We start from the raw sequence: 114884 nt of genomic DNA, 5'->3' as shown, positions 1-114884 counted from the left end.
ATTTACTTGCATCTATGCATGAGGGGGTGGCATGAAGATCCGACTCGCGGTCGGGGCTGTACTCACCGCCAGTCTGGTCGCCGGCAGCGTCGGCGTCGCCGGCCTGGCCGGCGCGGTCCCGAACGCCGAACGTCCATCCGGCGCCCTCGGTGACGCGGCACCCGCGTTGCTCGCCGTCGGCGACTTCGACTTCTCCCGGCCCGAGACGGTCGCCACCGGCCTGCAGGTGCCGTGGGGGATGGACTTCCTGCCCGACGGCAGTGCGCTGGTCGCCCAACGACCCACCGGGCAGGTGGTGCGGGTCCGCCCAGGCCAGGCGCCGGAGCCGGTGGTCACCATCTCGGGTGTGACTCCGGTGAGCGAGGGTGGCCTGCTCGGGCTGGCCGTGTCGCCGACCTACGCTCAGGACGGCTGGATCTACGTCTACTTCACCACCGCGACCGACAACCGGATCGCCCGGTTCCGGCTCACCGCACCGCAGACCCAGCAACCGATCCTCACCGGGCTGAACCGGGCGGCGATCCACAACGGCGGCCGGATCGCGTTCGGACCCGACGGCATGCTCTACGTCGGAGTGGGCGACGCCGGACAGACCGCGTCGGCGCAGGACCCGCAGAGCCGCAACGGCAAGATCCTGCGCATCCGACCCGACGGCACCGTTCCGCCGGACAACCCGACCGCCGGGTCACCGGTATACAGCCTCGGCCACCGCCACGTGCAGGGGCTGGCCTGGGACGCCCAGGGTCGGCTGTATGCCACGGAGTTCGGTCAGAACACCTGGGACGAAATCAACCTGATCGTCGCCGGCGGCAACTACGGATGGCCCACGGTGGAGGGAAGGGCCAACGACCCCCGCTTCCGTGACCCACTGCTCACCTGGACCCCGGCGGAGGCGTCACCGAGCGGTGCGGCGATCGCCGGGAACCGGCTCTTCGTGGCCAGCCTGCGCGGCAACCGGCTGTGGAACGTGCCGCTGAACACCTCCGGCGGTGTCGGCACCCCCACCGCCGAACTGACCGGCAACTACGGGCGACTGCGCACCGTCGAGTACGGTCCGGACGGTTGGCTCTGGGTCACGACCAGCAACCGGGACGGCCGGGGCACACCGGCCGCGACAGACGACCGTATCCTGCGCTTCCCGCCCCGCGACGGCACCACGCCACCCCCGACCACGCCGCCCCCGCCGACCACGCCGCCTCCCCCTCCCACCACGCCGCCTCCCACGACGCCGCCGCCGACCACCGGGCCCGCGGGCTGCGCGGTGAGCTGGACGGTCAACCAGTGGAACACCGGCTTCACCGCGGACGTCCGGGTCACCAACCGGGGTGCCGCCCTGACCGGCTGGACCGTGACCTGGTCCTTCGGCGGCAACCAGCAGGTCACCAACGCCTGGAACGCGCAGGTCACTCAGTCCGGCAGGAATGTGACCGCGCGCAACGCGGCCTGGAACGGCAGCCTGCCGACGAACGGCACGGTGAGCTTCGGCTTCCAGGCCACCTACTCCGGCACCAACGACCGCCCCACCGACTTCCAGCTCAACGGCACCCCCTGCCAGCCCAACTGACCACCGGCCTCAGACGCCGCATGCCAGACCGAGCCAATCTTGGACAGTTTCCGTTACGCGTTACGCGCTAACGGGAACTGTCCAAGATTGACGGTGACGTGGCCTGGCGGTGGCTGTTCGGTCCGCGCGCCTGGGTGCGGAAGGATGGCGGCATGCTGCGATCGCCCCGCGCGCTCCTGTTGGACTTCGGCGGTGTTCTGGCCGACGCTCCACGACAGCCACCGGCACCACCGGAACTGGTGCGTCGGCTGTTCGACCTGATCGGCGGCATCGTGTCGGCCGAGCAGATCGCCGCCGACCTGACCGAGGGCGGCCGGGCCTACGCGCGGTGGCGCGACGACGCCGGCCGCTCGGATGATCCCGTCGAACTGCCACACGCGCAGGTGTGGGCGAACTTCGTCACCGGCACCTGGCCCAGAGCGGCGCGCACGGCGGTCGAGGAAGCGGCGACCCCGCTGGCGTACGCCTGGGCGTGGCGATCGGAGTGGCAGGTCCGCCCCGGGATCCTGGAGGCGTTGCGGGCCGCGGCCGTCGCGGGTCTACCCATGGCGGTGGTCAGCAACGCGCTCTGCGGGGCGGCACATCGGGACTTCCTCGCCACTGCCGGGCTGTCCGACCTGTTCGTGGCCGAGTTCTACAGCGACGAGGCCGGGCTCCGTAAGCCCAATCCCCGCCTGGCCTGGCTGGCGGCCGACGCCGTCGGCATACCGATCGGCGACTGCTGGTTCGTCGGCGACAGCGTGCACCGCGACGTGGCCTGCGCTCGTCGGGCCGGTGCCGGCGCCGCGATCCTGATGCGCTCGCCCCGCACCGACCGCGAGCCGTCCCCACCCGACCTGCGACCGGACGCCCGGATCGAGGACGGTCACGGCCTACTCGCCCTCCTGCGACAGCGCGGGCGCGTTGCCGCAGGCTGACGACGAGGAGACGGGAGGCGCGCCCGGCAGGATTCGAACCTGCGGCCTTGGGATTAGAAGTTGAATCCGACTCGTGATGCCAGGTGCCCGGCAGTCCGCAGGGGTACCTTTCCGTCCAGCTAGATGCCCCTGCGGATCCCGGGCCATGCTGCTCAGTATTGCCAGGTGATCAAACGTCCGGGCTCACACGGGGCTCACTGGTGCGCGGCAACGGAGACCGGTCCGGGGCAGGTGAAGGCTGCGGGAGATCTCCGGGTGGGCCGGGGAGTAGCCCCCGCAACGGGGACTGGCCGGGGTGGGCCGGTGACGGCGGTGAGATCCCGGTTGGTCCGGTAGAAGTCCTCGCGCCCGGAACGGAGGCCGGCCCGGGTGGGCTGGCCAAGGCGGACGACGCGTTGATGTTCGGAGGCCAGTGGGACATTTTCCCGCAACGGTGACCGGCCGTCGTAGGCCGGTGAAGGGGACCCCGGACCCGTCGAGGTTCGGTTCGACCCCATAGCCGCAACGGTGACCGGCCGTCCGTCGTAGGCCGGTGAAGGGGTTCGTAATGTACGGACGAGCGGGCTTCGCTTTCCTGCGCCATCGAATCCTGCTCAGCTGACCAGCACCCTCCGTCACCACCGAATGTGAGACAGAGCCGAAATCGACACACTCCCTCTCGTCGCCGAAGGTCATCACGTCCAGCGTCCGGCCCTGCCTGGCCAGCAGGACGATGCCGGCGAACACCACGGCCGCCACCCGGGGGCAGCGCCCCCAGGTGACGGCCCCGAAGTCGCCCATCGACCAGAACAGCAGCGTGCTGGTGGCCTTGCTGTCCGGCGAAAAGTACACGATCATCGCCATCAACGACTGGAAACCGAACGACATCACCACGCCGGTCAACACGAGTCGCAGCGGGGCGAGCCCGGCCCGAGTCCAGGACGCCAGGAACAACCAGCGCGGTGGCCGCCACCGCTCCGACAAAGGCTCCCGCGAGACGGCGTACACGGCGGCGGCGAGCCCGCCGGAGACGGTGACGGCGACCGCACCGACCGAGGCGCCGAGGAGACACCCAGCATTTACGGTCCGCGAGAGCGTTGCGCACCAGCACTTGGAGGGCAACCCCGACAGCGCCGAGCCGGCACCCACCCAGGCCGCCAGCAGCACCCCGGGCGTACGGATCTGCCAGTCGATCTGGTACCGGGTCACCTCGTCGGCGGAGATCGTGCCACCGGTCACGCCTGCCCACAGGTAATGCGCGGTCGCCGATGGGGGGATGACGGCAGCGTTCAGACCGATCACCACCACCGCGGAGACGAGCAGGCCGAGGACATGCAGCCCGATCGCTAACCCGGTGATCGTGCCTGCTTGGCCCCGGTGGTTGGTCAGTGGTCTGCGCCGGTCGATTGGCAGCGCAAGGTGGCCCGGTCGGTTGGGTTCGCGGGCGTGGCACCGCGTCGCCGGGGTCGACTGGTCGCGTCCGCCGATTGGCGCAGGAGAGGCCATGATCGTTCGGATGCTCGCTATTGCAAATGAGCTTCGTTTTCGATGATGATGGCGATCCACCTACTGAGGAGCGTCGTAGCATGGAACCTCTCCGGCGTTGGATGCGCCGACCTATGACAATGAGCCGAGCCCTCGCTGCCCTGCTGGCAGTGGCCGTGGCGGGAACGGGCGTCGTGTTGCTTCCGCGGGCTTCGGCCGGTGCGGCGGATGGGCCAGCCCCGCCTCCGGCGCAGAAGACGGTGATCGCCGACGTCCACGCGGACGCGATCGCCACGTTCTGGGACGATGGTTCGCTGCAACTCGGCAGCAAGGCCGACATACCGGACGTGGGTACGCGCTATGACGCCGACAAGGTGTGGTTCCACATCGACAACGACTCCTACGTGGCGCAGTTGCCGGCCGGTTATGAGTTCGTCGCGCCAGCGGGCGCAGCGGTGTGGATGATCCCTGAGACCCAGGCGCCGGGTCAGTTGTGGGCCGGGTTCTCCACCGAGTCGGTGCCGGCGGGAACGCTCGACAACGACGACACGACGCTGACGCTGGTGGATGTCGAGGGTCCAGGCGATGTCGAGGTGTGGCAGGGCGGCGCGCTCGGCCAGCAGGTGCGGCGGTTGTGGTCCAGCGACGAGGACGTCAAGTCCTTCACTCTCGGGCGGGTGCATATGCATGCCAACTGGGCGTTCACCGCGCCCGGTTCGTATGACCTGACCGTGCGTGCGGGCGCCGCTGTCGGCGCCGCGCCGGTGAGTGACACCGCGACGTACACGTTCATCGTCGGCGACGCGCCGGTGCAGGTGGCGACCACGACGTCGGTGTCGGCGTCGGCGACCACGCTGACCGCGGGTGACTCGGTCACCTTGACCGCGAACGTCGTACCCGCCAGCGTGAGCGGTTACCTGGAGTTCCGGGACAACGGCAACGTGATCGGTCACGCACCGGTCGTCGCGGGTTCGGCCAGCATGGTCACGACTCCGGCCGTCGGCTCCCACTCGATGACGGCGCGGTTCGTCCCGGCCGTCAGCAACCTGGCTGCGACCTCGACCTCAGATCCCGTGACCGTCCAGGTCACCGACCCGTCGGGAGTTCCGTTCACGGTCGAGCTGGACAAGGCGTCGTATGTCGGGGGCGAGACCATGACCGCGACGATGAAGGGCTTCACGTTGAGTGAAGGCCAGAATGTCACCTGGTCGATTCGTGGTACCGGCGGCGGCAGCGGCATCGCCTTCAGTGGCCTCGGTCCGGACGCGGCGACGGGTACGGCTGTGTACCGCGTGGAGGCGAGCGACAACACGCGGGAGATCCGCGCCAACGTCCGTCAGGGCACCACGGTCATTTCCTCGACCCCGTGGGTGCGTCTGAACGTCGCCAACGCGGTGCCGGCGATTCAGGGCCAGTTCATCGGTGACGGTCGTAACCTGTACATGGGCGACGACATCAAGATTCAGCTCACGGACAACCGGGCGCTCGAGGAAGGTGAGACGATGCGGCTTGCCCGCCTCGCGGCGGCCTCGTCCGGGCGGTGGGGCGCCTCCGGGTTCGGTATGGGCCTGGACGGCGACGTGCTGTCCGTCGAGCCGCCGGACGCGAACTTCACCGGCTACGCGTCGTACGCCCTCCAGATCGTCAAGAACGGGATCGTCATCGCCCAGTCCGACGTCTTCCGCGGCGAGATCAAGTGGAACCACGCGGTGGTCTCCGGCCTTCAGCCGGTCTACCGCGCCGGCAGCTCGTTCGACCTGACGCTGGATGAGTTCTACCCGAACACCGACAACCTGACCCACTTCGCCTGGACGATCCGGCCCAGCGCCAGCAACACCTCCAGCAAGGTGGTGCTCGCCGAATCGGACAACATCGAGGACGTACGCCATCTCAGGTACGAGAACATCCCGGCGGAGTGGAACAACTGGCACCTCGACTTCGACGCCTACCGCACCTACGCGCACAGCGGCAGGACGGTCCAGGTCAACGACTTCTTCCGGCCGCTCGTCCGGTCCCTGCAGGTGCGGCAGCTCAACCCGGACGAGCAACTGCTCTTCCTGCGCGCGCTGCCCGACCACTACCACACCGGCAACACCGTGAAGTTCGACCTGGTGGCCGACCCCACCCTCGCGACCGAGGACACCGTACGGTGGGAGTGGAAGTGGCCCGGCAGCGAACAGTGGTACGACATGGGCCTGACCGGCGTCTACCACGAGTACACCGCCGAGCAGGGCCTCAACGGTGCACAGGTTCGCGCGGAGGTGACCTTCGGCAACGGCGAGCGGATGATCACGGATCCGGTGACCATCGTGATCGACGACCATGGCGGTGCGTCGGGCCGCCGCCCCACCGTCGTTGGTGCGACCAACCACCAGGTGGGTGACCAGGTCACCTTGAGGGCCGAGGTCCAGGGGGCGCCGACCGCGCTCACCCAGTTCCGCTGGTTCCGTCAGCGGACCGGCGAGACCGAGCCAAGCGTGATGCCGGGCGAGAACGGCGCCTCACTGTCGTTCACCGCGTCCGCGGCCGATGACGGCGCGCGGTACCGGGTCGCGGTCATCACCCCGGCCGGCCGGATCGCCTACGACCCCGCCAACACCCTCACGCTGTCCGTGAGGCCGGCTGCCGACCCCAAACCGACAGTGACGGTGACCGGGCTCGCCGACCGCTATGACAGCGGTGATGCCGTGACCCTGACCGCCACCACCGACCCGGCGCACGGTGATGCTCGCTACGAGTGGGCGACGCGCGCGGCCGGGGCATCGGAATGGTCGGTCGTGCCGAATATCACCGGTCCGTACCGCTTCACCGCCACGGCAGAGATGGATGGGCTGGAGATCGTGGTGCGGGTCTACGACGGTGACACGCTGCTCGCCGAATCAGCTCCCGTGACCGTGCGTGTCACCAACGGCGGCGGGGAGCCGGAACCCCCGAGCGGTGCGTCCCAGAACATTGTCGCGACCATCGACGACTCCGCCGGAGCCCTGGTCATGTCCGTCGACCCTGACGACCGGGAGGTCAATCTCCCGGCGATGACGCTCGCCACCGACGGGACGTCCTGGGCGGCATCCGGTCAGCTACGGCCGGTTTTGGTAACGGACACGCGGTCCGGATCGCCGGGCTGGTCCGTATCCGGCCAGAGCTCCGGTTTCGCGGCGACCAACGCGTCGTTCTCCGGACGCTATCTCGGCTGGGTACCAACAGTGACGGCTCAGGCGACCGGTGGAGGAGTCGAGCCTGGCGCGCCCGTGCCCACCGGCTTCCCCGATGGAGACGGCCTGTCCGTCAGCCGCCTCCTGGCTATCGCCACACCCGGAGAGGGCCTGGGCAGTACTCGACTGGCCGCCACGCTGGAACTGCGTGTGCCCACCCACACCGAGGCAGGTGTCTATCGAGCGACCCTGACCTTTACCGCGATCTGAACCCCTCCATCCGGGTCGCTTCATCGAACTGATCTCGTTGGCAATGCACTTGGTCGCTCTGCTGCGGACGTGCCAGCGCCCGCAGCAGAGCGACCGCCTGTCTGCCCCGAATAGCGGGGAGGCCCGTGCTTGTGGCCGGCGCTCTCGCCGGGATCACCGGCGCGACCACCGGCCTGACGTTCGTGATCGCACCCATCGCCGGTACCGCTCTCTATGAATTCGGGAGCGCGATGCCGATTGTCGCCGGAACGGTGATCATGGCCGCCGTCGTCACCGTCTTCGTCCACCCGCACTTCCGGCGCATCCCCCCACCGGCGTCAGGACTGCCCCCAGCGTGAGTCCCTTCGCGACGATGCCGCGATCAGGGTGTCGTCAACCGTGTGGGTGCGCGTGTCGGACACCTCCGCCGTAGCGCTGCGGGCTGACGGAAGCACCCCCCGGCGCAGGAGGTGACGCCGGGTCCCACGGTGCCCGGCAGTCTTTCCGGCGGCACCGGCCTGACGACCGGCTGTGTCCTCGGATCGGCGCCGGCCGCGGAACCGCTCAACTGGACGCCGGTCTTCGGCTGGATCTGCCCACCGACACCGCTCCCGGCACCTACGCCGCCACCCTCGCCCTCACCGCGATCTGACCCGGGCCGGAGTCGGGTCACGACGAGTTGTTGGCGGATGTCGCAGTAGCCTGCGACATCCGCCACAGCGAGGAGTGAGGTGATCTCGTCCGGACGGACCTCCCCGTGTTCGGTCTAAAGATCGCCGCCCTGCTGCCACTGGTGGCAAGCAGGGCGGCGAGGAAGCCCGGATCAGCGGGCTACCGCGCGTACCACGTCCATTGGGCCGACGACCGCGTCGAGACCGGCTGCGGACAGTTCGGCGATGATCGCCTCCGGTGATACGACAAACCACTGGTAGGCGGCCGTGATCTCGCGTACCAATTGGCCGTCTTGGTCGAGCACCTGGTAGCGCATCCGCCACCGCAGAGTGTCTGGTCCGTCCGGCTGTGCCGCTCCGCTGCCCACATAGGTGTGGTCACCCACCCGCACCCTCACGAACTCCGCCTCCGGAATCTCCATCGGCTCTGCCGGCGGTTGCGCGTTGACCACCAGGGGCGCACCGTCGGCGAGCCGGTCGCGCAGCCGCCCCCACAACTCGCGACGGGCGGGCGGTGCCAGATGCCCGATCATGTTCATCGCGACCCCGCCGCCGATCCGGTCCGGCAGGGGGACGTCCTGCGCTGCGGCGGCCACCACCGTGACCCGCTCCCGCAACTCGGGGACGGGGCCGAGTCGGCAGAGCAGGGCCGCGCGCTGGACGGCCGACGGCTCGACCGCCAGGATCCGCGCAGCCGGCAACACCTCGGCGATGAGCTGGGTCCCGAGCCCGCTGCCCGCTCCGAGGTCCACAATGGGGCCCGCCTGCGGTGCGGCGCCGGCCAACGCGGACCGTACCGGATCACGCAGCGCCTGCCACGCGTCGAGACTGAGCAGGTCGAGGAACTCGCCCGAGTCGTGGTATTCGTCGCCGTTCATCCGCACCCTCTCGTAGTGGTTGTCGCTGATGCGACCGGCGGTGAAGACGAGGTCGCCTCCACCGCCGGTCACCGGGATGTCAGTGCGCCGACAGCGTGCCGCTGATCTCGTTCGGGACCGCGTCGAGCGTCACCGATCCGACGACCTTGCCGGTGCTGAGGTCGAGCCGGTGCACCTGCTTTGTGGCGGGCTCGGTGATGTAGGCGTCGTCACCGCGGACGAACAGGGCCGGGCGCGGCTCCTGCCACTGCATCGGTTCCTGCCACGCGCCGACCACCGGCCACGAGTTGGTCAGCTTGCCGGAGGCGGGGTCGACCACGTGCAGCTTGCCGTCGGTGCCGAGGATCAGGCCCTCGCCCTGCGGACCGCGGGCCAACGAGCGGAAGCTGTAGCTGACGCCCTCGGGCATCGGCACGACCTGGAGCTTCTGGGCCGCCGTGTCGATGAGCGCGAACTGCTCGGGGAACTCGCGCTCCGCGTCCGGCTCGACCTTGTAGTCGCCGAGCAGGACGGGCGACTTCTCGCTGCCCACCTGGGTGGCGACGGCGCCGTACGCACCCGCGCTCCTGACCTTCACGAAGGCACCATTCTTGAACAGCAGTACGCCGTCCGTGCAGCCGAGGCCCACGACCTCGCCCTGGGCGACCGCCTCGCCGTGCACGCCGGGGCACTCCTCGCTGCGGGCGATCTCCTTGCCGTCCTTGTCCAGCGCGATAGCTCCCGGGCGCGACTCCTCCGTGCCGAGGGTCACGACCAGGGTGCCGTCGGCGAGTTCCACGGCCACGCCGTGGTGCGGCTGCGCGGTCTTGTACTGGCGTCCCTCGGGCTTGCCGTCGGCGAGGGTCTTCGGGTCGAAGCTGTGCACCTCGCCGGTGCCGTCGGTGAACAGCACGGTGCGGTCGCCGTGCAGCACCACGTGGCCGGGCTTGGGGCCTGCATAGTTGATGTCCGTCATCTCGCCGGCGCCCCCGTCGAGGACCTGGAACCCGGACTCGGTGGAGACGAAAACGTTTGTGTCGTTGCCGGCCGGGTTGACCCGGTTGAAGCCGGGCAGGGCGACGTTGTGCGCCACCTTCAGCGCCTCGCCGTCGAGCACGTAGATGCCGCCGTCGTAGGTGATCGCCACCGGCTCCTGCACCGAGGCCGCGGCGGACGAGCTGGCCGACGGTGCGTTGCCCTCGTCCGCATCGGACGCGCACGCGGTGAGCGCCAGCGTGGCGGCCACCAGGGCGGCCGCGCCGCTGATTCTGCGATGCCTCACGAACTACTCCTCAATTGCAACTGACAATCATTTCTATTAACTCTACACGGGGTGCTTCCCGGCCCGACGTGGGGGTGTGTCAACCGGAGAGGCCGCCGATGATCGCCTCGGCGTTGAAGCGCATCATCGCCAGGTAGCTGGGGGCGCCGCCGTCGGCTTCACTGAGCGACTCCGAGTACAGGGCGATCACCTTGACGTTGATGTCTGCCTCCGAGACGAGCACCTCGGCGAGCCGGGCCGGCTGTGAGGTGTCGACGAAGATCGCCGGCACCCGGTGGGTCCGGATGGCGGTGACCAGCGAGGCGAGATCCGACGAGCTCGGCGACGCGAGCGTCGTGCCGCTCGGGATGATCGCGCCGATGATCGTGAAGTCGTAGCGATCGGCGAGATAGCCGAACACGTGGTGGTTGGTGACCAGGACCCGACGCTCCGGCGGGATGGCGGCGAACCGCCGCGCGAGGTCCGCATCCAGCTCGCCGACCCTCTTCGCGTACGCCTCCGCGCGCTCCCGCACCGCGCGGGCGTCCACCCCGTCGACGTGCTCGATGATGTCGTCGGCGAGCAGCCCCACCGCCGTGACCACCCGCTCCGGATCCGTCCAGAAGTGCGGATCCGGCAGGCCGGCGGCGTCGCCGTCCTGGTACTCCATCGAGTCGATCCTGGCACCCACCTCGACGGTGTGGACGCCCTCGGCCTTCGCCGACTCGACGTGGCGCAGGACGCCCTCTTCGAGTCCCAGGCCGTTGTAGACGACCAGGTCGGCCGTCTGCATGGTGTGCGCCTCCCGGGCCGAGATGGCGAACGAGTGCGGGTCGGCGTTCGGTTTCATCAGCACGCTCACCTCGGCCTCGTCGCCGACGATCTCGTTGACGACGTCGCCGAGGATGTTCGTGGTCACCACGATGCGGGAGTCGTCCCGTGAGGCGCAGGCCGCGCCGCCGGTCAGCAGGGCACCGACGAAGAGCATCGCGAGAAGCTGTCGTGCTCTCATCGGCCGACCTCCACGGCGAGATCCGGTCGTTCGGTGACCTGCAGCGCGCGGGCGGTGCGTAGCCCGTCGCGGTAGTCGATCTCGTGGATGACCTGGGCCTTCGGATCGGCCAGGTAGGCGCGGTCGATGTCCAGCGTCAGGCTGGCGGCGCGCAGCGGCTTCTCGGCGAGGATCTTGCCGGTCTCGAGGTCATAGCTGATCAGGTTCTCGGACGCGTCGAGGGCGAGCACCGTACTGCCGTCAGCAGGTGACGCAGCGGCCACCAGTTCGCGGCCGGTGGCCGGCACGTACCGCAGGGTGGCCTTGGCGGCGTTCACCGACCAGATGCCGGCCTGGTCGGCCACCGCGGCCTCGTTGCTGCGCGGGCGGTAGCCGAACCCGTCCGACGCCACCGGTGTCCGCGGGGAGGCCAGCGTCTTGGCGGCGAGCTTGTCGCCCTCCAGCTTGACCCGTACGAAACTGTCCGCACAGGCGAAGACCGCGCCGCCACGCAGGACGGCCCACCCACGGGGCGCCGCGCAGGGCACCTCGAAGGCACCTGTCGGCTGGCCCTTCGCGTCCATGGCGACGATGCGGTCGGCCGGCCGCCGGGGATCGTCGCCCAGGGCGACGAGGAGCTGCTCGGCGTACGGTACGGCCAGCGGCGCGGAGCTCTTCGAGTCGATCGTGGCCAGTTTGGCGACCTTGCCGGCCTCGAGTTCGCGTCGGTCGAGGACCGTCACCTTCCCGTCGGTGGTGCCGACCGTGGTGTGGGCCTCGAAACCGGCGATCGTCCGGACCGGTGCGTCGAGCGACAGCGTGCCCACCGACCGGGACGGTGCCCGGTAGTAGTGGACGTGGTCGACATGGTCGACAGTCCACACTCCGGCGTCGACGATCTCGAGGGTGCGGTCGCCGCCGTCGACGTAGACGAAGCGGCCGTCCTCGGTGAGCTGTTCGGCACCGACCGACAGCCCGATCTCGTTCTCCGCACTGGTGCGCAGGTCGAGCAGGCGCAGCCGCTGGGCGCCGCGGGTCGCGTACGCGATTGTCGACTGCGCTTCGGCCAGTTCCTCGGCGCCCTCGACGTAGCCGTGCGGCGTCTCCTCGACGTCCTGTGGTTGTTGTCCTGTCGAGCCGCACGCGGAGATCGCGAGCGTGAGGCCCAGGGCGGCCACGCCGAGGAGCCTTCCGGTGGTGCTGGTGATCACGAAGATCCTTCCGGTGCGGGGATGGGGGGGAGCGTGGGGACCGATGACCGATGGCGTCGCGCTGCGGTCGTGACCCGTCGCACGCCGAGAATCCCGAAGAACATCGCTACCGCGACGGCGGCGATCGTGGCGCCGGCAGCGGTCGCCGCGTACCAGGAGATCCACAGACCGATCACGGTCGCGACCGAGCCGATGCCGAAGCTGGTGAGCATCACCGCCGGCAGTCGGCGCGCCACGAGCATTGCCGCCGCCGAGGGCGCGATAAGCATCCCGAAGGCGAGCAGTGTGCCGACGACGCTGAAGGCGACAGCCATCGTGATGGTGAGCAGGGCCAGCATGACGGCGTTGGCGACCTCGGGGCGCAGGCCGAGGGTCCGGGCCTTGCGCGGGTCGAAGGTGAGCGCCAGGAACGGTCGGTAGCAGATGGCGGAGGCCACCGCGACGACGGCGACCGCGGCGGCGAGCAGCAGCAGGTCGGGCCACCGGATGGCCAGCACGTCACCGAAGAGGAAGGCGGTCAGGTCGGTGGCGAACGACCGCGAGTGCGACACGACGATCACCCCGACCGAGAGCATCCCCACGAACAGCAGCCCGATGCTGGTGTCGCGCCCGAACTCGCGGCTGTGCCGTAGGGCGTTGACGCCGAGCGCCATGGCGAACGCGCTGGCGGCCGCCCCGACGACGAGGTTGCCGCCGAAGATGGATGCGATGGCGACACCGGGCAGCATGCCGTGGCTCATCGCCTCGCCGAGAAAGGTCATGCCGCGGGCGATCACCCACACGCCGACCAGGGCGCACACCGCGGCCAGCAGGATGCCGCCGATCAGCGAGCGGACGACGAAGGACACGGTGAACGGTTCGAGGAGTGACGCCATCACCGGGTCGACTATAGTGCAATTGATAATCGATATCATTTGGGGGAGCGTTGGGCGCTGAGGTCCTGACCGTCGAGCACGTGGCCTTCCGGTACGCCGGCATCCCGGTGCTGCGAGACGTGAACCTGCGCGTGGAGGCTGCCGCCACGGTCGCCGTGACCGGCGCGAACGGTTCCGGCAAGAGCACTCTGCTGCACCTGCTGGCCGGCGTCGAGGAGCCGGCCGAGGGCAGCGTCCGGCGCCGGGCCGGCTGCCGGCTGGCGCTGCTCCCGCAGCGCACCAGCGGCATCGACGCGCTCCCGCTGACCGTCGCGGAGTGCGTGCAGATCGGTCGGTTCCGGCCGCGTCGACGCCTGAATCGCGACGACCGTGCCGCCGTGAGCACGATCATGGAGCGGCTCGACCTCGTCCACCTGGCCCGGCGGCGGTTGCGTGAGCTGTCCGGCGGGCAGCGTCAGCGCACCCTCATCGCCCAGGCGCTCGTCCAGGTCGCCGACATCTACGTGCTGGACGAGCCCACGGTCGCCCTCGACGCGACGAGCCGGCAACGCGTCCACGACCTGCTCGCCGAACGGGTCCGGGCCGGAGCGGCGGTGGTCTACGCCAGTCACGACGCCGCCGACGCGGCCCTCGCCGATCGCACGGTGCGACTCGCGGGTGCGGTGGAGTGCACCATCACCGACACCCCGGTGTAGCAATGATCATGAGTGCCGGCCCGCCCGGGCGGGCTGTCCACCGCCCATCCCTGGTGTCGTGGCGATGGAGCAGCCGCAGCACGGACTGGCGCCTGAGTTGCCCCGGCTTCCGACCGGGGCGGGACGAGCCCTGTCGGAACCGGGTTCAGTGCTCGTCGTAATGGCCGCCGTGTGCGGCGTGCCGGTGGCCGTGGTGCACGTAGTCCAAGTGGTCGCCGTGCAGCACGGGGGAGTGGCCGCACCCGTCTCCGTGGATGTGGTCGTGCTCCTCGGCCACCACGTGCTCGCTTGACGCGCACTCGTCGTAGTGCCCGTCGTGGGCGTGGTGCACGTGCCCGTCGTGCAGGTAGTCGGTGTGGCCGTCATGGGCGAACGACACGTGCCCGCAGCCTTCGGCGTGCCGGTGTTCGTGTGCCTCGGCGGGGCTGTGCCCCTCGACGCTGCACTCGTCGTAGTGCCCGTCGTGGGCGTGGTGCAGGTGCCCGTCGTGCAGGAAGTCCACGTGCCCGAGATGCCGCACGCCCACGTGCCCGCACTCGGGGCCGTGCGTGTGCTGGTGTCCGGCGGTATGGGTGGGGTGGATGGTGTCCGTGCTCATGTCGCCCTCCTTTGCGTGCCTCGCTCTCGGGGCCAACGATACATGTTCAGTTGCGCATTTGTTTACGTGTTCCAGTGACAGCTCCTGTGCCGCCGGCTGGTCAAGGCGGCCTGTGAAAACGAAAACCGATACCGGTAGTCTGTGCCGTGACCCCGAGCTGAAGGAGTTCCTGTGGCCGTTCCGAAGCGGAAGATGTCGCGGTCGAACACCCGTCACCGGCGGGCGCAGTGGAAGGCGAGTGTGCCGCAGTTGATTCCCTGCCCCTGTCCGCGCAAGGAGATGGTGGTGCCGCACCGGGCATGCACGCACTGCGGCCTGTACAAGGGGCGTCAGGTGGTGGAACAGCCGTGACCGGCCGGCTGCCGGTGACGGTCCTGTCGGGGTTTCTCGGTGCCGGCAAGACCAGCCTGCTCAACCACGTCCTGGCCAACCGGGACGGGCTGCGGGTGGCGGTGATCGTCAACGACATGAGCGAGATCAACATTGACGTCGCGCTGGTCCGGGACGGCGGGGCGCTGTCGCGGACCGAGGAACGCCTGGTCGAGCTGACCAACGGCTGCATCTGCTGCACGCTGCGCGACGACCTGCTCGACGAGGTGGCCCGCCTCGCGCGGTTGGGTCGGTTCGACTATCTGCTGATCGAGTCCAGCGGGATCTCCGAGCCGATGCCGGTGGCCGCCACGTTCGCCTTCGGGGTGGAGGGCGGGCAGATCCTGGATGATCTGGCTCGGCTCGACACCACGGTCACCGTGGTCGACGCGGCGGGTCTGCTGGCGCGAATCGACGCGGGGGAGACCCTGGAAGCGCGCGGCCTGGCCGCGTACGAGGGCGACGACCGGAGCATCGCCGACCTGATGGTCGACCAGATCGAGTTCGCCGACGTGCTGGTGGTGAACAAGACCGATCTGGTGGCCCCGGAGGACCTCACGGTGGTGGAGGCGCTGCTGACCCGGCTCAACCCGGCCGCCCGGCAGGTCCGTGCCGTGCGCGGTCGGGTGTCACCGGCGGTGATCATGAACACCGGCCGGTTCGACCTGGAGCGAGCGGAGACCGCGCCCGGTTGGGTGGCCGAACTCAACGGTGAGCATGTGCCGGAGACCGAGGAGTACGGCATCTCCAGCATCGTGTTTCGCGACCACCGGCCGTTCCATCCGCAGCGCCTGTGGGAGTTGCTCGCCGGCGGCCTGGACGCCTTCGGTGTCGTGCGGTCGAAGGGGTTCCTCTGGCTGGCCAGCCGGCCGGACGCGGTGGCTCTCTGGTCACAGGCAGGTCCGTCCGGGCGGTGCGACCCGGCCGGTGTCCCGGTTGCGGTGTCGGGACAGTGGCCGGAGGATCCCGTCGAGCGGACCGAGTTGGAGTCCCGCTGGCATCCGACGTTCGGTGACCGTCAGCAGGAGTTGGTCTTCATCGGCGTCGGTCTGGACGCTGCCGGGCTGCGGGACGCCCTGACCGCCTGCCTGCTCACCGACCCGGAGGTCGCCGCCGGGGAGCCGACGTGGCGGGCCCTGCCCGATCCGTTCCCCGAGTGGGACATGGGCGGCCTGCACGAGCACGACCACGTCGAGCCGGTGCGGGTCTGATCGATCATGGCGACGATGCTCGCTCACGCTGACGTGGCCCGGTGGCGGCGGGACTGGGAGTCGGTGATGCGGCACTACCAGCCGGGTCGGGACGAGCTTCTCGCCGCCGGCCTCGCCGCGGCCGAGGAGGTTCACGGGCGGCGACCGGAGCGGGTGCTCGACGTCGGCGGCGGGCCGGGCACCACCGCGGAAGCGGTGCTGCGTCGATGGCCCGGCGCGCACGTCACCGTGCTGGACGTCGACCCGCTCCTGCTGGCGTTGACCGCCACCGCGTTGCCGCACGTGCGCACCGTCCGGGCTGACCTCCACACCGCACAGTGGCTCGCGCCGGCCGGTGGCCCGTACGACGTGGTGCTGGCGCTGATGACCGTGCACTATCTGCCCGAAGACCGGGTCCGCGACTGGTACGCCGAGGCTCGGCAACTGCTGCGGCCAGGCGGGCTGCTACTCGTCGGTGACGCGATGCGGGACGCACCGTCCACGGCCCCGTCGCTGGCAGACACGGGAGTAGATCCCTGGACCGCGTGGTGGACGACGCTGGCCGGCGAACCGTCGATGGCGCCGCTGCTGCGCGAGCGGGCAACCGCCCTGGCCGGTCTCGTCTGCGCGGAGTTCGCCGCGCCGGCCGGCTGGCACCGGGAGACCGCCTGGCGGGCCGGCTTCTCCGACTCGACGGTACTGCACCGGAGGGCGGACCAGGCCCTGATGGCTTTCCGCCGCCCGCCGGACGGCCGATGAACGTCAACGCGCACGCCGGGGTCACCGTCATCTACTGCGACGGCCATCGCTGCCACGCACTACGCCGAGCGGGCGGTTCGGAGGCTCCGGCGGATTACGTCGGTGCCGTCCGCGAAGCGGTGGGTCCAGCCGGAACGCGGTCCTGATCCGGGCGGGCTGCCTCGGTGCCTGCCATCGGGCGCCCGCGCTGCTCCTGCTCAGCAGCGCGGGCGGACGGCCAGCGCTGATCGGGCCGATCGAGACACCACACCACCGGCAGGCTGCCGTCGACCTCATCCGAGAGCCCGACCTGCCGCTCCGCTGACCTGCGTCGGTGTGATCCTCGACCGGCACGGTGACCTTGTCGGCTAGCATCACCGTCGCGATCCTCGGAACACCCGGACCGGGCGGAGCAAGGAGGAGGTGACTGTCGATGACAACGAATCCGATCCCCGGTGCCGTCCGCAACACCCGACAGCGGGCGGAGGTGGTCGAGCTGCTCGCTCGCTCGGACGAGTTCCGCAGCGCGCAACGTCTGCACGCGGAGCTCCGCGAGGGGGGAGCCGCGGTTGGCCTCACCACCGTCTACCGCACGCTGCAGGCCTTGGCCGACGCGGGTGAGGTGGACATCTTGCGACTGCCCACCGGTGAGCAACTGTTCCGCCGGTGCAGCCGCACCCACCACCACCATCTGGTGTGCCGGCACTGTGGCCGCACCGTCGAGATCACCGGCCCCGCCGTCGAGACGTGGGCCCGCCGCACGGCCGACCAGCACGGGTTCACCGACGTCAACCACACCCTGGAGATCATGGGCACCTGCGCCGCCTGCACCACCCGGTGACTGCCCGCCCAGGGCAAGCCGTGGTACGGGATCTACGGCGCCGCTGCGGTGCAGTCGGCGCAGTGCCCGTGCAGGTCGATCCGGTCGGCGTGCGGAGTGAAGCCGGTTGTCGCACGTAGTTCGGTGAGCCAGGCGTCCACCAGGTGCGGTGGGCACTCGGTGATCAGGCCACACGTGTCGCAGAGCAGGTGTTGGTGCGTGGTGTCCGGGCAGCGCCGGTAGGCGCGTTCCCCGCCCACCTCGAATGAGTGCAGCAGCCCGACCTCGGCGAGCCGGTGCAGCGCGCGGTACACGGTGCTGAGACCGATCCGGTGACCGGCACCGGTCAGCGCGGTGTGCACGGCCTGGGCGGTCATCGGGTGGGTCCGGCCGGTCAGCGCGGTGAGGATGGCCTGCCGTTGCCGGGTGGTGCGTACCCCGATTGCCCGCAGCGACGCGTCGGCGGGGGGCGCGGTCTCGGTCATCGCCGGTCAACCGCGCCGGCCGACATGGACACTGCGCGCCTCGAGAAGGAACACGTCGCGGCGGTTGCCGAGCCAGACCGGATCTTCCGGGTCGAGGAGCCGGTCCCAGGTGTGCAGATCGCCGGGGGTGAGCAGGCCGGTGTCGCGGAGCCGGCCGATGCGACTGGCGATGCCGTTGACGACAGCGCGCCGCTGGGGCGGCGCAAGCGGCGGGGACAACTCGCAGAGGGTGGTCGCGGTCGTGGCCGAATCCAGGCCGGCACGGCGCAGAGCCTCGTCCCAGCCGTACGGCATGGGTCGGCTGCCGGGTAGCGCGGCGCGCATACGGGCGAACCAGCGGTCCTCGGCGGTGTGCAGCCGCAGCTCCAGCCCGGGCTCGCCGACGCCAAGGTCCCAGGGCAGATGACGGGCGGGGAGGCCACCCTCGGCGAGCGCCAGCCGCCCGCCGCGAGCCAGCAGGGCGGCCAGGGCGTCGACGGCGCGTTGCTGGTCACCAAGGTGGTGCACCATGGCCGAGGCCCACACGAGATCAGCCTGCCCACCGGCCGTCTCCTGCAGGACGTTGATGTCATCGATGTCGACGAGCTTGACCTCGATGCGGATCCGCGGGTCCGCCCATTCGCGGTGAATCCGCGCCCGGGCCGTCTCCACGATTGCCGGTTCGGCGTCGACAGCGAGGATCTGGCCGCAGGTCATGTGTCGGGCGAGTGCGAGCGCCATGCCGGCACCGCCGCAGCCGACGTCGACCGCGAGCCGGTCGCCGGGGGCGACCAGCTCGCGGGCGACGGCCTGGTACCAGGCCCGGTCGGCCGTGGCGGCGTCGACGAGGTGGGGCGCGGCGGCCGCCCAGTCGATACGCGCCTCGGTCATCGGGGTTGCTGGGGTCCGCGGCGGGCGTACTTTGCGCGGAACCTCTCGACCCGGCCTTCGGTGTCGAGCAGGCGCTGCTTGCCGGTCCAGAAGGGGTGGCTGGCCGAGGAGATCTGGACGTCGATGACGGGGTAGGTGTTGCCGTCGGTCCATTCGATCGTCTGGTCGCTGGTGGCGGTGGAGCGGGTGAGGAAGGCGAAGTCGGCGTCCTTGTCGCGGTAGACGACGGGCCGGTAATCGGGGTGGATGCCAGGCTTCATGCGGGTCGCGCTCCTTCGGTGTCGGCCAGCTCCTCCGCCCCGAGGGGGAAGCAGCCGGCGAACGGGTCGGGGTAGGTGCGCCAGATCTGTTCACCGTCGGCGAGTTCGGCGTCGGTGAGCAGGCAGTTGGCGAGGGTGCGGTGCAGCTCGACGGGGTCGACGTCGAGGCCGATGAAGACCAGATGCTGGTGCCGGTCGCCGTAGTAGGGGTCCCAGTCGAGGGCGGCGGCGAGGCGACGCTGGTCCTCGACGTGTTCCCAGCGGTCTTCGGGCAGGCTGACCAGCCAGTGTCCGAGGGAGCCCATGGCCAGGCCGCCACCGGCGAACTCCCAGGCGATGACGGTGTCGGGTTGGCTGGCCAGCCAGAAGTGCCCGCGCGAGCGGATCATCTCGGCGTTTACCTCTTCGAGGACGTCGTGCAGGCGCTGCGGATGGAACGGGCGGCGGGCCCGGAAGACGGCGGAGACAACTCCACAGTCGGACTCCGGCTCGTGTGCGCCGAGGGTGTAGCCCTGTAGACCGCGGGCGAAGATCCCCGGGGTCTCCGGCCGGTGCCGGTGGGTGTAGCAAAGCTGCCTGGTCAACGTACCGGCGTCGACGACGTCTCCGTGGACGCGGACCGGCGTCGCCCACGGCGACATCCGTTCCAGCAGCACCGACAGGCGGCTGGTGTCGTACGCGCCCTCGCGGGACTCGCCCCACAGGACGAGGGTGTCGGCGTACTCGATCTGCCGGACCACCACGTCGGCCAACGCCCGGTCGTCGTTGTCGGCGGCCGCGATGCCGAGGGTCTTCAGGTCGTCGGTGCTGGCCAGCCCGTCGAGCAAGTGCTCGGCGTCGACCACGGTGACGTAGGAGTCGACCCGGATCAGGTCGGTGAGCGGCGCGCCGTCGACGAGGCAGTGCGCGCAGACGGCGGCGACCGACTCGGGCTCGACCACCTCGGGCAGCATCAACAGCAGGTCGCGGTGCGGCTGGGCGCGGGCCAGCCGGGCGAGGGTGGGCAGCACGTCCTCCCGCAGCGTGCAGGAGACGCAGCCGTGGGCCAGAGTGATCCGCTCGTCCTCGAGCACGCCGGCACCGTCGCGCACGATCCGGTGCACGGTGCCGGCGGCCAGGTCGGCGAGATCATGCCGGATCAGCAGCAGCGCCGGGTTCGCCGCCAGCAGCGTGCGAGCGACGGCGTACGTCGCGGACGGCCAGAAACCGCTGAGCACGGTCAACGACGGGCGGGTGTCGGCCGCCGTGGCGCCGGGCTCGGCGGGTGCGAGCGGTGACGTCGACATCACAATCCTCTCGACACAAACTGAAAACGGTTGTCATTATAGGCACGTGATGGGCGACGAGCGGGTGGGGGTGTCGGTGGAAAACGACGGGGGCGTGGTGGTCACCATCCGGTTGCCGGGTGTGGCGGGGCCGCTCGACGCCGATGCGACCCGCCTGCTGCGGCTGGTGCGTCGCATCGCCGCCCGCCAGGTCGGTGGCGGTGTCGAGCCTCCTGTCGCGAGGGGCACGCCCCTGCTGCGAGTCGTCCCGCACGCGCGCACGGTCTACTGCGACGGTCGCGAGATCCCTCTCACCCGACGCGAGTTCGACCTGCTGCGACACCTCGCCGACCATCCGCGGCGGGTGTTCACCCGCGCCCAGTTGCTCGATCGAGTGTGGGGGCATCCCTTCACCGGCGCCCGAAGCGTCGATGTCCACGTGCGGCGCTTGCGGGCGAAGCTCGGCGCCGACCTGCCGGTGATCTCCACCGTCCGTGGGGTCGGCTACGGGCTCGGTTCCGCCGTGTCGGTCGAGGTGGAGGGCGACCCCGGGTGAAGGCTCGTCCGAACGGCTGATGTAAAAACGAAAACCGTTCTCGTTACTGTCAAGCTTGAACTGGAGGAGAGTCGTGTCCCGACGCTGTGACGTCACCGGCGCGAAGCCGAGCTTCGGCAACGCCGTGTCCCACTCCCACCGGCGCACCCGTCGCCGGTGGAACCCGAACTTGCAGAACCACCGCTACTGGCTGCCGTCGGAGCGGCGGTGGGTCAGCCTCACCCTGACGGCGAAGGCGCTGAAGACCGTGGACCGTAAGGGCATCGAGAAGGTCGTCGCCGAGCTGCGTAGCCGGGGAGTGAAGCTCTGATGGCCCGCCAGACCGACGTCCGGCCGATCGTGCGGCTGCGCAGCACCGCCGGCACCGGCTACACGTACGTCACCCGCAAGAACCGCCGCAACGACCCCGACCGGCTGACCCTGCGCAAGTACGACCCGATCGTGCGCCGCCACGTCGAGTTCCGCGAGGCACGCTGATGGCCAAGAAGAGCCTGGTCAACCGGCAGGCCCGCCGCGAGGAACTGGTCGCCCGGCACACCGAGGCCCGGGCCGGGCTGAAGCGGCTGATCGCCCACCCGGACACCGACCCGGACGTACGTGCCGACGCGGTCCGCCGACTCAGCCGGCTGCCGCGTGACTCCAGCCCGGTGCGACTGCGCGTACGCGACCAGATCGACGGCCGCCCACGTGGGGTGCTGACCCGCTTCGGACTGTCCCGGGTTCGGTTCCGGGAGTTGGCCCTGCGTGGCGAGCTGCCCGGAATCCGCAAAGCGTCGTGGTGATCTCACGGGGTGCCGAGGGCACCCCGGGTTCCAGCGTGCTCGGTCCCGACCAGATCTACCACCGCAGACAGCGGTGGGAAAGGGGAGGTATGAATGCGACAGTGAGGGCTCGCGGTTTCGCGGCCCTTGTCGCGGGGGCGGTGGTGGTCGCCGGTACGGTGCTGGCGCCCACAGCCGCGTCTGCGGCGGAGAAGGTGGTGCTCTCCAAGGGGCACACCGACGCGGTGGACGTGCACTACAGCGACGGGGAGCTGTCGCTGAAGGTGCATGACGACACGGTCAGCCCGTCCGTGACCCGGGATCCGGTGGATGTGACGTTCCAGGTTCTGCCGGAGGCCGCGATGGCGGTTCCGGACGACTCCCGGTTCGCGTTTCTCGGGCCGGCGGGGAGCCAGATCTGGCTGCTGCCGATGACGCAGGATCCGGATCTGCTCTGGCCGGGTTGGAACACCACGACGCTGAAGAGCGGGGTGTTCGACGGGAACAAGGTGCGGCTGAGCCTCGTCGACGTCGAGGGGCCGGGCAACGTCACACTGTTCACGCAGGATTCGTTCGGCGGTCCGATCATCAAGTTCCGCTCCGATGACGGGCTTCCGGACGCCATCGACGTGCCGGTGCACACGCACGCGCACTCGAACTGGGCGTTCAGCGCATTGGGCAACTACACGCTGAAGTTCCAGGCCGACGCGACGTTGGTCGACGGCACCACGCTCAGCACTGGGCCGGTCGACTACTCGTTCGTGGTGGGCGAGCTGTCCGGCGGAGGGCCGGAGGTGAGCCTGGCGGTGAGCGGGATGGCCGCCGAGTACCAGCCCAACGACACGGTGACGCTGAACGCGGTGCAGACTCCGCAGACCGAGCTGGACCACTACCACTGGTTCAGCAGGTGCCCGGGCGCGGCGGACTGGAACATCATCTCGGGTGAGGGTGGCGCGAGCTACTCGTTCACCGCGACCCGGGAGCTGAACGCCTGCGAGTACGTGGCGAAGCTCTACGACGACGACCACGCGGTCGTGGCGACCAGTGAGCCGGTGACCTTGTGGGTGGCGTTCCCGCCGCAGGATCCGGGCACTTCGCAGACGATCACCGCGTCGATCGACGAGACGCAGGGCTCGCTGGTGATCAGCGTCAACCCGGACGACCGGGCCGTGGTGCTGCCGCCGGCGCAGCTCAACTCCGCCGGTGACCGGTGGGAGAGCATCGGTGAGTTGCGGCCGGTCACGGTGACCGACACCCGGGCGGGCCAGCCGGGGTGGAGTGCGTCCGGGCAGATCCCGGCGGACTTCGTCGGGCCGGACGGGGCGACGTTCAGCGCCGGTTACCTCGGCTGGACGCCGCGGGTCCTGGCTCAGGCTGACGGGCAGGGCGTGGTCCCCGGTCCGGAGGTGTCTCCGTACGTCGTCGGGGTTGGCGGCGGTCTCGGCAACAGCGCGGTGCTGGGTTCGGCACCGGACGGCACCGGACGGGGCAGCGCGCAGCTCGGCGCGGGCCTGCGACTGAGCCTGCCCACCGAGACGGCCGCGGGCACCTACACCGCGACCCTCACCCTCACCGCGATCTGATCGCACCACCTTGTCCGGTGGTCGGGCGTCGAGCCCGGCCACCGGACGACCACGGGGTGAGCGTGTCGGTGACACGACCCGCCCGCCCCGCACCTCCCTCGTACCCACAGGAACGGACCCGCCCCCGCAATGCGCCTGCTCGCCACCATCGTCGCCGGGATCGCCCTGCTCGGCGTGGTCCCCACGCCACCTGCCGCTGCGCTGGCCGCACCCGCACCCGCCACCCCGCCGGCGCAGCAAGGAACGTCGCCGTCGCCGGCACCGCCGTCCGCCGCCGCCACGTGGGGCGTGGCACCGTCGAGCGAGCGCGGACCGAACGGCCGGCCGGCGTTCAGCTACAAGCTCGATCCGGGTGCCACCCTGACCGACTACGTGGGCGTCACGAACCATTCGAACCGCCCGCTCACCCTCAGCCTCTACGCCAGCGACGCGGTCACCACCACGCAGGGCGGGTTCGATCTGCTGGCCGCCGATCGGAAGCCCACCGACGTGGGCTCGTGGGTACGCCTGCCGAACAAGACGGTGACCATCCCGTCGACGTCCCGGCTGGACATACCGTTCACGCTCACCGTCCCGAAGAATGCGACGCCCGGGGATCACGCCGGAGGGATCGTCGCCTCGCTGGCCGGCACCGCCGCCGACGCGCAGGGTAACCAGGTCGCCGTCGACCATCGGGTCGGCGTGCGCATCTACCTGCGGGTCGCCGGTGAACTACAGCCGACGCTCACCGTCGAAGACCTGCGAGTGCGGCACACCGGCTCGGTCAACCCGCTGGCCGGCGGCACGGTCACCGCCACATTCACCGTCCGCAACACCGGCAACGTCCGGCTCTCCGGACAGCCGGTGCTCGGCGTGGCCGGACCGTTCGGCCTGGCCCGGAAGTCCGTGGACGGTGCGGCCCTACCGGAGATCCTGCCCGGCGGCGAGCTGACCATCACCGTACGCATGTCGGATGTTGCGCCGCTGTTCCGGCTGACGGCGGACGCGACGGTCACGCTGGCCGCAGTGGGGGACCAGGTCCTCGACCCGCCGCCGCGGGCCGACCCGGCGCAGGCCGTCGTATGGGCGGTGCCCTGGCCACAGCTCGCCCTGCTGGCCCTGCTGGCCCTCGCCGGCTGGGCACTGGTCGCGACCCGCCGCCGCCGGGCGGCGCAGCTCGCGCGGGCGGTGGCCGCCGCTCGGGAGGAGGGCCGCGCGCAGGCCAGCCGGGCACCGGACAACCAGGACGTCGCAGTAGCCGCCGGCGGAGCAGCACCCGACGACCCCCCGATGCCGGACGCCGACAGTTCCGGCACGGGCTCCGACAACCGGCCTCTGGCCACTGGAAACACGGGGAAGGACAAGAAGTGACTCGGCTACGCCTGGGGGAGCGAAAAATGAGGACGAGAAGCATGCGCGTCGGTGCTGCCAGCCTTGCCGCCGTCGTGCTGGCACTGGCCTCCGCAGCGACGCCAGTCGCCGCGGAACCGGTCGCCGTCGTCTCGACCGGCGTCGACCTGGTCTCCGTCGCGCTCGACGGAGACACGATGTCGCTGCGCTTCCGGGACGAGCAGGCGGCCGGGCGCGACCCGGCCGAGGTGGTGCTCGGCCCGGACGGCGGCCTGGCCGGCCGCGTCCCGGCCGGACCGGCCCTCGCCTTCCTCGGGAAACCCGGCCACGCCGTGTGGGCACTGTCCGCCGGTGACACCGGGTTCCCGTCTCTGGACACCACCGGAGTACGCCCCGGCGTCGTCGTCGACGACCGGGTGACCCTGACGCTGGGCTCGGTCGAGGGGCCGGGGACGTTCACCGCGTACACCCTGTCCGGCCTCGGCGCGGCGACCCCGCTGTTCGGCAACGGTGCCGACCTGCCGCGGTCGACGCAGCTACCGGCGGGCGCGCGTACCGATGGCGTGGTGTGGGCCTTCGACGCGGCGGGCGAGTACCGGTTCACCCTGACCGGTTCGGCCGACCTGCGCTCGGGTGCGACGGCGCATGCCGAGGCGACGTACCGGGTCCACGTGCCGGCGATCGAGCCGGCTGAGCCGGCGGTGCCCGCACCGATGAAGCCGGCGGCGCAACCGCCCGCCGAGGCAGCCGAAGCACTCGCCGCGCCGAAGCCCGCCGCCGCGCCGAAGCCCGCCGCCGCGCCGAAGGCGGCGGCCGCGCCGCAGGCGGCGAAAGCCGCTGCCGGTGCTCGTCAGGTGATCGCCGACGGGCACGTCGACATGGGCCCGAACCTGTCCGGGGACAGCTGGACGATCCGGATCAAGGATGACCGGTCCAGCCCTCCGGTCTGGCGGGAGACCGCCGACGTGGTCCTGCACGCCAAGGACAAGGCGAAGATCACGGTGCCCGACGGAGCCGACTTCCTCGGTAAGGCGGGCGACACCGTGTGGGTGTTGCCGCAGACCCAGCAGGCGGGTCTCGTCTGGCCGGGCTGGAACACCCAGCACGCGTCCGTCGTGTCGGGAATCAAGGGCAACGTCACCTGGACGCTCAAGGGAGTCAACGGGCCCGGCCGGTTCGCCCTGTTCCTGACCGGCTCGTTCGGCAAGGCCGACGTGCTGTTCGACTCGACCAAGCCGTTCCCGCAGAAGCTGGACATCCCGCTCAACACCCACACGCACGGCAACTGGGCGTTCGGTAAGCCTGGTCTGTACCGCCTCGCGGTGCAGATGAGCGGCACCACGACCGCCGGCAAGGCGGTCACCGACACGAAGACGCTCACGATCGCCGTCGGCGACAGCACCGACCCGAACGCCGGCTTCGGCTCCGGCTCCGGCTCCAACGGTGGCGGCAACGGCGACGACGGTTCGGATCAGGGCGGTGGTGGCCCGCTGCCGCGTACCGGCGCGGGCTGGGTGCTGACGGCCGGGGCGCTCGGCGTCGTCCTCGTCGCGGTGGGAGCCCTGCTGTTGCTGCTGGTCCGCCGCCGCGCCGCCACCCAGACCGGGTGACGGCGGTGACGAGGACTGGCAGCCGCCGGGTCGGCGCACGGCGGCTGGTCGTGCTGCCGCTGTTGGTCGCGTTGCTCGCCGGCGGCTGTCGGTCGGAGGTGGCGTTGAGCTCGCACGACCAGCGGGTCCAGGTTCTGACGACCACCGGCATCCTGCGGGATCTGGCCCGCAACGTGGGCGGGGACCGGGTGAGGGTCACCTCGATGGTGCCGGACGGTGCTGATCCGCACAGCTACGAGCCGTCGCTGCGGGACATCCGCGACGTTGTCTACGCCGACGTGGCGTTCAGCAACTACCTGCTCCTTGAGGAGCAGGCCGTCATCAAGGCGCTCGACGCCAACCTGCGTGACGGCGTACCGAACGTCTCGCTGGCCGAGGGGGCGGTGAAGTACGCGGCGGACATCATTCCGCTGGTCGAGGACGTGTCGCTGGACACCATCTGGCTGGGCATGCGGGTACGCGGCACCGGCGCGGCGCTGGGGGCGAACCGGTCCTCGGAGGTGCTGCTCAGCGCGACCGGCGCGGACGGACCCGGTCGGATGCTCGCGTACCTGACCGAGTCCTTCGGCAACCCGTCGTTCTACGTCGACTCCGGCGACGGGTTCGACCCCGCCAACGGCTACCGGGACGACACCGCGACGCTTCCACCTGACGCGCACACCCACATGAGCTGGGCGTTCACCGAGCCGGGTGTCTACCGGCTGAGGATGCAGGCACGGCTGGCCGTCGACCCGCAGTCGGCACCCGTGCCCATGGGCGAGCAGGTGTTCACCTTCGCCGTCGGGGTGGACCCGCACTCGCTGCCGGGCATGTCGGAGGTACTGAACGGTGGGCACGCCGACGTCACGGTCGACCTCGACCAGCGGCGGCTCTACCTGCTCGCCGACCCGGAGGGCGGCGGCGAGGCGACCCAACGGGTGCACGACCCGGCGCGCACCGTCATCGAGGTGCCGAACAAGGCGCTGTTGGAGGTGCCCGGCGACCGGCGGTTCCGGTTCCTCGGCCGGCCGGGAACCCAGGTCTACCAGCTTCCGCAGGCGGTCCTCGGCAAGCACGTGCACGGGGAAATCGACCCGCACCTGTGGCAGAACGTCCGCAACGCCATCGCGTACGTGCAGCTGATCCGGGACACCCTGATCGGCGTGGACCCTGGGGGCGCCGCCGACTACCGCGCGAACGCCTCGGCCTACCTGCGGCAGTTGGAGGAGCTCGACACGTACGTTCGGGACACCGTCGCGCAGATTCCACAGTCGCGGCGTCACCTGGTCACCACCCACGACGCGTTCGGCTATCTGGGCAAGGCGTACGGCGTGCAGATATCCGGCTTCGTCACACCCAACCCGGCCGCCGAGCCGAGCCTGGCCGACCGTCGCCGGCTCACCGAGACGATCCGCAACCTGAACATCCCCGCCGTCTTTTTGGAGCCGAACCTGGCGGCCCGGTCCGCCACCCTGACCGAGGTGGCCCGGGAGGAGGACCTGCGGGTGTGCCCGATCTACGGCGACGCGTTCGACCGCGACGTCACCACCTACGCGGAGATGATGCGGTTCAACGCCGAATCGCTGCGCGACTGCCTGACCACGAACAAGTGATGGAGGAATCAGTGATGGCAGGACGGGCGCGCCGCACCCGCGCTACCACAGTCATCCTGCGCGGCGCGCTCGCGACGTCGATCGGGTTGGCGACGGCACAGGCCCTGGCACCAGCCCCGGCGCGGGCGGCCGAGCCGACGCCGAACCTCAGCCAGTCGATCGCGGCCGACCAGCCCCTCGCCACCGGCCGGGTGGAGCTGTCCGCCGGACACATCGACATCGGTCCCCGCTACGTCGATGACAGGTGGACCCTGCTGATCCACGACGGCACCCAGGCGCAACCGGTGTGGCGTGACCCCGACGACACGCTGCTGCGGGTGTCCGACGCCGCGCAGCAGACCGTTCCCGACGACCCGGCGTACGCCTTCCTCGGCATCGAGGCCGGCCAGCAGGCGTACGTGGTGCCGCAGGTCCAGGCCCAGGATGTCGTCTGGCTCGGCTGGAATACCCAGGATCCCCGGGTGATGCAGACCATCGACCGGGGGGTCACCCTGACCCTGCTCGGCGTGCGCGGTCCAGGAACCCTCACGACCTACCTCCAGTCGGGCAACTTCGCGCCGCCGCAGCCGCTGTGGCGGTCGGCCGAGTCGACGGCCCAGCCATTCTGGGTCGAGGTCAACACCCACACCCATGCGAACTGGGTCTTCTCCGCACCGGGGGTCTACCTGGTCGCCGTGCGGGTGTCGGCCGACCTGGTCAACGGCGAGGAGGTGTCGGCGACCCGGACACTGCGCTTCGCCGTGGGAGACGCCACCAGCGCCGACGAGGCCTTCGCCGCCACCGCGGACATCGCCGCGCCGGATGGCCAGGAACCGCCCGGCCAGGACCCGGTCGGAGCCGACGACCAGGCCGGTGGTTCCCAGACGCTCCTGATCACGGTGCTGGCCGGGACTGCCGTCGTGCTCGCTGTCGGCCTGGTCGTTCTGCTGTTGCGCGGACGCGGTGCCCGACGACGGGCCGAGCGGGAGCGCGCGATCGCCGCACCGGAGGATCAGCGGTGAGAGCACTGGAGATCGACGGGTTGGACGTGGACCTCGGCGGCCGGGCGGTCCTGCGGGACGTACGGCTGCACCTCGACCGCGGCGAGCTGGTCGGGCTGCTCGGACCCAACGGTGCCGGAAAGACCACATTGCTGCGCGCGATCCTGGCATTGACCGGCACCCGTGCCGGTCGGGTGCTGGTAGAGGGCAGACCGGCGCGTCCCGGCCGGTCCGAGATCGGCTACGTCCCGCAGCGTCACGAGTTCGCCTGGGACTTTCCCATCTCCGTGGAGCAGGCCGTGATGAGCGGTCGGACCGGCCGCATGGGGCTGCTCCGCCGCCCCGGTGTGCCCGACTGGCGGGCCGTGGGCGACGCCCTGGACCGCGTACAGCTCACCGAACTGCGCCGGCGGCCGGTCGGTGAGCTGTCCGGTGGGCAACGCCAACGCGTCCTGGTCGCCCGGGCTCTCGCCCTCGCGCCGCGCATCCTGCTGCTCGACGAGCCGTTCACCGGCCTGGACATGCCCACCCAGGAACTGCTGGGCCTGCTGTTCACCAGCCTGGCCGGCGAGGGGCACGCGGTGCTGATGACCACCCACGACCTCGTCGCCGCAGTGGACACCTGCACCCGCCTGGTCCTGCTCAACGGCCGGGTCATCGCCGATGGGCACCCCGCGGATCTGCAGGACGCCGAGCTGTGGACCAAGACCTTCGGCGTGAGCGAAACCTCACCCCTGCTGAAACTCGTGAGGGCGACCTGATGTCGATCACCGATTTCCTCACCGACCTGTTCAACCCCGACCTCGCGTTCCTGCCCAAGGCGCTGGCGATCGCGGTGATGTCCAGCATCGTCTGCGGCGTCGTCGGCTGCTACGTCGTGCTCCGCGGGATGGCCTTCATCGGCGACGCCGTGGCGCACGCGGTCTTTCCCGGTATCGCGGTCGCCTTCGTCCTACAGGGCAGCCTGGTCCTCGGCGGTGCCGTCGCCGGCGTCGTCACCGCACTGCTGATCGCGATCTTTTCCCAGAACCGGCGCGTCAAGGAGGACTCGATCATTGGGGTCTTCCTGGTCGGCGCGTTCGCCCTCGGCATCGTGATCATCTCGCAGGCACCCGGATACGCCGGGTCACTGCAACAGTTCCTGTTCGGCTCGATCACCGGCATTCCGGACCGGGACCTCTACGTCGTCGGCGGCACCGGCCTGGTCATCCTCGGTCTGGTGCTCGCACTGCACAAGGAGTTCGTCTCCGTCTGCCTGGACCGGGAGATGTCCCGCTCGATGGGGCTGCCGGTCTTCTGGCTCGACATCGTGCTCTACGTGCTGGTCACCCTGGCCGTGGTGATCTCCCTGCAGACGATCGGCAACATCCTCGTCCTGGCATTGCTGATCACGCCAGCTGCGGCGGCCCGCCTGCTCACCGACCGGCTCGGCGTGATGATGCTGCTGGCCCCGGTGATCGGCGGCACGTCGGCGCTCGTCGGGCTGTACCTGTCCTGGAGTTACGACACTCCGGTCGGCGGCACCGTAGTCCTGGTCGCCACCGTCATCTTCCTGGCCGCCTGGCTGTTCGCCCCACGACACGGCCTGCTGACCAGACGGATGCGCCGTGCCCGTGGGCGGGAATCCGCCGACGTCGCCCGATCTTCGTCGATTCCCGATCTCACGCGGCCACAGGACCCCTCGGCGTCGCTGCGGTAGGCAGGACCGCGGGCCGGCGGTGGGAAACGGCTCCTGGTCGACCCTTCCCCGTTCTATTGAAAACGACTATCGTTCCTCTTGGCTGTGGTCCAATGGGGACCACGGGAAGGAGTTCCTCTGTGCGTAAGCCCATCCGCCTGCTGCTCGCCTCCGGAGCGGTGACCGCGGCGCTGCTCGCGGCAGCGCCACCGGCGCAGGCATCCGTGGTGACGTTCAGCTCTGGGCACCTCGACCTGGTCGACATCGCCTACGAGGACGGCGAGCTGGAACTCGGCGTCCACGACGAGGACAACGACGTCGAGTACGCCGCCGACGAGGTCAAGATCGTCGTCAAGCGGCAGGCCAAGGTCACCGTCCCCAACGACCCCGCCTTCGGGTTCCTCGGCACCCCCGGGGTGTCGAAGGTGTGGATCCTGCCCGAGATCCAGAACACAAACCTCGTGTGGCCCGGCATCGCCGCCGAGGAGGTCGAGGCCGGCACCTTCACCTCCGACGCACTCACTCTCAAGCTGCAGTCGGTCAGCGGCCCCGGGCAGCTCGCCATCTACACCGAGAACGCCGTCGGGCAGCCCACCATCCTCGCCGACAGCGGCGACGGCCTGCCCGACACCATCGCGGTGACCGCCGGCGACCACACGCACGCCAACTGGGCCTTCGACTGCGCCGGCACCTACCGCATCACCTTCCGCGCCACCGGCACTCTCGCCGCCACCGGCCAGCGGGTCACCAGCGAACCCGCCACCCTGCGCGTCGTGGTCCGGTCGTGAGCCCCGTGCGTACCCGCAGCCGCTTCCTCGCCGGTCTCACCCTGACCGCAGCACTGCTCGCAGGCACCGCCACCCCCGCCGCCGCAGCACCGATCGTGCTCACCAGCGGCCACGTCGACGTCATCGACGTCGACTACGCCGGCGGCGCACTGGCCGTCAACGTGCTCGACGACACTGTCACCCCGTCGGTGGAACGCAACCCCGCCGACGTGGTCCTACGCGTTCCCACCGCGGCCAAGCTCACCGTGCCCGGCGGCAGCGCCTGGTCGTTCCTCGGCACCGGCGGCCAGGCCTGGGTGCTGCCCCAGAGCAACACCGCCGGACTGCTCTGGGCCGGCTGGAACACCACCGAGGTGCCCAGCGGCGTCTTCCAGAACAACCGCGTCACCTTCAAGCTCACAAACGTCAGCGGGCCGGCAGGATTCAGCATCTACACCGTCTCCGGCGGCACCCCGACGGTGCTGTTCGACAGCGGCAACGGCCTGCCCGACAGCCTCAACGTCAACCGCAACACCCACGCCCACGTCAACTGGGGCTTCGACGCCGCCGGCACCTACGCCGTCACCTTCGAGGTGACCGGCAAGCTGGCCTCCAACGGCAGCACCATCACCTCCGGTCCGAAGACCTTCACCTTCGAGGTGCTGGCCTGATCACTGCAATTGAACCCCGTTGACAACTCTGCGGTCCGCTGAGGCAAGGGGTGCCTCCGGGAGGCGGATCCGGTCGGCGCGGGACCCTCACCCACCGGGTCTCGCGCCGACCCTCCGGCCGGCTGACTTCGCCGCCAGCGGCCACCGCCATCCAGCCAAGCACGGCCAGCTCGCTCCGCTGCGGCCCACGCCGCCATTGACGCATCGATCGTGACATGGTGTGCTCATGCCGCGACGCCAACGACAATCGTGGGCGTTACTGTGTGTGAGGAGAAGTATGTCTCTCACCGTGTCACCGGGCCTGTTGCGCGCCGCAGAATCGGGACCTGTCGATGATGAGGAGTTCGTGGCCTGCGTCCGTGAATCGTTGCCGTACGCCTGGCAGGTCGTCAGCCGCGTGGCGGCCGACCTGGAGTCGTCGGACGTCGACTTCGCCGACAACGTCGTCCCACCGCCGAGCGAGGCCGAACGCGGCCAACTCCTACGCGCCCTGGCCAGCGACGCCATCCGGTCCAGCCTGGAGCGCCACTTCGGTGTCAAACTGGCCTTCCAGAACTGCCACCGTGTCGCGGCGTTTCGGCTCTCCGCCGTTGACTCCGACGCCTACCGCCGCTTCGTCTCCGTACGGGGCCAGTTGCTCAACCAGTCTCCTGAGCTGCGCGACTGTTGAGCCGGACACCGCCCGGCAAGCGGGGCCGTGACGCGGAGGTCTTGGAACGACGAGCCGGTAGCCGGCACCGGGCCTCGATCACTCTCGCCCGACGAGGCCATTGATTACTGCAGTCTTGCGTTCGACTTGCCGTGGCTCGCCGAGAAGCCTCGGGACGAGGGAACCACCGCCGCCGCCGCTGGAGCGGCGAAGCACACCACCGCGCAGACGGCCAGAACCACGGTTGCGCCAAACTGGTCGATCGCGGGTGCGATGAGCGCAAGACCGACCGGTGCGAGTCCGTAGGAGAGCAAGAAATCGAGTGAGGACACCCGGGCGAGTTTGGCGGGCTCGACCTCGCGTTGGGTGGCGGTGAACCAGGGAACGTTGAACAGCTCGATGCCGATGCCGGCGAGCACATACGCGGCGAAGATCACTACGGGGTTCACCGGCAGCAGCAGGCTCAGCGGCACGAGTCCGTAGAGCGCAAGCCCGGCCAGCGCGGACCAGCCCTGGGCCCGGGGCCGCCATCTCGCAATGATCATGGCACCGACGAGGGCGCCGATCGTGTAGGTGGTCATCGCGGCCGCCAGGACGGCCTCGCTGCCGAAGCGGTCCCGGCTGACCAGTGGCAACACCACGAAGGTGGCCGAGTACCCGGTGGCGATCACCGCAGTCAACGCGGCCAGGCCGGCAACGAACCAGGGATGCCTACGGGCTTCGCGCAATCCGTCGGCGAAGTCGGCCAGAATGTTCGGCCTGGTGGTCGAAGGTGGAGGCGAATCGTTCCCCGGGGGAGGAACCAAAGCGGCCACCAACCACAGGGCGCCGACGCCCCACAGCAGCACCGGCGTGGAGACGGCTACGGCCAGTAGCGCGGTAAGCGTCGGCGCCACCAGGGTGGTGACCCGGACCGCGAGGGTGATGGCGGCGTTGGCCTGTTGCCGCTGTGGCTCGGCGACCACCTCGGCGGTCAGTGCCTGGAAAGCTGGGCGGCACGCGCCCTGACCAGCGCCCATTACGAACGCCGCGGCTGCGGCCACCAACAGCGACCGCTCCAGACTCATCGCCATCACCGGCGTGGCGAGGGCGGCCGTCAGCCCGGACCAGAGCACCGTCTTCCTCCGGGAGTACCGGTCGGCCAGCACACCGGCGACCGGCATGGCGGCGACAAAACCCACTGTGCGCGTGGCCAGGAGAACTCCGAGCCCGACGCCGGTCAGCGACCGGTCGAGGACTGCCAGACCGAGGATGAACGGCAGTGCCCACGTCGCCACGCCGGAGGCCATCGTGCCGGTCCAGAGCCGGACGAAGGACGGGCTTCGCAGCAGGGGGGTCGGCGCGGGAGTGACCGCCACGGCGTTGTCAAGCATGTGTACGTTCTCCAGTCACGGATGACGTCAACCCGCGATGGCTGTCGCGTCAGCTGTTCGCGGGGCGGTGGCAGCCAGGTAGGTGATGCGGAGAGTGCCCGCGGTGGGCTCACGGTCGACCAGTACCTCAACGCCGTATACCGATCTGATCAGTTCGGTGGTGAGCACTGCCGCGGGCGTGCCGGCGGCAAACACCTGCCCGTGGTCGAGGACGACGACGTGGTGGCAGTAGCGTGCAGCGAGATTGAGGTCGTGCAGGGCGACGACACAGGTGACCCTCAGCGATCCGAGCAGTTCGAGCAGTTCGAGCTGGTAGCGGATGTCGAGATGGTTGGTGGGTTCGTCGAGCAGGATCTCCCGGGGCTCCTGGGCGAGGGCACGGGCGAGTTGAGCGCGTTGTTTCTCGCCTCCTGACAGGGTGTGCCAGCTCTGGCGCTGCTTGTCGGTGATACCGACCCGTTCCAGTGCCGCATCGATGATCCGCTGATCGTGCTCGGTCAGTGCGTCGAAGCGGCCCCGGAACGGTGTGCGGCCGAGCTCGACGACCTGCCGGACGCTGACGTGGTTGTGGGCGGTCACGTCCTGCTCGACGACGGCGAGCCGCCGGGCGAGCACCCGGCGGCTCAGGTCGCGCAGGCTGGTGTCGTCGTATCGGACGGTGCCGGTGTCGGGGCGGCGCAATCCGGCGAGCAGGCGCAGCAGTGTCGACTTGCCGGAGCCGTTGGGGCCGAGAAGCCCGACAACCTTTCCGTCGTGAGCGGCCATCTCGATGTTGTCAAGCAGCTGATGACCCTTGACCGACCAGGAGATTTCGGTGGCGTTGATGCGGCCCATCAGGACTCCAGACGCTTGAGGACCAGCGCGAAGGCCGGCGCGCCGAGGAGCGCGGTGATGACGCCGGCGGGCAGTTCATGTGGCGTGAACGCCGTTCGGGCGAACGTGTCCACCCAGATGAGCAGGATGGCGCCGACGACCGCCGACAGCGGAAGCAACGTGCGGTGCATCGGGCTGACCAGGATGCGGACCGCGTGCGGGACGAGCAGGCCGACGAAGCCGATCGCGCCGGAGGCGGCCACGGCGGCCGCCGTGATGAGAGAGGTCAGCACCATCAGCCAGATGCGGACCGCTGTGACGTTGACGCCCAGGGCTGTTGCGGAGTCCCAGCCGAAGGTGAAGGCGTCCAGGGAAGGCGCGAAGAAGAGGATGGCCACCACCCCGGCCAGGATGATGACGGCGGTGAAGTCCACTCCGTCCCATCTGGCGCCCGCGAGGGTACCGAGCAGCCAGTAGGTAAAGCCGCGGGTGGAGTTCGCATCCCCGCTGATCATGAGGATGAGCGAGGTGACAGCGGCGAAGAACTGGGAGACGAGCACACCGGTGAGCACCACGCGGGTGGGGCTGGCGACGCGTCCTCCACCGAGCAGGAGCAGCAGCAGGCCGAAGGCGAGTAGACCGCCGATGAAAGCTCCGGTTGACAGCGACATGCCGCCACCGATCCCCAGAAGGATGACGGCTACCGCTCCGGTCGAGGCGCCGGAGGAGACCCCCAGCAGGTAGGGGTCGGCTAGCGGGTTCCTGGTGATCGCCTGCAGGACCGCTCCCGAGACGGCCAGTGCTGCGCCGACGAGCGCGGACAGCAGCACGCGCGGGAAGCGTGACTCCCAGATCAGCGCGTCCAGCAATCTCGGCAGCGGCGGGTTCGGGGCGATCTCGCCCAGGCCGATGTGCCGCAGGATCGTGGAGACGACATCAAGAGCGCTGATGTTCGCACTGCCGAACAGGGACGCCGCGATGATCGACGCCAACAGTCCGACCATGGCTAGGAGGATGATGGCCGCCACCGAGGCGCGCCGCAGACGCGATGGCGCCGGCTTGGAGCCGGTGATCGGGTTCGAGGCGCGCCTAGCGGCTTTGTGCAGGTTCGTCGTCATGGTCGTCGGCCGCTCACCGGAACTTGTTCAGACCTTCGACCAGGGCGGGAACCATTTCCACACTGCCGTAGGAGGGGTCCATCTGGGCGCCGGGGATGGTGATGAAACGGTCGCCTGTCACCGCGCCGAGCTTGCTGGTGAGCGGGTCCTTCTTGAGCAGGGCGATCTTCTGCGCCGCGGTGTCGTTGGGCTCACCCCTGGTCAGGTCGGCCAGGATGATGACGTCGGGATTCCGGGCGGCGACCTCGTCCCAGCTCACCTCGGCCCACTTGGTCTTCGCGTCGTCGAAGATGTTCTGCACCCCGACGAGGTCGGAGACGTGCTGCGGCAGACCGCCGGGACCCGCTGCCCAGGGAGTGCCGTCGTAGGTGGAGTAGAACCACAGCACCTTCAGCGGCTTGTCCTTGTTCTTCAGAGCGCCCATCGCCTGCTCCACCAGGGCCCTCTGTTCAGCCGCCAGCTTCTCCCCGGCATCTGGAACACTCATGATCTTGGCCAGGGCGCGGTACTCGTCATACAACATGTCGAAGTCCGCGTCCGGCACGCTGACGTGGTAGCTGCAGTCGAACTCGGTCACGTAGGTTGCCACGCCCAGGTCGTGCAACTGCTTGCGATCGCCGGCCTGCTCTGCGGTGAGGAAGCTCCCGAAACCGCTGTAGACGAAGTCCGGCTGCGCCTCCAGCAGCTTCTCGTGCTTGACCGGCTCGCCGCGTGGACCCAGTTGCGGGATCTTCCCGTAGGGTTCGGCCATCTCGGCCGGTGGCTTGTAGATCTCGTAACCCGATCCGACGACCCGGTCGCCCACCCCGAGTTTGATGAGGATCTCGGCTGCCGTCTGGTTCAGCGTGACGACCCGTTGTGGCGCCGCTTCGAAGGTGACGTCGGTGCCGCAGTTCTTCATGGTGAGCGGGTAGGTCGTTCCACCCGGCGCCGCTGACGCTGCCGGAGCGGGCGCGCCGGAGGGCTCGCCGCTCGAACACCCCGCGAGGACCAGCATCACCGCAGCAGTCATGACTCTGATACCCGTTGTCGTTTTCATCGGTGGCAGGCTAGCAGCCCGCGCGGCGGCAGCGAAGGGCCACGGCGGGCAATTCCATTCAGGACGACAACGACGGCACCCCTCTGTGAGGTCATCAGGGGGAGCGACCAACATCGATCGCCTATTGCACATGGTTATCAAGTCTAGTAGACATGGCGAGGTGACCACGTCGCAATCAGTAACTGAGCCGATGCTGAGCGAAGTCCACCCCTTCGCGCTCACCGCCCTTCGGCATCCCACGGTCTCCACGCTTGTGGATGGCCATCGAGCCCTGCTTGCCGAACTCCTGGACGGCCTGGGTTCACCGCTGCACGTCGTGCTGCCGGAGGTCTTCGAAGAGAACATCGCGGTGCTTCGGCAGGCGTTCGCCGAGACGGGCGCTGACGTCGAGATCCTGTTTGCCAAGAAGGCGAACAAGGCCGACTGCTTCGTCCGGTCGGCCGCCGCCGCCGGCATCGGAGTCGACGTCGCCAGCGCCGCCGAACTGGTCAAAGCCCTGGCCGGTGGAGTGTCCGGACACCGGATCGGCATCTCCGGCCCGGAGAAGGACGACACTCTGCACTCTCTCGGTGTCCAGCACGACTGCCTGGTCGCCGTCGATTCGGTCAGCGAACTCCGCCGGCTGGCCGCCACCGCGAGAGTCGCGCATCGACAGGTGAGAGTGCTGTTGCGGGCTCGGACCGGGAGCCAGCCGGGAAGTCGCTTCGGCATGGCCGCAGCCGAGCGTGACGCGGCAGTCGATCAGTGTTTGGAGCTCATCGAACACGTGAGCCTCCGCGGATTCTCGTTCCACCTCAACGGCTACTCGCCCGAGGAACGGGCGGCGGCGGCGAACGAGATGATCGGATACTGCCTCGACGCCAAGCGGCGCGGCGCACAGGCCGCCGACCTGGTCAACATCGGCGGTGGTCTACCCATGCGCTACGTCGATCCGCGGCTCTGGGACGAGTTCCTTCAGCACAACGAGCCGGCCCACTACCACGGGACCAAGACGTCCAGGGGCCTGCACTTCTATCCGTACGGAGGACTGCCCACCACCGAGGCCGCACACATGATCATGAACCATCCCGTCGACGGCGACGAGAGCCTGTCGGCGAAGGCAGTCCGCAACGGGATCCGTTTCATCGTCGAGCCGGGCAGGTCGCTGTTGGATCAGGCCGGCTTCACCGTGTTCCGCGTGCAACAGGTCGAAGACCGGCGCGACACCGACGGGTACGCCATCGCCACCGTCGCGGGCAACAGCCTGAGCCTCTGCGAACAGTGGTTCAACACCGACTATCTGCCGGACCCCATCCTGCTCTCCGCCCAGTCTGTTGCCGACGAGGAGTTCCCGGCCTGCGTCGCGGGCTCGACCTGTCTGGAGAACGACATGGTCACCTGGCGCAAGATCGGGTTCGCCCGGCCGGTACGCCCCGGTGACCACCTCGTCTACCTCAACACCGCCGGCTACCACTCAGACTTCCTCGAATCCCGGTTCCACGACACGGCGCTGCCGTTGAAAGCGGTCCTCCGGCTCGGTCACGGATCACCGCGCTGGCGACTGGACGGAATCTGAGCAACCTCGACACGAAGGAGAACCCGCGCATGTCACAGAGCTACGCCGCCCCCGGACAGCTGTGGTTGCTGCCGCAGTCGGAGCAGGAAGGGCTGAATTTCGACTACCGGCAGGTACTCGAGGTCGTCGAGGGCGCCTACCGCGCTCTGCGGGAGAACGGGTCGAACAACCCGGTCAAGACGGTCATCGAGGACCCGGACGATCACTCGCTCAGCTACTCGATGGTGGCCCGGGACGGCGGCACCAACACCGTGTGTTTCAAGGCCGTCTACGAGTTCGACCCGAGCCGCCGCCGCGATGACTACCGGTTCCACTCGTTCATCTTCATCGCCGACGACACCACCGGGACGCCCATCGCACTGATGGACGTGGTGAAACTGGGGCCGTTGCGGTCTTCGGCCAGCAGCGCGTTGTTCGCCCGCGCGGCCTGCCCGGACGCTCGCACCGCCCTGGTCATCGGCACCGGCGTTCAGGGGCAGATGGCCCTGCCGATGCTGGTCGCGGCGCTTCCGAATCTGGAGCGGTTGCAGGTGTGCGGCACCTATCCCGACGGTCTACGGGCCGTTCAGAACAGTGTCGACGGTCGGGAGGTGGAGATCGTGGACGACCTCCAGAAAGCCGCCGGCGAAGCGGACATCCTGATCGGCGCCTCCGGTCTGTCCGTGACGAAGGTGGTCCAGCGCGACTGGGTCAAGCCCGGATCGATCTCCGTCCTGCTCGGCTACGGCGTACACGACGTGTTCCACGGCGCCGACTACCGGATCGCCACCGACATCACGCAGATGAAGGTCACCTGCGGCAAACTGCGAGGCCCGGACGGGAGCCTGCCCCCGATCGACGGCGAGCTGCCCGACATCCTGCTCGGCCGGACACCGGCTCGACGTGAGTCCGGCGATGTGGTCTTCGCCTACAACAGCGGGATGGCGGTCACCGACGCCGCGCTCGGCCGGTACATCGCCGACCTCGCACTGGCGGCCGGGCGTGGCCAGCGGGTCGATTTCTGGTGAGCGCGGTCGAGGCCGGTGCCGTCGCGGCGGCGACCTCGGCATCCGTGGTGCGCCGGGTGGTGGCGGGCCTGCCCGCCTACGATCCCGGCGCCGACCCGGATGCGGTGGCCGCCCTCAGCGGCACCGCCCACGCGATCAAGCTGTCCAACAACGAAAGCCCGTTCGGCTCCTCGCCGGCGGTGGTCGAAGCGGTACGCAGGCGTCTGGACCGCGGCGTCTCCCGGTATCCCGACCCCACCGGAAGACGGCTGGCGGAGGCTGTCGGGGAGCGCCTGGCGGTACCTGTCGAGCGCGTCGTCCTCGGCAACGGTTCGGAGAACATCCTGGAGATGCTGTGCCAGGCGGTACTCGATCCGGGCGACCTCGTGACCACTCAGGCACCGGGCTTCAGCCTGCACGAGATCTTTCCCCGCATGGTGGGCGCGCGGGTCGAGAAGGTCCCGGTCACCGCGGAGTTCGGGTTCGACGCGTCCGCCTGGCATGACGCGCTGGCCGCGGGCCCGAAACTGGTTTTCCTCGCCAATCCCTGCAATCCGACCGGTGCGATGCTCAACGTCGGCGAGTTGGAGCACCTCGTGGCCGAGACCCCGGAGTCGGCTCTGTTGGTGCTCGACGAGGCGTACTGCGAGTTTGCCCGACCCGACCCGGGCTATCCCGACGGGCTGGCGGTGCTGCGCGAACAGCCTCGGCCGTGGATCGTCCTGCGCACCTTCTCCAAGGCGTACGGCCTGGCGGGTATCCGGGTGGGATACGGCGTCGCTTCCGACACCGCCCTGGTCCAGGCGCTGGACAGGGTTCGCGCACCCTACAACGTCAACCAGCTGGCTCAGGACGCGGCCATCGCCGCGCTGCGTGACCACGCGCACCTGGCGGAGACCGTCCGCCGGACCGGCCTCGAGATCGCTCGGGTCACGTACGGGTTGCGCGAAGCGGGCTTCCGCGTAGCACCGTCGTCGGCCAACTTCGTGTTCATCGACACGGGGTGCCGCTCGGACTGGGTGGCCCAGGAGTTGCACCGCGTCGGGATCGTCGTCAAGGCCTGGCGTGAGCCGGGGTACGAGAACTTTATCCGAGCCTCATTGTCGCTTCCCGAGGACAACGACGTCTTTGTGCGTTGTCTGATGCGAATCTGTGCGAAGGGTGAGCAATGATCAGGGACAAGGTATCCGATCTGATCGGGCGGACGCCGCTGCTCAGACTGTCGGTATCGGGCGGGGCGGGAACCGTCCTGCTCAAGCTGGAGCAGTACAACCCCACCGGTACCGCCAAGATCCGGATGGCCAGGAACATGGTGGACGAGGCCGAGGAGCAGGGGCTGCTAGCCCCCGGCGGGTGGCTGGTCGAGGCCACCTCCGGCAACACCGGGATCGGCCTCGCGCTCATCGCCGCTGAACGCGGCTACAAGTTCACCGCCGTGGTGGACAACCATTCCAGTGTCGACAAGCTGCGCGGGATGCTCGCCTACGGCGCCGAGCTGCTGAACGTCGGTGGAGACGACAATGGACTGGCCACCGCCGAACGGTACGCCACGGCTCGCCGGCTCGCGGCCGAGCAGGGTGCGTATTGCACCTCGCAGGACAGTAATCCGGGGAACCCGAACGGTTACCGGCCACTCGCCCGCGAGTTGTACGACGATCTGGGCGAGGACATCCACTACCTGTATGGGGCTGTCGGCACCGGGGGCTCGCTCTGCGGCACCGGTCGTGTCCTGCGGGAGCGCATCCCGGAGCTGAGGATCGTCGGTGTCGAGCCGGTGGGCTCTGTGAATTTCGGCGGGGAGGAGGCTCCGTACCACCAGTCAGGCACCGGGACGCCGGTGGTGTCGGAGATCTGTGACACCCTCGACTACCGCTTGATCGACGAGGGGATCAAGGTCAGCGACTCGGAGGCCTTCGAGACCTGCCGTTACCTGGCCCGGAATTTCGGCATCCTCGTGGGCGGCTCGGCGGGGGGCGTGGTCTACAAGGCGCTGGAGCGTGCGCAGAGCGTAGGACCGGGGACCACCATCGTCGCACTGGTGTGCGACGGCGGTGAAAAGTACCTCGACACTGTCTTCAACGACGAGTGGATGGCGGCCAACGGCTTGTTTGACGCGCAGGTCGTCGACCGACTCGCATCGATGCTGCGTCGCGCCCCGGCCGACCGAACCGGACAGACACCCGAGCAGGTGCACTAATCAAAAGCGTGGCTTGTCGCCTGAAAGGATAACGGTTTCCGTTATCGTAAGCGACGGTAGGGCCGACTCACGAGGGCCGGTTTCCTGCGGTCGGGTGATCTCGTCAGTGTGGAGGTGTCGGCGTGTGGTCGACGGTGAAGTTGTTCCTTGGCCTGCGTCCGCGGTCATGGGTGGAGATCGCCGGCCTGGTCGGGCTGATGTTGCTGGTGACAGCGACCTATGTCGGCCAAGGCCTGATGATCGCGGACCTACTGTCCACGGTCTTCTCGTCGGCTGACATCGCCGGCCTGGCGGCGCCACTGGTCGTGATCGGCGTGCTGCAGGTGCTTCGGATCGCGCTGATCGTGGCGCGGGACTCGTGGGCGCCGCGGGTGTCGGCCCGGGTGAAGGGGGCGGTGCGTGAAGGACTGACGCTGAAGTTGATGGAGATCGGTCCCGGACAGGCTCAGCGGATGCGTACCGGCGACCTGCAGTCGACGCTCGTGGACTCCGTGGAGTTGCTCGATCCGCTGCTGAGTCGATTCGTCCCGTCGGTGCTGGCGTCGGTGCTGGGTTCCTGTCTCGCTTCGATGTACGTGATAGCGGTGGATCCGGTAGTGGGTCTGGTCGTGCTGGCGTGTGCGCTGCTTGCTCCGTTGTCCAAGTTGGCCGGGGAGAAGTCGATCAGGGAACGTGGCAGCCGTTGGACGGTCTCCTACCGAAGCATGTACTCGGAAAGTCTGGACGCTGTGCAGGGGATGGCGACACTCAAGGCATTCAATGCCAGCGGCCGGCGCGGCCGAGAGTTGATCGAACGCGGGGAGGCATTCTGCCGTGACTCCATCGGGCTGATGGTGGCCTGGTGCGGCACGTCCAGTATCGGCGCGCTGATGGTCCCGATCGGCACCACGGCGGCGGTGGGCCTGGGCGCCTGGCACGCTGCCACCGGCTCGGTGAGCGTCGCGGGATTGTTCACGATTCTGATGCTCACCCGCGAGACGTTCCGGCCCATGACCGAACTGGAGGCGGCCTACCACTCGGCCTACTACGCCATCCCAGCCGGCCGCGCGGTCGCCGACGTGCTGAATCTGGAACCGGTGGTGAAAGACACGGCAACCACGGCACCGGAATGGCCCTGCGATCCTCCGGGCCTGGAGTTCCGCGATCTTCGATTCTGTTACCCGACCCGGCGGGCACCGGCACTGGACGGGTTCAACCTGGTCATAACGCCGGGCGAACGGGTGGCCATCGTGGGGCGCTCGGGGGCGGGTAAGAGCACCATCATCGGGTTGCTCATGCGCTACTTCGACACCGACGCGGGGTCCATCCGCATCAATGATCGCGACATCCGGGAGCTAGCCCTGCGTAACCTGCGATCGATGATCGGTGTGGTCTCACAGGACACCTACCTGTTCCACGGCACCGTTCGCGACAATCTGCTCCTGGCCAGACCCGACGCCACCGACGAGGAGATCCGACGCGCGGTGACCGCTGCACAGGCCGCTGACTTCATCACCCTCCTGCCCCAGGGCCTCGACACTGTCGTCGGCGAACGCGGCCTGAAACTGTCCGGCGGCGAGCGGCAGCGCATCGCGATCGCGCGTGCGCTTCTCAAGGACGCTCCCGTGCTTGTGCTCGACGAGCCGACGTCCAGCATTGACGCCGCCAATGAGGCGGAGATCACCCAGGCTCTCGGTGACCTGACCCTCGGTCGGACGACGATCATCATCGCGCACCGGTTGTCCACCGTGCGCGGCGCAGACCGGATCGTGGTGATGGAGTCCGGCAGGGTGGTCGAATTCGGCAGTCACCCCGACCTGGTGGCACGCAAGGGCCTCTACGCCGAACTCGTCGCTACCCAGGCTGGTGCGCTCGCATGACCTTGACTGTCCACACTCATTCCCACGACCACGACCACGACCACGACACGGGAGACGGGCACGGCCGGTCGCTGATCACCAGGCTGAGGAGCCTGATGCCCCTCCTGGGCGAGCACCGCCGGCTCATCCTGGTGGCCTATCTGGCTGGCGCGCTGCATCAACTGCTCCTGCTCGCCTCATCCGGCATCGGCGCCTACGTGGTGGCACGAGCCGCCACGGGAGCCCCGCTGGACCAGCTCACCGGCTGGCTGATCGCACTCGTCGCCCTCATCGTGCCGCTGGTCGTCCTGAGCATCGCCGACAGCACCTACGCCCACATCGCTGCCTTCCGCGCACTGGCCGACACCCGGGCGAAGGTGTACACCGCCTTCGAACGGCTCTCGCCCGGCTACATGCTCGAACGGCGTTCCGGCGACCTCGGCTCCGCCGCAGTCGCAGACGTGGAACAGATCGAGCTGTTCTTCGCCCACACCCTCAGTCCGCTCGCGGTCGCGTCGACCGTGCCCGTGGCCACCACCGTCGCACTCGGCTGGTTCCACTGGTCGCTGGCCTGCGTCCTGGTTCCGGTGCTGGTACTTCTCGCCTCAGTACCGGCATGGTTGCGGCGTCAGGCCGAACGACACGGACACGAGCTACGCGACTCGCTCAGCCAGATCAGTGCCGACAACACCGACACCTTTCAGGGACTCCGTGAACTGGTGAACTTCGGCGCACACTCCCAGCGACTCGGGCTGCTCCGCAAACAGAGCGTCCGGCTGGCCGAAGCGAAGTCCGCGCACGGACGCCGCAGCGGCATCGAGTACGCCGCCACAGACACCATCGCACTGCTGGGAATACTCGTGGTGCTGACCCTCGGCGCGTGGCTCGTCGTCGCGGGGGAACTCGACCGCGCTCTCTTCCCGGTCGCCGTCGTGCTCGCGGCGATGGCGATGCTGCCCGTGCTGAAGGTGACCGAGGTCGCGCGTGAGCTGTCCGTGGTGGCCTCGTCAGCGGACCGCATCAACACGTTGCTCGACGCACCCGCCCCTGTCTCGGACCTGGTCAACCAACCGCCCGAGGGCCCGATCGTGCCGCATGTGCGCTTCGACGCTGTCACCTTCGCCTACCGCAGCGACCTGACTCCCGCAGTACGAGATGTCAGTTTCGAGATCCGCCCCGGCGATACGGTCGCCCTGGTGGGGCACTCCGGCGCAGGGAAGTCGACCTGCGCCAACCTGCTGCTGAGGTTCTGGGACGTCACCGCTGGATCGATCTCGGTGGGCGGACACGACGTTCGCGACTTCCCGCAGGAGGACCTTCGCCGACTCATGACGCTGGTTCCGCAGGACACCTTCCTGTTCAACACCAGTCTGCGGGAGAACATCCGTCTCGGCCGCGCCGACGCCTCCGACGAGGAGGTCGAGGCTGCCGCGCGGGCCGCCCAGGCCCACGAGTTCATCACGACACTGCCGGACGGCTACGACACCATCGCGGGTGAACTCGGCGCGCTCATGTCCGGCGGTCAACGGCAACGGATCGCGATCGCACGGGCCCTGCTCAAGAACGCCCCGATCCTGGTCATGGACGAGGCGGTGTCAAACCTTGACGCCGCGAGCGAACAGGCGGTCAACCAGGCGATGAACGAAGCCCGGCACGGCAGGACCACACTGATCATCGCGCATCGGCTCTCCACCATCAGGACGGCCGACCGGATCGTCATGCTGTCCGGCGGACGAATGATCGAGACCGGAACCCATGAGGAACTCGTGGCCGCCGGTGGCGCGTACGTCGACCTGCTCGCCTCGCAACTCGAGGGGTGAGCCCTCTTCGACGTGACCGGGGCCCGCCGACTCGGCGGAGACCGATTCATCGCCCGAAGCTCTCGCGACGTAAGGATCCATCATGCCCAAGATCCTGATTCTCGGTAGCGGACGTGACCTGGACCGCGAGCACAAGCTCGCATCAGTCGCCGCCGAGCACGACGTGGTGCTCGCCCAGGAGTCTCCGGCGACCTGGGAGATCCGCTACGCCGACTCCGTACACCGGATCGCCGCCGACGACCTGACGTCCGTGCTGCTACTGGCTCGGAAAGAGTCCGTGGACGCGGTGCTGACCTGGGAGGAGGACTGGATCGAGACCGCCGCGGCCACCACCAGCACGCTGCGGCTACCCGGTCATCCCGTGCCGTCGGCCCGCGCCTGCCGGGACAAGCACCGGCTGCGCCAGGCATGGGCCGCCGCGGGGGTGCCGTCGGCTCAGTCAGTCCTGGTCACCGACGAGGTTCAGGCCCTCCGCGCCGCCGCTGAGCTGGGGTACCCGGTCGTGGTCAAGCCGCGTTCGGGGACCGGCGGCACCGGGGTGCGGCTGGTTCGCAGCCCGGCGGATCTGGCCCGCGCCTATGCCGGGGCGGCCGGCGCCGACGGCGCTCTGGTGCAGGAGTACCTGGACGGGCCGCAGATCAGCGTCGAGTCAGTTCTGGTACACAGCGGCCGGTTGCAGGTGGTCGCGGCCGGAAGCCGGCACGCCGGACCAGGGCCGGGACTCGCGACAGCCAGCCGACTGATCTCAGTTCCTCAGCAGGCCGAGCACCTGGCCTCGGTACGCCGTGCCGTCGATGCCGCCCACGCCGCGCTCGGGCTGTGCGAGGGCGTCACCCACACCGAGGTACGGTTGACCGCCGACGGACCCCGGTTGATCGGGCTCAACGCCCGGCTCGGTGGTGACCTGATCTCCCGGCTGGTGCCCTTGGCCACCGGCGTCGATCTGGTCGCGGCGGCGGTCGACACGGCGCTCGGGAGACAACCGCGGCTGCGGCACATGCGGCGACGTACCGCCGGAATCATCTTCCGTTACGGTGACACCGTCGAAGACACCGTACCCACGAGCCGACCCGCTCGGCTGCCCGACGGTGTCGAGTCGCTGTGGACGGCGCCGGAGGCTCCGACGGCCCGATTCGGCGGCCGAATCGGGCATGCCATTGTGGTGGCCGACGACTACACCACCTGCCAGGTCCAGTTGGAAAAGGCGTACGCGGCGCTGCTTCCGGACTTCGGGTCGGCGATTGCGGTCCTTCCCGGCAGCGAGCCGTCGGCCAGCATCTCGGACGGAACCCTGGTCACCTGAGCGAAGGCGGGGTGCTGCGGCCTCCAGCCGTAGGTGAAGGTCCACCGGGATCACCGGCGGAGGCAGGGCGTACCTTCGTGTTTCTGCTCCGGCCGCGAGTGGTCGACGCGAGTCCTGCGTTCGGCGGCACTGAGTGGTTCGCCGGTGACGGAGCCCGTCGTGGCGTCGTCGCGGGCCGAGTCCAGGCGACACCTCACACGTTCATGAGTAGCAGCATGGTACCCATGCCGGCGGCCATGACGGAGTAGCTGAGCGAGTGCAGCCGGTGGCGGGACGCCGTCATGGTGCGGTACAGCCACCACAGGGCGGTGGCGGCGGCGAGTACCACGAAGGCGATGTTGACCGTGTCCGCCCACGCCGGTGTCGGCACGGGTACTCCGCCGGAGGCGCCGCCGCCGTGGGAGTGCCCGCCGCCTGCGCCGCCGGTTCCCAACTCGGACATGAGTGTGGGCATGGCCGCGAGCATCCAGATCATCGCCACGTCCATCGCGGCGTGACTGACCAGATCGGCTCGGTCCGATGCGTGCCGGGTGCGTCGGTAGGCGGGTAGCAGCGCGAGGGCGAGGATCGCGAAGACCGCGATCTGTGCCCAGGCGACCGCGCCCTCCACCATCACCCAGACCATGAGGATCATCGCCGCGCTCATCACGCCGTGGTTGATGCCGACCAGTTCCTCATCGGAGAAGGGCTGGTCACGGGAGACCGCCCGGCGGCGGACGACGAGGTCGGCGACGCAGACGAGACCGGTCAGCAAGAAGACGACCGTCAATACGGGAACCCATGGGGCCTCAAGCACGACTACAACTTAGACCATGTGAACCGGGCGACCGGCGACGCTTGAAAGGCCCACCTCGATGACCGTCTCAGAGACCGAAGCGCCACCTCCCGCGGAGACGCCCGCGCCTACCGCGAGAGTCCGCAGGACGAAGTGGTTCGCCGCGTTCTGGCGCTGGCACTTCTACGGTTCGATCATCGTCATCCCGGTGCTTTTCGCCCTTTCCGTCACCGGCATGATCTACATGTTCCGCGACGACGTGGACTCCCTCACGCATCCCGGGGTGCTGAAGGTCTCTGTGGTCGAGGGTGCCCAGAGGGTCGCATTGTCCGCCCAGGAAGCGGCTGTTCGCGCTGAGTTCCCGGATCGTTCGATCCTGTCCGTTCAGGACGGCATCGGCGACCGTACCACCCTGTTCGTCGTCGCCGCCCAGGAGAACGGCAGCACCACGAACGTGTACGTGAACCCCTACACCTCCGAGGTCACCGGCGCGCTCAGCCAGGACCAACTCGTCTCCACCTGGGCCGAGCGCATCCACGGTGACCTGCTCATCGGCGACGGCGGCGTGGGAGACCGGATCGTCGAGCTCGGCGCCTCCTGGGGGATCGTGCTGACGATCACCGGGTTCATCATCTTCTTCCTCGGCCGGAAGGCCCGCAGCGGCGCCCAGGCCAAGGGCAGACGCGGTGCCCGGGTCCGTGGCTGGCACGCCATCGTCGGGCTCCCCGTGGGCCTCGGCGTCCTGCTGCTCGTCATCTCCGGCCTGCCGTGGACCGGCTTCTGGGGCGCCAAAGCGTCGGAACTCGCCGCGCACGGCAACATCTCGCTCTGGGGCGAGGATCCCGGTGCCGAGTCCACCATCCGGCAGCAGATCGAGAACAGCGACGGCCAGTCGGCGCCCGCCGGATGGGCCTCCGGCAACGCGCCGCAGGGCACCAGCACCGGCGCCGGCACACCGATCTCGATCGACAAGGCCGTCGCCACGGCGCAGGCACAGGGCGCTCCCGGGCCGTACCTGATCATGTACCCCGAAGGCGAAACGGGCGTCTTCAGCGTGATGAGCAGCCAGTGGTACAACGTCGGCAACCCCGCCGAGTCCGACGTCACCCAGGAGACGACGGTCCACGTCGACCAGTACAGCGGCGAGAAGGTCGGCCAGTACAGCTATGCCGACTACAGCGCCATGGCCAAGGTCGTGTCCCACGGAATCGCCCTGCACGAGGGACGGCGTCTCGGCGTCGCCAACGAGATCCTGTCCACGCTGTTCTGCCTCGCCGTGATCTTCATGTGCGTCACCGGACCGATGATGTGGTGGACCCGCCGCGGCACCGCCTCCGGGATGGCCGCACCCCGCGGGAAACTTCCGATCTGGGGCAACTGGCTCCTGCTCGCCGCGATGGCCGTCCTCGGCGTGTTCCTGCCCCTGTTCGGTCTGTCGCTGCTGGTGATCCTCGCGCTGGACCAGCTCCTGATCCGCAGGATGCCGGCCCTCAAGAGCTTCTTCGGCACGGTGTGAACCTCGGCGACGGCCCGGCCTGGTCTGTCCGGCGTCACGTCAGACACTCCTGGTCGTCCCTCTCGATGGTGTGCAGCCACTCGACGTGGCCGGTCCGCTGGCTGCGTTCGCGGTGGCTGCACACTTCGTCGAGTGCGTAGGGCGGGCCGCCCAACGTCGGAGGTGCCGCGTCGATGAGGGCGCGGCGTCATCGGCACGTCCTGCCGGTCCCGTCCTGCCCGGTTTCAGGCTCACTGGTGCAGATGCGCGCGCTGCCCCTCGCGGTCGAAGATCATGATCAGCTCGGCCGGCTCGTCGAGTGCTGTCATCGAGTGTGGTGTCATCGTCGAGAACTCGGCTGCCTCGCCCTTTTCGACTTCGATCTGCCGCTCGCCGAGCCACAGCAGCACCCTGCCCTCGAGTACCAGGAACCAGTCGTACCCCGGATGGACCCGCTGGGCCGGCATCGTCGCCTCGGGCTCCAGGCGGATCTTCATCGCCATGGTGCGCCCGTCGACGCGGCTCAGCGGCCACGTGGTGCGCGAGCCCGAACGGTGCTGCACGGGGCGGATCACCACGTCCTCGTCGCTGGTCGCCTCGAAGAGGACGTCGAGGCTGACCTGTAGCGCGTTGGCCAGGGGTACGAGCACGTCGAGGCTTAATGTCCGTTTGCCCGTCTCGACCCGGCTGATCGTCGACGGGCTGAGATTGGTGCGTTCGGCGAGTTCGTCCAGGGAGTAGCCGAGCGTGGTGCGGATGCTCCGCAGCCTTGTGCGCGCCAGATGTTCCACGTCACTGCGGTCGTTCATCGCCCCAGCATGTGGGTGTCTTGCGGATCTCGCAAGCGGCCTGTTAGATGCCGCCAGTTGTTCCTACGCTTGACGCATGACAGACCCTGCCCACGGAGCCTCCGAACACCCACCGCACCAGAGCATCGTCCGCAGGTGCGATGTCGCCGTCATCGGCGGATCAGCGGCCGGTCTGGCGGCCGCGCTGCAGCTCGCTCGTCAGCGACGCTCGGTCATCGTCGTCGACGACGGCACGCCGCGGAACGCGCCGGCGGCGCACATGCACGGCTACCTGGGACGTGAGGGCACCCCGCCCGAGGCGATGCGGGCCATCGGGCGGGAGGAGGTCCGTAGCTATGGTGGCAACGTCCTCACCGGCCGTGTCCTGGCGGTGCGGAAGGAGGACGACGGATTTCACCTCGCCCTCTCGGGCGGGCACGGCCTCGTCGCTCGCCGGGTACTGGCCGCGACCGGCATCGTCGACGAGCTTCCCGAGATCGAGGGCCTCACTGAGCGTTGGGGTGCTCAGGTGTTCAACTGTCCGTTCTGCCACGGCTGGGAGGTCCGCGACCTGCGGGTCGTACAGATCGTCACGACGCCGATGGGACTGCACCCGACCCAGCTGATGCGGCACCTGACCGACCAGTTGACCGTGGTGCTGCATGACGCCACGGGGATCGACCCGGCCGCGGTGCAGACTCTCGTCGCCTCCGGGGTCCCGGTGGTCGAGAGTGCGGTGCGCCGGGTGTCCGACGCCGACCCGGACGGGTCGCTCGCCGTCGAGCTCGCCGACGGCCGCAGCCTGCCGGCCGACGCGGTCCTCGCCGGTGCCCGGTTCCGTCCCCGGGTCGAGATGCTCGCGGGGCTGGGCATCGACACCACCGTCCACCCCAGCGGACTCGGTGACCTCGTCGCGGTCGACGCCACCGGACGTACCAGCGTGGCGGGCGTCTTCGCCGCCGGGAACCTGACGGACCCGAGCGCCCAGGTCCTGCAGGCCGCGGCGAACGGTAGCTGGATCGGCGCTCAGATCGCCTTCAGCCTCGCCGCCGAGGACACCACGGCGGGCGTCCGGCCCTCCGGCGTCGCGATCGAGTGGGACGGTCGCTACGGGGATCAGGAACGCGTGTGGAGCGCCAACCCGAACGGCACGCTGGTGGCGGAGGCGACGGACCTGCCGCCCGGCCGGGCGCTCGACGTCGGCGCGGGTGAGGGAGCCGACGCGCTCTGGCTGGCCGAACGGGGCTGGCAGGTGACCGCCTCCGACGTCTCCGGCAGGGCACTGGACCGCATCCGGGCCGAGGCGGAACGTCGCGGGCTCGACGTGCGTACGCTGCACCGCGACGCCAACGACCCCGCCGCCTTCGCCGACGAGACCTACGACCTGGTGTCCCTGCAGTACGGTTCGTTCCAGCGCACCCCCGAGCAGCGTGGACTGCGCAACCTGCTCGACGCCGTGGCGGTCGGTGGGACGCTGCTCGTCGTCGGCCACGACCTGACGTGGCTGCAGCAGCCGTCGGACCCCGCCGAGCAGACCCCCATGTACGACCCGCAGGCGTACGTCGGCATCGACGACATCGTCGCCGAGATCACGGCCTCGGACGACTGGCGCATCGACGTGAACGAGACCCGCCCGCGCCCCCCGGGAGCGATCAGCACCCACCACGTCAACGACGTCGTGCTACGCGCCGTCCGACTCGACCACCGCAAGGAGTTGTAAGGCCACGCCGAAGGGGTCAGTCGGCGGCCAGTCGCATTAAGAGCGCGACGAGCACGACTGCGCAGACCTGGTTGACGCGCCGTGACCAGCGGCCGTCAGCCATCCGTCGGGCGAGGCGTCCGGCACCTGCGCCGAGGGCGATATCGACGGTGACCTGCACTTTATGAAGACGGCGCCGAGCAGAACCGGTTGCCCGGTGGGGGTCACGCGAGGGCTGCCGTGGAGAGTCCGAGCATCTCAGGACTCCTCGGTGCCGTCGAGCAGGGCACGGCGCAGGGTCAGCCGGTGTTCGCGGCGGATCTGTGCCTCGCGGTAGCGGCGCCGGTCTCCGTCGGTCTGGGGTAGCAGCGGCGGCACCGGGCGGGGTTGGCCGTTGTCGTCGACGGCGACCATGACGAGGTGGGCGGTGGCCACGTCGGTCGGTGGTACGGCGCGGTCCCAGCGGTCGGCGGTGACCTTGACGGTGACCTCCATGGAACTGCGACCCGCCCAGGTGATGCGGGCGTCGACGTGTACGACGTCGCCGACGCGGACCGCGCGCAGGAAGGCGGTCTCGTCGATGGCGGCGGTGAGTGCCGGGCCGTCGGAGTGCCGGGCGGCGACCACTCCGGCGACGGAGTCGATGAGGTTGAGGATCCGGCCGCCGTGGACCGTACCCATCAGGTTGGTGTGGTGCTGGTCCATGATCTGCGACAGGGTCAGGTGGGAGGCTGACGGTGGTCGGCCGGCGAGAGTGGTCGTGTAGTGCACGGGTGTCCGTCCTCGGGGAACAAGCCACCGACCCGTAGGCGCGCACGTCGAGGAGCACGCCGTTGCGGCGCGTCACCCGCCCGACCCGCCCGCGAGGTCGACGGCAGCGCACACACCTTGTGTCCGCAGCGCGGGCAGGTCTTCGGACTCGTGGGCGGTGCCGGACTCGGCCGGTCTCCTACTGGCCGTCGCTTCCCAGGCCTTGCGGCCCAGTGCGTGGTGACGGCTGTCGTTCCCACTCACCGCTGCGGGGCAGTCCCGGACTTTCACCGGGTCCCTCTTGCGACGCCCCACCGGTAACGGTCGGGCGAACCAGCGCCGTCGGCCACCCTATCCTGACCCGGTCCGACGACCGTCCGGCCCGGGTACCTGCGGCGAGTTGCCCCATCACTCCGACGCCGAGCGTCGGCCCGTGGCCGCGATCGCCACGAACCTCGCCGCCACGACCCACCGTGTGCGATCGGTAGCGGATTGACAGTGGCTGTGGGAGCAGACGAGACTGGCGCGACAACTGAACAACCGCGTGTGTGTGCGGGGGAAGTCCGGTCGAAGTCCGGCGCTGGCCCGCAACGGTAGGCCGCCGGGAGCATCCCTGGTGGCGAGCCCGAATACCTGCCGCACCCGCGATTTCTGCTCCCCACCCGTCGTGGCCCACGGGTCGGAGGCCGGCCAGCCGCGCCGTCGCCGGGCGGGCCGGGTTTCTGACGACCGCCGGGCCGGAAAGGCGCGTCCGATGGTCGTCCGCCTGAGCCGGCACCGCCTGCTCGCCCTGCTTTGCGGTGTGCTCGCCGCCCTCACTCTGACCACACCCGTGATCGCCGCGCCCCCGCAGGCCGGCACCGTCCGATCCGATGCGGCCGCGGGCTGGTTGGCCCGACAGCTTGTCGACGGGGAACGCTTCGAGGCCGTCTTCGACGGGGTCGCGTACCCGGACCAGGGGTTGACCCTGGACGCGGTCTTCGCGTTCGCCGCCGCCGGTGTCGCCGACGACTTCGGCGCTCGAGCCCTGGCCTGGGCGACCCGGCCGGACGTGCGTGACGGGTACATCGGTGACGGCACCACTGAGGCGTACGCGGGCGCGACCGCCAAGCTCGCACTCGCCGTCGCGGTCCGCGGTGGTGACCCGACCGACGTCGGCGGTGTGGATCTCATCGCCCGGTTGGAGTCGCTCCAGGACCCGGGTGGCCGGTTCACCGACCGGTCGGCGTGGGGTGATTTCAGTAACTCGTTCAGCCAGTCCTTCGCGATTCTCGCGCTGGACCGGACCGCGCAAGGTGTGCCGGCGGTTGCCGCCGGTTGGCTGGCGGGTACCCGGTGCCCCGACGGCGGCTATCCGCTGCTGCCCGCGCAGCCGGTCTGTGTGTCGGATGTGGACGTCACGGCCGTCGCGGTGCAGGCGTTGCGGGCCGCCGGTCGTAAGGCTGATGCCGCCGCAGGGCTGCAATGGCTGCTTTCGGTGCAACGCGCCGACGGTGGGTTCACCAACGCGGGTGGGGTCGCGAACGCCAACAGCACCGGGTTGGCAGCTCAGGCGCTGCGTGACGGTGGACGGCCGCTGGCCTGGGCCCGGGCCCGCGTGTTCCTGGCCGATCTTCAGGTCGGGTGTGCCGCCCCGGTCGCCGACCGGGGCGCTGTCGACTTCGACGGCGGCGTCTTCGATCCCGGTACCGCCCCCCGCGCCACCGCGCAGGCTGTTCTCGGTCTGACCGGCACCGGATATGCCCGGCTCTCCACTGTCACCGCGACCGCCGGCGCACCCACTCTGCCCTGCCGCTGACCGGCCGGCAGATTCCGTCCCACCAGAAGGAGTGCTCATGTCGCAGGTCTATGATCCCGTCCGTCGGTGGCTGGCGAGCATCGCGGCGGTGGCTGTCGTCGCCGTCGGGTTGATTGCTGTCGAGCCGTCTCCACGGGCCGCGCAGGCCGCCGCGTGCACCGGGACGTCGGGGGTCACCGTGGTGGTCGACTACGGTGCGCTCGGCGGCGGCGTCCAGGTGGCGTGCGCGCTCGGTGACCCGGCCACGGGCCTGGCCGCCCTGCAGGGTGCCGGCTTCACGGTGACCGGTACGAAGCGGTGGGGGTTGGCGTTCGTCTGCCGGATCAACGGAAAGCCGACCGCCGCGACGGAGCCGTGCATCAACACCCCGCCGGCCAGCGCGTACTGGTCGTACTGGCACGCCTCCGGCAGCGGCGCCTCCTGGACCTACAGCACGTTGGGGGCGACCAGCTACAACCCGGCCCCGGGCACGGTCGAGGGCTGGTCCTTCGGCTCCGGCGCGGCACCCAGCATCACCGCCCCCTGACCTGCGTGTACCCTTCACGAGCCGTGGACGTGCCGGGTGTCGCCCGCCACGCTGGCGCCGAGAGGTGACCGGCGGTACGGTGGCGACACCCGGTGCGCCGGGTACACAACTGAATACGTCCCGTACGGGGGGAAGTCGGTAGAAGCCGACGCTGACCCGCAACCGTGAGCGAGCACCGCCTCGCGAGCCGGAATGCCCCGCACAGGACGAGCGGCTTCCACTGTCGAGGTCTACAGGGTGGAGTCCGGGTAACCGAGGTACAGCATCTCGTCGCGGCCACGCGAGCGGATGCCGCCCGTCGGTGCCTTCCGGAGCTTTCACCGACCGCTCTGCGAAAGGCACCCCTCATGCCCACGTTCCCGCTCCGGCGCGTCGGCGCCGGTCTCGGCGCCGCCACCGCCGCAGCGCTCGCCATCGTCGCGACCACCCCCCTCGGCGTGGCCGCCGCGCCATCGCCAACCCACACCGCCGCCGCGCGCGACGCCGCGACCTGGCTCGCCGGGGAATACGTCGACGGCGTCCTACCTGGACCGTTCACTCCCGAGGACTGGGGGCTGAGCATCGACGGCGTGATCGCTCTCGCCGCCACCGGGGTGGCCGGCTCTACTCGACAGGCGGCGACGGCGCAGATCGCCGCGCACGTACGGTCCTACAACAGCTACGACGACTGGGGCATCGAGGGCTTCACCGACGGGGGTGCCACCGCGAAACTGCTCTACGTGGCCTCCGCCGCCGGTGCCGACCCCACCGACTTCGGCGGCTGGGACCTGCGTGCCGAGACCGTGGCCCTGCTGTCCGCGGCGGGCACCGGGCACCAGCGGGGCCGGATCACCAGCCGGACCACCGAGGCCACCGGCCCGGACCCCAGCAACACCTTCGATCAGTCCTTTGCCGTGCTGGGCCTGGCCCGCAGCGGCGGCGCGCCGCAGGAAACCGTCGACTTCCTCATCCAGCAGCAGTGCACGGCCGGCGGCTTCCGGCTCTACCCCGACGCCGACGGAGCACCGTCGCCTTCCTGCGACACCCAGGCCAGTGCCACCCTCGACGTCGACTCGACCGCCATGGCCGTGCAAGCACTGCTCGCGACCGACGCAACAGGTGCGGACGAGGCCGCTCAGCGCGGCGCGGACTGGCTGGTGGCGCAGCAACGCGCCGACGGGTCGTTCGGCGGGTCGGGGCCGACCAGCGGCGCGAACTCCAACAGCACGGGCCTGGCCGGGCAGGCCCTGGCCGCGGCCGGGCGCGACGCCGGAGCGGCACGGGCCGCCGAAGCCCTGGCGGCGCTGCAGCTCACCACCGCCAACGGTGGTGCCGCGGCGGCCGACGCCGGCGCCATCGCCTACGCCAGCGACGCGTTGACCGAGGCGGTCGCCGACGGCATCGCCGACACGTTCCGGGACCAGTGGCGGCGCGCCACCGCCCAGGCGCTACTCGGGCTGGCCCAGGTGCCGCTGAGCCGGATCGGCCTCGACGTGCCGCCCTCCGGTGAGCCCACCCCATCGGCCACCGTGCCACCCACGCCGACCGGCTCACCCAGCCCGACCGGACGACCGTCCCCGTCCGCCTCGCCCACACCGACCACCGCGCCCACCCACAGCCCGACACCGAGCGCCTCCCCGGGCGGCACGCCACCCACCCCCACCACGACGCCGACTCCCGCTGCCTCCGTCACCAGTCCCGCCGCCGGACCGGGCCGGCTGCCAACCACCGGCGCGGCGATCGGCGGGTACGTGCTCACCGCCCTGCTGCTGCTCGGCGGGGGAGCGGTGCTGCTGGTGCTCGGCCGTCGGCGGGCCACATGAGCATCCGGGCGACCCGCCTCGCCGTCACCCTCGCCGTGGCCGCCGCCAGTGTTTTGGTCGGTTCGGGTCCGGCAGCGGCCGCCGGCAGCGCGGGTTACTGCCCCGACGCCGCCGGTGTGACCGTCGTGGTTGACTTCAAGGAACTCGGCGGCGGCACCGTCGTCCGGTGCGCCCCCGGCGACCAGGCCACCGGCCTGGCGGCGTTGAAGGCCGCCGGCTTCCGGATCGCCGGCACACTGCGCTGGGGCGAGGGATTCATCTGCCGGATCGAGGGCAAGCCCTCGGCCAGCACGGAGAAGTGCGTCGACACGCCACCGGCCAGCGCCTACTGGTCATACTGGCACGCGCCCAACGGGGGTACCTGGACCTACAGCGACAAGGGTGTGCTCAACCGCAAGCCACCATCGGGCAGCTTCGAAGGCTGGTCGTTCTCGCTCAACCGCAACGCCGACAGCGCACCCCGACCTGGTGTGGCCCCCGCCCGGCCCGCACCACCGCCGCGCACCACACCACCCGCGCCTCCGCCGCCCGCACCCCGTACGTCCGCACCGGCGATGTCGGGCGGTACCCCACCGGCCGGGTTTACCCTGACCCCACCGGTGGCCGCCGCCACCGCGACCCCTTCCGGCAGCTCATCCGTGCCGACGACGGCCGCCACCGCTCCGCCGCTCGCGGCTGCGCCCGTTGCCCCGTCGGCCGATCCGACGGACTCGTACCCGGCGACCGAGTTCAGCGCCACGCGTGACACCGACGGCCTCCCGCTGGGCACCGTGGCGGGGGTGCTCCTGCTGGTCGCGCTGGCGGGTGGCGGGCTCGTCGCCGCCCGCCGCCGGCGAACCGCCGAGCCGGATGACTGATCAGGCCACCGCTGACGGGGTTGCGCGACAGCCACCTGTGACACCGCCTGACAGCCGGCCGGCCCTGGCGAGACGGCTACCCCGCGCCCTGCACCCGGGTGCCTGGTGGCTGTGGGCACTCGGTCTGGCGACCGCGGCCAGCCACACCACCAACCCGCTGCCGCTGGCGCTGCTCATCGCCGCTGCCGCGCTTGTGGTCGTCCGCCGCCGCGGTGACGCCCCCTGGGCGTTCGCATTCCGGATGTACCTGATGCTCGGCGCGGTGATCGTGGCCATGCGGGTGGTGTTCCGCCTCGTCTTCGGCGGCGGACAGGGGGACCACGTCCTGCTTCACCTGCCGGAGATTCCGCTGCCGGCGTGGGCGGCCGGCATCCGGCTGTTCGGCCCGGTCGCCGCCGAACAACTCCTCGGCGGCTTCTACGACGGGCTGCGCCTGGCGGCGATGCTCATCTGCCTCGGTGCCGCCAACGCTCTGGCCAACCCGAAACGCCTGCTGAAAGCGGTCCCTGGTGCCTTGTACGCGATCAGCACCGCCGTGGTGGTCGCGTTGTCGGTGGCTCCGCAACTTGTGGAAAGTGTGCTGCGGGTACGCCGGGCCCGCCGGCTGCGCGGTGCCGCCGGGCAGGGTCTGCGTGCCCTACGGGGCATCGCACTGCCGGTGCTGGCCGACGCCCTGGACCGATCCCTAGCCCTGGCCGCGGCCATGGATTCGCGCGGCTACGGCCGCAGCGCGGCGATACCTGCCGGCCAGCGCGCCTTCACCGGCGGGCTGGTGCTCGCCGGCCTGGTCGGGGTCTGCGTCGGCACGTACGGGCTGCTCGACACGACAGTGCCCGGCTACCTCGGTCTGCCGATGCTGATCGTCGGTCTGGCGACAGCCGTCATCGGAATGCTGCTGGCCGGCCGGCAGGTCCGGCGCAGCCGCTACCGGCCGGACCGCTGGCGGATCACGGAGGTTGCCGTCGCCGGCTGCGGGGCGGCCACCGCCGTCGTGATGGCGGTGGCCGGATCCGTGGCCCCGGACCGGCTCTACCCGCCGGTGAGCCCGCTCACCTGGCCCGAGCTGACCCCGCTGATGCTCCTGGTCGTCGCGGTCGCGGTCGCGCCGGCCTGGCTGGCACCGCCGCCGACACTCGCGGCTCACCGCACCCGCCGCCCGGTGCTCATCCCACCGAACGGCACGACCCGCAGCTCGCCGAAGCGCGACACCAGCGAGCCGGAGGCCCTACGTTGATCGACTTCAGTCGGGTGACCGTCCACTACGCCGAAACCCCCGAACCGATGCTGCGCGACGTGAACCTGCACATCCCCGAGGGCGAGTTGTGCCTGGTCGCTGGCCGCACCGGCGCCGGGAAGTCGACTCTGCTGCGGGCCATCAACGGGCTGGTGCCGCACTTCACCGGCGGCACGCTCCACGGCACCGTCACCGTGCAGGGCCGCGACACCCGCAGCCACCCTCCCCGTGACCTCGCCGACGTCGTCGGAGTCGTCGGCCAGGATCCCCTCGCCGGATTCGTCACCGACACCGTCGAAGAGGAACTCGCCTACGGCATGGAACAACTTGCCCTGCCGGCGCCGGTCATGCGTAAACGCGTCGAGGAGACCCTCGACCTGCTCGGCATCGCCGAGCTCCGGGACCGTCCGCTCCGGACCCTGTCGGGCGGGCAGCAGCAGCGGGTCGCCATCGGCGCCGTGCTCACCAGCCACCCGCAGGTGCTCGTCCTCGACGAACCGACCTCCGCCCTGGACCCCACCGCCGCAGAGGATGTCCTGGCCGCCGTCACCCGCCTGGTCCACGACCTCGGCGTCACCGTCGTGGTGGCCGAGCACCGCCTCGAACGTGTCGTGCAGTATGCCGACCGCCTGCTCTACCTGCCCGGCGACGGCACCGTCATCGACGGCGAACCGGCCGCTGTGCTCGCCGACGTCGATCTCGCGCCACCCCTTGTCGACCTGGGCCGGGCTGCCGGCTGGACACCCTTGCCGCTGTCCGTACGCGACGCCCGTCGCCGCGCATCGGACCTGCGGCAGCGGCTCGCCGACGCCCCGGCGCCTCCGGCCACACCACCACCGGCTGGTCTGCCGGTACTGGCCGCCCGCAACATCGTGGTGCGCTACCCCGGCACCGTCGCCGTGGCCGGCGTGGATCTCGACCTGCATCCCGGCCGGATCGTCGCGCTGATGGGCCGCAACGGCTCCGGCAAGTCCAGCCTGCTCTGGGCGGTGCAGGGCAGCGGCCCACGGCACAGCGGAACTGTCACCGTCGTCGGCCCCGACGGCGCCACCGACCCGAAAACACTGCCCGCCGGGCGTGCTCGACGACGGGTCGGACTGGTGCCGCAGACCCCAGGTGACCTCCTCTATCTGGAGACGGTGGAAGCCGAATGCGCCCAGGCCGACCGGGAGTCCGACGCATCCGTGGGCACCTGCCGGGCGCTGCTGGACCAGCTCACCCCCGCGCTGCCCGGCGACCAGCATCCCCGCGATCTGTCGGAAGGGCAGCGGCTGGCCCTCGCGCTCGCCGTCCAGCTCACCGCCGCACCACAGGTCGTGCTGCTCGACGAGCCCACCCGAGGCTTGGATTACCGTGCCAAACGGCAGTTCACCGCGATCGCCCGGCGGTTGGCCACCGAAGGTCGGGCGATCGTCGTCGCCACCCATGACGTCGAACTCGTCGCCACCCTCGCCGACCGCGTTGTCGTGATGGCGCAGGGGGAAATCGTGGCCGACGGCAGCACCGCCGAGGTCATGCTCGCCTCACCCGCGTTCGCCCCGCAGGTCGCCAAGGTGCTGGCACCGCAGCCCTGGCTGACCGTGGACCAGGTCACCGCCGCGCTGGCCGCCACACGGACACGAGGATGACGACCGCCCTGCGGGTCGCCCCGCGTACGGCCGTCGTGCTGGTCCTGGCCTCCGTCGCCGCGCTGGCCACCTTCAGCTGGCCGTTCTTCGTACCAGCCCAACCCGAGAGCATGGCCCGGACCACCGAGGCACCACTGGTCTTCATCGCCGTACTACCGATCCTGCTGGCCCTCGTCCTGGCCGAACTCAGCTCCGGCGGCATCGACAGCAAGGCCCTGGCGATGCTCGGCGTGCTCGCCGCCGTCAACGCGGCCCTACGTCCGCTCGGAGCCGGCACCGCCGGCATCGAAACGGTGTTCTTCCTGCTCGTGCTCGCCGGCCGGGTCTTCGGACCCGGCTTCGGGTTCCTGCTCGGCGCCACCTCGCTGTTCGCCTCCGCCCTGCTCACCGCCGGTGTCGGCCCGTGGCTGCCGTTCCAGATGCTGGCCGCCGCGTGGATCGGCCTCGGCGCCGGGCTGCTGCCGGCCCGGTTGCGGGGCCGGGCCGAGATCGCCGTGCTGGCCGGCTACGGTGCGATCGCCGCCTACGGCTACGGGCTGCTGATGAACCTGTGGTTCTGGCCGTTCAGCATCGGCGCGGACACCCAGCTCTCCTACGTCGCCGGGGCGCCGGTGCTGGACAACCTGCACCGCTTCGCCGTGTTCACCGCCGTCACCTCCACCTTCGGGTGGGACACCGGCCGCGCCATCACCACCGTGATGGCCATCGTCCTGGTCGGACCCGCCGTCCTGGCTGCTCTGCGCCGCGCCGCCCGGCGCGCCGCCTTCGAGGCGCCGGTCACCTTCGCCACGACACCAGGGCCAGCCATCCCGCCCGGGCAAGACAGCGGTCTCGGTGTGCGGCCGCCGGGGTAGGGCAGGCCGAGCAGGCGTGTTCGTCCATGCTGGTGGCGAGGGCGTCGCCGAGCAGGACGCCGTCGGCGACGATGCCGACGCCGGTCTCGTCGCAGGAGGTTTCGATGCCCAGGACGACCGGCATCGGTCAGTCGTCCTGGCCGGTGCCCACGCCGACGCCAGGGTGTTCGGCGTTGGTGGTGAGGATGCGTTTGCGGAGTTTGCTGGGAAGTCGGTCGACGTAGGCGAGGCCGTCGAGGTGGTCGACCTCGTGTTGGAAGCAGCGGGCCAGGGTGCCGGTGCCGTCCAGCCGGACTTCCTGACCGTGCATGTCGAATCCGGTGACGGTGGCGGTGGCGCAGCGGGCCAGTTCGGCGTGCTGGCCGGGGACGGAGAGGCAGCCCTCGGTGTCGGTCACCAGGTCGCGGTGCTCGGGTAGGTGCAGGACCGGGTTGACGACGGTGGCCACGGTGCGGGCGCCGGTGGCGTCGGGGCAGTCGACGACGAAGATCCGGGCGTCGACGCCGATCTGGTTGGCGGCCAAGCCGACGCCGTGGGCGGCGTACATGCTGGCGAACATGTCGGCGACGAGCTGGGCGAGGACGTCGTCGAAGTCGGTCACCTCGGCACAGCGACGGTGCAGGACGGGCGTGCCGTAACGGGTGATGGGGCGCGGGGTGCCTGTCGAGGTCTGCACAGTGGCCTATCCTATGCAATTGCCAAAGCTTTGCAGTAAGAGCAGCAGTCCCAGAGGAGTTCTGATGGCGGTTTACACCCTGCCCGACCTGCCCTACGACTACGGCGCGTTGGAGCCGGCGATGTCGGGGCAGATCCTTGAGCTGCACCACGATAAGCACCACGCCGCGTACGTCAAGGGCGCCAACGACGGTCTGGAGCAGCTCGTCGAGGCCCGGGCCAAGGGCGACTTCTCCACTCTTGTCGGTCTGGAGAAGACGTACGCGTTCAACCTCTCCGGGCACGTGCTGCACTCGATTTTCTGGGGGAACCTCTCCCCGGATGGTGGCGACCGTCCCGACGGCGAGTTGGCGGCGGCGATCGAGGAGCACTTCGGTTCGTTTGAGGCGTTCGCCGGGCAGCTCTCGGCCGCCACCAAGGGCGTGCAGGGTTCCGGTTGGGGTGTGCTGGCCTGGGAGCCGCTCGCGCAGCGGCTGATCGTGGAGCAGGTCTACGACCACCACGGCAACGTGGGGCAGGGCTCCACGCCGCTGCTGGTGTTCGACGCCTGGGAGCACGCCTACTACCTGCAGTACAAGAACGTGCGGCCCGACTACGTGGACCGGCTGTGGAACCTGGTCAACTGGTCGGACGTGATCGCCCGGTTCGATGCCGCCCGCGCCACCACGCCGAAGCTCTGACCGCATGACGGGCCTCACCCCGGCCGCCGCGGAACTGGTGCAACGCGCTGCCGGGGTCATCGCCGCCAAACATCGCGGCGACCTCGGCGGCGCTGAGGAACTCCTCGCCGCGTTCGGCTCCGAGCAGGCCAAGACCCTCGGTTTCTACCTTCTGGCGGACCTGAGCCTCGGACTGCTCCGCGCGCAGAGCGGTCAGTCACTGGACGATCTCGTCCGAGAGTTGTCCCTGCTCGTCGTCGCCACCACCACGCAGCCGGACAACTGACACGTGGTGACCACTGGTCGGTGTCGCCGACACTGTGAAAATGCCGGCGACACCTGCCAGAACGCGACGGCGGGCGGCCCGGCGACTGTTTCGCCGCGCACGGCGCCCAGGCCGGCGACATCGTCTCCGTCGCACTGGACCGCCCCCGTTCTACGCCGAAAGCGGCGGACAGGACTCCGACGCCGGCATGCTCACCGGTCCGAACCTGCGCGCCGAGATTATCGACGTGCAACGGCCGGTCAAGAATCTGATCGCGTTCACCGTTCGGATCCTCGACGGCAGCCTCGCCGTCGGCGACGCGGTATACGCCACAGTCGACCCGGAGTGGCGCACCGGCGCCCGGCAGGCCCACTCCGGCACCCACGTCGTACACGCCGCGCTGCGCCACGTCCTCGGACCGAACGCGTTGCAATCGGGCTCGTACAACCGACCCGGCTATCTGCGCCTGGACTTCGCCTGGCGTGGTGGCCTGTCCGAGGCGACCACAGCGAGGTCGAGGAGGTCGCGAACCTCGCGATCCGTCGCGACCTGCCTGTCGACGTCCGCTACCTGCCCCTGGAACAGGCCCGCGCCGAGGGTGCCTTGGCCCTGTTCGGCGAGACCTACGACGAGACCAGTGCGGGTCGTCGAGTTCGGCGGCGAGTGGTCCTGCGAGCTGTGTGGCGGCACCCACGTCGACCACTCCGCGCAGATCGGCTCGCCCTCGCGGGTGAGCCGGACTTGCTCGTCGCCGACGAACCCACCCCCGCATTCGATGTCGCTGTGCAGGCACAACTGCTCGACCTGCTGGCCCGGCTCCGCGACGAACTGATCATGATCATGACCTGGCGGTGGTCACCCGCCTGGCCGACACAGCGGCCGTCATGTACGCCGGTCGGCTCGTTGAGACAGGGCCGCTTGCCACCGTCATCGGCAATCCGAACCATCCCTACACGCGGGGGCTGCTCGACGCCGTGCCCCGTCCTGGAGCCCCGCCGGGCACCCGGTTTCGCACTATGCCTGGACGCTCCGGTGCCGGTCCGGACGACACCAGCGGCTGCGCGTTCGCCTCCCGATGCCCGGTCGCCCTCCCCGCCTGTGTGCAGCGCCAACCGATACTGGTCGCGCTGGGCGGGGCGCACCGGTCCGCGTGCCTGCGCCAACCCGGCGAGCCCTCGCTGACGCCCGCGGCTGGCGTCGGGCGGAACGGAGACTGACCGGTGTTGGAGATCGAAGGTGTTGCGGCCGGCTATGCCGTCGCGCGAGGGCGGCACCGCAACACCGTGGTGGATGCCATCACCATGCGGGTCGACGCGGGTGAGATCGTCGGCCTGGTCGGCGAGTCGGGGTGCGGCAAGACGACCCTCGCCCGCGTGATCACCGGGCTCCACCGCCCCGATTCAGGCTCGGTACGCCTCTCCGGGACGGACGTGTACAGCCTGCGCGGTCGGGCACTGCGCACCCACCGACGGCGGATCCAGATGGTCTTCCAGGAGCCGTATCTCACCTTCAGTCCACGCCAGACAGTCCGGCAAGCCATCACCAAACCGCTACACATCCACCGCCTCGGCGACTCTCGTGCCCGGTCCGCCCGCGTGGACGAATTGCTGGACCTCGTCGGGCTCGATAACCGTGTGGGTGATCGTCGGCCGCAGCAACTGTCCGGTGGCAGCAGGAGCGGTTGGCGATCGCCGGCGCACTGGCCGTCGAACCACGCTTGCTTGTCTGCGACGAGCGGGTTACCGCACTCGACGTGTCGGTGCAGGCCAAGTCCTCAACCTGCTCAGCGACCTGCGCGACCAGCTCGGCCTTGCGTGCCTGTTCATCTGCCATGACCTCGCCGTCGTCCGGCAGCTCGCCGACCGGATTGCGGTCATGCACTACGGTCGCATCATCGAGCAGGGTCCGAAGGCGCAGCTCACCACCGATCCTCGCCATCCGTACACCGAGTCGTTACTCGCGGCGACGCCAACAGTCGACCTGAAAGTGGCGTCACGCACGCTCGGGAGGAAGGGGTGATCTGACTGGCTGTGAGTCGTGGCCGATGGCAAGCCGGCGAACAGGTCACTTGCCGCGCAGGATGGGCAAGGGCCGGACCCGCAGCCAGTCCTCGCCGACTACGACGATCGCTCCACTGGCCAGGTCGTCGGCGACTGCGGCGAGGTTCGCCACCAGGATCGCGACGATCTGTGTGGATCGACGACCGCTGATCCGCCGCACCAGCAACACGGACGGTTCGCCGGCCCCGGAGGAGGCCAGCAGAGTGCCGAAGTCGGTATCTGCGGATATCAACACTCGCTGTTCCTGGCGTGCCCGATCCAGCACGATCTCATCCGGCGCCGCTGCCAGGCCGTAGTCCCTGAGGTGCTCGGCGTCATGCCCCTGAGCGCGCAGACCTGCGGCAACCGCTGGCGACAGGTTGTTGTCGATCAGGAATTTCATGCCGCGTGATGTAGCGGCAGCTCCCGCTCCCGGACAGCCTCGGCGGCGAAGCGCAGCGCTTCCCAGACGTCTTCAACGGTCAGGTCCGGCAGATCTGACACGATCTCGTCCGCGCTCATGCCGTCCGCGATCATTGCCACGACCGTCGCGACCGGGATGCGTAGCCCACGGATGCACGGTGCACCGCCCATCTGGGCCGGGTTGACGGTGATCCGCTCGAAGTTCATGACGGCATGGTAACCCGTCGTGACCTAGCCCGACCCCGGGCCAGCCTGAGACCTGGCTCCCCATCGGTACCGGAGGATTCCGCAACAGGCATGAGGATTGCGTGGTTGGTCGCAGCCGGGGCGGGGTGATCGCTGTGGGACGGCGCGGGAGCGCACGGGCTGGCATCCGGCCTCCCACAATTTCTGTGCTCACACATGCTCACAGCCCAAAATCAAATAGCCATCATTGCGCGACATGCGGCGACAGGGGGTGTGATCTGACGTAGAACTGGAACTGACCCCCTGGCGACGGATTGGGATTGACCCCCCGTTACCCCCGGGGGGGTGTGTCGTTCTGCTTGTCGCGGTCTTTTGCGAGGAGTTCTCGGCGGGCTCTGGTGCGGTAGGACTCGCCTGCGAGGGTGAGGACCTCGGCGTGGTGCACGAGGCGGTCGATCATCGCGGCGGCGACGACTTCGTCGCCGAAGACCTCGCCCCACCGCCCGAAGGGCAGGCGCGAGGTGAGGAAGTCTCTACAAGATCCGGGGCGGTTCACTGTCCGAGAGTTGGCGTTCGAAGTCACCACTCGTCTGGCGCTTGTCGTGCGAGGGCTGCACATCCGGGCTCACCTAAGGTAAGCCTAAATCAAAGAATACCATTAATGAAGATCGCGAAAACCGCTAGAAACCGCAGGTCAGAGCCATGTAGTGGAGCGCGCCCGGCAGGATTCGAACCTGCGGCCTTGGGATTAGAAGTTAAACTCGACTCGTGATGCCAGGTGCCCGGCAGTCCGCAGGGGTACCTATCCGTCCAGCTAGGTGCCCCTGCGGATCTCGGTCAATGATGTCGAGTGCTGCTGGATGCTTGAGCGTCCGGGCTCACAGCGGGCTCACCGGTCGACCTTGTTGGCTGGTCTGACCAGCGAGGCGGGCGCTGGTCGCCAGGGTATGCATACCGCGTAACGGTTACAGGTTGAAGCTGCTAAGGCACGCTGCAGAAGTAGAGCAGCGCAGTCAGCATGCCGAGTGAGCCGGTGACCTGCACCGACGTCCAGCCGGCGGGCCCGTTTGCGACCAGTTGGAAGGTACCGCTGCCGATGGCCAGCAACCCCCCGGGGACGGTGACGCTTGTGGCGGTGGGGCCGAGATTGCCGCCGCCGGAAAAGCCGCCGGACAGTGACCAGGTGAAGCCGCTGCGGGTCAGGCCACCGGCGGGCAGATTCCAGCTGAAGGTGGGTGGGGTCAGCAAACCTGCGGTGCACTGCAGGTTGGTCGGTGGGTTGACCGTGCCGGCCTGGAGGCTTCCACTGCCGTACTCGGTGTCCGTCCATGCCGCGAGCGTCGACTGGGGCGGTGCGAGCACACTGATATTAAAGGCGAGCATCAGGGCGGTCACAGCCGCGATCCAGCGCCGCCCGATGCGTCTCCAGGGGGGTCTAGTCTGGACCCGCGTTCGCCTCACGACTGACCCATCCGGACGCGGTACCTGCGCACGGTGAGGACGAGCAGCAGTCCGGCGAGCAGCGCACTGGCCCCGGCGAACAGCGGGGTCCGCAGCGCGGTTCCGGTACGCGGAAGCGGGTTGACCTTACCGCCGGCCGAGGCCCGGTCACCGAATCCGGTCGCCGTGACGACCAGGTCCGCCGACCCGGAGGCTGCCGGGCCGGCGAGCAGGCTCGCGGTGACGAGCAACCAGCGCTGCTGGTCGGCACGCATGGAGGTGACGGTGAGGGGCTCGGCGGCCACTCTGGTGGCCGGGCCGTCCACCAGTACCTGTTCTTCCTCGCCTGTGGGACAGGCTCCCTTCACCCACCGCTCGGGGCAGATGGCGACCATGACCTGGAGGCCTTCCGGCTCGGTGGCGAGCGATCCGAACGCCGACAGTGAGATGTCCACCCGGCCGGGCTGCTGCGCATGTGCCGAGACGCCCACCTGCCAGGGGACAGGGTCACCCGGCGTCATCTTCGTCATCCGATCGTGGTCGCTGATCGAGACCAGAGTCAGGTAACGGCTCCGGATCACGTCTTCGGTCGTCTCCGCGCGTGCCTGGCTGGGTGTCGTCAGCACCGCTGCGGTGACGCCCGGCAGCACCGCCACGGCAATGAGACACCGCAAGGTTGGACCGCGGGGCATGACCGTGCCCATCTCAGGGTCCGGCGCTGCCTCATCCGACCCCGGTGAATCCCGTCGCCGTCGCCGCCACTGATTCGGCCGCCGTGGTCGCGGTTCTGAGCGCGGCCAGAAAGCCCAGGTGACAATCGCGGCAGTGCCGATCGTGATCCCACTCATGACGTAAACGTTCGACACGGTGCGTACCGCGTATCCGAGCTTGGGCACCGACCATTCGACGAGCCGTACGCGGGTCACCGCGTACGGTGCAGCGTCGTTGGACTCGTTCGCGTCTCCGCGCAGGGTGAGCAGGCGAGTAGGGCCGCCGCCGTCGGCGATGCCGACGACCCGGTGGGTGATTGGCGGCAGCGGCGTACGGTCGACGGTGATGACGTCACCCACGTTGGCCTCGGACGCGGGGATCTCCCGCACCACCGCCAGCGATCCGGCCGGGATGGTCGGGCTCATCGACCCGGTCTTGAACAGGATGAGCGAGATGTCGAAGAAGAATGCCAACGGAACGAGGATGACGCACACCGTCCCGCCGACGGCAAGCAGGGTCAGCGCCAGGTCGCCGACGCGTGCGAGGATTCCGGGCTGCCGATCCACTCGTCTCACCATCTGCTAGGTCCTCAGGTAGATGTCGCGGTGAATTCCCAGGTGACGGCACCGGTGGTGCCTTGGTACGAGTTGTTGGCACCGGACTGGACACGTACCTCGAAGCAGAACCGCAACTGCGGCGTCCCGCCGCTCGGCGGGGTGATGGCCGACGAGACCGGCGGGCCGGGAATGGAGGTCACACCCAGATAGCTCGGCCCGACGATCCACGTCGGCGTACCGGTGAAGGCGGCGGCGGAACAGGTGGTGCCGGTACTGGGAGTCCGCACCGCGCGGTATTCGAGTACGGGTAGCAGGGCACCGGAGTTGTTCGACGAGCTTGTCAGCGTGACCGTGCCACCGATGTTTGTCGTCGATGTCGTCCGGATGTCGAGGTAGGCGTAGAACGAGACCGAGGGGGACATCGCCGTCGCGCTGAACGCCAGTATCGCGGCATTCGCCGCCGGGGTGTGGCTGGTCCAGCTACTGGACGCGGTCTGCGACTCGGTGCCGAAGACGCTAGCCGCGAACGACCCGGTGCCGTACTCGCCGTCGGTCCAGGCGGCGAGCGTGGACGTCGCGCCCAGCCCGAGGACCAGGGCGCCGGCGAGTACGGCACGGATCCGGCGGAACCGTGGTGAGCCGGCCGATGTTCGACGGTTGACCACGGCCGCCACCTACACGGATTCGGCGAGAAGCTGCCAGGTCTCCGTGACCGACGTGCCCTGTACCAGACCGGAATCCGCCGTGACGACGAAGCACAGGAACGCCGGAGCGCCGGGCGTCGTGGGTGGAGTACCCTGCGTCAGGCTGAAGGGCACTGCGCCAGCCACCGAGTCAAGCGCCGTACCCTCGGCCACGATCCAGGTAGGAGTCGTGGGTGTCGCGCTGCAGTCGCCGAAGGTGGGAACAGTGGCGATCCCGTAGGTTAGGCCGACGAAAGCCGGTGGGGCGGGCGTGGCCGACGCCACCGTGACGGTCGCGTCGTAGGTCGTTGTCGCGGTCAGGCGAACGGCGAACGGTGCCGCGACGACTTCACCCGGACTGATGTTGTCGAATCCGGTACTGAATGCCAGCGAGGCCGCCGTGCCCGCCGTGGGGTGCTCCGCGTAGGTGGTGCCGTCCGTACTGCCCTCGATGCTGAAGCTACCTGCGGTGAACGTGCCCGAGGCGTACTCGGAGTCATTCCAGGCGGCGAGTGTGATGGTCGCGCCAAGACCGAGCGTCAGCCCTCCGGCCAGGACCGCCTTGAGCTTGCGACGGCTCTTTCGGTCGCCCGTTCTCATCCCTCTCCTGTCCCCCAACTTGTCCTCCTCGGTGACAACGCGTAGGCGTGTGATGGTCCGTGGCAGCGGCGCAGGGCGATCCGACTGGCCGTCGCCTCCTGGAGGTCGCGCAGACAGTGGTCTTGGCGCGCTGTCACTCAGGGAAACCATAAGCCTAAATCAGGACAAAAAGTGTTATAAGCCTATAAACGGGCAGCCGCAGGGCAGTGCAGATGCGGAACTCGTGTCGGCAGATCCATCGATCATCTGAAGCTGCGCGAGGATCTGCACCTACGCCCGCGCTGGGAGGCAGCCATCGATGCGTGCGACGTACAGGGGGCGACTCTCGGTCGCTGGGCGGGCGGTACGCCCGCTTGTTGACGGACCACTATCGGGTGATGGCGGAAGCATCTGCGCTGGCTGGTTCCTGCTGTTCGGCCGGTATCCGCGACGAGATCTTGCAGGAGCGGGCGCAGCGAGATGCCGACGTCTCAACCCAGCCGAACGCGAGCACGGCAACGGCGGTCAGCATCACCATTCCGATCAGTGTCGCCAGGAGGTGGGTAGCTGAGCCGAGGGGCAGCATCGGAGCCAGTACCGTCACAATCACCGCACTGGCGGGGATGTGCCAGAGGTAGATGGTCGCCGCCCGGGCGTTGATCAGACGCAACAGCCGGTCGGCTACAGGGTTCTGCCTGAAGCGGCGAAGTTCCATTCGCGCATGCGGACGCATCAGCACGGCGGTCCACGCCATCGACCACAGGGTGGTCGCTATGGGAATGTGGTTCAGGGTACTGGTCGGGTGGGTGGCCATGGAAATGCCGATCCAGCTGCCGCCGACGACCGCCAGCAACAACGCTCCGAGATGGAAGGTGCGCGCCGGCAGTCGCGGGAGCTGTCCGTCGTGGCTGGCGAAGCCCAACAACCAGCAGGGCAGGTAGGAGAGAACAAAGTATCCGTGCTCGATGTGGCCGACCTGGAACCCGATCGATATCGCCACAGAGGTCAGGATACAGGCCCAAGGATGCCGGCGGAACAGCCAGAGGGTGATCGGTGATATCAGAATCAGCCACAGGTAGGCGCTTATGTACCATAGCCCTATGGTGAAAGCCCACGCCCAGGATAGTTCTCCGGCGGATGGTACGCGTAGCGGTAGGATCCACCAGATCAGCTGATCCCAGTCGAGCATGCTTACCGGGCCGTCCCGCAGACTGATGCCGTGCACCAGCGTGAGGGCGGCCAGGCTGAATGTCCAAAACGGCACCATCAATCGGGCCGCTCGCCGGACCACAGCCGCAGGGCCGTGCCGATCCAGTGACGCCGCCATCAGATGCCCGGCGATGCCGAACATCAGCCCTATCGCGGGAATCAGCAGACAGAGCCAGAGCCAGCCGGTGGCGTGGTAGATGAAGACACGAATGAGCGCCCCGGCACGAAGCAGGTCGAAGTAGCGAATCCGCTGATGTGCCGGGTGTCCAGGCTCGGCGGTGGCGGCCGGGTGCCCTCGGTGGCTTGTGGCCACAGGGTCAGTAGACACGGTTCCGTTTTACATGGAACACGTCGATCCTCGGGGTGGATTCACCTTTGTTGCTGTGGATTGTGCGGAGCGCGTAGGTGTGTTTCGACGACGGGCCTTCGGTGAACCACAAAGTTGCAGGGAATCACGTATTCGACCGCGTTCGTGGCGGCCGTTGGTAGATACTGGAAGAGGAGAGGCTGGTCCCGCCGCACCATTGTGATATGTCTTCGGATCGCCAGAAATGTTGTCGAGAAGGACAGTGGTCGACCGAGGCCGTGAACCAGCGTGGGGAAAGTGTGCCTGGCATCGGAACAACCTTATGGATACGCGGCCCGGAGCCGATTCGACAGCTAGGTGAAAGCGTAGACAGAGATGGCAAAGGTTCATTTTGCGACAAGTGTGTGGCGGCGCATGTCCGGCTGGCAGAAGGCGGGCGTTTCCCTGGTCGCGCTGCTTGGTGTGTTGTGCGCCGCGGGCGTGACTCTCGGCATTGGTCTCAAACATCGGTATGAGAGCAGAGTGCAGCGGGAGGACATTCTCGGGCACGGCACCGCGCCCCGCGACGACGAGCGTTGGAACTCAGGCCCGTTGAACCTGCTCCTGCTCGGCTCCGATTCGCGTGCGGGTGAAGCGGACGAGGGCCTGTACCCGGGGCAACGCTCGGACACCATCATGCTCGTGCATCTCAATGCGACGAGGGACACTGCGACGGTCGTTTCCATTCCGCGTGACAGTTATGTCGAGGTGCCTGCGAGAAGTGGTAGTTGGCCCGGCGGCCTTAACAAGATCAACGCTGCGTTCGCGTTTGGTGGTGCGTCCCTGGCCGCCGAGACCGTGCATAAACTCACCGGTGCGACCATAGACGGCGTGCTGGTCGCCAACTTCGCGGCCGTTCGGCAGATCGTGGACGCCATCGGCGGTGTCACTGTGTGCCTGCCCTACGTGGTTATCTCCACCGATACCGGCACACGTTGGCAGGTGGGTTGTCACCAGCTCGACGGCCGCAATACCGACGACCTGATGCGGCAACGCCACAACGTGCCTGGCGGTGACTTCGGCCGGATCCAGACCCAGCAGCTGGTGGTGCGGGCGATCGTGGAGAAGATCACGGCTGAGAACCTCCTCACTGACCCTGCGCGGTTGGACCGGGTGCTGACCACGACGGCGGAGTCGTTGACCGTGGACAGGGAACTCGACATCGCCGAGCTGGTGCTCGCGGTACGCCGGATCACGACAGCGTCGTTGCGGTTCGTCACCGTTCCGGCCGCTGAGACCGACCTGATGACGCCGGCAGGCTCGTCGGTTCAGCTGGACGAGCGGTTGTCCATGAGCCTGTTTGCGGCGCTCCGCGAGGACCGGCTCGACGAATGGTTCGCAAGCCAGCCCGCCACATCGATACCGGACTGAGGGGTTCATGTCGTTCGTTGCCAGTACCGGCAGGTCCAGTCGACCGGGTGAAGCTCGTCGCTGATGCCGAACTCGGCGCGGAAATCGTCGACCGCCTGTTTGCAGCCGCGAACCGCATGGTAGTCGTCCACGATCACGTAGCCGCCCACTGACAACTTCGGGTAGAGGCTGCGCAGCGCCACCATTGTCGAGTCGTAGAGGTCCCCGTCGAGCCGGATGAGCGACAGCCGATCGACCGGTGCGGTGGGCAACGTGTCGTCAAACCACCCGGGCAGGAAGTGGACCCGGTCGTCCAGGAGCCCGTACCGGCGGAAGTTGTTCTTGACCTGATCCAGAGAGACGGCGAGGAAAGGTTGGGCCCAGAGCGCATCCTCGACGTCCTCGGTCCGATGCGGTTCGGGCTTGGGTAGGCCGCGGAACGAGTCCGCCACCCAGACTGTCCGGTTCGGGTCGCCGTAGGCCTGCAGCATGCCCCGCATGAAGATCACCGCGCCGCCGCGCCAAACGCCGGTCTCGATGAGATCGCCCGGTACGTCTCGTCTCAGCACGTCGCGAAGGCACTGCTCCAGGTTGTCGAGACGACGCAGGCCGATCATCGTGTCCGCCTCCGGGGGCCAGTCCCGGCCGTTCGCGCGTGCGTCAGGGTCAAACGGAAACTTCAGCACGAGTTCCATTCCACGGCGTTGCAGCAGATGCTTGTACCGGTTGTAGAACCGGCCGTGCAGGGAGGCTGGTCGCGGCTGGTAGGGCATCCACGTCTCCTGGAAGACGTATCGGGTGAGTGCCTTCTTCAGCAGGTCGCAGTACATGGCACGGGGATCGCTGAGGGTGGGCGGCAGGCAAGTGAGCGGCTCGCTCATCGGCTACTCCTTTGACGTGGGTTCAGTTGGACGGCCAGCGGTAGCGGCCGGCCGGTGCGTGGTGGTCGTCGAGGTCGGTAGGCGTCCCGTTGCAGACGTACTGAGTGACGCTGTCGTTTCGGGGGTGCTGGTCCGGCACGGGCTCGACCGGCTGGTGTCCGGCACCGGCCCGGTAGGCGCGACCGGGCGTTTCGGTTCGAGGCGCCAGGGGACGACCTAGCGCCGATCCGGCCGCCTCCCGGCCACCGGCGATCAGCGGGGTGGACCACGCGACCCCGTCGTCGATCGGGGACACCGTTCCCGCGACACGCCAGCGTGCCGAGGCGTTCTCCCGGTGGTGCGGCTGCCGTGGCGGCAGCGGCGGAACGTGGTCGCCCTGGATCGGTTCCTCTCGCCCGTCGGTGACGACCGCGACGGGGACCCTCGCGTCACCTCTCGGCGGGGGAGTCGGGGCAGTGCCTGCTGCTGGGGCTGGTGTCGTGGCGAGGATTTCCGTCGCCGCCGTCGAGTCGATCGTCCGGCGCTGTCCGCTTGGCGCAGCCGCTCGGTGCTGGTGGGAGCGTGGCTCGCGATCCGCAGACCGCCGCCTCCTGTCCGGGGTCTCGCCCGATGCGGTGTCCAGCGCGCTCACCTCGTCGGCAGCGCATTCAGTGGTCCGGTCGATCGCCCCAAGAGCGACGATGCCGACCAGCGGGAGGTTCAGTCGTCGCAGCAAACGCGCCGCCCGTGTGGCCTCGGTCAGCCGAGTGCTTCCTGCCGCCACCACGAGCAGCACCCCATCCACCTGCTCGGCCAGCGCGGCAGTGTCCCAACCGGCCAACATCGGTGGCGCGTGAACGATGACACAGTCCTCGCTGTCGGCCAGCATGTCGAGCACCTCGCTGAGTTCCCGCGCGTGCTCGTCGGTCAGACCGTCGCGTGGCTCGCTCGGTAGCACAGACAGTGTGGGAAAGTCGGGCATACGGGTGGGGGAGTGCTTACCGGCCTGGACCTGCTGCCAGGTGAACGAGGCGTCCGGGAAGTGCCCGGCGAGCATGGGGTCCCGGACCGCGCCGTCGACTATCGAGACCCGGCGTTGGTCCGCTGCCATCGAAAGGCCCAGGAGGGCACTGACCAGCGCCGCACCGTCGTCGTCGTGTGCACTTGTGACCAACAGGCGTCGCTTCGACGACCCGGTGAGCACACTCAGTGACGAGACTGTCGCCCTGGTGGGCACTGCAACGTCGCGGCGGGCTAGCAGCGCAGCGGCGTGATGACGGGCGAAACGCCTCGGCAGCTGTGGAAGAACACCGATGACCGGCAAACCCAGACGCAGCTCCATCTGGCCTATGTCACGCAGCCGACGGTCGAAACGATCACGGAGCACCGTCGCGCCCCAACCGGCGAGCAATCCGATGAGTGCTCCCAGTGCGCTGTTCATCAGCGGTTTGGGGAAAGTCGGTCGAGATGGTGGACTGGCCCTGTCGACCACCCGGGTGGTCACCACCGCGTCGCCGCCCAACTCCAAGCGGTCCAACTGCCCGCTGAGGTTCTGGCTCACCGCATTCGCAATCGCAGCGGCCCGGCCGGCGGAGGCCGCCTCAGCCCTGACCGTGACAATCTGCAGACCGGGTTCGAAGGTTCCGTTGACGGTGCCGATGACTGTCTGCGCGGGCAGTCCCAGGTCGCGCGCCGCCGCGACGGCCACCTCCCGAGAGCTGATCAATTTGGCGACGGTGGGTGCGAGGCTCTGTGCGAGAGCGAGGCTCATCTCTGCGGGCCTGTCATTCTCGGGCGGATCGGCCACTACCAGGATCGAAGCGTGCGCTTCGTACCGATCCGGCAGCATCGGTGTCACCGCTTGAGCGGCGGCCAGCCCGGCGAGTAGACCGAACAGCGGAAGTCCGATCCTGCGCCAGGCGGTGTCCACCAGGTCGATGAAGTCGACGGTACGCATCATGCGATCACCTTCCGGTCCGCGTTGTCGCGAACCTTCTGACCGGCTCGTGCCGGGATGGGTACTGACATGCTTGTCTCGTGCAACTGTTGCCAGATCTGAGCAAGCCGATCGGCGATTCGATCCCAGGCGAACTCGTTCGTTGCGCGGTGCACCCCCGTGGCGGACAACCCACGGGCCGTTGCCGGGCAGGCGCGCAGCTCGACGAGCCGTTCGGCGAGCGCGGCCGGGTCCCCGGCTGGGAAGACCAGTCCTGCGTTCCCGATGACGTACGGAATCTCGCCGACATCACTGCCGATCACCGGAACACCGCAGGCCATGGCCTCAACCAGTACCCGGCCGAACTGCTCGCGTAGCGGGATCCCGACCCACGGCAGCACGTTTCGCTGCACGATCTCCCGAGCGGGCAGCGCCAGCACACTCATCTGCGCCAGCAGATCGGGTAGCTGCGCGTGGCCCGTCCAACGATGCCGCCGAATGCGCCCAGGGCGGCGCCAGGCGGCCCGATCGATGTCGGCGGTCAGGCTGCCGTCGCCCACCAGCAGCACGTCGCAATCGGCCAGATCGGCCGCGCGCAGCAGGTCGAGCACACCCTTGTGGGGCTCGAAACGGCCCACGAAACCGACGGTGAAGGGTCGTACGGCGGCGGCCTCGGCCCGCGGTCGGAAGATGGTGGTGTCAACGCCGAGGGGAACGTTCGTCGCCGCACCGCGGTAACCCTTGACGCGTAACACCTGCCGCGCTGCGGGCGTGATCGGCAGGATCATGTCCACCTCGCGATACGCGTACCGCTCAACCAGCGGGAACGGCATGGGGAACCGGGTCACCACGTTCTGCGCCGCGTACAGCGTCGTCGGTACTGCCGGCCAGTGCCGACGACGCATCCGCAGGACCTGCCAGGTCGACAGGTACGCGGCCTCCCCAATGATGTGCACCACGTCCGGTGGCTGCGACACCGGCGGTCCGCCTCGTCCGCCGAACTGGACCACGACGGAGGCCATGTGACCCGTCCTGGCCTCACCGAGACGGTGCGGGAGCACCTGCGAGTGAAAGCTGGGATACCGTTGGCCCAGCCGGTCGAACTCGCGGCGAGTGGCCGGCGACACCTCGGCGGCGAGCACGGTGAGCCGGAGGTCGGGTCGCTCGCAGAGCGAGCTGAACAGGTCGGTCCAATGCTCGGTACGGGCCCCCACGACTGTGATCAAGACATGCATGAGTGATTCCTCAAATGTGGATACGGGTGATCGCGATGCGGCCAACTCGGGTCCAGGCACGCATCCGGGTGATGCCGGCACCCGGTTGCAGCGACAGTCGTACGGTGGCCAGAATGACCCCCAGCACCGCCCGCAACAGGACGACGGCCCGGACCGCGGCTCGGGACCGGGGCCGGTGGCGGCTGAAGAACACCAACATGCTGCGGTAGAGGTGGGGCCAGATCCAGGCCGGGTCACTACTGCTCGCTCCGCCGCTGTGGACCGCCGTCACATGTGGGAGGTACAGCACCTCGGCACCGTGGCAGCGAACTTGAAGACACAACTCTTCGTCCTCGTAGTACATGAAGTACGCCTCGTCCAGACCGCCGACGGCGGTGAACAGGTCGGCGCGGACGGCGAGGCACGCGCCGGAGACCCAGTCCACCCTGGCCGGAAGAGCGCCGTGCAGGCACGCGTCGTACGCCTGTCGACGGCGTCGCCCAGACAGCCAGCGACGTACCGGCACCGGCACCAGCATTCCCCCGAACCGGCTCGCCACCACCGTGGTGAGCGTTTCGAAAGGGTGGGCGCTGACCGCCACCTGGCCGTCGGCGTCAAGCAGTCGTGGCCCGGCGATGCCGATCTCCGGCCGGCCGAACACGGTTTCGACGAGAGCCCGAGTGGTCTCGGGTGGAACCACACAGTCGGGATTGACCAGTAGCAGGACACTGGTCTGTACCCCGGATGCGCCCCGGTTGACGGCGGCGGCGAAGCCGACGTTGCCCTGACCGACCAACACGGTCACCTCAGGAAAGTGAGTCCGCACCAGCTCGACGGTGCGGTCGGTCGATCCGTTGTCGACCAGCCGTACCGGTAGGCCGGCCTGCCGTAGCGCGGTGAGCGCGGCGAGCACCTGTCCCTGGGAGTTGTAGGTGACCACGATCGCCGTCGCGTCGAGTTCGACCATCAGCGCACCGCCTCAGGAACCCGCACCTGCAGCCGTAGTCGGCCCGGTGGACGTTCTCGCACCTGGGCGGGAGGACGGGCGGTCAACAATGCCAGGGCTGGTAGCAATCCGAGTTCCCAGTGCCCGTCGGTCGGGGCCGCGAACACCGCAGCGCAGAGAAACCCACAACACAGAGCCGCGAACGGTAGGGCGGGCCCTGCCGGGTCGGCAAGCCCGGCCCGGATCCCACGTAGTACCGGCCAGAGCACCAGGGCGAGGCCCACCAGTCCGACGTTCGCCAGTAGCGTTACGTAGAAGGCGTGGTAGACCGGCCCGACATCGGTGAGGGCGAAGTCGGCCAGGTAAACGTCGGTGGTTGACTGCCCGAGCCCGGCTCCCAGGACTGGTCGGTCTGCGAAGATGTTCAGACCGACCGACGACTCCGACGCGCGATAGCCGGCGGACTGTTCAAACCCGATCGCGATCTCCTGCGCGCGTTCCCGCACGCCGGGCTGGATCGCGAGCAGTGCGGCGATGACCAGCCCAACGGCGGTGGTGGCAGCCATTCCAATCCGCACCGCCCGCCCGCCGCAGACCAGCATCGTCAGCAGCGTCACCCCGGCCGCGAGCCAGATACCCCGGTACGAGGCGAGCACCACGTCGATGGCGAAGAGTCCAGCGAGCAGCACCGCGGCGAGCCGGCGCCAGCCCCGGTAGTGACCAGCGAACCAGATCAGCATCGGGACCGCGAGCAGTGTGAGTAGCCCGCCGTGACGGCCAGGGACGGTCATCGAGATCGCGGCCAGCACAGCCACCACGCCGACGTAGAGCAGCCCGGCGGCGGCCAGCCGGCGGTCGGTGGTCAACGTGTGCGTGGCGAGGAAAAAGTACAGCGGGAGGATGGCGATCTGGTAGCCGGCGACGACGACCTCGGTGGGTAGATTCCCGACAGCGAGGCCGTAACAGGCGGCGGCGACGGTCAGCCCGACCACCAGCATCATGCCGGTGTCGGCCGAGGTCCGCCGCCGCCCGGCCGAGATGCCGAGGGCGTACCGGATCAGCAGAGCGACCCCGCCGACGGCCAGCAGCAGCAGGTGCGCGGCCACGTAGATGCGGACGTCTCCTCCGCTGACCAGGCCGCCAGCTACCGCACCACCGACGATGCCGACCGGCAGCACGGCCCACGGCCAGAGCAGGAAGACGGCCAGGCACACCAGCGCACCCGTGCCCGCCAGCGCCAGCATCCCCGGCAGCATGGTGGCCAGCGACACGGCGGCGCCGAGCATGGCACTCACCGCCGCCAGGCCGATCCCGACTGCGAGCCGGGTCATCGGACCAGCCCCGCGAGCAGCCGATGCAGTTGCTCGCCCCGGACGGACCAGCTGTTCGCTGTCGCCACAGCCCTTCGGTGAGCGACCCGCTCCGGGCCCGTCGTCTCGGTCAGCGTCGAGGCGATCGCGGCGGAGAAGTCATCGGCACCAGCCGCGAGCCGGACCACGCCGGTCATCCCGGTCAGCGCCGGCAGCGGCGTCGCGACCACCGGCTTGCCGAGCGCCAGGTACTCGTAGCATTTCTTCGGGTGCACATAGTCCACCAGACCGCCGAGGCGGTACGGGATCATGGCCACATCACAGACACGCAGTGTCGCGGGGAGGTCGGGGTACGGGATGGGGCCGGTGAGCAGCACGTTGGTGAGACCCGCGAGGGGCTTCCGGCCGGCGCGTGTGCTCGGCCCGATCAGCAGAAAGGTCCAGTCGGGTCGGTTCCGCGCCACCGCAGCGACCAGCTCGCCGTCGAAGGCCCGGATATCGATGCTGCCGGAGTAGCCGATCAGCGGCCGACCCGGCTCGACCGGCCGGGGAACGGTCGGGCCATGGGGAGTGAAGTGCCCCGGGTCGCAGGCGTTGGGCAGCACCACCGGTGTCTGTCGGCTGGCCGGCATCCGCGCAGGTAGTGCAGCCGACGACGCTAGTACCAAATCTGCGGCCGCCACTGCCCGACTGAGACTCCGACGCAGATGGCGCCGGTTCCACCGTCGGGTGAAGGTCCAGTCCAGGTCGGCCGCGTCGTAGACGACCGCGGAGGCATCGATCCGGCTGGCGCAGCCGGCGGCCAAGTCCTCGTCCAGCCACACCAGAGCTACCTCCGCCGGGTCACGGAGCAGCCAGCGCCGCAACACGGCCACGGCCACTCGTCTGTTGATCGAGTTGGCTGCCGGCAGGTGCCGACCGAACGGGACCGTGGTGGGCAGCTCGGCGTGCCAGATGGCATGTTCAACCCTGCGGATTGAGGTGCCCCTCCGGATTCGTAGGCCAGGGGGATCGACGAAGATCACCCGGTATGTGGTGGCGAGCTGCCGCGCTATTGCGTGCTGGCGGTGCGCGCCGCCGTGCCAAGGGGTGGCGCTGAAGAAGATCACCCAGGTGGCGCCGCCGCTTGCAATGCAAGGGTGCATCGCGGATCCCCGGTCGCTCAGGTCAGTCATGGCCGGCCCGCTGCCTGACCGGCACCCGGCACGTCGCCGGCAGCACCTCGTCCTCGCCGACCCGGCCGAGCACAGTCTGGGCATCCGCGTCGTCGAGCCGGAGCAGCCGGGCACCCGCCTGACGGTCGAGCCAGCGGCGTACGGCGGCGGCGGCGAATCGACGGTTCGCCGTGTCGACGGTTCGTATCCGAGCGCCGAAGGGCAGCGGCGCCGGCGGAGCGAGGTGCCATGCTCTGTCATCGATGCGAGTGACCCGGCTGCGCCAACGTGGACGTGGTGTTGGCGGGTCCACGAGCAGCAGGCGTTGTTCGGGGTCGTCGTGCAGCGCTTCGGCGATCACCGCTCGGTCGGTCTCCGGGGTGGATGGCGTATGCGTGAACACGATCAACCAGTCCCGGATGTCGCCGTCTGGCAGTGGACCGACATCACCTCGAAGGGCGGCTCGCAGGTCGGCGAGGGAGAGCTGAACGGTACGCCCGCAGATGCGCTTGACCGCGTGATCGACCAGGACGACCAGCCGGAACAACGCGACCCGGTGCCGAGGCTGGGTCATCCCGAGGTAGGTCACCAGGCTGCCGAGGAGGTGACGGAAGCGGATGGACGGTCCGAGCAGCCGACAGGAGGCGCCCCGGACGTGGGTCACCACGGCGTTCGGAGTCATCCACAATTGCTGGCCGGCGCGGTGGAGCTGCCGGGCGAGGATGGCGTCGTTCCAGTAGATCGGAAACCGCTCGTCGAAGATGTGATCTGGTGCCAGCACGGCGCGACGCAGCAGCATGCAGCTAGCCGAGGCCAGCAGGCGTGGACGGCTGAAGTCCTCCCCACGCATCTGGAAGGTGTGCAGCGCCTGCCGGAACCCTGGCACTCGGCGTAGCGCGGTGACCAGCGCCAGGGACGCCAGGAACCTCGGCTGCTGGACGTAGTGCTGTTGGAAGGTGCCGTCGGGGTTGAGGTAGAGCGGGCTCACCCCGGCCGCTTCGGGGTGGTCGTCCAGGAACGACAGCATTGTGGAGAGCGCGCCGGGATGAAACGCCACGTCACTGTTGAGCAGCAGGATCAACTCACCGCGGGACTGCCGGTATGCCTGATTGACGGCGGGAGCGAAGCCGACATTACGGCTGTTCCGGATGAGGTGTACTCGGGGCCACCGGGAAAGCAGTTCTGCCGAGCCGTCGCGAGAGGCGTTGTCCACGGCCACGACCTCGTAGTCGAGATCGGGTGGCACGGTGGCCGCCAGCGTCTCCAGGCATTGCCGGGTCTGCTCTCGGGTGTTCCAACTTGTCAGCAGGATGGACAGGGACGGTGCCGACCTGAGCGGCCCGCCTCGCGGTTCAGCGCTCATCGATCCACCGCCGTTTCCTCGCGGCGGGCGAAGACGCGGAGTAGGTCACCGAGGAGCGGATGGCGCATCCGGGGAGACCGGCTGGCGGCGACGTCGGCGACGAAAAGATCCCGGGACCGGCGCAGACGTGCCACCGGCTGCCAGTAGAAGCGGGAGAAGACGGTGTCGTGCGAGACGATCTTGAAGCCTGTCTGGTGCAGCAGTCGACTGAGCGTGTCGGGGGTGAAGTGCCATCGGTGATATTGGGGCGCCACCGCCGGCCATTGGTGTCCGAGGCGGGTGGCGGCGGCGGAGGCGATGTTCGGTACTTCGAGGGCCAGCCATCCGCCGGGCGGCAGTACCTCCCGTGCGGTGTGCAGGAATGTTCGCGGATCGTCGACGTGTTCGAGCACGTGGAACGCGCAGACGACGTCGGCCTGTAGCGTTGGGGCGACCTGCTCGAAGTAGCCCTGTCGTACCGGCACCCGCAGTTGTTCGACGGCGAACTTTGCCGCCACCTGCGAGACCTCCACACCGGTCACGGTGAAGCCGGCGCGCTGGGCTGCTTCCAGGAAGTAGCCGCCCGCGCAACCCGCTTCCACCAGCACCGAAGGTGGCACCACCGTCGACAGCCACCGCAACCGCCGCCCCGCCTCGAACCGTCGCTGGCCGCTGGCAGCGAAATAGTCCTGGTAACCGTCGGTTAGGTAATAGGCCTCGTCATACAGCTCATCCGGTGGCACAGCGACACCCGCCGTCCAGAGAAACCCGCACTCGGCGCAGCGGCGCAGCGTCCCATCAAGAACCCACTCAGGCTGGCCGTCGCGGCCGCACAGGCGGCAGGTGGTCAGTTCGTCGTTGCTGAGCTTCATCAGCCGCTCCGTACATCTCGCGGTCTGCGGGCGATCACCCGCAGGAGGTCTCCCCGCCACCGATGGGTCAGGGCTGGCGAGCGCAGATCGATCCAGTCCGACGGAAGTAGCCGTCGGGCGTGTCGTATGCGGAATCCGATCGGCATGTAGAACCGGAAGGCCGCGGTGTCCTGCCGGACGACCTCGAATCCCTCAGTCGCCAGCAGCCGGGTCAGCGCGGTCGGAGTGAAGTGCCAGCGGTGGTACGCCAGTTGCAGGGCGGGCCATTGGTGTCCGAGGCGGGTGGCGGCGGCGGAGGCGATGTTCGGTACTTCGAGGGCCAGCCATCCGCCGGGCGGCAGTACCTCCCGTGCGGTTCGCAGGAACGTTCGCGGATCGTCGACGTGTTCGAGCACGTGGAACGCGCAGACGACGTCGGCCTGTAGCGTTGCGGCGACCTGCTCGAAGTAGCCCTGTCGTACCGGCACCCGCAGTTGTTCGACGGCGAACTTTGCCGCCACCTGCGACACCTCCACACCGGTGACCGTGAAGCCGGCACGCTGGGCTGCTTCCAGGAAGTAGCCGCCCGCGCAACCCGCTTCCACCAGCACCGAAGGTGGCACCACCGTCGACAGCCACCGCAACCGCCGCCCCGCCTCGAACCGTCGGGGTGCGTTGCGGAAGTAGTCCTCGTAACCGCCGCCCGTGAAGTAGTCCACGTCGTACCGGGCGGGGCCGACGGTCGGATCCGGCACCGTCCAGCCAAGCCCGCAGCAGGTGCAGCGGCGTACGGCACCACCGAGGACCTGGCGGTGTGGCTGGCCGTGTCCACAGTTGAGGCATTGGGCGGGGTGGAGGTCGAGGCTCATCGGTGAACTCCGGTGGCCAGCGTGATTCGGACCCGACCAGCGAGCGACCGCAGCCAGGCTCGCTCGTCGGCTCGCGGATATCCGCAGAGCATGAGCAACCCGGCGGCGAGCGTCAGCGCCAGGCCCGCGCGGGTGGCAACGGCAAGCGCTGCGGAGGATCGTCCCGGACCGTCTGGCAGGTACCCGACGAGCGCGGCCGTGATGACACCCGCCACCGTCGCGGCGGCGGTCGGCACCCACAGTGTCCGCAGCATCGGCCGCACCGGGCGCGCCGTCGCCTGATGGAAGTGGGCCATGAAGTACGCCGTGGCGAGCACCACCGCGAGCGCGGTAGCGGCTGGCACCCCGACCGGACCAGCGAAGATCAGCAGCGGTACGGTCAGTGACACGTTCAGCACGACCGACAGCAGCACGTAGCGCGTCTCAAGGCCGGGACGGCCCTCGACCCGGGCGACGATGGTGGCCGCGCCCATGATCAGGTTGAGTGCGTACGCGGGGGCGAGAACCGCGATGGTCGGCGCGGCCCACGGTACCGGTTCCCCGAGCCACAGCCGCACCAGGGGATCGGCGCTGACCATCAGGGCTGCCGCCGCCGGCGCGAGAAACGCGGCCAGGTGACGTGTCGCGTCAAGGTAGAAGGTGTCGAGCCAAGCCCGTCCTCCAGTGACCGTGCGCCGGACCGCAGCGGGAAACAACACGAGCAGCGCGAAGCCGGGCGGTAGCCGCAACAGATTGAGCAGACGGACGCCGAGATCGGCGTTGCCGGCCACCGCCGGGCCGAAGAAGCCGCCGAGAACGAACCGATCGAGTTCCACGTTCACGGCGGCGGCGCCGCTGGACACCTGGACCCGCAGACCATATTCGGCGATACGACGGACATCGTGACCGGCCAGGCGGCCCCAGCGGGGAGTCAGGTCTCGGTGCCGGTGTTCTGCGGCGGCGGCGAGCAGAATGGTCCGGATCGCGCTTGTCGCTCCGGTGGCGGCGGCGAGTGCGACCAGACCGCCGCCCAGTCGCACCACCGCGATCGTCAATGCCGCCCCGAGGACGGCCATCGCGGTGCTCACCAGTGCCAACGTTCCGTAGCGCTGAACACCCTCCAGCACCGCGCGCCAGGGGAGTTCCACTCCGTTGGCCACCAGACCGAGCAGCAGCCATAGCGCCGCGTGCCACGCGTCTCGGGTCAGCTCACCGAGCCGTAGCAGGTGGGCGATCCACGGCCAACTGGCGGCGAGCGCGAAGAAGGTGAGCCCGCCGAGGATTAGTCCCCAGGCCAGGCCAAGCCCGAGGAGTCGCCTGGTCACCGCGTTCGGCTCGCTGTGGGCGTAGGCGCTCGCCACCTCCCGCACCAGCGCGGAACCGAGACCGAGGTCGAACAGCGCGGCGATGGCGAGCAGACCGGTCAGCAGCACCCAGATGCCGAACGCCTTGGATCCGAGGTGCTGGTAGACAATGGGCAGTGTGACCAGCCCGGCCAGTGCCATCACCACCCGGGCGGCCAGCATGCTCAACGTGTTGCGGGCAAGTCGCCTTCCGCCAGCGGTGCCGGTCGGGCTAGCCACGGGGGAATCCCCGGAACAGGTCCAGGACGGTCAAGGCCAGCAGGCTCAGGTCCAACCGCAGTGAACGACAGTTGAGGTAGAAGAGGTCGCAGCGCAGCTTTTCCTCCACCGTGGCGGCATAGCCACCAGTGAGTTGCGCGAGCCCGGTGAGCCCCGGCCGGGTCAGATGGCGCAGGTCGTAGTGCGGCAGCTGCCGGAACTCTGCGATGAACTCGGGCCGCTCGGGGCGGGGACCGACCAGACTCATCTCGCCGCGGATGACGTTCCACAGTTGCGGAAGTTCGTCCAGGCGAGTGCGGCGCAGATGGCGGCCGACGCGGGTGACCCGGATGTCTTCCGGCTGGGCAAGCACCGGCCCGGTGTCGCGCTCCGAACCGGGTTGCATGGTCCGGAACTTGATCATGTAGAACGGCCGTCCGCCTGTGCCGACGCGCTGTTGACGGTAGAACGGCGGACCGGTGAAGGAAAGCACGATGGTGATGGCGAGGATCAGCGGAAGCGCCGGCAACGCGCTGAGCGCGATGATGCCAAGGTCGAGGCACCGCTTGACATGTAGGCTGGCGCGGCGACGCTGGCTCGACCGCAGGCGGATCCAGGGCAGCCCGCCGAAGCGCCGGAGACCTCGGGTGGGTAGTAGTCCGTAGACCGGCCGTGCCAGCACCAGGATTTCCACGTCCAGTTGCTGGCATGCGGCCACTGTGGGCTCGTCGATGCTGTCGAGCGAATTCTTGAGCAGCAGCACCTTTGGCCGTAGCCGTCGAAGGATCGCCGTGAGTTGTTCGGTGCGACTGGGTGTCGGCACGCGAAGCACAACGTCGAAGTCCTCGTTGAGCCGGTCGGACCGTACGGGTGAGTCGGCCGGTTCGATCACCATTGCGCGTAGGCGTCCGTCGCTAACCTGCCGCGTCGAGGCGCTCCGGTGGCCGCTGAGCAGGGATGTGCGCCCGTGCCGGCGAGTCGGATGTCCAGGCTTCGTTCGCGGAGAATCTTCAGTTGGTGCGACGACTGAAGGTTTGTCCACGTGGCTGACCTCCTCCCACCCGGCCTAAGCAGGTTGATGCTCTCGACAGCACTATGAACGATTCGAAGGGATAAACCGCCCATTTGCCGCAAAACAAAGCTTCTTCGTCTACGGAAACTCGCGCCCGTTTGGTGCGTTTATGTCAGGATGATCCTGCTCAACGGAAGGTACGGCAGGTCGCACGGCCGATGCCGACAGAAGTCAGCACCCCCGCTGTCAAGGAGTTTCATGATGGAATTTCCGCCGAACGGGGCCGAGTCGGCCGGACAAGGCAATTCGGTTCCGAATCGCGTTCTGGTGACCGGTGGAGCCGGATTCATCGGCAGTCACGTCGTTGCGCGTTTGATGCTGATGGGCATTCACGTCAAGGTGCTCGACGACTTCTCGACGGGCCGGGTCGAGAACCTCGCCGATGCCGCGTACGGCGGGCTCTCGCAGTCAGACGTCCTCAGAGGCGACATCCGTACGGCTGAGGCGGTCGACGTTATTTATGAGTGGGAACCCGAAGTGGTGGTACACCTCGCGGGTCAGGGCAGCTTGCAGACCGCCCGGGAGTCAACTCTGTTCGACGCTGATGTGAACATCTTCGGGACGATCAACGTGTTGGACGCCTGTGCGCAGGCTGGCGTGCGGCTGTTCGTGCATGCCGCTAGCAGTGCGATCTACGGCAGCCTCCCGTCGGAGGCCCTGCCGATCCGGGAGAACCGACCACTGGCTGCCACCAATCCGTACGGCATCAGCAAGGCTGTGGCGCTCTGTTATCTGGACTGGTACCGGCGGGAACGCGGCATGTCGTACACGGCTCTGGCGCTCGGCAATGTCTACGGCCCGCCGCCTGCAGGGGGCGGTACCAGCGTGGTGGCCGTGATGACCGAGGCGCTGTTGAACGGCCACCCCCCCACCATCCACGGTGACGGCGAGCAGACTCGAGACTTCGTGCACATCGTGGACGTGGTCGACGCGGTGGCCCGAGCGTGTCACTATCCGGGCGCCGGACTGGTCAACATCGGCACCGGCAGGGAGACCAGCGTCAACGACCTCTATCACCTTGTCAGCTCGGTGCTGGCGGTGGAGGCGGACGCGCACCATGCGCCGCATCCCAACCCGCAGGAGGTGCGCCGGATGGCGCTGGACAGCAGCAAGGCGCTCGCTCAACTCGGGTGGCGGCCCACGATCGGGCTCACCGAGGGAATTGAGCTCACCGTCCGCGAGGCCTGGCGGCGACGCGTAGGGGGCTCAGCGCGTACCTACCGGCCACGACAGGGGCAGCCGGTGGGAGTTTCGCAGTGACCTGTCCCATCCGCTGCGTGTTCAGCCCATAGAGCGGGCATCGCCGATCCAGCCGGGTAGCTGCCGGCCGCTGCGTGTGTCAACAAGCGTGGGTGGGCCGTGTACCTGAACGTGGCCGTGCTGTGCCTGAACATCGCTAACCAGAGCACCCTGGAGTGCCGATCGCCCGGGGGATCCCATGCTGCCCAGCCTCCTTCCAGATTGCCCTGGGCCTGCTCGGTGCTGTCCGTGCCGTCCGGCCGGAGCTCGGTTCCGGGGCAACCTGCGGCGGACCATCACGAAGATCCATCATTTCCGGCATAGGTCACTTATCACCACTTGTGTCCTATATGTTCTTTTTGTCGCGCTGGAGGCGCGGCCTCTGAGTGGAGGGAGTGAAGGCTGATGTACGGGGTTCCGACGAAGGGGCCGGCGGTCGGCGGAGGGCTCGCCACGACCGGCGTAGCGATACATTCCTGGCTGCTCGTCGGGATCGGCCTGATCCTCCTCGGGACCACCCTGTGGCTCGTCACGTTCGTAAGCCGACCTCGATGAGCACGCGGCCGCCGACCGACAGGTCCACCGCGATGAGTTGGCTCCAGGCCTCGCTCGGCGCCGTCTGCGGTATCGCATTAGGAACAGCCCTACTGCGGCGATGGCACGACGTGGCAGTGGTCGAGGCATGGCTGAACGCACGACTGGTCTCCGCGATCGGCCTCGCCGACACCACCTCCATCGGGGCAGCCGTCATTTTCCCGCTTGAACAGCGCTGGGTCGGCTTTCTCGTCTCCACCGGTTGCTCGGTTGCCCTGCTGCTGGTTCCACCCTTCGTTCTCGCTGCGCTGCTGGTCGGCTTCCGGCGGGTGACGCTGGCCCGCGCACTGGTCGCGGTGGCCCTGGCGATCGGTCTGCTCGTGGTGGTCAATCAAATGCGTCTCGCCGCCGTCGTCGCGTCGATGCAGTTGTGGGGCTTCGAGGTCGGCTACCAGCGCAGCCATGTACTCATCGGCTCGGCCATCAGCACCGTCGGACTCATCGCCGTGGCCATCGTCTTCTTCCTCCTGGTAGGGCGCGGAAGCCGGACACGGAGGCCAGCAGGTGCCCGTTGAGATCCAGTCCCTCGCCATTCTGAATACGGCGGCCTTCCTGCTCTGCGTCTACTTCTGCGCGTACGTGCTGAGCATTCTGGTGCTGCATCTACGCACGGGACGGTCAAGCGGTGGCGAGCACAGAAGCTTCGACTGGCACATCGTCATCCCCTGCCGCAACGAGGCCAGTGTGATCGCGGGAACACTGCACCGACTGCTCCGTGACTTTCCTGACGTCACCGTCTGGTGCGTAGACGACGCTTCGGACGACGGCACGGACGCGGTACTGCAGTCCTTCACGGCCGACTCTCGCGTTCGCGTCGTCTCCCGTCGTCTACCCGAAGCCGTTCAGGGCAAGGGGGCGGCGCTGAACGCCGCATGGAAAGCGATCCTGCAACATCTACCGGCAGACGCCGACAACGAACGAATCATCGTCGGCGTTCTCGACGCTGACAGCTACCTGGATCCTCGATGTCGCTCCGCGCTCGCCGGCCCCCGCTATTTCGGCTCCGCGAAGGTAGCCGCCGTTCAGGTCGAAGTTCGCATGATCCAGTGCGCCCGGCCGGCGGGGAACTCCGGTAGGTGGGCCCGGCTGCTGGTTCGGCTACAGGACATGGAATTCCGCGCGCCGATCGCAGCCATGCAGTCGCTGCGGCGCTACACCGCGAGTGTCGCGATGGGCGGTAACGGGCAGTTCACGCGGGTCTCGCTGTTACAGCAACTCGCGACGGAGCACGGGACCCCTTGGCACGGCGCGCTGCTGGAGGACTTCGAACTCGGTCTGCACATCCTGCTGCAGGGTGGCCGCACCGAGTACTGTGCGGAGACCTGGGTCGCCCAAGAGGCGTTGACTCAAATTCGGCCACTGATCCGCCAGCGAACCCGTTGGGCGCAGGGATCGATGCAGTGTGGTCGCTATCTGGCCGCCGTCCTGCACTCTCGACGAATCAGCAACTCTGCCACGCTGGAGATTGCCCACTTCCTCGCAGCGCCGTGGTTCCAACTCGTCGGCACGCCAATCTATGTCGGCTGTCTCGTCGTCCTCGGGTGGTATGTGGCGCAGACGCCCGGCGGCGTCGCCACCTGGTGGGCGGCGGGCGGCTGGGGCGTACCCCCGCTGGTAGCGGTGTTCGGGATCCTTCCGTTCGCGGTCTGGGGCCTGGTCTACCGCAACAGATGCGAGCCGCACCTGTCGGTGGCCGCAGCGTTGGGGCTCGGCGTCGGCCACTGGCTTTACAGCTACGTGCAGTCAGTAGCTGTCTGGATCGCCTTCGCGCGAATGCTCACCTCCCGCTCCGAGTGGCAGAAGACGGCGCGTAGCGCCGATCCGACACCGTCGAGCCAGGCCTCCGACACCGACCCGAATCCGCCGCTGGCGGCCGGCGCTGTCGCGCGCCTCGACGGCCGTCCCCGCGGCACGGTTTCCGTCCCGCAACCCCCGGCACAGCCCACCCCAACCCACCGCCCCGACGGTCCAGTCAGGCACAGAAAGAGAGATCTCGCATGCACAAAGTAAAGTCCGGCGTCGTCCGGGCTGCGGCGACCATCGCCGGCGGTCTGGCACTAGCTGTGGTTGTCGCGTCACCCGCGATGGCCGACACCTCCCAGTCCAGCGCATCGGCACTTCAGATCAGCCTGGTCGGTGGTGGCCTGGCAAGCTCTGGGACCGCCAGCGCCACCAACGACGGCACGACCGAATCCATCTCAGGCAACACGAATCCGCCGCTGGCTGTGCTCGGCGGCCAGAACGTCATCAGCGCCGGAGTCCTCGGGCAGTACGTACGCGCCTACAACGACGGCACCTCCGCAGCCTGCGCTGGCGTACTCGGCAGCGGCGGCGCCATCACCATCGGGCCCGGTGGCGCGTGCACGGTGACTCCCGGTGCCGAGGTGACCCTGACGCTCGGTACCAACGGGCTTGCCACGATCGACCTCGTCGCGGACGCCATCTATTCCGAATGCACCGCGACGAGCAGCCCGTCGGCGACCGGCACCGCAACTCTCGTCAACGCCCGCATCGTCTCGACCGTGCTGGGCGTGCCGACGACTCTGCTCAGCCTGCCCGCCAACCCGGCGCCGAACACCGGGTTGAGCGTCCCCGGCCTGCTGAACCTCACCCTGAACGGGCAGTCCAGTTCCGGCGTCGGCCAACTGACCGTGACGGCACTGGACCTTTCCGCACTGGGTGGCTCGCTCGCCTCGGTGGTCATCGGCCTGTCCAGTTGCGGAGCCAACGCCGTCGCACCGCCCATCCCGGTCATTCCGCTCGCCGGCGCGCCGGTTGCGCTGGGCCTGGGTGCCCTGGCCGCGGGCACCGGTGGCTTCCTCGTGAGCCGCCGTCGACGCGCAGGTCGGAGCTGACCGATGGGTCGTGACAGAGCGAGGCCGCCCGAAGTGCTGATTCTGGCCGGTACGCGACCTGAGGGCGTCAAGATCGCGCCAGTGGCGCGCCTCCTCTGTCACGACCCGAAGCTGAGCACAGTCGTCGTCGACAGTGGTCAGCAACCCGGCCGGGTCGACGAGGCGCTGGCTCCGTTCGGGCTGCGTGCCGACACCGCCCTGGCCCTCAGGCGTCGGACAGGCTCTCTTGCCGAACTCGCTACGGAGCTGACCAGCGCGGTGGAGCTACTGCTGACTGATCGCCGACCAGACGCGGTGGTGGTACACGGAGACACCACCACCGCGTTGGTGAGCGGGCTCGTCGCGTTCTGGAACCGGATACCGGTCGTACATCTGGAAGCCGGTCTGCGTAGTCACCAACCTCAGCAGCCGTTTCCGGAGGAGTCCAACCGGGCGATGCTCGCTCGCATCGCCACGCTGCACCTTGCTCCGACCAGCACGGCGCGACGCAATCTTCTCGCCGAGGGGATACCCGCAGGGCGCATCGTGACCACCGGAAACACCGTCGTCGACGCCGTACGCACGCTGCTGCGAGAGGGGCAGGCCCGCGTTCCCACGTGGATCGATCCGCGTCGCCGTCTGATCGTGGCCACCACGCACCGCAGGGAGAGCTGGGGCGCGGGAATCGCCAAGGTTCTGCAGGCACTGGCCAGGGTCGCCGAGGCCCGGCCCGAGGTGGAACTGGCGGTCATCACTCACCCGAATCCCCGGCTCGCTGAACAAGCCCGGACCGAGCTGCCCGACCTGCCGAACGTCCGACTTCTCGATCCGCTGCCATACCCCGACATGGTGGGACTCCTTCGCGCATCAGACGTCGTGGTGACCGACTCGGGCGGTCTACAGGAGGAGGCAGCCAGCCTCGGTGTTCCGCTTGTTGTCACCCGGACCGCGACCGAGCGACCGGAGATCATCGAGCACCAGCTGGGAGATCTCGTCGGCACCGATCCTGACAGCATCGTCGAGGCCGTTGGTCGCCGCCTCGGTCAATCCGCCCCGGTCAGGGCCCGGGAAATCTACGGCGACGGTCACGCGGCACAGCGGTGCGTTCGAGCCATCAACACCTTGCTAGGCGGGCAGGCAACGCCGAACGTGCCGACACCGAACAGCCGACCTGCGGCACGGCGAGTCATGACCGCAGGCTCCGCGTCCGTTCTCACCGAGACATCCGGTTACTAGGAACGACATCGAGATGAGCCACGATCAATCCCTCATCCGGGGTGGACCATCCCGTCTGCCCGGCGGGACCGAGCGTCGAGCGGCCGGCGGCAATGACACCATCCTGGCAGGCCGCTTTCGCCGTGACATCGAGGGGCTACGAGGACTCGCACTGCTTCTGGTACTGGTCGGGCACGCAGGCGTACCCGGGCTTCCCGGTGCCTTTGTCGCCGTCGATGTCTTCTTCGTGATCTCCGGGTTTCTGATTACCGGGCTCCTCGTCGACGAGGCACGCCGATCCGGCACGATCTCCATCGCCGGCTTCTATGTCCGACGTGCCAAACGCCTGTTGCCGGCCGCGAGCGTCGTCATCGTGGCAAGCGTCCTGCTCACCTACCTGTTCCTGCCACCGATTCGCTGGTCCGAGACGGCCCGGGACGCGCTGGCCAGCACCGCCTACGTGATGAACTGGCGGCTGGTCGAGCAGTCGACTGACTATCTACGTGCTGAGGAAGCACCGAGCATTCTCCAGCACTTCTGGTCGCTCGCGGTGGAGGAGCAGTTCTACCTACTGTGGCCGCTGCTCCTGCTCGGCGTCGCTATGCTGAGCCGGCACCGCCATAAGCGTGGGCTCACCCCCCGAAAACCAGCCGCGTGGCACGGACTTTCGGGTCGTCACCGCAAGCGGCTTCTCGGTGACCGGATGGCCGTGTCGTTGCTGGTCGCCTTCACTTTGGTCGGCGTTCCGTCCCTGGTGTGGTCGATACAATTGAGTCTGGTCGATCCCGCGCAGGCTTACCTTGTCACCACCACTCGTGTGTGGGAGTTGGCCCTGGGTGGTGCCTTGGCGATCCTGGGCGGACAGTTGCACCGGCTGTCGCGTCGAGTCGCCCTGGTCCTTGGCTGGACCGGGATGGCTGCGGTGGCTTTCGCGGCGGCGTCGGTCCGACCGGAGACGGCGGCCTACCCGGGATACCTCGCGCTGCTACCTACGCTCGGCGCCGTCGCCATCATCGCGGCCGGCCCCAGCGCTGGCCGGTACGGTCCCGCTCTGCTCCTCGAACTACGGCCGATTCGGGCGGCCGGGGTCGTCTCGTACTCCTGGTATCTGTGGCACTGGCCGTTGCTGGTGGTGGCGGAGACACGGTGGGGCCAGTTGGATACCGTCGCGGGACTCGCGATGATTCTCTGTTCGGCGGTGCCGGCGGTGCTGACCTATCACCTGGTGGAGAACCCATTTCGGCACAGCCGGTTCTCCAGGGCCGGCACCCTCCGCCTGGGCCTGGTCGCGACCAGCGTGACAGCCCTCACTGGGGTCGGGCTTCAGATTGCTGTCCGGCCACCGGCAGCATCGGTGCCCACGAACCCGCAGCATGTGGCCGGCGCAACGAGCGGTGCGCTACCCGGTAGCAGCGCCTCGATGGCGTTGGTGGACCAGTTCCCCAGTATCCATCCTGATCCGCTCGAGGCCCGTGACGACCTGCCCGATGTCTATCAGGACGGCTGTGTCACGCAAGCACGGGAGTCGGACCTGCGGAGTTGTGTCTACGGCAACCGTGACTCAGCGGTCGAGGTGGCCCTGGCAGGCGACTCCCACGCGGCGCACTGGGTGCCGGCGCTGCAGGTCGTTGCGGCCGAGCGCGGCTGGCGCCTGGTTACCTACATCAAGACCACGTGTTCCTTCTTGGCGGCGCCGACCGTCATCGGCGGACGGGCTGATGATAGTTGCACCGAGTGGAACCGGCGGCTTCGAGCGGCGCTAGTGGGCGAACGACGCCCTCGACTCCTGATCGTCTCCAGCGTGACCCAGATTCCTCTGGTGAATGGCAGTACACCACCTCCCGGCCCGGCAACCGCGGAAGCGCAGGCGGCAGCGCTGCTGGAAACATGGTCGGAGTTCACAAACGTCGGGCTGCCACTGATGGTCATCCGAGATACACCAGCATTCAGAATCGACATGGCCGAATGTGTTTCGGCTAATCGCGAGCGGCTAACCAGCTGCGCACAGCCACGGCAAAGCGCGCTCGCCTGGGGCCTCCCTCAGCAGGCTGCTGCGGCCTCATTGCCGGCAGTGCATCTCGCTGATCTGAATGACGAAATCTGTCCCTTCGAGCTGTGCCCTCCTGTGATCGATGGGGTACTCGTGTATCGGGATGCTCACCATTTGACCGCCACGTATGCCCGCAGGCTCGCACCAAAGTTCCATGATCTGCTGCGTAAGCATCTACCTTGAGTCGGCCTCAATCTTACGACGATTCCCGGGTGCCCGTGGCGGTCACCAGTCGGTCCCGCCTCATTTCAGCTGACGAGTTCACGTTGATTGCTTCTTTCAGCATTCGGTGGCTGAACTGTTCCTACCGTTCGTAAGACCTTTCGGGTGGTCTGTGTGCGTTCGCCGGTATCTCCTGGTATTTCTGCCACACTGATCCTTGCGACAACTCGAACGTCACGCGAAATCCGGTCCTGCAAGCACTTAGTCGGAGGATCGGATGACGCCTCTATTGTGCTGTCTCCTCGAGAACCCGAGGTCGGCGGCGCAAGGCGGCAGATCCCGGACATAATCCGGGTGATATCGCCATCGTAGGCACTCGTGGTATGTGATCGGGTTCGTGTTCAGGGAAACGCGTCCTGGTCGTGTCGAGCTATTTCCAGGACCGGTAGCACTTGATTGGTGAGGGCGTGGCCGGATCTGGTCGGGCGTGCCGCCCGGTGGTGAACGTGGAAAAGGAGTGCCACGCAGCCACCGGGCGGCGCTCCTCGCTTCCGTTTGCGCCTCCACGGCCGAGGTGGGGGCGCATCCAGCCGGCGGTCGCGAGCGGGCCGCCGGCCATTCACGGGTCTCGTTGGGGCTAGGGCAAATGATTTGGACCGAGACGTTCTGCTCGGACACCTACCAAACTCATTAAGAAGGGGTCGTCAGGTGCAGGCGTGGCTCGAGGAACAGCGCTCCCAGACACTGCGAGATAGGTACTCGGCTCAACACAACGCTTTCGGCGTGCTGCGCCTCATGATGGCCTGCGGGGTGGTGATCGCGCACGCGGGGCCGATCGGGTTTGGCGAGGCGAACCTTGGTACGACGCTCTTCGCGGGGCAGAGCGACATCGGGACGATGTGCCTCTACGGCTTCTTTCTGATCTCCGGATTTCTAATCACGGACAGCGCGCTACGATCATCGCTGCCACAATACATCCGCGCCCGCCTACTTCGGGTCTTTCCTGGCCTGTGGGTTTGTCTCGTGGTGACGGCCTTCGCGATCGCGCCACTGGTGGCCCTGCACGAAAACGGTAGCCTTAACGGCTTCTGGGGGCATCCGGAAGGTCCCTTTGAATACGTCACCACGAACCTGTTCGCCTCGATGGAGCAATTTCCCATCTCCGGTCTCCTCGCCGACACACCCTACGGGCAGATTTTTGGGGGACCTAGCGCGTTCGACGGCTCGCTCTGGACGCTCCGATACGACCTCGCCTTCTACGGTCTCATCGGCATCCTTCTCATGACATCGGTGCTGCGCCGGTCACCGCGTGTGATACTCCTGCTGACGGGCGTCTGCTACGCACTGGTACTACGGGACTTCGTCACGGGTCCCACGCTCACCTCGCGTCCACCGCAGCACGGTGCCATCGGCCCGTTCCCGATGATCGGAGCCTTCGCCGTCGACTGGACGCTGATGCTCGGCTTTCTCTTCCTGCTCGGCGTCGCCGCCCGGCTCTACGCGCACCGGATCCCCATCAACGGCACCCTGGCAGGGCTTGCCGCCGCAGTTCTGGTCATCTCCCTCTGGCGCGGCGGCTTCTTCGCGGTAGGTTTACCGACGTTCGCTTACCTGGTCCTGTTCGCGGCGGTGACACTGCCGAAGAAGCTTTCCCGAGTCAGTCGGCGGCACGACTACACCTACGGCATATATATCTACGGGTTTCCAGTGCAGCAGGTGATCGCCCTGCTCGGCGGTGCACAATTCGGAATGACGGTGTACATCTTGCTGAGTCTGCTCGGTTCGTTGCTCTTCGCTGTGCCCTCCTGGCACCTGGTCGAACGACCCGCGCTACGACTCAAGACCGAAAGCGTGCGCGCCGGGTCCGGCGCTGCTGCCGACACTGATCAGGTTGAGCAGTTGGCGGAGACGGTGCCGACGGCCGACCCTGGGCGCCTGTCGCCGACGGAGCGCCACGGATAACTTGTCCACCGGGTCGTAACCGGTCTTGTTGGCGCCTTACTGCCTGCACCTACCGGACGCTCCCTGTCCGAGTGTTGGCGTTCGAAGTCACCACTCGTCTGGTGCTTCGTCGGGCGAGGGCTGCACACCCGGGCTCACCTAAGGTATGCCTAAATCAAAGAATGTCATTCATGAAGATCGCGAAAATTGCTAGAAACCGCAGGTCAGAGCCATGTGGTGGAGCGCGCCCGGCAGGATTCGAACCTGCGGCCTTGGGATTAGAAGTCCCCTGCTCTATCCGCTGAGCTACGGGCGCAACGTGGTATCGCGCGAGAAGGGTACCGCCGCCCGGCTCTCGCCCGGTGGAACGGGTGGTCAGGCCGGACGTAGCGGCCGGGTGTCGGCGACGGTCAGGCGTCCGCGGGAAAGCGGTCGGCCGGCGGGTGTTCCTCCTCGGCCGAGGGCCGGGGCTGCGGCGGGGTCGGGTGGGTCGCCGTCGGTCCGGCGCCGAGGAAGGCGTCGGCCCAGCGGCCGACCTCGGCGAAGACCTTCTCACGTACGGCGGGGCCGGAGAGCGTGAGGTCGTGCAGGCCGCCGTCGAAGCGGGACACGGTGACGTGGTGGCCGAGTCGGGGTGCCCAGCGGACCATGTGTTCGACGTCGAGGACGGCGTCGGCCAGGGTCGCCGCGTCCTGCCATTTTGTGCCCCGGAACGACCGGGTCGAGCAGGCGAGCAGCACCGGCACCGGGATGTCCAGGCCGGCGCGCAGCCGCCGCTGGCCGGTGCGGACGGCATCCAGCCAGCCGGCCCGGACAGGGAAGCCGGCAAGTGGCTTCCAGGCCAGGTCGTACGTCCACTCGCCGCGATGGTCGGCGTGCAGGCTCTCGCCGTACACGGTGCCGAGCGAAAAGGGGAGGATGCGGTGCGGCGCCCTGCGGCCCAGGCGGGCGACGGCGGCCGCGAGGGGCCTCCGGACGAACCAGGGGGCGTTGAGGTCGAAGAAGGGACTGTTGAGGAAGAGCCCGTCGACGAGCCCGGCGTCGCGGCGGGCGTCGGCCCACAGGGAGAGGATCAGGCCGCCGGTGGAGTGGCCCATGGCCAGCAGGGTCTCGTGCCCGTCCCGGTCGCGGACGAGTTGTGCGGCGGCGTCCAGTTCGGGGAAGTAGTCGGCGAGGTCACGGCAGAAGTTCGGGGTCTGGTGCGGCAGCAGGCTGCGACCGTACTTGCGCAGGTCGAGAGCGTAGAAGTCCCAGCCGCGTGCGGCGAAGAAGTCGGCCACGTGGGTCTGGAAGAAGTAGTCGACGAAGCCGTGCACGTAGAGCACGGCCCGTCCGGTGGGGCGCTCCGGTCGGCGGCGGACCAACGTCGCCACCACCGGGCCCTCGTCGTCCCGGCCCAGGTCGATGATCTCCCGCTCGTAGGGCGGGCCAAGCAAGTCCGGTTCCACCTCGCCGACGGTACGCCGGCTGGCTACCGGGCGGTAGCCCCCGTCCGCCGGTACCCGGCGGACGGGGGCTGTTCGCTGGTCAGTCGCCTACGGCCTCCCGACCGGACGGCTCCTGCGAGGTCGTGGCCCGCCCCCGGTCGGGACCGTACGGCGACACCTGGTCGACCGGCACCGAGCGGTGCTCCCGCCGGGCCGAGGACGAACCGCCCTCGATCGGGCCGTCGCTGTCCTGGACCAGCCGGGTCTCGCCGCTGCGGCGCATCTCGGGCTGCTGCACGTTCGGCATGTCGTTCACCTCCACGGTGGCGTGGCCGGGGCGTTCGTCGCCCCGGCCCGGCGCTCACCTTTCGTCGGTCGTCGTCCCGGCGCCGGCCAACTCGTCGGTAGGCGTGGCCGGGCCGGGCGGTTCGTTGACCCGCAGGTGCTTGTTGTTGCGGGGCTCCTGCCGGGTCTTCGCGTCGTTCAACTGGCGACGCAGGTCGTCGCGGACGTCGTTGAGCGCGGCGTGCAGGTCCTCCTCGGTCGAGGTGGCCACCACCCGTTGCCGGCCGGCGATCCAGCACTCCAGGGTGACCTTCTGACCCTTGGCCTCCCGGTCCTTCACCGACAACTCCATGTCGGTGGCGTCGGCGTGGAAACCGGCCAGGCGGGCGTCGAGCGTGGCGAACTGCTCGACGATGCGGTTCCGCTCCCGGTCGGAGAAACCCGCGCCCAGCCTGAGGCACGTGGCCACGGTGGCGGGGTTCTGCACGGCGCTCATCGCCGCACCTGCCCGGAGAGGCGGGCGGAACGGGTGACGGTCATCATCATGATCGCTGACCTTTCGTTCGACGTCGTGCTCACGCGTGCGGTTGTAGAGATCCCTACCCAGGTCGGCTCCGTCCGGAACGTGACCATTTCCGCTTCCCATTGATCATCGATGGCCGGTCGCCCGGCGGGCAGGGGCGATGGGCCTACCACATCAGGACCTTGATCAGGCGTTTGTCCACAGCTGGTCCGGTCGTCCACAGATGCCGCCTGCTGGGCTGTTCGGGGCGGCCGCCAGCCCGCAGGCTCGGTGACGAGTCGACTCGCCGAAGCCAGGCCCCGACCCTTCAAGGGAGGAACGATGTTCGATACCTATATGACGATTGTCGGAAATGTTCTGACTGCGCCGGAATGGCGCCGCACCGCCCAGAGCAACACCCTGGTGGCCAACTTCAAGGTCGCCTCGACCGCTCGACGCCTCGACCGGGACAGCGGACGCTGGGTCGACGGCAACAGCCTGCGGGTACGCGTCAACTGCTGGCGCAAGCTCGCCGAGGGAGTCGCCGCCTCGGTGATGGTCGGCGATCCGGTGGTGGTCTGCGGCCGGCTCTACACCCGCGACTGGGTCGACGACGCCGGCAACCACCGCACCCTGTACGAGTTGGAGGCCGTCGCGGTCGGCCACGACCTGTCCCGGGGACGGGGAAGGTTCCTGCGCAACCGGCCCACCCTGGCCACCAGCGCGGTCTCGGACGCCGACGCGGAGCGGCGGGTGCAGGGGGAGCCGACCGAGCCAGTTCCGGACGACGAGGCGCCCGCCCGACTCGACCACCGCCCGGTCGACGACGACTTCGAACTCGCCGACATGTCCGGCTTCGGGGCTGGTTCGGCCGGCGCCCGCCACCCTGGTCCGCCCGGCGACTTCGACCCGGGCTCGACGGTCGGGTCCGGCCCGGGCTCGGCGGTCAGGTTCGACTCGACGCCCGGCTCCGTGCCGTCGGGCGACGACCACCTGTCGTCGGAGTTCGACGACATCGCCGACGCTGGCGAAGGCGTCGCCGACGAACTGGCTCCGGTGCCCGCCGACGCCACCGAGTCCGAGCTGGCGGTGCGCCCGGAGGAATCGGGGGCGGGCGATGCCGCGACCGGGCGTGGTCGTCGAGGGCGCGGCAAGCTGCCGCAGCCTGTCTGACCTGGCACGGAAGCTGGCCGGCGACGATTGGTGACCGGGTTCGCCCGACGGAGTGCGGCCCGGCCACTCGGCCCGGCGTCGAGGTGACCGGGTTTCGACGACGGGCCCGGTCGCCCATCGGCGGACGTGGCGCCAGCGGGTACGACCGCGGCGTAGGCGGGCTGCGCCTGCGGCGTGAGCGGCTCCGCCGGGGCCGATCCGGACGGCACCGCTCGGCTAGGCTGACCGCCCGGGGGTGACATGCCGTGCGACACGCGGGTGCGGTGGCGAACGCGACGGGACTGGTCGCGGGCTACGCGCTGGACGCGCTGTTCGGTGACCCGCGCAGAGGGCACCCGGTGGCCGGATTCGGCCGGGCCGCCGCCGCCCTGGAACGTCGCCTCTACCGCCCGGAACAGCTGGCCGGTGCGATCTTCACCGCGCTCTGTGTGGGCGCGCCGGTGGCGATGGGGGTGGCTGCCACGGTGGGCACCCGGCGTCGGCCGGCGGCCCGGGCCGTGCTTGTCGCCGCCGGCACCTGGGCCGTGCTGGGCGGGCGCAGCCTGCGCCACGAGGCGAAGACGATGGGCCGGTCGTTGCGCGGCGGTGACCTGCCGGCGGCCCGACAGCGGCTCGGGCATCTCTGCGGGCGGGACCCGTCGACACTCGACGAGCCCGAGATCGCGCGCGCGACGGTGGAGTCGGTGGCGGAGAACACCTCCGACGCGGTGGTCGCCCCGCTGGTCTGGGGTGCGGTCGCCGGGCTGCCCGGCCTGCTCGGCTACCGCGCGGCGAACACTCTCGACGCGATGGTGGGCCACCGCAATGTTCGGTACGCCCGGTTCGGCACCCCGGCTGCCCGCCTGGACGACCTGCTCAACCTGGTGCCGGCCCGGCTGACCGGGCTGCTGACCGTGGCGCTGGCGCCGGCCGGAAAGGGCGACCGGGCCCGGGCCTGGCGGGTGTGGCGGCGCGACCGCGACGACCATCCCAGCCCCAACGCCGGGCAGTGCGAGGCGGCGATGGCCGGGGCGTTGGGCGTACGGCTGGGTGGACGCAACGTGTACTTCGGCCGTACGGAGGTGCGTCCGTTCCTCGGTGACGGGCCACGTCCCGAGGCACGGCATCTGGCGCGGGCCGCCCGCATCTCCCGGGCGGTCGGGCTGGCGACCCTCGGTCTCGCGGTGGCGTACCCGATGACCGCGGGTCGCCTGGTGGCTGCCGCCGCCCGCCGGGCCGGTCCGCTGGCCGGCAACGCGGCTCGGCGGGCGGGCCGTCGGTGAGCGGTGGGCTGCTGGTGGCCGGGACGACCTCGGATGCCGGCAAGAGTGTGCTCACCGCCGGCATCTGCCGGTGGCTGCACCGGCGAGGTGTGAAGGTGGCGCCCTTCAAGGCGCAGAACATGTCAAACAACTCCGCCGTGGTGCTCGGGCCGGACGGCCGGGGCGGCGAGATCGGCCGGGCCCAGGCGATGCAGGCGGCGGCCTGCGGGCTCGCGCCGGACCTGCGATTCAACCCGGTGCTGCTCAAGCCCGGCAGCGACCTGGCCAGCCAGGTGGTCCTGCTCGGCGAGGCGGTCGACACGATCACCGCCGGCACCTTCCGGACCCTGCGTCCCCGGCTCGCCGAGACCGCGTACGCCGCCCTGACCGAGCTGCGCTCGGAGTACGACGTGGTGATCTGCGAGGGCGCCGGCAGCCCGGCGGAGATCAACCTGCGCGACGGCGACTACGTGAACATGGGGCTGGCCCGGCACGCGCGGCTGCCCACGATCGTCGTCGGTGACATCGACCGGGGTGGTGTGTTCGCCGCGATGTTCGGCACCCTCGCCCTGCTCGACCCCGCCGACCAGGCCCTCGTCGCCGGCTTCGTGGTCAACAAGTTCCGCGGCGACCGGGGTCTGCTCGCCCCCGGGCTGGAGATGCTGCGGCAGCTCACCGGGCGTCCGACGTACGGGGTGCTGCCCTGGGCCCTGGACCTGTGGCTCGACGCGGAGGACTCCCTCGCCTACGGCCGGGTACTCGGTCGCCCGTCCGCCCCGCACGGCACCGAATGGCTCGACGTGGCCGTGCTGCGGCTGCCCCGGATCAGCAACGCCACCGACGTCGAGGCGCTGGCGACCGAGCCGGGGGTGCGCGTACGTCTGACCGTCGAGCCGGCCGAACTCGCCGCCGCCGACCTGGTGGTGCTGCCCGGCTCGAAGTCGACGGTGGCGGACCTGGCCTGGCTGCGCGAGACGGGCCTTGCCGACGCCGTCACGGCGCACGTGGCGGCGAACCGTCCGCTGCTCGGCATCTGCGGCGGCTACCAGATGCTGGCCCGCGCCATCCACGACCCGGTGGAGAGCCGGCAGGGCACGGTGCCCGGTCTCGGCCTGCTCCCCATCGAGATCACCTTCGACCGCCGCAAGACCGTCCGACCGGCGGTGGGCAGCTTCGCGGGTGACCGTCCGGTCCACGGCTACGAGATCCACCACGGTCACGTCTCGACCGCCGACCCCCGGTTGGTCCCGTTGCTGCGGTACACCGGCGGCGCCGACGAGGGTGCCATGCACGGCGTCGTGCACGGTACCCACTGGCACGGCACGTTCGAGTCCGACGAGTTCCGTCGCTGGTTCCTCACCCGGGCGGCCCGCCTCGCCGGACGTACCGGCTTCCGGGTCGCACCGGACACCTCCTTCGCCGCCGCCCGGGAACGCAATCTCGACCTGCTCGGCGATCTGGTCGAGGAGCACCTGGACACCGACGCCCTGTGGCGACTCGTCGAGGACGGGCCCCCGACCGACCTACCGTTCGTCCCACCCGGCGCCCCGCGACGGTGAGCCGGGATGCCCGGCCGGCGGGCGCCGGAGGGACGGCCCGCTGTGGCACGATCTCGTGGTGATCGATACCCGCCGTCTGGGCCGGCTCGCTCTGGTGCTCCCGGTCGTGCTCACCGGCTGCGCCGGCACCGCCACCCCGGCACCCAGCTCACCCCCATCACCCGCCGCGTCCTACCGCCTGGTGGACGACCTCTGCATCAAGCTCGACCACCAGCCGTTGATCGACGTGGCCGGCGGGACGACACGGGTACGAGACCGCCCCGACCGGCCGGACCGCAAGAGCTGTGTACTCAGCGCAGTGTCGGAGGACCCCCTGGCGATCCACGCGGTCACCATCACCATGCTGGTCGCAGATTCGACGACAGCGGCCCGTGAGTCTCTCGGTGGTCCGCCGCCCGCCGGAGCGCAGGGCATCGCCCGGGAGGCCAGCGGGGTCGGCGAGGGCGCCTGGGTGTCGATCCCACCGGCCAACGGCCCGATGACTGATCCACCGGAGCCCTACGACGGGCCGGTGAACAGCCGGCTCTCGATGGCGGCGGCGATGGCGGGAACGGCCGTGGTCCATTTGCAGCTCAACTTCATCGCGGCGCAGGTGCCGAACGAGGCCCAGACCGAGGAACTGGCGATGGAGTACGCCAGGCAGACCCTGGATCTGATGGCCTACTGAATCAGTAGCGGACGTCGGCGGATTGGTCGGAGAAGGGCAGGCCGGCCGACCGCCACGCCTCCACTCCGCCGATCATGTCGGTCGCCCGGTGCAGGCCCAGGGCGCGCAGGCTCGCGGCGGCGAGGCTGGAGCTGTATCCCTGCCGGCACATCACCACGATCTCAAGGTCGTACCCGGTGGCCTCGGGGATCCGCCAGTCGCTGGCCGGGTCGAGCCGCCACTCCAGCACCGTCCGGTCGATCACGATGACGCCGGGCAGGTCGCCCTGTTCCCGACGCTGTGCGTCGGTGCGCGTGTCGATCAGGAGTGCGCCACGGCTCGCGGCCTGCACCGTCTCCTGCGGGGTCAACCGGGTCATGCCCGCGCGGGCCTGTTCCAGCAACGCCTCGACGCCGGGACTCATCACGGAATGGGACACGCCACGAGCATGCCGCCCGGTGCCCGGGCGTGCGATCCGAAGTGGCCCGGGACAACCCGATCGGTAACGTCGGTGTCCGTGGTGGTGGTCTTCGAGGCGTACGCCGGACTTGCTCGACGGGTGTTGGCGGGGCCGGCCCGGCTGGGGCGTACCCGGTTGGTGGCCGTCGACGGGCCCAGCGGCGCCGGCAAGACGGTCTTCGCGGCGCGCCTGGCCGATGCCCTCGCCGCCGCGACGCCCGACGCCACCCGGCCACCGGTGGTGCACACCGACGACCTGCTCGACGGATGGGACGACCAGCTCACCTTCTGGGACCGGCTGGAGGAGCAGGTGCTGGCGCCGGTACGAGCCGGGCGGGCCGGCGCCTACCGGCGCTACAGCTGGGTGCGCCGGCGTTTCCTGCCCACGCCGGTGCCGGTGCCGGTCGCGCCGGTGCTGATCGTGGAGGGGGTCAGCGCGGCCCGGACGACCGCCGTGGCGAGCTTGACCCTGGCGGTCTTCGTCACCGCCCCGCAGCCACTGCGGCTGGACCGGGCGGTGGCCCGCGACGGCCCGGCGATCCTGCCGGAGCTGCGTCGTTGGCATGTCACCGAACGCGCCCACTTCGCCGCCGACGGCACCGAGGCCCGCGCCGACCTGGTCGTCGAGGGCGCACCGGTCCTGCCGCATGCCGCCGAGCGCTACTACTGCCGACGCGGCTGACCGCACCGGCCGTACCACCCGCCGGCGCCGACCCGCCACCGTCGGACCCGCCACGCCGGCCGCGCCGGCCGGTAAGGCCGGCATACGATGCCGGTCATGACCACACCGATCATGACCGAGTCCGACCTGCGGGAGGCCGTCGCGCGGGAGCTGCCCGGCGTCCGGGCCGACCTGGAGCGCCTGGTCCGCATTCCCGGCATCGCCTTCGACGGCTTCGACCACGCCCACGTGGAGCGCTCCGCCGAGGCGGTGGCCGAGTTGCTGCGCGGCTGCGGCCTCGACGTGGAGGTGGCGCGGGCCGGTGGTCAGCCCGCCGTCATCGGCCGCCGGGCGGCGCCGCCCGGTGCCCCGACGGTGATGCTCTACGCCCACCACGACGTGCAGCCGATCGGCGACCCCACGTTGTGGGAGTCCGACCCGTTCGAGCCGGTGGAGCGCGACGGTCGGCTGTACGGGCGGGGTGCCGCCGACGACAAGGCCGGCATCATGGCGCACGTCGCGGCGCTGCGCGCGTACGGTGACCGGCTGCCGGTTGGTGTGGTCGTGTTCGTCGAGGGGGAGGAGGAGTACGGCTCCGACTCCCTGGAGCGGCTGCTCGCCGAACACCGGGACAAGCTCACCGCCGACGTCATCGTGATCGCCGACTCGACCAACTGGGATGTCGGCGTACCGGCGCTGACCACGTCGCTACGCGGCATCGTCAACTGCTTCGTGGAGGTGCGCACGCTGGACCACGCCGTGCACAGCGGCATGTTCGGCGGTGCCGTCCCGGACGCGCTCACCACCCTGGTCCGGCTGCTCGCCACGCTGCACGACGACGCCGGCAACGTGGCGGTGGCCGACCTGGTCGGCCGGGAGGCGGCCCGCGTCGACTACCCCGAGGACCGGTTCCGCGCCGAGGCCGGGCTGGCCGACGGTGTGCGGCTGTTCGGCACCGGCCGGATCACCGACCGGTTGTGGACCAAGCCGGCGCTCGCCGTGCTCGGCATCGACGCCCCGGCCACCGGCGAGGCGCCGAACGCGCTGGTTCCGGCGGCCAAGGCCAAGCTCAGCGTGCGGCTGGCGCCGGGCGACGAACCGAAGCGGGCGTACGCGGCGCTCCGCGCCCACCTGGAGCGGTACGCACCGTGGGGCGCGCAGGTCGAGGTGACGTTCGAGCACGACGGTGCCCCCTGCGTCATCGACGCCAGCGGCCCGATGTTCGACGCGGCCCGATCTGCCTTCCGGTCCGCCTGGGACGGCACCGACGCGGTGGAGATCGGGGTCGGCGGCTCCATTCCGTTCATCGCCACCTTCCAGGAGATGTTCCCGCAGGCGGCGATCCTGGTGACCGGAGTGGAGGATCCGCACGCCCGAGCCCACGGGCCGAACGAGAGCCTGCACCTGGGCGAGTTCGCCCGGGTCTGCCTCGCCGAGACGTTGCTGCTGGCCAGAGTGGCTGAGGTGGGTCGCGGGTGAACCCGTAACTTCACACCGACGGTAGCCGTTTCCGGTGTGTCGGACGCGGGGCTGTTGTAGCCTCTCGAACATGCGTACGAATGAGGTTCTGGCCCGCCTGGAGGCCGCCGTCATCGCTCTGGGGGACGTCGACGTCTCCGCGTGGCCCGAGGACACGCTTAAGGAACAGCTCGGCGAGTTGTCCGCCGCGCTGGTCGCCTTGGACGCGTCGCTGTCGCGTATCGCCGACGGTGTCCGCGCCCGGGGGCTGCGGATCGAGGAGCCGGTGCCGGCCTGACGTCGGCGACCGCCGGGCGGTCAGGTGGCGGTCGGGACCACAGCGAAGGTCGGGCCGTCCGCAGGTGGCACCGGTTGTCGGTGGTGGCTGGCAGGATGAGGTCGTGCGGTTCCTGGACCTGGCTGCCACCTCCGCGGCCGTCGGCGCCACCAGCGGTCGTCGGGCCAAGGTGGAGCTGCTCGCCGATGCCCTGCGGCGGCTCGATCCGCCCGAGGTGGCGGCGGGCTCCGGTTGGCTCGCCGGCGAGCTGCGCCAGCGGCAGACCGGGGTCGGCTGGGCCAGCCTGCGCGACCTGCCCCCGCCGGCCACCGAACCGACGCTCAGCGTGTCGGCGGTGGACGCCGCGATCGACGAGATCGCGGCCGTGCACGGCGCCGGCTCGCAGGCTCGGCGTCGGGCCCTGGTGCACGCCCTCTACGCGGCCGCCACCGCCGACGAGCAGCGTCTGCTGACCGGCCTGTTCCTCGGCGAGCTGCGGCACGGTGCCCAGGCCGGGCTGCTCGCCGACGCGGTCGCCCGGGCAGCCGGGGTGCCCGTCGCCGTCGTACGCCGGGCGCTGCTGCTCGCCGGCGACCTGCGGGCGGTGGCGGTGGCCGCTCTCGGCGGCGGGGCGACCGCGCTTGCCGAGTTCGGTCTCCGGGTGGGTCGGCCCCTGGCGCCGATGCTGGCGCAGAGCGCGTCCACCGTCGACGAGGCGCTCGCCGCCACCGGGGTGCCCGCCGTGGTCGACGTGAAGCTCGACGGCATCCGCATCCAGGTGCACCGCAGTGGTTCCGACATCGCCGTCTTCTCCCGCAGTCTCGACGAGATCACCACCCGGGTGCCCGAGGTGGTCGCCGCCGTGCGTGCCCTGCCCGCCCGGGAGATCGTCCTCGACGGGGAGGCCATCGGGCTGGACGCCGCCGGCCGGCCGCTGCCGTTTCAGCAGACGTCCAGTGCCGCTGCCCGCCGGGCCGGGTCCGCTGGTCCCGCCGCCGGGGCGCCGGTCGCACCGGCGGTGCGCGCCGCCGCCGAACGGACCGGTGCGACCGTGCTCACGCCGTACTTCTTCGACCTGCTGCACCTCGACGGGGTGGACCTGATCGACCTGCCGGGCCGGGAGCGGTGGGCGGCGCTGCGCGGCACGGCCGACGCGTCGCTGCTGGTCGGGCGGATGGAGGTGGACGACCCGGAGCAGGCCGGCGAGGCCTTCGCCGCCGCACTGGACGCCGGCCAGGAGGGCGTGGTGGTCAAGGCGCCCGGCGCGCCCTACGACGCCGGCCGGCGTGGCGCCGCCTGGGTCAAGGTGAAGCCCCGGCACACCCTCGACCTGGTCGTGCTCGCCGTGGAGTGGGGCAGTGGCCGACGCACCGGGTGGTTGTCGAACCTGCACCTGGGCGCTCGTGACCCGGGCACCGGCGGGTTCGTGATGCTCGGCAAGACCTTCAAGGGGCTCACCGACGAGCTGCTGCGCTGGCAGACCGAACGCTTCCTCGGCCTCGCCGTGGACCGTGGCGACTGGGTCGTCCGGGTCCGACCCGAGCAGGTCGTGGAGATCGCGTTCGACGGCGTGCAGAGCAGTTCGCGCTATCCGGGCGGGGTGGCCCTGCGGTTCGCCCGGGTGGTCCGCTACCGGGACGACAAGACCGCTGCCGAGGCCGACACCATCGACGCCGTCCGGGCGATCCACGCGGGCCGCCGGCCCGGCTGAGTGATCAGGTGACGGCGGGGGTGCCGGAGTCGGCGGCCCGGTCGCGGGGGCGTTCGTCGACCACCCCGGCGAGCCGGCGGGCCTCGCGGCGGGCGATCCAGCCGTAGCCGACCAGGGTCATCGCCGCGAAGATCCACCACTGGACGACGTAGCCGAGGTTCTGCCAGTTGTTGGTGTGGCCGATCGACACGGCCCGGAACGTCGGGTCGGCGGCCGGTGTCTGCTCGTCGAGAAGCACGTACGCGCCGTGCACCGGGTAGGGCAGCGCGCCGGCGAGCTGGGGCACGGCCACCCGGCGACTCTCCAGGCGGCCCTCGCGGCGGGACACCTTGGCGTCGCCGCTCTCGCTCGCGTGCACCCGACCCTCGACGGTCACCTCACCCGCCGGTGCCGGTGGCACGTCCGGCTGCGCCACCGCCCCACCGGGGGCGGGTGGGATCCAGCCGCGATCCACCAGGACGGCGGTGCCGTCGGTGAGCAGCAGCGGGGTGACCACCTCGAAGCCGACCCGGCCCTCGGCCGTGCGGCCCCGCACCAGGACGATGTTGTCGGTGTCGTACCGGCCCGTCACGGTGACTCGGGTGAAGGTCCGCTCCTCCGCCGGTGGCGCACCGACGGTGCCCGGACCGCCGGTCGGCGCGGGCAGCGCCTCGCGCAGTGGCACGGGATCCATCCGCAGGCCGGCGTCGATGCGTTCGTTGATCGCGGTGCGGCCGTGGTAGCGGTCCAGCTGCCAGTTGCCGAGCAGCACCATCACCGTGGCGGCGGCCAAGGCCAGCACGAGCAGGCCCAGCCAGCGCGGGGTCAGCAGGAACCGGTACACGCCACGAGGTTACCCGTGTGACCGCCGCCACTGTGCCGAGCCGTCGGGGCGTCCACGCGCCGTTGTCGGCGCCGGGCCGCCGCAGGCAGTGAGCCCGGCCGGAATCCGGCGCCGCAGACCTCGTGGTGGCGGAGCGTACGCGCGTCGGGGCCCTCCGCCACCGACCGGCTGACCTGGCCCGGACGAGGTGGCGGAGGGTGCGTGTCCGGCGTCCGGTTCAGCTATCGTCACGCGGGCGGAGCGCGCCGACGGTCGGCACGCCGACCGCTCGCGAGGAGTCGATGATGACCGTCGTGCCGCGTCTGGTGCTCAGTGCCCCCTCGTCCGGACACGGCAAGAACGCGCTGGCGATCGGTCTGCTCGCCGCGCTCGCCGACCGGGGCCTCGACGTGGCCGGCTTCAAGATCGGGCCCGACCAGGTGGATGCGGCGTACCTCGGGCTGGCCAGCGGCCGACCCGGGCGCACCCTGGACCCGCGGCTGGTCGGTGCCGAACGCGTCGCCCCGCTGCTGCTGCACGGTGCGCAGGGCACGGACCTCGCGGTGGTGCAGGGCAGCATGGGTCTGTACGACAGCCTGACCGGCCGGAGCGAGACCGAGTCGACCGCCGCCGTCGCCACCGTGCTGCGCAGCCCGGTGGTGCTGGTGGTCGACGTCGCCGCGATGGGCCAGTCGGTGGCCGCCCTGGTGCACGGCTTCCGGGCGTACGACGAACAGTTGTGGATCGGCGGGGTGATCCTCAACCGGGTCGCCTCCGCCCGGCACGAGGCGCTGCTGCGGGAGGCGCTCGACGACATCGGTGTGCCGGTCTACGGCGCGCTGCGCCGTCAGGATCTGCCCTCGGTGCTGCCGTCGCGCCGGCACGGCGTGGTGCCGGTGCTCGAAGGCGCCGGTGAGGCCACCCGGGCGGTCCGGCGGTTGGGTGAGGCGGTGACCGCCACGGTCGACCTGGAGCGGCTGCTCGGGCTGGCCCGCTCGGCACCGGCGCTGGGCGTGCCGCAATGGTCGCCGCCGAACACCGCCGAGGCTGTCCCGGCCCGGCCAGCCGGCGCCGCTCCTCCGGTCGTGGCGCTGCTCGGCGGACCGGGCGGCAGCTTCAGTCACGCCGAGACGGCCGAGCTGTTGCGGGCCGCCGGTGCGGAGGTGATGACGCTCGACCCGTTCGCCGACGAGGCGCTGCCGGCCGGCACCCGTGCCCTGGTGGTCGGCGGAGCGCTGCCCGAGTCGTACGCGGAGCAGCTCTCCGCCAACCGGCGGCTCTGCATCGCGGTCGCCGAACTGGCCCGCACCGGCCGACCGGTGGTCGCCGAGGGCGCCGGCCTGCTCTGGCTGGCCCGCGAACTCGACGGGCTGCCGATGTGCGGGGTGATCGACGCGATCGGCAGTCTGCGGGACGGGCTGGTGGTCGGCTACCGCGAGGCGACCGCTCAGGGTGACAGCGTGGTTGCCGCCCGTGGTGACGTGGTGGTCGGGCACAAGGAGCACCGCGCGGTCCTCACCCCGCGGGGCGGGCAGCGTCCGGCGTGGAGCTGGCCGGGCGGCGCGCCGGAGGGATTCATCTGGCGGGGTGTGCACGCCTCCCAGCTCGTGCCGCACTGGGCCGCGTACCCCCAGATCGCGACGCGGTTGGTGGCCGCCGCTGCGGCCGAGCCGGCCACGGTCCCGGTCGGGCCCGGCGGCGGTGTCCCGGCCGGGCCGGCGGGTGTCGCTCCGGGCGACCCGGCCGGTGCGGTGGCGTCCGAGCCGGTCGCCGGGCCGTCGGCCTGAGCATCAGCCGACGATCCGGTCCGACGGTGGGACGAAGTCCCGCGCGGGTTTGCCCTTCAGGGCGTCGCGGAGCGTGTTCGACACCGCCGCGATCGGGATCTGCGACTGGCCGTCACCCACCGCGTTGAACGGATTGTCGGGGTCGGAGATGAAACTGGCCGCCGCCAGTTCCGGCGTGTAGCCGACGAACCAGGCGGATCGGGTGCTGTCCGTCGTACCGGTCTTGCCGGCCACCGGGCGGCCCACCGTGCCGCGCACACTGTCGGCCGTGGACCAGCCGCCGCAACTGCCCTTGGCCGGGGTGTCACCGGTGGGGCAACGGGCGGCGTCGGTGGCCGCGCGCGCCGCGTCGGCGCTGACCACCTGGCGGCAGCGTGGCTTGGCGACCTCCCGTTCGATACCGCCGGGTGTGGTGTAGGTGGCCGGGGTGCCGTCCCGGTTGTAGATGGCGTTCACCGGCAGCGCCTCGCAGTAGCGCCCGTCGGCGGCGACCGCCGCGTAGGCGTTGGCCATCTCCAGCGGAGTGGCGTCGGAGACGCCCAGGGTGAAGGCGCCCCACTTGTTGGCCTTCGCCGGGGAGGCGTGCTCCCGGTCCACGTCGGTACGCCAACGCAGCCCCAGTTGCTCGGCGAGCCGGACGGCCCGTTCCGCCCCGACCTGCTCCTCCAGCCAGACGAAGTAGGTGTTCACCGACTTGCCGAAGCCGGACCACATGGTCTGCGTGCCGCTCATCGCGCCGCTGGCGTTCGAGGGCTGCCAGCCGTCGTAGACCTCGGAGCGGTAGCTGTGCGGCGCGTTGAAGGTGGTGTTGAGCGGCATGCCGGCGTCGAGGGCGGCCAGCATGGGGAACATCTTGAACGTCGATCCGGCCTGGTAACCGGGCAGGTCACCACCGCCCATCAGGGGTGCCACGGTGTTCGGGTAGTTGGCCTTGACCTCCGGCCCGGCCTCCGGGTTGGAGCTGAGCGGGTTCTCGTCCAGGTTGAGGGAGTAGGTGCGGTTCACCGCCATCGCCTTTACCCGCCCGGTGCCCGGTTCGGAGACCACGATGCCGTTGGCGAACGGGCTGCCGGTGTTCGACTCGGTGCCGACGTTCTTCTCCGCCGCCGCCTGGATCTTCGGGTCCATGCTCAGCACGATCCGGTAGCCGCCCCGGCGTAGCTTGTCCAACCGCTGGAGCGGGTTCGCACCGAACGCCGGCTGGGCGCTCCACCAGTTCTTCAGGTAGTCGCAGAGGAACCCCCAGCTGTTCCACTTCTCGGGCACCGCCGCGCAGTCGTTCGGCGGATAGGTCAGTCGGAGCCGGATCGGCTCACCCTTCGCCGCCTGCGCGGAATCCGGTGAGACGTAGCCGAGACGTGCCATGTTGTCCAGCACGTAGTTGCGTCGGGCGGTGGCCTCCTTCTGGTCCGAGCTGGCCGGGTCGTACTGGGAGGGTGACTTCACCAGCCCGGCGAGGGTGGCCGCCTCGACGGCGGTCAGCTCCTTGGGGGTTTTCGAGAAGAAGATCTCGCTGGCGGCGTAGATGCCGTACGCGCGGTGCCCGAAGTAGGCGGAGTTGAGGTACCGCTCCAGGATGTCCTCCTTGCTCAACTCCTTCTCCAGGTCGACCGCCATGCGCATCTCCTTGATCTTGCGCGTCGGGGTCTGCGCGGTGGCCTCCTGCACCTCTCTGGGGTTGGTGGCGCTGTCGCGCAGCGCCATCCGGACGTACTGCATGGTGAGCGTGGAGGCTCCCTGGGAGACGCCGCTGGAGCGGGCGTTGGCCACGAAGGCGCGGGCGACGCCCTTCGGGTCGACGCCGTGGTGCTGGTAGAAGCGGTTGTCCTCGGCGGCGACGATGGCCTGCTGCATGCTGGGCGAGATGTCCGACAGCTTGGTGTACTGCCGGTACTCCTCGAAGAACATGGTCAGCACGGTCCTGCCGTCGGGCGCGTACAGGTAGGAGGTCTCGGCGGGCAGGGCGGTGGTCAGCAGCCGGGTCTTGCTCTCCACGGCGTGCGCGGTGGCCTTGGCGCCGATACCGGTCACCGCGACGGCCGGGTACGCGGCGGCGGCGACGACGATGCCGGCGATCAGCCCGGCGCGGAGCAGTGGGACGAGACGACCAGCGGCAGCAAGGGGTCGGTAGCTCACCCCGTCAAGTTATGACATTTCCGATTCAAGCATGAGAAATACTCATGAAGTGATGCGTGGTGATGCGGCCCACCCGCCGGGTTGCTGTCCCCCGCGCCGCCTTCCCGGCAGGATCGCGGTCATGCATGGGCAGCTGAGCACCACACCCACGACGGCGGTCGAACCGGATCTGACCCACCACGGCGACGCCGAGGTCGCCACGGGCCTGGTCGACCTCGCCGTCAACGTGCGACGCGCCCCGCTGCCACCCTGGCTGGCCGGGCCGATCACCGCGTCGATGGCCGACCTCGCCGCGTACCCGGACCCACGCCCGGCCCGCGCCGCCGTCGCCGCCCGGCACCGTCGCCCACCGGAGGAGGTGCTGCTCACCGCCGGTGCCGCCGAGGGCTTCGTGCTGCTCGCCCAGGCACTGCGCGGGGTACGCCGGCCGGTGGTGGTGCACCCGCAGTTCACCGAGCCGGAGGCCGCGTTGCGGGCTGCCGGACACCCGGTGGAGCGGGTGCTGCTCGACGCGGCGGACGGTTTCCGGCTCCACCCGGATCGGATACCCGCCGACGCCGACCTGGTGATGATCGGCAACCCGACGAATCCCACCTCCGTACTGCATCCCGCCGCCGACCTCGCCGCACTGGCCCGCCCCGGTCGGGTACTCGTGGTCGACGAGGCGTTCGCGGACACCGCCGCCAGGACCGGCGTGCCCGGCGAACCCGAATCGCTTGCCGCCCGCCGGGACCTGCCGGGACTGCTGGTCGTACGCAGCCTCACCAAGACGTGGGGGCTGGCCGGGCTGCGGATCGGTTACCTGCTCGGCGAGGCCGCGCTGCTGCGCCGACTGGCCGCCGTACAGCCGCTCTGGGCGGTTTCCACCCCGGCGCTGGCCGCCGCCGAGGCCTGTGCGGGCCCCGAGGCGGCCCAGGCCGAACGGGCCATCGCCGAGCAGCTCGCGGCCGACCGCGAACACCTGGTCGCGCGGCTGTCGGCCCTGCCCGGGGTGCGCGTGGCCGGTCGTCCGGCCAGCGCCTTCGTGCTGGTGCGGATCTCCGGCGCGGACCGGATCCGGGACCGGCTGCGGGCGCGTGGCTGGGCGGTACGCCGGGGCGACACGTTCCCCGGGCTCGGTCCGGACTGGCTGCGGATCGCAGTTCGGGACCGGACGACCACCGACGCTTTCACCACCGTGCTGGCCGAGATCATGGAGGCATGATGCTGGAGAACACCATCGCGGCCGTCGGCCCGCTCGACGAGTCGGCGATGACCGCGGCGCGGCAGTTGCAGGCGCGCCTGACCAAGCCCGCCGGTTCGCTCGGCGTCTTGGAGGAGTTGTCCGTACGCCTCGCCGGCCTGGCCGGCAGCTGCCCGCCGCCGGTGCCCGACCGGGCGGCGGTGGCGATCTTCGCCGGTGATCATGGCGTGCACGCCCAGCGGGTCAGTCCCTGGCCGCAGGAGGTCACCGGGCAGATGGTCGGCAACTTCCTGGCCGGTGGAGCGGTGGTCAACGCCTTCGCCCGGCAGGCGGGCGCCTCGGTGACCGTGATCGACGTCGGGGTGGCGACCCCGCTGCCGGAGGCCGACGACCGCCCGGACGGTTCCGGTGCCCCGCGCGGCGGCGTACCGGAACCGGCGGTGCCCCGGCTGCTGAAAACACCGATCCGGCGCGGTACCCGGGACATGACCGTCACCGCCGCGATGAACCGGCAGGAGGCGCTGGCAGCGGTCGAGGTCGGCATCGGCGTCGCCGGCGACCTGGTCGACGCCGGTGCCGGAATTCTGCTGACCGGTGACATGGGGATCGCCAACACCACCCCGGCCGCCGCCCTGGTCGCCGCCTTCACCGGGGCCGACGCCGCCGAGGCCACCGGCCGGGGGACCGGCGTGGACGACCCGACCTACCAGCACAAGATCGAGGTGGTCCGGGCCGCGCTGCGCCGGCACCACCCCGACCCGGCGGACCCGCTCGGTGTGCTGGCCGCAGTCGGTGGGCTGGAACACGCCGCCCTGGCCGGGTTCGTGCTCGGCGCCGCGGCACGCCGCGTACCGGTGCTGCTGGACGGGGTGATCGCGGTCTCCGCAGCGCTTGCCGCGGCGGCCTTCGCCCCGGACTCCGTGGCGGCCATGGTCGCCGGTCACCGTTCCGCCGAGCCTGGCGCGACGGTCGCGCTGCGACAGCTCGGCCTCACCCCCCTGATCGACCTCGGACTGCGGCTCGGTGAGGGCACCGGTGCGTTGCTGGCTCTCCCCGTGGTCACCGGCGCGGTCCGGGTACTGCACGAGGTGGCCACCTTCGACTCCGCCGGGGTGGCCGAGAAGTGAGCGAGCGAACCCTTCGGGCTGGCGGCGAGATGCCGGGCACCACCGATGCGCGGAGCGAGGCGGCATGAGCGGGCGTGCGATGCAACGATCAGGTCCGGCAGTGGCCGCGCCCCGCCGCTGCCCCGCGAGGCGGGCGGCAGCGTGAGCACCAATTCCTATCCCCTCGGGCTCCGGCTGGCCGGACTCCGCGTGGTGGTGGTCGGCGGGGGAACGGTGGCCACGCGGCGGGTCCCGGCGCTGCTCGACGCGGGCGCGGACGTACTGCTGGTGACGCCGGAGATCACCCCGGCGCTGCGCGCGCACGTCGACGCCGGGCGGCTGCGCTGGGCGGCACGCCGGTTCACCCCGGACGATCTCGACGGCGCCTGGCTGGTGCAGGTCGCCATCGACGACCCGAGCGCCGCCGCGGAGGTCAGCGCCGCCGCCGCCCAACATCGGATCTTCTGCGTACGCGCCGACGACCGGAACGCGGCGACGGCCTGGACCCCGGCCGTGACCCGGTACGGCCCGGTCACCGTCGCGGTGCACGGCGGCGGCGACCCACATCGCGCGGTGAGCGTCCGCGACGCCATCCGTACCCTCCTGCAACACGAGCGGAAGCCACTGGAGCCGACCGAGCCGGAAACCCCGGCGAACCGTCCCGCTGACGGGGGCGGCCGTCCTGGTCGGGTCGCCCTGGTGGGTGCCGGACCCGGTGACCCGGAACTGATCACCCTCCGTGGATGGCGGCTGCTCAGTGAGGCCGACGTGGTGGTCGCCGACCGGCTGGTGCCCGGACTGCTCCTGGACGAACTGCGCTCGGGCGTGGAACTGGTGGACGCCTCCAAGATCCCCTACGGCCCGTCCCGGACGCAGGAGGAGATCAACCGGATTCTGGTGGACCGGTCGTCGGCGGGCGCCTTCGTGGTCCGGCTCAAGGGCGGTGACCCGTACGTCTTCGGCCGGGGCGGCGAGGAGCTGCTGGCCTGCGCGGCGGCCGGAGTACCGGTCACCGTGGTGCCCGGGGTGACCAGCTCGATCGCCGCACCGGCCGCGGCGGGCATTCCGGTCACCCACCGGTCGGTGGCACACGAGTTCACCGTCGTGTCCGGGCACGTCGCGCCGGAGTCGCCGGACTCCCTGGTCCGCTGGGAGGCGCTGGCCGGGCTACGCGGCACGCTGGTGATCCTGATGGGCCTGAAGAACCTACCGTCGATCGCCAGCACGCTGCTGGCGCACGGACGGGCGGCCGGTACGCCGGCCGCGGTCATCCAGGAGGCCACCACCGGCGGT

General features: G+C 69.6%; 105 protein-coding genes, 1 tRNA gene, 4 pseudogenes and 3 riboswitches (1 of these 113 running past the window's edge). Of the genes and pseudogenes, 65 read left to right on the top strand and 45 right to left on the bottom strand.

Going from position 1 to position 114884, the window contains the following annotated elements:
* Window positions 1-31: 31 nt before the first annotated feature.
* The 5 genes and pseudogenes from O7597_RS05170 to O7597_RS05150 all read left to right on the top strand — a co-directional run.
* Entirely contained in the window at window positions 32-1564 is a 1533-nt protein-coding gene (locus O7597_RS05170; RefSeq protein ID WP_281582141.1) for a PQQ-dependent sugar dehydrogenase, read from the top strand.
* Window positions 1565-1716: 152 nt separating this feature from the next.
* Window positions 1717-2481, top strand: a complete 765-nt coding sequence (locus tag O7597_RS05165; protein WP_281582140.1) for an HAD family hydrolase — start codon at window positions 1717-1719, stop codon at window positions 2479-2481.
* Window positions 2482-3193: 712 nt separating this feature from the next.
* The gene (locus O7597_RS05160) at window positions 3194-3715 is read left to right on the top strand and encodes a hypothetical protein (protein WP_269737973.1); all 522 of its coding nucleotides are present in this window, start codon (window positions 3194-3196) and stop codon (window positions 3713-3715) included.
* Window positions 3716-4205: 490 nt separating this feature from the next.
* Window positions 4206-7367, top strand: a complete 3162-nt coding sequence (locus O7597_RS05155; RefSeq protein WP_269737972.1) for a choice-of-anchor M domain-containing protein — start codon at window positions 4206-4208, stop codon at window positions 7365-7367.
* A gap of 137 nt (window positions 7368-7504) precedes the next feature.
* A pseudogene (locus tag O7597_RS05150) lies at window positions 7505-7705 on the top strand (MFS transporter); the annotation flags it as partial.
* 464 nt (window positions 7706-8169) lie between these two features.
* Here the strand turns inward: O7597_RS05150 and O7597_RS05145 are convergent.
* From O7597_RS05145 to aztB, 5 genes are all read right to left on the bottom strand, one after another.
* Window positions 8170-8967, bottom strand: coding sequence for a class I SAM-dependent methyltransferase (locus O7597_RS05145; RefSeq protein WP_269737970.1), 798 nt, complete (start codon window positions 8965-8967; stop codon window positions 8170-8172).
* Between the two features lie 7 nt (window positions 8968-8974).
* Window positions 8975-10156, bottom strand: coding sequence for a zinc metallochaperone AztD (gene aztD, locus O7597_RS05140; protein WP_281582139.1), 1182 nt, complete (start codon window positions 10154-10156; stop codon window positions 8975-8977).
* Between the two features lie 79 nt (window positions 10157-10235).
* Complete coding sequence (aztC, locus tag O7597_RS05135; protein WP_269737968.1) at window positions 10236-11147, bottom strand: zinc ABC transporter substrate-binding protein AztC; 912 nt, start codon at window positions 11145-11147, stop codon at window positions 10236-10238.
* Window positions 11144-12337: a hypothetical protein gene (locus O7597_RS05130; protein ID WP_281582138.1), complete on the bottom strand. Its 1194-nt coding sequence runs from the start codon at window positions 12335-12337 to the stop codon at window positions 11144-11146. Before O7597_RS05130 ends, aztC begins: the two co-directional genes overlap by 4 nt.
* On the bottom strand, window positions 12334-13251 hold the full coding sequence (aztB, locus tag O7597_RS05125; protein ID WP_269737966.1) for a zinc ABC transporter permease AztB: 918 nt from the start codon (window positions 13249-13251) through the stop codon (window positions 12334-12336). Before aztB ends, O7597_RS05130 begins: the two co-directional genes overlap by 4 nt.
* 11 nt (window positions 13252-13262) lie before the next feature.
* On the opposite strand from aztB, the gene aztA reads away from it, so the two are divergent.
* Complete coding sequence (gene aztA / locus O7597_RS05120; RefSeq protein WP_269737965.1) at window positions 13263-13907, top strand: zinc ABC transporter ATP-binding protein AztA; 645 nt, start codon at window positions 13263-13265, stop codon at window positions 13905-13907.
* A 145-nt stretch (window positions 13908-14052) separates the two neighbouring features.
* On the opposite strand, the gene O7597_RS05115 is transcribed toward aztA, so the two are convergent.
* Window positions 14053-14505, bottom strand: a complete 453-nt coding sequence (locus tag O7597_RS05115; protein ID WP_269737964.1) for a hypothetical protein — start codon at window positions 14503-14505, stop codon at window positions 14053-14055.
* A gap of 171 nt (window positions 14506-14676) precedes the next feature.
* Here O7597_RS05115 and rpmF point away from each other — a divergent pair, with 171 nt between their 5' ends.
* The 4 genes from rpmF (at window position 14677) to O7597_RS05095 (ending at window position 17643) form a co-directional block, all read left to right on the top strand.
* Window positions 14677-14856 carry a 50S ribosomal protein L32 gene (gene rpmF / locus O7597_RS05110; protein ID WP_269737963.1) on the top strand — a complete coding sequence of 60 codons (180 nt, stop codon included), beginning with the start codon at window positions 14677-14679 and terminating at the stop codon, window positions 14854-14856.
* Entirely contained in the window at window positions 14853-16085 is a 1233-nt protein-coding gene (locus O7597_RS05105) for a GTP-binding protein (RefSeq protein WP_269737962.1), read from the top strand. The genes rpmF and O7597_RS05105 overlap by 4 nt, the downstream gene beginning before the upstream one ends.
* 15 nt (window positions 16086-16100) lie before the next feature.
* Window positions 16101-16823, top strand: coding sequence for a class I SAM-dependent methyltransferase (locus O7597_RS05100; RefSeq protein WP_281582137.1), 723 nt, complete (start codon window positions 16101-16103; stop codon window positions 16821-16823).
* 412 nt (window positions 16824-17235) lie between these two features.
* Entirely contained in the window at window positions 17236-17643 is a 408-nt protein-coding gene (locus tag O7597_RS05095) for a Fur family transcriptional regulator (protein ID WP_164447543.1), read from the top strand.
* Window positions 17644-17675: 32 nt separating this feature from the next.
* Here the strand turns inward: O7597_RS05095 and O7597_RS05090 are convergent, their stop codons facing one another.
* From O7597_RS05090 to O7597_RS05075, 4 genes are read right to left on the bottom strand one after another with little or no spacing between them, the layout of a single operon-like run.
* Window positions 17676-18107 carry a Fur family transcriptional regulator gene (locus tag O7597_RS05090; protein WP_269737960.1) on the bottom strand — a complete coding sequence of 144 codons (432 nt, stop codon included), beginning with the start codon at window positions 18105-18107 and terminating at the stop codon, window positions 17676-17678.
* A 6-nt stretch (window positions 18108-18113) separates the two neighbouring features.
* Window positions 18114-18977: a class I SAM-dependent methyltransferase gene (locus O7597_RS05085; protein ID WP_269737959.1), complete on the bottom strand. Its 864-nt coding sequence runs from the start codon at window positions 18975-18977 to the stop codon at window positions 18114-18116.
* Window positions 18974-19237, bottom strand: coding sequence for a type B 50S ribosomal protein L31 (locus O7597_RS05080; RefSeq protein ID WP_269737958.1), 264 nt, complete (start codon window positions 19235-19237; stop codon window positions 18974-18976). The genes O7597_RS05085 and O7597_RS05080 overlap by 4 nt, the downstream gene beginning before the upstream one ends.
* Window positions 19234-20526: a GTP-binding protein gene (locus tag O7597_RS05075; protein ID WP_281582136.1), complete on the bottom strand. Its 1293-nt coding sequence runs from the start codon at window positions 20524-20526 to the stop codon at window positions 19234-19236. The genes O7597_RS05080 and O7597_RS05075 overlap by 4 nt, the downstream gene beginning before the upstream one ends.
* Window positions 20527-20572: 46 nt before the next feature.
* Here O7597_RS05075 and O7597_RS05070 point away from each other — a divergent pair, with 46 nt between their 5' ends.
* From O7597_RS05070 to O7597_RS05005, 14 genes are all read left to right on the top strand, one after another.
* Complete coding sequence (locus O7597_RS05070; RefSeq protein ID WP_332317114.1) at window positions 20573-21058, top strand: winged helix-turn-helix domain-containing protein; 486 nt, start codon at window positions 20573-20575, stop codon at window positions 21056-21058.
* Window positions 21059-21131: 73 nt separating this feature from the next.
* Window positions 21132-21368, top strand: a complete 237-nt coding sequence (gene rpmB, locus O7597_RS05065) for a 50S ribosomal protein L28 (RefSeq protein ID WP_164449684.1) — start codon at window positions 21132-21134, stop codon at window positions 21366-21368.
* On the top strand, window positions 21368-21535 hold the full coding sequence (gene rpmG, locus O7597_RS05060; RefSeq protein WP_093410686.1) for a 50S ribosomal protein L33: 168 nt from the start codon (window positions 21368-21370) through the stop codon (window positions 21533-21535). The genes rpmB and rpmG overlap by 1 nt, the downstream gene beginning before the upstream one ends.
* The gene (rpsN, locus tag O7597_RS05055) at window positions 21535-21840 is read left to right on the top strand and encodes a 30S ribosomal protein S14 (RefSeq protein WP_281582135.1); all 306 of its coding nucleotides are present in this window, start codon (window positions 21535-21537) and stop codon (window positions 21838-21840) included. The genes rpmG and rpsN overlap by 1 nt, the downstream gene beginning before the upstream one ends.
* A gap of 89 nt (window positions 21841-21929) precedes the next feature.
* Complete coding sequence (locus O7597_RS05050) at window positions 21930-23402, top strand: choice-of-anchor M domain-containing protein (RefSeq protein WP_269737953.1); 1473 nt, start codon at window positions 21930-21932, stop codon at window positions 23400-23402.
* Window positions 23403-23531: 129 nt separating this feature from the next.
* A complete protein-coding gene (locus O7597_RS05045) occupies window positions 23532-24752 on the top strand; it encodes a DUF916 domain-containing protein (RefSeq protein WP_269737952.1) in 1221 nt (406 codons plus the stop codon).
* A gap of 41 nt (window positions 24753-24793) precedes the next feature.
* The gene (locus O7597_RS05040; protein WP_269737951.1) at window positions 24794-26341 is read left to right on the top strand and encodes a TIGR03773 family transporter-associated surface protein; all 1548 of its coding nucleotides are present in this window, start codon (window positions 24794-24796) and stop codon (window positions 26339-26341) included.
* 5 nt (window positions 26342-26346) lie between these two features.
* Window positions 26347-27933, top strand: a complete 1587-nt coding sequence (locus O7597_RS05035) for an anchored repeat ABC transporter, substrate-binding protein (protein WP_269737950.1) — start codon at window positions 26347-26349, stop codon at window positions 27931-27933.
* Between the two features lie 14 nt (window positions 27934-27947).
* Window positions 27948-28934, top strand: a complete 987-nt coding sequence (locus O7597_RS05030; RefSeq protein WP_269737949.1) for a choice-of-anchor M domain-containing protein — start codon at window positions 27948-27950, stop codon at window positions 28932-28934.
* Window positions 28931-29674 (top strand): anchored repeat-type ABC transporter ATP-binding subunit, encoded by a 744-nt coding sequence (locus O7597_RS05025; RefSeq protein ID WP_269737948.1) that lies wholly within the window; start codon window positions 28931-28933, stop codon window positions 29672-29674. The genes O7597_RS05030 and O7597_RS05025 overlap by 4 nt, the downstream gene beginning before the upstream one ends.
* Complete coding sequence (locus O7597_RS05020; protein ID WP_269737947.1) at window positions 29674-30612, top strand: anchored repeat-type ABC transporter permease subunit; 939 nt, start codon at window positions 29674-29676, stop codon at window positions 30610-30612. The genes O7597_RS05025 and O7597_RS05020 overlap by 1 nt, the downstream gene beginning before the upstream one ends.
* A 119-nt stretch (window positions 30613-30731) precedes the next feature.
* Window positions 30732-31379 carry a choice-of-anchor M domain-containing protein gene (locus tag O7597_RS05015; RefSeq protein WP_269737946.1) on the top strand — a complete coding sequence of 216 codons (648 nt, stop codon included), beginning with the start codon at window positions 30732-30734 and terminating at the stop codon, window positions 31377-31379.
* On the top strand, window positions 31376-32029 hold the full coding sequence (locus O7597_RS05010) for a choice-of-anchor M domain-containing protein (RefSeq protein WP_269737945.1): 654 nt from the start codon (window positions 31376-31378) through the stop codon (window positions 32027-32029). The genes O7597_RS05015 and O7597_RS05010 overlap by 4 nt, the downstream gene beginning before the upstream one ends.
* A 277-nt stretch (window positions 32030-32306) precedes the next feature.
* Complete coding sequence (locus O7597_RS05005; RefSeq protein WP_269737944.1) at window positions 32307-32699, top strand: SCO5389 family protein; 393 nt, start codon at window positions 32307-32309, stop codon at window positions 32697-32699.
* A 104-nt stretch (window positions 32700-32803) separates the two neighbouring features.
* Here the strand turns inward: O7597_RS05005 and O7597_RS05000 are convergent, their stop codons facing one another.
* The 4 genes from O7597_RS05000 to O7597_RS04985 all read right to left on the bottom strand — a co-directional run bounded on the left by O7597_RS05000 (window position 32804) and on the right by O7597_RS04985 (window position 37135).
* Complete coding sequence (locus O7597_RS05000; RefSeq protein WP_269737943.1) at window positions 32804-34051, bottom strand: MFS transporter; 1248 nt, start codon at window positions 34049-34051, stop codon at window positions 32804-32806.
* Between the two features lie 27 nt (window positions 34052-34078).
* Window positions 34079-34885: an ABC transporter ATP-binding protein gene (locus O7597_RS04995; RefSeq protein WP_281582134.1), complete on the bottom strand. Its 807-nt coding sequence runs from the start codon at window positions 34883-34885 to the stop codon at window positions 34079-34081.
* The gene (locus tag O7597_RS04990) at window positions 34885-35868 is read right to left on the bottom strand and encodes an iron chelate uptake ABC transporter family permease subunit (protein WP_281582133.1); all 984 of its coding nucleotides are present in this window, start codon (window positions 35866-35868) and stop codon (window positions 34885-34887) included. The genes O7597_RS04995 and O7597_RS04990 overlap by 1 nt, the downstream gene beginning before the upstream one ends.
* Before the next feature lie 127 nt (window positions 35869-35995).
* Window positions 35996-37135, bottom strand: coding sequence for an ABC transporter substrate-binding protein (locus tag O7597_RS04985; protein ID WP_281582132.1), 1140 nt, complete (start codon window positions 37133-37135; stop codon window positions 35996-35998).
* A gap of 16 nt (window positions 37136-37151) precedes the next feature.
* Between O7597_RS04985 and O7597_RS04980 the strand changes: the two genes are divergently transcribed.
* The 7 genes from O7597_RS04980 (at window position 37152) to O7597_RS04950 (ending at window position 46720) form a co-directional block, all read left to right on the top strand.
* Window positions 37152-38576, top strand: a complete 1425-nt coding sequence (locus O7597_RS04980) for an alanine racemase (protein ID WP_281582131.1) — start codon at window positions 37152-37154, stop codon at window positions 38574-38576.
* A 29-nt stretch (window positions 38577-38605) separates the two neighbouring features.
* Entirely contained in the window at window positions 38606-39583 is a 978-nt protein-coding gene (locus O7597_RS04975; RefSeq protein ID WP_281582130.1) for an ornithine cyclodeaminase family protein, read from the top strand.
* Window positions 39580-40734 (top strand): histidinol-phosphate transaminase, encoded by a 1155-nt coding sequence (hisC, locus tag O7597_RS04970; protein WP_281582129.1) that lies wholly within the window; start codon window positions 39580-39582, stop codon window positions 40732-40734. The genes O7597_RS04975 and hisC overlap by 4 nt, the downstream gene beginning before the upstream one ends.
* A complete protein-coding gene (locus O7597_RS04965; RefSeq protein WP_269737936.1) occupies window positions 40731-41759 on the top strand; it encodes a cysteine synthase family protein in 1029 nt (342 codons plus the stop codon). Before hisC ends, O7597_RS04965 begins: the two co-directional genes overlap by 4 nt.
* Window positions 41760-41881: 122 nt before the next feature.
* Entirely contained in the window at window positions 41882-43618 is a 1737-nt protein-coding gene (locus tag O7597_RS04960; RefSeq protein ID WP_269737935.1) for an ABC transporter ATP-binding protein, read from the top strand.
* A gap of 95 nt (window positions 43619-43713) precedes the next feature.
* On the top strand, window positions 43714-45417 hold the full coding sequence (locus O7597_RS04955) for an ABC transporter ATP-binding protein (RefSeq protein ID WP_281582128.1): 1704 nt from the start codon (window positions 43714-43716) through the stop codon (window positions 45415-45417).
* An 82-nt stretch (window positions 45418-45499) separates the two neighbouring features.
* Window positions 45500-46720 carry an ATP-grasp domain-containing protein gene (locus O7597_RS04950; RefSeq protein WP_281582127.1) on the top strand — a complete coding sequence of 407 codons (1221 nt, stop codon included), beginning with the start codon at window positions 45500-45502 and terminating at the stop codon, window positions 46718-46720.
* Between the two features lie 193 nt (window positions 46721-46913).
* Here the strand turns inward: O7597_RS04950 and O7597_RS04945 are convergent, their stop codons facing one another.
* On the bottom strand, window positions 46914-47489 hold the full coding sequence (locus O7597_RS04945; protein WP_269737931.1) for a DUF5134 domain-containing protein: 576 nt from the start codon (window positions 47487-47489) through the stop codon (window positions 46914-46916).
* 85 nt (window positions 47490-47574) lie between these two features.
* On the opposite strand from O7597_RS04945, the gene O7597_RS04940 reads away from it, so the two are divergent.
* Window positions 47575-49011 carry a PepSY domain-containing protein gene (locus tag O7597_RS04940; protein WP_269737930.1) on the top strand — a complete coding sequence of 479 codons (1437 nt, stop codon included), beginning with the start codon at window positions 47575-47577 and terminating at the stop codon, window positions 49009-49011.
* Window positions 49012-49241: 230 nt separating this feature from the next.
* Here the strand turns inward: O7597_RS04940 and O7597_RS04935 are convergent, their stop codons facing one another.
* The gene (locus O7597_RS04935; RefSeq protein ID WP_269737929.1) at window positions 49242-49799 is read right to left on the bottom strand and encodes a helix-turn-helix transcriptional regulator; all 558 of its coding nucleotides are present in this window, start codon (window positions 49797-49799) and stop codon (window positions 49242-49244) included.
* A 76-nt stretch (window positions 49800-49875) separates the two neighbouring features.
* Between O7597_RS04935 and O7597_RS04930 the strand changes: the two genes are divergently transcribed.
* Window positions 49876-51498, top strand: coding sequence for an FAD-dependent oxidoreductase (locus O7597_RS04930; protein ID WP_281582126.1), 1623 nt, complete (start codon window positions 49876-49878; stop codon window positions 51496-51498).
* A 237-nt stretch (window positions 51499-51735) separates the two neighbouring features.
* Here O7597_RS04930 and O7597_RS04925 read toward each other — a convergent pair whose 3' ends face one another.
* Complete coding sequence (locus O7597_RS04925; protein WP_269738701.1) at window positions 51736-52182, bottom strand: acyl-CoA thioesterase; 447 nt, start codon at window positions 52180-52182, stop codon at window positions 51736-51738.
* A 181-nt stretch (window positions 52183-52363) separates the two neighbouring features.
* Window positions 52364-52580: riboswitch (cobalamin riboswitch) on the bottom strand.
* Window positions 52581-52736: 156 nt separating this feature from the next.
* A riboswitch (cobalamin riboswitch) is annotated at window positions 52737-52883 on the top strand.
* Window positions 52884-52981: 98 nt separating this feature from the next.
* Here O7597_RS04925 and O7597_RS04920 point away from each other — a divergent pair.
* From O7597_RS04920 to O7597_RS04890, 7 genes are all read left to right on the top strand, one after another.
* Window positions 52982-54025: a peptidase gene (locus O7597_RS04920; RefSeq protein ID WP_281582125.1), complete on the top strand. Its 1044-nt coding sequence runs from the start codon at window positions 52982-52984 to the stop codon at window positions 54023-54025.
* A gap of 31 nt (window positions 54026-54056) precedes the next feature.
* The gene (locus O7597_RS04915) at window positions 54057-54551 is read left to right on the top strand and encodes a hypothetical protein (protein ID WP_348650791.1); all 495 of its coding nucleotides are present in this window, start codon (window positions 54057-54059) and stop codon (window positions 54549-54551) included.
* Window positions 54552-54627: 76 nt separating this feature from the next.
* Window positions 54628-54770: riboswitch (cobalamin riboswitch) on the top strand.
* A 128-nt stretch (window positions 54771-54898) separates the two neighbouring features.
* Window positions 54899-56353, top strand: a complete 1455-nt coding sequence (locus O7597_RS04910) for a prenyltransferase/squalene oxidase repeat-containing protein (RefSeq protein ID WP_281582123.1) — start codon at window positions 54899-54901, stop codon at window positions 56351-56353.
* Window positions 56350-57210, top strand: a complete 861-nt coding sequence (locus tag O7597_RS04905) for a hypothetical protein (protein ID WP_281582122.1) — start codon at window positions 56350-56352, stop codon at window positions 57208-57210. Before O7597_RS04910 ends, O7597_RS04905 begins: the two co-directional genes overlap by 4 nt.
* A complete protein-coding gene (locus O7597_RS04900) occupies window positions 57203-58444 on the top strand; it encodes a CbiQ family ECF transporter T component (RefSeq protein ID WP_281582121.1) in 1242 nt (413 codons plus the stop codon). The genes O7597_RS04905 and O7597_RS04900 overlap by 8 nt, the downstream gene beginning before the upstream one ends.
* A complete protein-coding gene (locus tag O7597_RS04895; RefSeq protein WP_269737922.1) occupies window positions 58441-60072 on the top strand; it encodes an ATP-binding cassette domain-containing protein in 1632 nt (543 codons plus the stop codon). The genes O7597_RS04900 and O7597_RS04895 overlap by 4 nt, the downstream gene beginning before the upstream one ends.
* Complete coding sequence (locus O7597_RS04890) at window positions 60069-60926, top strand: ECF transporter S component (protein WP_269737921.1); 858 nt, start codon at window positions 60069-60071, stop codon at window positions 60924-60926. Before O7597_RS04895 ends, O7597_RS04890 begins: the two co-directional genes overlap by 4 nt.
* 13 nt (window positions 60927-60939) lie before the next feature.
* On the opposite strand, the pseudogene O7597_RS04885 reads toward O7597_RS04890, so the two are convergent.
* Window positions 60940-61050: pseudogene (locus O7597_RS04885) on the bottom strand (tRNA (adenosine(37)-N6)-threonylcarbamoyltransferase complex transferase subunit TsaD); the annotation flags it as partial.
* A gap of 3 nt (window positions 61051-61053) precedes the next feature.
* Window positions 61054-61602 carry a peptide deformylase gene (def, locus tag O7597_RS04880; RefSeq protein ID WP_269737920.1) on the bottom strand — a complete coding sequence of 183 codons (549 nt, stop codon included), beginning with the start codon at window positions 61600-61602 and terminating at the stop codon, window positions 61054-61056.
* A gap of 64 nt (window positions 61603-61666) precedes the next feature.
* Here def and O7597_RS04875 point away from each other — a divergent pair, with 64 nt between their 5' ends.
* The 5 genes and pseudogenes from O7597_RS04875 to O7597_RS04855 all read left to right on the top strand — a co-directional run bounded on the left by O7597_RS04875 (window position 61667) and on the right by O7597_RS04855 (window position 64544).
* Window positions 61667-62281, top strand: a complete 615-nt coding sequence (locus O7597_RS04875; protein ID WP_269737919.1) for a superoxide dismutase — start codon at window positions 61667-61669, stop codon at window positions 62279-62281.
* Between the two features lie 4 nt (window positions 62282-62285).
* Window positions 62286-62546 carry a hypothetical protein gene (locus O7597_RS04870; protein ID WP_281582120.1) on the top strand — a complete coding sequence of 87 codons (261 nt, stop codon included), beginning with the start codon at window positions 62286-62288 and terminating at the stop codon, window positions 62544-62546.
* Window positions 62547-62586: 40 nt separating this feature from the next.
* A complete protein-coding gene (locus O7597_RS04865) occupies window positions 62587-63357 on the top strand; it encodes an alanine--tRNA ligase-related protein (RefSeq protein WP_348650790.1) in 771 nt (256 codons plus the stop codon).
* Window positions 63258-63742, top strand: a pseudogene (locus O7597_RS04860) (oligopeptide/dipeptide ABC transporter ATP-binding protein); the annotation flags it as partial. The gene O7597_RS04865 and the pseudogene O7597_RS04860, both read left to right, overlap by 100 nt.
* 421 nt (window positions 63743-64163) lie before the next feature.
* Window positions 64164-64544 carry an ABC transporter ATP-binding protein gene (locus tag O7597_RS04855; protein WP_281582119.1) on the top strand — a complete coding sequence of 127 codons (381 nt, stop codon included), beginning with the start codon at window positions 64164-64166 and terminating at the stop codon, window positions 64542-64544.
* A gap of 45 nt (window positions 64545-64589) precedes the next feature.
* Here the strand turns inward: O7597_RS04855 and O7597_RS04850 are convergent, their stop codons facing one another.
* The 8 genes and pseudogenes from O7597_RS04850 to O7597_RS04815 form a co-directional block, all read right to left on the bottom strand.
* Entirely contained in the window at window positions 64590-64967 is a 378-nt protein-coding gene (locus tag O7597_RS04850) for a DUF5615 family PIN-like protein (protein ID WP_269737914.1), read from the bottom strand.
* Window positions 64964-65194: a DUF433 domain-containing protein gene (locus O7597_RS04845; RefSeq protein ID WP_117228534.1), complete on the bottom strand. Its 231-nt coding sequence runs from the start codon at window positions 65192-65194 to the stop codon at window positions 64964-64966. Before O7597_RS04845 ends, O7597_RS04850 begins: the two co-directional genes overlap by 4 nt.
* A gap of 310 nt (window positions 65195-65504) precedes the next feature.
* Window positions 65505-65699, bottom strand: a pseudogene (locus O7597_RS04840) (ATP-binding protein); the annotation flags it as partial.
* A gap of 455 nt (window positions 65700-66154) precedes the next feature.
* Window positions 66155-66568, bottom strand: coding sequence for a SipW-dependent-type signal peptide-containing protein (locus O7597_RS04835; protein ID WP_281582118.1), 414 nt, complete (start codon window positions 66566-66568; stop codon window positions 66155-66157).
* Between the two features lie 62 nt (window positions 66569-66630).
* A complete protein-coding gene (locus O7597_RS04830; protein ID WP_281582117.1) occupies window positions 66631-67902 on the bottom strand; it encodes a signal peptidase I in 1272 nt (423 codons plus the stop codon).
* 11 nt (window positions 67903-67913) lie between these two features.
* Window positions 67914-68546 (bottom strand): SipW-dependent-type signal peptide-containing protein, encoded by a 633-nt coding sequence (locus tag O7597_RS04825; RefSeq protein ID WP_269737911.1) that lies wholly within the window; start codon window positions 68544-68546, stop codon window positions 67914-67916.
* 9 nt (window positions 68547-68555) lie between these two features.
* Window positions 68556-69164, bottom strand: coding sequence for a SipW-dependent-type signal peptide-containing protein (locus tag O7597_RS04820; protein ID WP_269737910.1), 609 nt, complete (start codon window positions 69162-69164; stop codon window positions 68556-68558).
* A 367-nt stretch (window positions 69165-69531) separates the two neighbouring features.
* Window positions 69532-70665 (bottom strand): acyltransferase, encoded by a 1134-nt coding sequence (locus O7597_RS04815; RefSeq protein ID WP_269737909.1) that lies wholly within the window; start codon window positions 70663-70665, stop codon window positions 69532-69534.
* 369 nt (window positions 70666-71034) lie between these two features.
* Here O7597_RS04815 and O7597_RS04810 point away from each other — a divergent pair, with 369 nt between their 5' ends.
* On the top strand, window positions 71035-72069 hold the full coding sequence (locus O7597_RS04810) for an LCP family protein (protein WP_269737908.1): 1035 nt from the start codon (window positions 71035-71037) through the stop codon (window positions 72067-72069).
* A 5-nt stretch (window positions 72070-72074) separates the two neighbouring features.
* Here the strand turns inward: O7597_RS04810 and O7597_RS04805 are convergent, their stop codons facing one another.
* The 11 genes from O7597_RS04805 to O7597_RS04755 form a co-directional block, all read right to left on the bottom strand.
* Entirely contained in the window at window positions 72075-72929 is an 855-nt protein-coding gene (locus O7597_RS04805) for a TylF/MycF/NovP-related O-methyltransferase (protein WP_269737907.1), read from the bottom strand.
* 22 nt (window positions 72930-72951) lie between these two features.
* Window positions 72952-74868: a hypothetical protein gene (locus O7597_RS04800; protein WP_269737906.1), complete on the bottom strand. Its 1917-nt coding sequence runs from the start codon at window positions 74866-74868 to the stop codon at window positions 72952-72954.
* The gene (locus O7597_RS04795) at window positions 74865-76079 is read right to left on the bottom strand and encodes a glycosyltransferase (protein WP_269737905.1); all 1215 of its coding nucleotides are present in this window, start codon (window positions 76077-76079) and stop codon (window positions 74865-74867) included. The genes O7597_RS04800 and O7597_RS04795 overlap by 4 nt, the downstream gene beginning before the upstream one ends.
* A gap of 10 nt (window positions 76080-76089) precedes the next feature.
* On the bottom strand, window positions 76090-77025 hold the full coding sequence (locus tag O7597_RS04790) for a glycosyltransferase family 2 protein (RefSeq protein WP_269737904.1): 936 nt from the start codon (window positions 77023-77025) through the stop codon (window positions 76090-76092).
* Window positions 77025-78335, bottom strand: coding sequence for an O-antigen ligase family protein (locus tag O7597_RS04785; RefSeq protein WP_269737903.1), 1311 nt, complete (start codon window positions 78333-78335; stop codon window positions 77025-77027). The genes O7597_RS04790 and O7597_RS04785 overlap by 1 nt, the downstream gene beginning before the upstream one ends.
* Entirely contained in the window at window positions 78332-79189 is an 858-nt protein-coding gene (locus O7597_RS04780) for a glycosyltransferase (protein WP_281582116.1), read from the bottom strand. The genes O7597_RS04785 and O7597_RS04780 overlap by 4 nt, the downstream gene beginning before the upstream one ends.
* Window positions 79190-79481: 292 nt before the next feature.
* Entirely contained in the window at window positions 79482-80831 is a 1350-nt protein-coding gene (locus O7597_RS04775) for a glycosyltransferase family 2 protein (protein ID WP_269737901.1), read from the bottom strand.
* Entirely contained in the window at window positions 80828-81682 is an 855-nt protein-coding gene (locus O7597_RS04770; RefSeq protein ID WP_269737900.1) for a class I SAM-dependent methyltransferase, read from the bottom strand. Before O7597_RS04770 ends, O7597_RS04775 begins: the two co-directional genes overlap by 4 nt.
* Window positions 81682-82530, bottom strand: a complete 849-nt coding sequence (locus O7597_RS04765) for a class I SAM-dependent methyltransferase (RefSeq protein ID WP_281582115.1) — start codon at window positions 82528-82530, stop codon at window positions 81682-81684. Before O7597_RS04765 ends, O7597_RS04770 begins: the two co-directional genes overlap by 1 nt.
* The gene (locus O7597_RS04760) at window positions 82527-84092 is read right to left on the bottom strand and encodes a lipopolysaccharide biosynthesis protein (RefSeq protein WP_281582114.1); all 1566 of its coding nucleotides are present in this window, start codon (window positions 84090-84092) and stop codon (window positions 82527-82529) included. The genes O7597_RS04765 and O7597_RS04760 overlap by 4 nt, the downstream gene beginning before the upstream one ends.
* Window positions 84085-84966: a sugar transferase gene (locus O7597_RS04755; protein ID WP_281582113.1), complete on the bottom strand. Its 882-nt coding sequence runs from the start codon at window positions 84964-84966 to the stop codon at window positions 84085-84087. Before O7597_RS04755 ends, O7597_RS04760 begins: the two co-directional genes overlap by 8 nt.
* A gap of 375 nt (window positions 84967-85341) precedes the next feature.
* Here O7597_RS04755 and O7597_RS04750 point away from each other — a divergent pair, with 375 nt between their 5' ends.
* From O7597_RS04750 to O7597_RS04720, 7 genes are all read left to right on the top strand, one after another.
* Window positions 85342-86403, top strand: a complete 1062-nt coding sequence (locus O7597_RS04750) for a GDP-mannose 4,6-dehydratase (RefSeq protein ID WP_269737896.1) — start codon at window positions 85342-85344, stop codon at window positions 86401-86403.
* A 530-nt stretch (window positions 86404-86933) separates the two neighbouring features.
* Window positions 86934-87491 carry a hypothetical protein gene (locus O7597_RS04745; protein ID WP_269737895.1) on the top strand — a complete coding sequence of 186 codons (558 nt, stop codon included), beginning with the start codon at window positions 86934-86936 and terminating at the stop codon, window positions 87489-87491.
* Window positions 87481-88986 (top strand): glycosyltransferase, encoded by a 1506-nt coding sequence (locus tag O7597_RS04740; RefSeq protein ID WP_269737894.1) that lies wholly within the window; start codon window positions 87481-87483, stop codon window positions 88984-88986. Before O7597_RS04745 ends, O7597_RS04740 begins: the two co-directional genes overlap by 11 nt.
* Window positions 88974-89831: a choice-of-anchor P family protein gene (locus O7597_RS04735; RefSeq protein WP_281582112.1), complete on the top strand. Its 858-nt coding sequence runs from the start codon at window positions 88974-88976 to the stop codon at window positions 89829-89831. The genes O7597_RS04740 and O7597_RS04735 overlap by 13 nt, the downstream gene beginning before the upstream one ends.
* Before the next feature lie 3 nt (window positions 89832-89834).
* Entirely contained in the window at window positions 89835-91046 is a 1212-nt protein-coding gene (gene wecB / locus O7597_RS04730; protein ID WP_269737892.1) for a UDP-N-acetylglucosamine 2-epimerase (non-hydrolyzing), read from the top strand.
* Between the two features lie 13 nt (window positions 91047-91059).
* Window positions 91060-93258, top strand: a complete 2199-nt coding sequence (locus O7597_RS04725) for an acyltransferase family protein (RefSeq protein WP_281582111.1) — start codon at window positions 91060-91062, stop codon at window positions 93256-93258.
* A gap of 687 nt (window positions 93259-93945) precedes the next feature.
* Window positions 93946-95199 carry an acyltransferase gene (locus tag O7597_RS04720; protein ID WP_281582110.1) on the top strand — a complete coding sequence of 418 codons (1254 nt, stop codon included), beginning with the start codon at window positions 93946-93948 and terminating at the stop codon, window positions 95197-95199.
* A gap of 222 nt (window positions 95200-95421) precedes the next feature.
* On the opposite strand, the gene O7597_RS04715 is transcribed toward O7597_RS04720, so the two are convergent.
* From O7597_RS04715 to O7597_RS04700, 4 genes are all read right to left on the bottom strand, one after another.
* Window positions 95422-95494 (bottom strand) — tRNA-Arg (locus O7597_RS04715).
* A 94-nt stretch (window positions 95495-95588) separates the two neighbouring features.
* Window positions 95589-96626 carry an alpha/beta hydrolase gene (locus tag O7597_RS04710; protein ID WP_281582109.1) on the bottom strand — a complete coding sequence of 346 codons (1038 nt, stop codon included), beginning with the start codon at window positions 96624-96626 and terminating at the stop codon, window positions 95589-95591.
* A gap of 79 nt (window positions 96627-96705) precedes the next feature.
* Window positions 96706-96912 (bottom strand): hypothetical protein, encoded by a 207-nt coding sequence (locus tag O7597_RS04705; RefSeq protein WP_269737888.1) that lies wholly within the window; start codon window positions 96910-96912, stop codon window positions 96706-96708.
* A 54-nt stretch (window positions 96913-96966) separates the two neighbouring features.
* The gene (locus tag O7597_RS04700) at window positions 96967-97386 is read right to left on the bottom strand and encodes an HPF/RaiA family ribosome-associated protein (RefSeq protein ID WP_164447469.1); all 420 of its coding nucleotides are present in this window, start codon (window positions 97384-97386) and stop codon (window positions 96967-96969) included.
* A 348-nt stretch (window positions 97387-97734) separates the two neighbouring features.
* Here O7597_RS04700 and O7597_RS04695 point away from each other — a divergent pair, with 348 nt between their 5' ends.
* The 4 genes from O7597_RS04695 to O7597_RS04680 all read left to right on the top strand — a co-directional run bounded on the left by O7597_RS04695 (window position 97735) and on the right by O7597_RS04680 (window position 102032).
* Entirely contained in the window at window positions 97735-98565 is an 831-nt protein-coding gene (locus tag O7597_RS04695) for a single-stranded DNA-binding protein (RefSeq protein ID WP_281582108.1), read from the top strand.
* 245 nt (window positions 98566-98810) lie between these two features.
* Window positions 98811-99827 (top strand): cobalamin biosynthesis protein, encoded by a 1017-nt coding sequence (locus O7597_RS04690; protein ID WP_269737886.1) that lies wholly within the window; start codon window positions 98811-98813, stop codon window positions 99825-99827.
* Entirely contained in the window at window positions 99824-101365 is a 1542-nt protein-coding gene (locus O7597_RS04685; protein ID WP_269737885.1) for a cobyric acid synthase, read from the top strand. Before O7597_RS04690 ends, O7597_RS04685 begins: the two co-directional genes overlap by 4 nt.
* 58 nt (window positions 101366-101423) lie before the next feature.
* Entirely contained in the window at window positions 101424-102032 is a 609-nt protein-coding gene (locus tag O7597_RS04680; protein WP_269737884.1) for a hypothetical protein, read from the top strand.
* 1 nt (window position 102033) lies between these two features.
* Here O7597_RS04680 and O7597_RS04675 read toward each other — a convergent pair whose 3' ends face one another.
* On the bottom strand, window positions 102034-102435 hold the full coding sequence (locus O7597_RS04675; protein ID WP_269738699.1) for a rhodanese-like domain-containing protein: 402 nt from the start codon (window positions 102433-102435) through the stop codon (window positions 102034-102036).
* Between the two features lie 93 nt (window positions 102436-102528).
* Between O7597_RS04675 and O7597_RS04670 the strand changes: the two genes are divergently transcribed.
* From O7597_RS04670 to O7597_RS04655, 4 genes are all read left to right on the top strand, one after another.
* The gene (locus tag O7597_RS04670; RefSeq protein ID WP_332317113.1) at window positions 102529-103152 is read left to right on the top strand and encodes a hypothetical protein; all 624 of its coding nucleotides are present in this window, start codon (window positions 102529-102531) and stop codon (window positions 103150-103152) included.
* A 111-nt stretch (window positions 103153-103263) separates the two neighbouring features.
* Window positions 103264-104610 carry a dipeptidase gene (locus O7597_RS04665; protein WP_269738698.1) on the top strand — a complete coding sequence of 449 codons (1347 nt, stop codon included), beginning with the start codon at window positions 103264-103266 and terminating at the stop codon, window positions 104608-104610.
* 70 nt (window positions 104611-104680) lie between these two features.
* Window positions 104681-104887, top strand: coding sequence for a hypothetical protein (locus O7597_RS04660; protein ID WP_093410448.1), 207 nt, complete (start codon window positions 104681-104683; stop codon window positions 104885-104887).
* A gap of 103 nt (window positions 104888-104990) precedes the next feature.
* Window positions 104991-106577: an ATP-dependent DNA ligase gene (locus O7597_RS04655; protein WP_281582107.1), complete on the top strand. Its 1587-nt coding sequence runs from the start codon at window positions 104991-104993 to the stop codon at window positions 106575-106577.
* A gap of 4 nt (window positions 106578-106581) precedes the next feature.
* On the opposite strand, the gene O7597_RS04650 is transcribed toward O7597_RS04655, so the two are convergent.
* Window positions 106582-107400, bottom strand: coding sequence for an SURF1 family protein (locus O7597_RS04650; RefSeq protein WP_281582106.1), 819 nt, complete (start codon window positions 107398-107400; stop codon window positions 106582-106584).
* Window positions 107401-107684: 284 nt separating this feature from the next.
* Between O7597_RS04650 and O7597_RS04645 the strand changes: the two genes are divergently transcribed.
* Window positions 107685-109166, top strand: coding sequence for a cobyrinate a,c-diamide synthase (locus O7597_RS04645; protein WP_281582105.1), 1482 nt, complete (start codon window positions 107685-107687; stop codon window positions 109164-109166).
* 3 nt (window positions 109167-109169) lie between these two features.
* Here the strand turns inward: O7597_RS04645 and O7597_RS04640 are convergent, their stop codons facing one another.
* Window positions 109170-111302: a transglycosylase domain-containing protein gene (locus O7597_RS04640; protein WP_281582104.1), complete on the bottom strand. Its 2133-nt coding sequence runs from the start codon at window positions 111300-111302 to the stop codon at window positions 109170-109172.
* Window positions 111303-111333: 31 nt separating this feature from the next.
* Here O7597_RS04640 and cobC point away from each other — a divergent pair, with 31 nt between their 5' ends.
* The 3 genes from cobC to cobA all read left to right on the top strand — a co-directional run.
* Window positions 111334-112506 carry an Rv2231c family pyridoxal phosphate-dependent protein CobC gene (cobC, locus tag O7597_RS04635; RefSeq protein ID WP_281582103.1) on the top strand — a complete coding sequence of 391 codons (1173 nt, stop codon included), beginning with the start codon at window positions 111334-111336 and terminating at the stop codon, window positions 112504-112506.
* Window positions 112506-113612, top strand: a complete 1107-nt coding sequence (cobT, locus tag O7597_RS04630) for a nicotinate-nucleotide--dimethylbenzimidazole phosphoribosyltransferase (RefSeq protein WP_269738697.1) — start codon at window positions 112506-112508, stop codon at window positions 113610-113612. The genes cobC and cobT overlap by 1 nt, the downstream gene beginning before the upstream one ends.
* 141 nt (window positions 113613-113753) lie before the next feature.
* Window positions 113754-114884 carry the 5' portion of a uroporphyrinogen-III C-methyltransferase gene (gene cobA / locus O7597_RS04625; protein ID WP_281582102.1) on the top strand. The gene runs 126 nt beyond the window's last position, so 1131 of the gene's 1257 nt are visible here — the first part of the coding sequence; the start codon lies at window positions 113754-113756; the stop codon falls past the right edge of the window.

It is taken from the genome of Verrucosispora sp. WMMC514 (genome assembly GCF_027497295.1).
Taxonomy (GTDB): Bacteria; Actinomycetota; Actinomycetes; order Mycobacteriales; family Micromonosporaceae; genus Micromonospora; species Micromonospora palythoicola.
Note: the sequence above shows the minus strand (reverse complement) of the source record. Positions and strands in the feature narration are given on the sequence as shown.

Bases quoted from the DNA above. Each gene is read 5' to 3' on its own strand.
- O7597_RS04745 (WP_269737895.1), top strand. From the start codon at position 86,934: ATGAGCACGCGGCCGCCGACCGACAGGTCCACCGCGATGAGTTGGCTC.
- O7597_RS04975 (WP_281582130.1), top strand. From the start codon at position 38,606: ATGTCACAGAGCTACGCCGCCCCCGGACAGCTGTGGTTGCTGCCGCAG.
- O7597_RS05070 (WP_332317114.1), top strand. From the start codon at position 20,573: ATGGGCGACGAGCGGGTGGGGGTGTCGGTGGAAAACGACGGGGGCGTG.
- O7597_RS04785 (WP_269737903.1), bottom strand. From the start codon at position 78,335: ATGACCCGGCTCGCAGTCGGGATCGGCCTGGCGGCGGTGAGTGCCATG.
- O7597_RS04980 (WP_281582131.1), top strand. From the start codon at position 37,152: ATGGTTATCAAGTCTAGTAGACATGGCGAGGTGACCACGTCGCAATCA.
- O7597_RS04985 (WP_281582132.1), bottom strand. From the start codon at position 37,135: ATGTTGGTCGCTCCCCCTGATGACCTCACAGAGGGGTGCCGTCGTTGT.
- O7597_RS05000 (WP_269737943.1), bottom strand. From the start codon at position 34,051: ATGCTTGACAACGCCGTGGCGGTCACTCCCGCGCCGACCCCCCTGCTG.
- O7597_RS04950 (WP_281582127.1), top strand. From the start codon at position 45,500: ATGCCCAAGATCCTGATTCTCGGTAGCGGACGTGACCTGGACCGCGAG.
- O7597_RS04920 (WP_281582125.1), top strand. From the start codon at position 52,982: ATGGTCGTCCGCCTGAGCCGGCACCGCCTGCTCGCCCTGCTTTGCGGT.
- O7597_RS04800 (WP_269737906.1), bottom strand. From the start codon at position 74,868: ATGATGCGTACCGTCGACTTCATCGACCTGGTGGACACCGCCTGGCGC.
- O7597_RS04735 (WP_281582112.1), top strand. From the start codon at position 88,974: ATGCACAAAGTAAAGTCCGGCGTCGTCCGGGCTGCGGCGACCATCGCC.
- O7597_RS05085 (WP_269737959.1), bottom strand. From the start codon at position 18,977: ATGACCGAGGCGCGTATCGACTGGGCGGCCGCCGCGCCCCACCTCGTC.
- O7597_RS04940 (WP_269737930.1), top strand. From the start codon at position 47,575: ATGACCGTCTCAGAGACCGAAGCGCCACCTCCCGCGGAGACGCCCGCG.
- O7597_RS05090 (WP_269737960.1), bottom strand. From the start codon at position 18,107: ATGACCGAGACCGCGCCCCCCGCCGACGCGTCGCTGCGGGCAATCGGG.
- O7597_RS04775 (WP_269737901.1), bottom strand. From the start codon at position 80,831: ATGAGCGCTGAACCGCGAGGCGGGCCGCTCAGGTCGGCACCGTCCCTG.
- O7597_RS04875 (WP_269737919.1), top strand. From the start codon at position 61,667: ATGGCGGTTTACACCCTGCCCGACCTGCCCTACGACTACGGCGCGTTG.
- O7597_RS04955 (WP_281582128.1), top strand. From the start codon at position 43,714: ATGCCCCTCCTGGGCGAGCACCGCCGGCTCATCCTGGTGGCCTATCTG.
- O7597_RS04790 (WP_269737904.1), bottom strand. From the start codon at position 77,025: ATGGTCGAACTCGACGCGACGGCGATCGTGGTCACCTACAACTCCCAG.
- wecB (WP_269737892.1), top strand. From the start codon at position 89,835: ATGGGTCGTGACAGAGCGAGGCCGCCCGAAGTGCTGATTCTGGCCGGT.
- O7597_RS04830 (WP_281582117.1), bottom strand. From the start codon at position 67,902: ATGGTGAGACGAGTGGATCGGCAGCCCGGAATCCTCGCACGCGTCGGC.
- aztB (WP_269737966.1), bottom strand. From the start codon at position 13,251: ATGATATCGATTATCAATTGCACTATAGTCGACCCGGTGATGGCGTCA.
- O7597_RS04705 (WP_269737888.1), bottom strand. From the start codon at position 96,912: ATGCCGAACGTGCAGCAGCCCGAGATGCGCCGCAGCGGCGAGACCCGG.
- O7597_RS04890 (WP_269737921.1), top strand. From the start codon at position 60,069: ATGACGACCGCCCTGCGGGTCGCCCCGCGTACGGCCGTCGTGCTGGTC.
- O7597_RS04820 (WP_269737910.1), bottom strand. From the start codon at position 69,164: ATGAGAACGGGCGACCGAAAGAGCCGTCGCAAGCTCAAGGCGGTCCTG.
- O7597_RS04910 (WP_281582123.1), top strand. From the start codon at position 54,899: ATGCCCACGTTCCCGCTCCGGCGCGTCGGCGCCGGTCTCGGCGCCGCC.
- O7597_RS04645 (WP_281582105.1), top strand. From the start codon at position 107,685: ATGACCGTCGTGCCGCGTCTGGTGCTCAGTGCCCCCTCGTCCGGACAC.
- O7597_RS04700 (WP_164447469.1), bottom strand. From the start codon at position 97,386: ATGAGCGCCGTGCAGAACCCCGCCACCGTGGCCACGTGCCTCAGGCTG.
- O7597_RS05165 (WP_281582140.1), top strand. From the start codon at position 1,717: ATGCTGCGATCGCCCCGCGCGCTCCTGTTGGACTTCGGCGGTGTTCTG.
- O7597_RS05005 (WP_269737944.1), top strand. From the start codon at position 32,307: ATGTCTCTCACCGTGTCACCGGGCCTGTTGCGCGCCGCAGAATCGGGA.
- O7597_RS04965 (WP_269737936.1), top strand. From the start codon at position 40,731: ATGATCAGGGACAAGGTATCCGATCTGATCGGGCGGACGCCGCTGCTC.
- rpmG (WP_093410686.1), top strand. From the start codon at position 21,368: ATGGCCCGCCAGACCGACGTCCGGCCGATCGTGCGGCTGCGCAGCACC.
- O7597_RS04810 (WP_269737908.1), top strand. From the start codon at position 71,035: ATGGCAAAGGTTCATTTTGCGACAAGTGTGTGGCGGCGCATGTCCGGC.
- cobC (WP_281582103.1), top strand. From the start codon at position 111,334: ATGAGAAATACTCATGAAGTGATGCGTGGTGATGCGGCCCACCCGCCG.
- O7597_RS04925 (WP_269738701.1), bottom strand. From the start codon at position 52,182: ATGGACCAGCACCACACCAACCTGATGGGTACGGTCCACGGCGGCCGG.
- cobT (WP_269738697.1), top strand. From the start codon at position 112,506: ATGCTGGAGAACACCATCGCGGCCGTCGGCCCGCTCGACGAGTCGGCG.
- O7597_RS05045 (WP_269737952.1), top strand. From the start codon at position 23,532: ATGCGCCTGCTCGCCACCATCGTCGCCGGGATCGCCCTGCTCGGCGTG.
- aztC (WP_269737968.1), bottom strand. From the start codon at position 11,147: ATGAGAGCACGACAGCTTCTCGCGATGCTCTTCGTCGGTGCCCTGCTG.
- O7597_RS04930 (WP_281582126.1), top strand. From the start codon at position 49,876: ATGACAGACCCTGCCCACGGAGCCTCCGAACACCCACCGCACCAGAGC.
- O7597_RS04900 (WP_281582121.1), top strand. From the start codon at position 57,203: ATGACTGATCAGGCCACCGCTGACGGGGTTGCGCGACAGCCACCTGTG.
- O7597_RS04845 (WP_117228534.1), bottom strand. From the start codon at position 65,194: ATGAACTTCGAGCGGATCACCGTCAACCCGGCCCAGATGGGCGGTGCA.
- O7597_RS04870 (WP_281582120.1), top strand. From the start codon at position 62,286: ATGACGGGCCTCACCCCGGCCGCCGCGGAACTGGTGCAACGCGCTGCC.
- O7597_RS04850 (WP_269737914.1), bottom strand. From the start codon at position 64,967: ATGAAATTCCTGATCGACAACAACCTGTCGCCAGCGGTTGCCGCAGGT.
- O7597_RS05115 (WP_269737964.1), bottom strand. From the start codon at position 14,505: ATGAGCACGGACACCATCCACCCCACCCATACCGCCGGACACCAGCAC.
- O7597_RS04675 (WP_269738699.1), bottom strand. From the start codon at position 102,435: ATGAGTCCCGGCGTCGAGGCGTTGCTGGAACAGGCCCGCGCGGGCATG.
- O7597_RS04865 (WP_348650790.1), top strand. From the start codon at position 62,587: ATGCCGGCGACACCTGCCAGAACGCGACGGCGGGCGGCCCGGCGACTG.
- O7597_RS04795 (WP_269737905.1), bottom strand. From the start codon at position 76,079: ATGCATGTCTTGATCACAGTCGTGGGGGCCCGTACCGAGCATTGGACC.
- O7597_RS05040 (WP_269737951.1), top strand. From the start codon at position 24,794: ATGCGCGTCGGTGCTGCCAGCCTTGCCGCCGTCGTGCTGGCACTGGCC.
- O7597_RS05030 (WP_269737949.1), top strand. From the start codon at position 27,948: ATGGCAGGACGGGCGCGCCGCACCCGCGCTACCACAGTCATCCTGCGC.
- O7597_RS04750 (WP_269737896.1), top strand. From the start codon at position 85,342: ATGATGGAATTTCCGCCGAACGGGGCCGAGTCGGCCGGACAAGGCAAT.
- rpsN (WP_281582135.1), top strand. From the start codon at position 21,535: ATGGCCAAGAAGAGCCTGGTCAACCGGCAGGCCCGCCGCGAGGAACTG.
- O7597_RS04995 (WP_281582134.1), bottom strand. From the start codon at position 34,885: ATGGGCCGCATCAACGCCACCGAAATCTCCTGGTCGGTCAAGGGTCAT.
- O7597_RS05160 (WP_269737973.1), top strand. From the start codon at position 3,194: ATGCCGGCGAACACCACGGCCGCCACCCGGGGGCAGCGCCCCCAGGTG.
- O7597_RS04805 (WP_269737907.1), bottom strand. From the start codon at position 72,929: ATGAGCGAGCCGCTCACTTGCCTGCCGCCCACCCTCAGCGATCCCCGT.
- O7597_RS05050 (WP_269737953.1), top strand. From the start codon at position 21,930: ATGAATGCGACAGTGAGGGCTCGCGGTTTCGCGGCCCTTGTCGCGGGG.
- O7597_RS04695 (WP_281582108.1), top strand. From the start codon at position 97,735: ATGTTCGATACCTATATGACGATTGTCGGAAATGTTCTGACTGCGCCG.
- O7597_RS05080 (WP_269737958.1), bottom strand. From the start codon at position 19,237: ATGAAGCCTGGCATCCACCCCGATTACCGGCCCGTCGTCTACCGCGAC.
- O7597_RS04665 (WP_269738698.1), top strand. From the start codon at position 103,264: ATGACCGAGTCCGACCTGCGGGAGGCCGTCGCGCGGGAGCTGCCCGGC.
- O7597_RS04725 (WP_281582111.1), top strand. From the start codon at position 91,060: ATGAGCCACGATCAATCCCTCATCCGGGGTGGACCATCCCGTCTGCCC.
- O7597_RS05170 (WP_281582141.1), top strand. From the start codon at position 32: ATGAAGATCCGACTCGCGGTCGGGGCTGTACTCACCGCCAGTCTGGTC.
- O7597_RS04935 (WP_269737929.1), bottom strand. From the start codon at position 49,799: ATGAACGACCGCAGTGACGTGGAACATCTGGCGCGCACAAGGCTGCGG.
- O7597_RS04905 (WP_281582122.1), top strand. From the start codon at position 56,350: ATGAGCATCCGGGCGACCCGCCTCGCCGTCACCCTCGCCGTGGCCGCC.
- O7597_RS05100 (WP_281582137.1), top strand. From the start codon at position 16,101: ATGCTCGCTCACGCTGACGTGGCCCGGTGGCGGCGGGACTGGGAGTCG.
- O7597_RS05095 (WP_164447543.1), top strand. From the start codon at position 17,236: ATGACAACGAATCCGATCCCCGGTGCCGTCCGCAACACCCGACAGCGG.
- O7597_RS04770 (WP_269737900.1), bottom strand. From the start codon at position 81,682: ATGAAGCTCAGCAACGACGAACTGACCACCTGCCGCCTGTGCGGCCGC.
- O7597_RS04755 (WP_281582113.1), bottom strand. From the start codon at position 84,966: ATGGTGATCGAACCGGCCGACTCACCCGTACGGTCCGACCGGCTCAAC.
- O7597_RS05020 (WP_269737947.1), top strand. From the start codon at position 29,674: ATGTCGATCACCGATTTCCTCACCGACCTGTTCAACCCCGACCTCGCG.
- O7597_RS04990 (WP_281582133.1), bottom strand. From the start codon at position 35,868: ATGGTCGGACTGTTGGCGTCGATCATCGCGGCGTCCCTGTTCGGCAGT.
- O7597_RS04660 (WP_093410448.1), top strand. From the start codon at position 104,681: ATGCGTACGAATGAGGTTCTGGCCCGCCTGGAGGCCGCCGTCATCGCT.
- O7597_RS04765 (WP_281582115.1), bottom strand. From the start codon at position 82,530: ATGAGCCTCGACCTCCACCCCGCCCAATGCCTCAACTGTGGACACGGC.